98 protein-coding genes and 1 other RNA gene (1 of these 99 only partly in view) are annotated in these 115,343 nt (G+C 51.0%); 8 read left to right on the plus strand and 91 right to left on the minus strand.

Features of this window, described 5'->3' with window-relative positions:
• Positions 1-662: 662 nt before the first annotated feature.
• From AC3WT9_RS14295 to AC3WT9_RS14485, 39 genes are all read right to left on the minus strand, one after another.
• Positions 663-1,148 (minus strand): DivIVA domain-containing protein, encoded by a 486-nt coding sequence (locus AC3WT9_RS14295; protein ID WP_038595344.1) that lies wholly within the window; start codon positions 1,146-1,148, stop codon positions 663-665.
• 274 nt (positions 1,149-1,422) lie between these two features.
• Positions 1,423-2,205: a YlmH family RNA-binding protein gene (locus AC3WT9_RS14300; protein ID WP_341095416.1), complete on the minus strand. Its 783-nt coding sequence runs from the start codon at positions 2,203-2,205 to the stop codon at positions 1,423-1,425.
• 4 nt (positions 2,206-2,209) lie between these two features.
• Positions 2,210-2,479, minus strand: a complete 270-nt coding sequence (locus AC3WT9_RS14305; RefSeq protein WP_341095418.1) for a YggT family protein — start codon at positions 2,477-2,479, stop codon at positions 2,210-2,212.
• 7 nt (positions 2,480-2,486) lie between these two features.
• Entirely contained in the window at positions 2,487-2,930 is a 444-nt protein-coding gene (locus AC3WT9_RS14310; RefSeq protein WP_341095420.1) for a cell division protein SepF, read from the minus strand.
• Positions 2,930-3,622, minus strand: coding sequence for a YggS family pyridoxal phosphate-dependent enzyme (locus AC3WT9_RS14315; protein WP_341097756.1), 693 nt, complete (start codon positions 3,620-3,622; stop codon positions 2,930-2,932). The genes AC3WT9_RS14310 and AC3WT9_RS14315 overlap by 1 nt, the downstream gene beginning before the upstream one ends.
• Before the next feature lie 9 nt (positions 3,623-3,631).
• Entirely contained in the window at positions 3,632-4,489 is an 858-nt protein-coding gene (pgeF, locus tag AC3WT9_RS14320; RefSeq protein WP_341379518.1) for a peptidoglycan editing factor PgeF, read from the minus strand.
• A 129-nt stretch (positions 4,490-4,618) separates the two neighbouring features.
• Entirely contained in the window at positions 4,619-4,930 is a 312-nt protein-coding gene (locus AC3WT9_RS14325) for a YlmC/YmxH family sporulation protein (RefSeq protein WP_038600462.1), read from the minus strand.
• Between the two features lie 194 nt (positions 4,931-5,124).
• Complete coding sequence (gene sigG, locus AC3WT9_RS14330; RefSeq protein ID WP_038595349.1) at positions 5,125-5,907, minus strand: RNA polymerase sporulation sigma factor SigG; 783 nt, start codon at positions 5,905-5,907, stop codon at positions 5,125-5,127.
• A 78-nt stretch (positions 5,908-5,985) separates the two neighbouring features.
• A complete protein-coding gene (gene sigE / locus AC3WT9_RS14335) occupies positions 5,986-6,705 on the minus strand; it encodes an RNA polymerase sporulation sigma factor SigE (RefSeq protein WP_038595351.1) in 720 nt (239 codons plus the stop codon).
• Positions 6,706-6,830: 125 nt separating this feature from the next.
• Positions 6,831-7,778, minus strand: a complete 948-nt coding sequence (spoIIGA, locus tag AC3WT9_RS14340; RefSeq protein WP_341379519.1) for a sigma-E processing peptidase SpoIIGA — start codon at positions 7,776-7,778, stop codon at positions 6,831-6,833.
• 251 nt (positions 7,779-8,029) lie between these two features.
• On the minus strand, positions 8,030-9,052 hold the full coding sequence (locus AC3WT9_RS14345) for an Rpn family recombination-promoting nuclease/putative transposase (protein WP_341379520.1): 1,023 nt from the start codon (positions 9,050-9,052) through the stop codon (positions 8,030-8,032).
• Between the two features lie 122 nt (positions 9,053-9,174).
• Entirely contained in the window at positions 9,175-10,287 is a 1,113-nt protein-coding gene (ftsZ, locus tag AC3WT9_RS14350; protein WP_341095427.1) for a cell division protein FtsZ, read from the minus strand.
• A gap of 61 nt (positions 10,288-10,348) precedes the next feature.
• Positions 10,349-11,611, minus strand: coding sequence for a cell division protein FtsA (gene ftsA, locus AC3WT9_RS14355; protein ID WP_341095429.1), 1,263 nt, complete (start codon positions 11,609-11,611; stop codon positions 10,349-10,351).
• A complete protein-coding gene (locus AC3WT9_RS14360; protein WP_341095430.1) occupies positions 11,598-11,867 on the minus strand; it encodes a hypothetical protein in 270 nt (89 codons plus the stop codon). The genes ftsA and AC3WT9_RS14360 overlap by 14 nt, the downstream gene beginning before the upstream one ends.
• A gap of 89 nt (positions 11,868-11,956) precedes the next feature.
• On the minus strand, positions 11,957-12,718 hold the full coding sequence (locus tag AC3WT9_RS14365; RefSeq protein WP_341095431.1) for a cell division protein FtsQ/DivIB: 762 nt from the start codon (positions 12,716-12,718) through the stop codon (positions 11,957-11,959).
• Positions 12,719-12,782: 64 nt separating this feature from the next.
• Positions 12,783-14,066, minus strand: a complete 1,284-nt coding sequence (gene murA, locus AC3WT9_RS14370) for a UDP-N-acetylglucosamine 1-carboxyvinyltransferase (RefSeq protein ID WP_341095433.1) — start codon at positions 14,064-14,066, stop codon at positions 12,783-12,785.
• A gap of 358 nt (positions 14,067-14,424) precedes the next feature.
• Positions 14,425-15,540 carry an undecaprenyldiphospho-muramoylpentapeptide beta-N-acetylglucosaminyltransferase gene (murG, locus tag AC3WT9_RS14375; protein ID WP_341379522.1) on the minus strand — a complete coding sequence of 372 codons (1,116 nt, stop codon included), beginning with the start codon at positions 15,538-15,540 and terminating at the stop codon, positions 14,425-14,427.
• A gap of 5 nt (positions 15,541-15,545) precedes the next feature.
• Complete coding sequence (gene spoVE, locus AC3WT9_RS14380; RefSeq protein WP_038595363.1) at positions 15,546-16,643, minus strand: stage V sporulation protein E; 1,098 nt, start codon at positions 16,641-16,643, stop codon at positions 15,546-15,548.
• A gap of 49 nt (positions 16,644-16,692) precedes the next feature.
• Positions 16,693-18,114: a UDP-N-acetylmuramoyl-L-alanine--D-glutamate ligase gene (murD, locus tag AC3WT9_RS14385; protein WP_341095439.1), complete on the minus strand. Its 1,422-nt coding sequence runs from the start codon at positions 18,112-18,114 to the stop codon at positions 16,693-16,695.
• 3 nt (positions 18,115-18,117) lie between these two features.
• Entirely contained in the window at positions 18,118-19,083 is a 966-nt protein-coding gene (gene mraY, locus AC3WT9_RS14390) for a phospho-N-acetylmuramoyl-pentapeptide-transferase (protein ID WP_038595366.1), read from the minus strand.
• A gap of 21 nt (positions 19,084-19,104) precedes the next feature.
• Complete coding sequence (locus AC3WT9_RS14395; protein ID WP_341379523.1) at positions 19,105-20,511, minus strand: UDP-N-acetylmuramoyl-tripeptide--D-alanyl-D-alanine ligase; 1,407 nt, start codon at positions 20,509-20,511, stop codon at positions 19,105-19,107.
• Positions 20,508-21,995 carry a UDP-N-acetylmuramoyl-L-alanyl-D-glutamate--2,6-diaminopimelate ligase gene (locus AC3WT9_RS14400; RefSeq protein WP_038595369.1) on the minus strand — a complete coding sequence of 496 codons (1,488 nt, stop codon included), beginning with the start codon at positions 21,993-21,995 and terminating at the stop codon, positions 20,508-20,510. Before AC3WT9_RS14400 ends, AC3WT9_RS14395 begins: the two co-directional genes overlap by 4 nt.
• Before the next feature lie 28 nt (positions 21,996-22,023).
• The gene (locus tag AC3WT9_RS14405) at positions 22,024-23,952 is read right to left on the minus strand and encodes a stage V sporulation protein D (RefSeq protein ID WP_341095446.1); all 1,929 of its coding nucleotides are present in this window, start codon (positions 23,950-23,952) and stop codon (positions 22,024-22,026) included.
• Between the two features lie 176 nt (positions 23,953-24,128).
• Positions 24,129-26,354: a penicillin-binding transpeptidase domain-containing protein gene (locus tag AC3WT9_RS14410; protein ID WP_341095449.1), complete on the minus strand. Its 2,226-nt coding sequence runs from the start codon at positions 26,352-26,354 to the stop codon at positions 24,129-24,131.
• A gap of 43 nt (positions 26,355-26,397) precedes the next feature.
• Positions 26,398-26,793 carry a hypothetical protein gene (locus AC3WT9_RS14415; RefSeq protein ID WP_341095451.1) on the minus strand — a complete coding sequence of 132 codons (396 nt, stop codon included), beginning with the start codon at positions 26,791-26,793 and terminating at the stop codon, positions 26,398-26,400.
• A 24-nt stretch (positions 26,794-26,817) separates the two neighbouring features.
• The gene (gene rsmH, locus AC3WT9_RS14420) at positions 26,818-27,771 is read right to left on the minus strand and encodes a 16S rRNA (cytosine(1402)-N(4))-methyltransferase RsmH (RefSeq protein WP_341379524.1); all 954 of its coding nucleotides are present in this window, start codon (positions 27,769-27,771) and stop codon (positions 26,818-26,820) included.
• A gap of 43 nt (positions 27,772-27,814) precedes the next feature.
• A complete protein-coding gene (gene mraZ, locus AC3WT9_RS14425) occupies positions 27,815-28,252 on the minus strand; it encodes a division/cell wall cluster transcriptional repressor MraZ (RefSeq protein ID WP_038595376.1) in 438 nt (145 codons plus the stop codon).
• Positions 28,253-28,489: 237 nt separating this feature from the next.
• Positions 28,490-29,761, minus strand: a complete 1,272-nt coding sequence (locus AC3WT9_RS14430) for an adenosylhomocysteinase (RefSeq protein ID WP_076109040.1) — start codon at positions 29,759-29,761, stop codon at positions 28,490-28,492.
• 88 nt (positions 29,762-29,849) lie between these two features.
• Positions 29,850-31,481 carry a bacillithiol biosynthesis cysteine-adding enzyme BshC gene (gene bshC, locus AC3WT9_RS14435; RefSeq protein WP_341379525.1) on the minus strand — a complete coding sequence of 544 codons (1,632 nt, stop codon included), beginning with the start codon at positions 31,479-31,481 and terminating at the stop codon, positions 29,850-29,852.
• Positions 31,482-32,052: 571 nt separating this feature from the next.
• Positions 32,053-33,696, minus strand: coding sequence for an ABC transporter transmembrane domain-containing protein (locus AC3WT9_RS14440; protein ID WP_492407686.1), 1,644 nt, complete (start codon positions 33,694-33,696; stop codon positions 32,053-32,055).
• 300 nt (positions 33,697-33,996) lie between these two features.
• A complete protein-coding gene (locus AC3WT9_RS14445) occupies positions 33,997-35,325 on the minus strand; it encodes a radical SAM/SPASM domain-containing protein (protein ID WP_341379527.1) in 1,329 nt (442 codons plus the stop codon).
• Between the two features lie 184 nt (positions 35,326-35,509).
• Positions 35,510-36,430 carry an ABC transporter ATP-binding protein gene (locus tag AC3WT9_RS14450; protein ID WP_341095463.1) on the minus strand — a complete coding sequence of 307 codons (921 nt, stop codon included), beginning with the start codon at positions 36,428-36,430 and terminating at the stop codon, positions 35,510-35,512.
• Positions 36,427-37,422, minus strand: a complete 996-nt coding sequence (locus tag AC3WT9_RS14455; protein ID WP_341095465.1) for an ABC transporter ATP-binding protein — start codon at positions 37,420-37,422, stop codon at positions 36,427-36,429. The genes AC3WT9_RS14450 and AC3WT9_RS14455 overlap by 4 nt, the downstream gene beginning before the upstream one ends.
• 13 nt (positions 37,423-37,435) lie before the next feature.
• Entirely contained in the window at positions 37,436-38,383 is a 948-nt protein-coding gene (locus tag AC3WT9_RS14460) for an ABC transporter permease (protein WP_341095467.1), read from the minus strand.
• 2 nt (positions 38,384-38,385) lie between these two features.
• On the minus strand, positions 38,386-39,318 hold the full coding sequence (locus AC3WT9_RS14465; protein ID WP_341097757.1) for an ABC transporter permease: 933 nt from the start codon (positions 39,316-39,318) through the stop codon (positions 38,386-38,388).
• Positions 39,319-39,534: 216 nt separating this feature from the next.
• Positions 39,535-41,256 (minus strand): peptide ABC transporter substrate-binding protein, encoded by a 1,722-nt coding sequence (locus tag AC3WT9_RS14470; RefSeq protein ID WP_341095468.1) that lies wholly within the window; start codon positions 41,254-41,256, stop codon positions 39,535-39,537.
• 150 nt (positions 41,257-41,406) lie between these two features.
• On the minus strand, positions 41,407-41,793 hold the full coding sequence (locus AC3WT9_RS14475; RefSeq protein ID WP_341095469.1) for a DUF3397 domain-containing protein: 387 nt from the start codon (positions 41,791-41,793) through the stop codon (positions 41,407-41,409).
• 6 nt (positions 41,794-41,799) lie between these two features.
• The gene (locus AC3WT9_RS14480) at positions 41,800-42,759 is read right to left on the minus strand and encodes a ketopantoate reductase family protein (RefSeq protein ID WP_341379529.1); all 960 of its coding nucleotides are present in this window, start codon (positions 42,757-42,759) and stop codon (positions 41,800-41,802) included.
• A 129-nt stretch (positions 42,760-42,888) separates the two neighbouring features.
• Complete coding sequence (locus AC3WT9_RS14485) at positions 42,889-43,539, minus strand: RsfA family transcriptional regulator (protein WP_341379530.1); 651 nt, start codon at positions 43,537-43,539, stop codon at positions 42,889-42,891.
• Between the two features lie 346 nt (positions 43,540-43,885).
• Between AC3WT9_RS14485 and AC3WT9_RS14490 the strand changes: the two genes are divergently transcribed.
• Complete coding sequence (locus AC3WT9_RS14490; RefSeq protein ID WP_038595390.1) at positions 43,886-44,122, plus strand: DUF2626 domain-containing protein; 237 nt, start codon at positions 43,886-43,888, stop codon at positions 44,120-44,122.
• Between the two features lie 169 nt (positions 44,123-44,291).
• Complete coding sequence (locus tag AC3WT9_RS14495) at positions 44,292-45,425, plus strand: coiled-coil domain-containing protein (RefSeq protein WP_341379531.1); 1,134 nt, start codon at positions 44,292-44,294, stop codon at positions 45,423-45,425.
• On the opposite strand, the gene AC3WT9_RS14500 is transcribed toward AC3WT9_RS14495, so the two are convergent.
• Positions 45,417-46,649, minus strand: a complete 1,233-nt coding sequence (locus AC3WT9_RS14500) for a sugar ABC transporter substrate-binding protein (RefSeq protein WP_341095479.1) — start codon at positions 46,647-46,649, stop codon at positions 45,417-45,419. The two genes, AC3WT9_RS14495 and AC3WT9_RS14500, sit on opposite strands and share 9 nt — an antisense overlap.
• Positions 46,650-47,316: 667 nt before the next feature.
• Positions 47,317-48,648: a PhoH family protein gene (locus AC3WT9_RS14505; protein ID WP_076109033.1), complete on the minus strand. Its 1,332-nt coding sequence runs from the start codon at positions 48,646-48,648 to the stop codon at positions 47,317-47,319.
• 105 nt (positions 48,649-48,753) lie between these two features.
• On the opposite strand from AC3WT9_RS14505, the gene AC3WT9_RS14510 reads away from it, so the two are divergent.
• Positions 48,754-49,323 (plus strand): YhcN/YlaJ family sporulation lipoprotein, encoded by a 570-nt coding sequence (locus AC3WT9_RS14510; protein ID WP_341095482.1) that lies wholly within the window; start codon positions 48,754-48,756, stop codon positions 49,321-49,323.
• A gap of 36 nt (positions 49,324-49,359) precedes the next feature.
• Here the strand turns inward: AC3WT9_RS14510 and AC3WT9_RS14515 are convergent, their stop codons facing one another.
• From AC3WT9_RS14515 to AC3WT9_RS14540, 6 genes are all read right to left on the minus strand, one after another.
• On the minus strand, positions 49,360-49,815 hold the full coding sequence (locus tag AC3WT9_RS14515; protein WP_038595395.1) for a PNPOx family protein: 456 nt from the start codon (positions 49,813-49,815) through the stop codon (positions 49,360-49,362).
• Between the two features lie 98 nt (positions 49,816-49,913).
• The gene (locus AC3WT9_RS14520) at positions 49,914-51,005 is read right to left on the minus strand and encodes an LCP family protein (protein ID WP_492407687.1); all 1,092 of its coding nucleotides are present in this window, start codon (positions 51,003-51,005) and stop codon (positions 49,914-49,916) included.
• A gap of 83 nt (positions 51,006-51,088) precedes the next feature.
• Positions 51,089-51,382 (minus strand): YlaH-like family protein, encoded by a 294-nt coding sequence (locus AC3WT9_RS14525; protein ID WP_341379535.1) that lies wholly within the window; start codon positions 51,380-51,382, stop codon positions 51,089-51,091.
• A 248-nt stretch (positions 51,383-51,630) separates the two neighbouring features.
• The gene (typA, locus tag AC3WT9_RS14530) at positions 51,631-53,475 is read right to left on the minus strand and encodes a translational GTPase TypA (RefSeq protein ID WP_038595399.1); all 1,845 of its coding nucleotides are present in this window, start codon (positions 53,473-53,475) and stop codon (positions 51,631-51,633) included.
• Positions 53,476-53,726: 251 nt separating this feature from the next.
• Entirely contained in the window at positions 53,727-54,239 is a 513-nt protein-coding gene (locus tag AC3WT9_RS14535) for a hypothetical protein (protein ID WP_341095488.1), read from the minus strand.
• 313 nt (positions 54,240-54,552) lie between these two features.
• Positions 54,553-55,212 (minus strand): TerC family protein, encoded by a 660-nt coding sequence (locus AC3WT9_RS14540; RefSeq protein ID WP_341095490.1) that lies wholly within the window; start codon positions 55,210-55,212, stop codon positions 54,553-54,555.
• Between the two features lie 169 nt (positions 55,213-55,381).
• Here AC3WT9_RS14540 and AC3WT9_RS14545 point away from each other — a divergent pair, with 169 nt between their 5' ends.
• The gene (locus tag AC3WT9_RS14545) at positions 55,382-56,077 is read left to right on the plus strand and encodes a TerC family protein (protein WP_341095492.1); all 696 of its coding nucleotides are present in this window, start codon (positions 55,382-55,384) and stop codon (positions 56,075-56,077) included.
• 69 nt (positions 56,078-56,146) lie between these two features.
• Here the strand turns inward: AC3WT9_RS14545 and thiI are convergent, their stop codons facing one another.
• The 6 genes from thiI to AC3WT9_RS14575 all read right to left on the minus strand — a co-directional run bounded on the left by thiI (position 56,147) and on the right by AC3WT9_RS14575 (position 61,057).
• Positions 56,147-57,433: a tRNA uracil 4-sulfurtransferase ThiI gene (thiI, locus tag AC3WT9_RS14550; protein ID WP_341379536.1), complete on the minus strand. Its 1,287-nt coding sequence runs from the start codon at positions 57,431-57,433 to the stop codon at positions 56,147-56,149.
• Between the two features lie 3 nt (positions 57,434-57,436).
• Complete coding sequence (locus tag AC3WT9_RS14555; RefSeq protein ID WP_341095495.1) at positions 57,437-58,588, minus strand: cysteine desulfurase family protein; 1,152 nt, start codon at positions 58,586-58,588, stop codon at positions 57,437-57,439.
• Between the two features lie 126 nt (positions 58,589-58,714).
• Positions 58,715-59,425, minus strand: a complete 711-nt coding sequence (locus AC3WT9_RS14560; protein ID WP_341095497.1) for a lytic transglycosylase domain-containing protein — start codon at positions 59,423-59,425, stop codon at positions 58,715-58,717.
• 201 nt (positions 59,426-59,626) lie between these two features.
• Complete coding sequence (locus AC3WT9_RS14565) at positions 59,627-60,028, minus strand: hypothetical protein (protein WP_341095499.1); 402 nt, start codon at positions 60,026-60,028, stop codon at positions 59,627-59,629.
• 11 nt (positions 60,029-60,039) lie between these two features.
• Positions 60,040-60,261, minus strand: coding sequence for a DUF1540 domain-containing protein (locus AC3WT9_RS14570; RefSeq protein ID WP_341095501.1), 222 nt, complete (start codon positions 60,259-60,261; stop codon positions 60,040-60,042).
• Positions 60,262-60,559: 298 nt separating this feature from the next.
• Positions 60,560-61,057 carry a YpuI family protein gene (locus tag AC3WT9_RS14575; protein ID WP_038595408.1) on the minus strand — a complete coding sequence of 166 codons (498 nt, stop codon included), beginning with the start codon at positions 61,055-61,057 and terminating at the stop codon, positions 60,560-60,562.
• Between the two features lie 224 nt (positions 61,058-61,281).
• On the opposite strand from AC3WT9_RS14575, the gene AC3WT9_RS14580 reads away from it, so the two are divergent.
• A complete protein-coding gene (locus AC3WT9_RS14580) occupies positions 61,282-63,171 on the plus strand; it encodes a S8 family peptidase (RefSeq protein WP_341095504.1) in 1,890 nt (629 codons plus the stop codon).
• Here the strand turns inward: AC3WT9_RS14580 and pdxR are convergent.
• Positions 63,168-64,607 carry a MocR-like pyridoxine biosynthesis transcription factor PdxR gene (gene pdxR / locus AC3WT9_RS14585; protein ID WP_341095505.1) on the minus strand — a complete coding sequence of 480 codons (1,440 nt, stop codon included), beginning with the start codon at positions 64,605-64,607 and terminating at the stop codon, positions 63,168-63,170. The two genes, AC3WT9_RS14580 and pdxR, sit on opposite strands and share 4 nt — an antisense overlap.
• Before the next feature lie 95 nt (positions 64,608-64,702).
• Between pdxR and AC3WT9_RS14590 the strand changes: the two genes are divergently transcribed.
• Positions 64,703-65,935: an aminotransferase-like domain-containing protein gene (locus AC3WT9_RS14590; protein ID WP_341095506.1), complete on the plus strand. Its 1,233-nt coding sequence runs from the start codon at positions 64,703-64,705 to the stop codon at positions 65,933-65,935.
• 506 nt (positions 65,936-66,441) lie between these two features.
• On the opposite strand, the gene rnpB is transcribed toward AC3WT9_RS14590, so the two are convergent.
• The 19 genes from rnpB to yqfC all read right to left on the minus strand — a co-directional run bounded on the left by rnpB (position 66,442) and on the right by yqfC (position 85,763).
• Positions 66,442-66,856, minus strand: an RNA gene (gene rnpB / locus AC3WT9_RS14595) — RNase P RNA component class A.
• A gap of 62 nt (positions 66,857-66,918) precedes the next feature.
• Complete coding sequence (locus tag AC3WT9_RS14600; protein WP_341095509.1) at positions 66,919-68,034, minus strand: Nif3-like dinuclear metal center hexameric protein; 1,116 nt, start codon at positions 68,032-68,034, stop codon at positions 66,919-66,921.
• Complete coding sequence (locus AC3WT9_RS14605) at positions 68,010-68,789, minus strand: tRNA (adenine(22)-N(1))-methyltransferase (protein ID WP_492407689.1); 780 nt, start codon at positions 68,787-68,789, stop codon at positions 68,010-68,012. The genes AC3WT9_RS14600 and AC3WT9_RS14605 overlap by 25 nt, the downstream gene beginning before the upstream one ends.
• Positions 68,786-69,289 (minus strand): hypothetical protein, encoded by a 504-nt coding sequence (locus tag AC3WT9_RS14610; RefSeq protein WP_341095512.1) that lies wholly within the window; start codon positions 69,287-69,289, stop codon positions 68,786-68,788. The genes AC3WT9_RS14605 and AC3WT9_RS14610 overlap by 4 nt, the downstream gene beginning before the upstream one ends.
• A 416-nt stretch (positions 69,290-69,705) precedes the next feature.
• Complete coding sequence (gene rpoD, locus AC3WT9_RS14615; RefSeq protein ID WP_038595416.1) at positions 69,706-70,839, minus strand: RNA polymerase sigma factor RpoD; 1,134 nt, start codon at positions 70,837-70,839, stop codon at positions 69,706-69,708.
• A gap of 40 nt (positions 70,840-70,879) precedes the next feature.
• Positions 70,880-72,700, minus strand: a complete 1,821-nt coding sequence (gene dnaG / locus AC3WT9_RS14620; RefSeq protein ID WP_038600472.1) for a DNA primase — start codon at positions 72,698-72,700, stop codon at positions 70,880-70,882.
• A gap of 39 nt (positions 72,701-72,739) precedes the next feature.
• Positions 72,740-73,213 (minus strand): YaiI/YqxD family protein, encoded by a 474-nt coding sequence (locus tag AC3WT9_RS14625; RefSeq protein WP_341095517.1) that lies wholly within the window; start codon positions 73,211-73,213, stop codon positions 72,740-72,742.
• A gap of 179 nt (positions 73,214-73,392) precedes the next feature.
• Positions 73,393-75,474: a glycine--tRNA ligase subunit beta gene (gene glyS, locus AC3WT9_RS14630; RefSeq protein ID WP_492407690.1), complete on the minus strand. Its 2,082-nt coding sequence runs from the start codon at positions 75,472-75,474 to the stop codon at positions 73,393-73,395.
• Positions 75,467-76,354 (minus strand): glycine--tRNA ligase subunit alpha, encoded by an 888-nt coding sequence (gene glyQ / locus AC3WT9_RS14635; RefSeq protein WP_341095521.1) that lies wholly within the window; start codon positions 76,352-76,354, stop codon positions 75,467-75,469. Before glyQ ends, glyS begins: the two co-directional genes overlap by 8 nt.
• Positions 76,355-76,823: 469 nt before the next feature.
• Complete coding sequence (gene recO, locus AC3WT9_RS14640) at positions 76,824-77,579, minus strand: DNA repair protein RecO (protein ID WP_341095523.1); 756 nt, start codon at positions 77,577-77,579, stop codon at positions 76,824-76,826.
• A gap of 36 nt (positions 77,580-77,615) precedes the next feature.
• Positions 77,616-77,759: a YqzL family protein gene (locus tag AC3WT9_RS14645; protein WP_341095525.1), complete on the minus strand. Its 144-nt coding sequence runs from the start codon at positions 77,757-77,759 to the stop codon at positions 77,616-77,618.
• A gap of 107 nt (positions 77,760-77,866) precedes the next feature.
• Entirely contained in the window at positions 77,867-78,697 is an 831-nt protein-coding gene (gene era / locus AC3WT9_RS14650; protein ID WP_341097758.1) for a GTPase Era, read from the minus strand.
• A gap of 775 nt (positions 78,698-79,472) precedes the next feature.
• The gene (locus AC3WT9_RS14655; RefSeq protein WP_341095527.1) at positions 79,473-79,892 is read right to left on the minus strand and encodes a cytidine deaminase; all 420 of its coding nucleotides are present in this window, start codon (positions 79,890-79,892) and stop codon (positions 79,473-79,475) included.
• A 250-nt stretch (positions 79,893-80,142) separates the two neighbouring features.
• Positions 80,143-80,538, minus strand: a complete 396-nt coding sequence (locus tag AC3WT9_RS14660; RefSeq protein ID WP_038595423.1) for a diacylglycerol kinase family protein — start codon at positions 80,536-80,538, stop codon at positions 80,143-80,145.
• On the minus strand, positions 80,538-81,035 hold the full coding sequence (gene ybeY, locus AC3WT9_RS14665; RefSeq protein ID WP_492407692.1) for an rRNA maturation RNase YbeY: 498 nt from the start codon (positions 81,033-81,035) through the stop codon (positions 80,538-80,540). Before ybeY ends, AC3WT9_RS14660 begins: the two co-directional genes overlap by 1 nt.
• Positions 81,032-83,287 carry an HD family phosphohydrolase gene (locus tag AC3WT9_RS14670; protein ID WP_341095531.1) on the minus strand — a complete coding sequence of 752 codons (2,256 nt, stop codon included), beginning with the start codon at positions 83,285-83,287 and terminating at the stop codon, positions 81,032-81,034. Before AC3WT9_RS14670 ends, ybeY begins: the two co-directional genes overlap by 4 nt.
• 17 nt (positions 83,288-83,304) lie before the next feature.
• Complete coding sequence (locus AC3WT9_RS14675; protein WP_341095534.1) at positions 83,305-84,276, minus strand: PhoH family protein; 972 nt, start codon at positions 84,274-84,276, stop codon at positions 83,305-83,307.
• Positions 84,277-84,282: 6 nt separating this feature from the next.
• Positions 84,283-85,473 (minus strand): sporulation protein YqfD, encoded by a 1,191-nt coding sequence (gene yqfD, locus AC3WT9_RS14680; protein WP_341095536.1) that lies wholly within the window; start codon positions 85,471-85,473, stop codon positions 84,283-84,285.
• Entirely contained in the window at positions 85,470-85,763 is a 294-nt protein-coding gene (yqfC, locus tag AC3WT9_RS14685) for a sporulation protein YqfC (protein WP_038595431.1), read from the minus strand. Before yqfC ends, yqfD begins: the two co-directional genes overlap by 4 nt.
• A 214-nt stretch (positions 85,764-85,977) precedes the next feature.
• Between yqfC and AC3WT9_RS14690 the strand changes: the two genes are divergently transcribed.
• Positions 85,978-86,370 (plus strand): hypothetical protein, encoded by a 393-nt coding sequence (locus tag AC3WT9_RS14690; RefSeq protein ID WP_341095537.1) that lies wholly within the window; start codon positions 85,978-85,980, stop codon positions 86,368-86,370.
• Positions 86,371-86,476: 106 nt separating this feature from the next.
• On the opposite strand, the gene AC3WT9_RS14695 is transcribed toward AC3WT9_RS14690, so the two are convergent.
• The 11 genes from AC3WT9_RS14695 to AC3WT9_RS14745 form a co-directional block, all read right to left on the minus strand.
• A complete protein-coding gene (locus AC3WT9_RS14695) occupies positions 86,477-87,085 on the minus strand; it encodes a YqfB family membrane protein (RefSeq protein ID WP_342480498.1) in 609 nt (202 codons plus the stop codon).
• 16 nt (positions 87,086-87,101) lie between these two features.
• Complete coding sequence (floA, locus tag AC3WT9_RS14700; protein WP_038595434.1) at positions 87,102-88,103, minus strand: flotillin-like protein FloA; 1,002 nt, start codon at positions 88,101-88,103, stop codon at positions 87,102-87,104.
• Between the two features lie 61 nt (positions 88,104-88,164).
• Positions 88,165-89,496, minus strand: coding sequence for an NfeD family protein (locus AC3WT9_RS14705; protein ID WP_341097759.1), 1,332 nt, complete (start codon positions 89,494-89,496; stop codon positions 88,165-88,167).
• A gap of 278 nt (positions 89,497-89,774) precedes the next feature.
• Complete coding sequence (locus tag AC3WT9_RS14710) at positions 89,775-90,218, minus strand: GatB/YqeY domain-containing protein (RefSeq protein ID WP_036683862.1); 444 nt, start codon at positions 90,216-90,218, stop codon at positions 89,775-89,777.
• 15 nt (positions 90,219-90,233) lie between these two features.
• On the minus strand, positions 90,234-90,407 hold the full coding sequence (gene rpsU / locus AC3WT9_RS14715) for a 30S ribosomal protein S21 (RefSeq protein ID WP_005547957.1): 174 nt from the start codon (positions 90,405-90,407) through the stop codon (positions 90,234-90,236).
• Between the two features lie 138 nt (positions 90,408-90,545).
• On the minus strand, positions 90,546-90,905 hold the full coding sequence (locus AC3WT9_RS14720; RefSeq protein WP_038595438.1) for a histidine triad nucleotide-binding protein: 360 nt from the start codon (positions 90,903-90,905) through the stop codon (positions 90,546-90,548).
• An 817-nt stretch (positions 90,906-91,722) separates the two neighbouring features.
• On the minus strand, positions 91,723-95,151 hold the full coding sequence (locus AC3WT9_RS14725; protein ID WP_492407693.1) for an AAA family ATPase: 3,429 nt from the start codon (positions 95,149-95,151) through the stop codon (positions 91,723-91,725).
• Positions 95,152-96,333 carry an exonuclease SbcCD subunit D gene (locus tag AC3WT9_RS14730; protein WP_341095544.1) on the minus strand — a complete coding sequence of 394 codons (1,182 nt, stop codon included), beginning with the start codon at positions 96,331-96,333 and terminating at the stop codon, positions 95,152-95,154.
• A gap of 111 nt (positions 96,334-96,444) precedes the next feature.
• A complete protein-coding gene (locus tag AC3WT9_RS14735) occupies positions 96,445-100,632 on the minus strand; it encodes a UvrD-helicase domain-containing protein (RefSeq protein ID WP_342480500.1) in 4,188 nt (1,395 codons plus the stop codon).
• Positions 100,629-104,150 (minus strand): helicase-exonuclease AddAB subunit AddB, encoded by a 3,522-nt coding sequence (addB, locus tag AC3WT9_RS14740; RefSeq protein ID WP_341095548.1) that lies wholly within the window; start codon positions 104,148-104,150, stop codon positions 100,629-100,631. The genes AC3WT9_RS14735 and addB overlap by 4 nt, the downstream gene beginning before the upstream one ends.
• Before the next feature lie 395 nt (positions 104,151-104,545).
• Positions 104,546-105,946, minus strand: coding sequence for a class I SAM-dependent rRNA methyltransferase (locus AC3WT9_RS14745; RefSeq protein WP_341095553.1), 1,401 nt, complete (start codon positions 105,944-105,946; stop codon positions 104,546-104,548).
• 98 nt (positions 105,947-106,044) lie between these two features.
• Between AC3WT9_RS14745 and AC3WT9_RS14750 the strand changes: the two genes are divergently transcribed.
• Positions 106,045-107,034 (plus strand): Na/Pi cotransporter family protein, encoded by a 990-nt coding sequence (locus tag AC3WT9_RS14750; protein ID WP_341097760.1) that lies wholly within the window; start codon positions 106,045-106,047, stop codon positions 107,032-107,034.
• Between the two features lie 181 nt (positions 107,035-107,215).
• Here AC3WT9_RS14750 and AC3WT9_RS14755 read toward each other — a convergent pair whose 3' ends face one another.
• From AC3WT9_RS14755 to AC3WT9_RS14785, 7 genes are all read right to left on the minus strand, one after another.
• Entirely contained in the window at positions 107,216-109,453 is a 2,238-nt protein-coding gene (locus AC3WT9_RS14755; protein ID WP_492407694.1) for an Ig-like domain-containing protein, read from the minus strand.
• A 234-nt stretch (positions 109,454-109,687) separates the two neighbouring features.
• Positions 109,688-111,040: a tRNA (N(6)-L-threonylcarbamoyladenosine(37)-C(2))-methylthiotransferase MtaB gene (gene mtaB / locus AC3WT9_RS14760; protein ID WP_492407695.1), complete on the minus strand. Its 1,353-nt coding sequence runs from the start codon at positions 111,038-111,040 to the stop codon at positions 109,688-109,690.
• Between the two features lie 3 nt (positions 111,041-111,043).
• Complete coding sequence (locus tag AC3WT9_RS14765; RefSeq protein WP_341097761.1) at positions 111,044-111,808, minus strand: RsmE family RNA methyltransferase; 765 nt, start codon at positions 111,806-111,808, stop codon at positions 111,044-111,046.
• 153 nt (positions 111,809-111,961) lie between these two features.
• Positions 111,962-112,645, minus strand: a complete 684-nt coding sequence (locus AC3WT9_RS14770; protein ID WP_341095556.1) for a site-2 protease family protein — start codon at positions 112,643-112,645, stop codon at positions 111,962-111,964.
• A 2-nt stretch (positions 112,646-112,647) separates the two neighbouring features.
• Positions 112,648-113,706: a 50S ribosomal protein L11 methyltransferase gene (prmA, locus tag AC3WT9_RS14775; RefSeq protein ID WP_341095558.1), complete on the minus strand. Its 1,059-nt coding sequence runs from the start codon at positions 113,704-113,706 to the stop codon at positions 112,648-112,650.
• Between the two features lie 146 nt (positions 113,707-113,852).
• A complete protein-coding gene (locus tag AC3WT9_RS14780; protein WP_341379549.1) occupies positions 113,853-114,431 on the minus strand; it encodes a DNA-3-methyladenine glycosylase I in 579 nt (192 codons plus the stop codon).
• Positions 114,432-114,543: 112 nt separating this feature from the next.
• On the minus strand, positions 114,544-115,343 hold the 3' portion of the coding sequence (locus AC3WT9_RS14785; RefSeq protein WP_341095561.1) for a DUF4179 domain-containing protein. The gene runs 859 nt beyond the window's last position; only the last 800 of its 1,659 coding nucleotides appear in the window; the start codon falls outside the window, past its right edge — the gene reads right to left on this strand; it ends in the stop codon at positions 114,544-114,546.

The raw sequence follows: 115,343 nt of genomic DNA on the forward strand, positions 1-115,343 counted from the left end.
CGCAAATGTCTTTGCTCTTGCTCTTGCCCTTGCTCTTGCTCTTGAGCAGGAAAGGCCCCACAGGCGTACCCGCCAGGGGAGCCTAAGAAGGGCCGCTCCCCCGTCGAACAAATCCCTACCCGTCCGCGGACGCCACTCTCTGCACAATGCCCTTGTTGCGGGTGTCCAGAGGGCGGCCAGCCCTTGGGGTCCCCCTTGGAAAGGGGGATTTAGGGGGATCGCACCCCGCAACAACAAAAACGAGCGCCATCCCACCCCCAAAGGGGCGAGACGACGCTCGCGATACCACCCTAATTCTGCGCTTCACGCACATCCTCAGGGGGAGTGTATTCAGCACAATCTCAGTTCCGCGCAGAAAATCTAAACGCGCGGGTCCGGGATAACGTCCGGCAGACGGCTCAACTTACGCACGAATTAACGCTTCAGCTCAGCTTCTAGGGGAAGATCTTCCGGCAAGGTGTGAACAATCGGCTCGCAGCAAACACCGACTCTCTGGAGAACGTAACCTTATCGTACTTGTCCCGTCATCGAATGATTATGGTACAGATATGTTTTAGTTATAGACGTTTCAAGACAAAATGTCAATATTCATAGCCGCGGTATAACAGTGGCCGGAAACAAGAGATATTCATCTCACAAGATATGCTCAGCCTTTCAGAAGGTTAAAGCACGTTCTCGCTGACCTCGCGGCTCTCCAGGGCGTTCCAATCATCCTGGGACAGCAGTTCAAGCTGTGCTTCGACGAGAGTCCGGAAACGGGTGCGGTAGATGGAGGCTTGCTTACGCAATTCTTCCGTCTCAATCGCTACTTTCCGGGATTTGGATAACGCTTCGTTGATAATCCGGTCAGCGTTCTTTTCCGCTTCCTTGATAATCAGCTGTGACTCCTTTTTGGAGTTGTTCTTGACATCATCTGCCGCCTCCTGCGCGACGATGATTGTCTTGGACAAGCTTTCTTCAATATTCACAAAATGATCAAGGCGCTCTTGAATAGACAATAGCTGATTGTGCAGCTCCTTGTTCTCACGAATGACACTTTCGTAATCCTTGATTACCTGATCCAGAAATTCGTTGACCTCGTCTTCATCATAACCGCGGATTCTCCGGGAGAATTCCTTGTTATGTATATCGAGCGGCGTTAATGGCATGCTGTGCACCTCCTAGAAATTTCGGACCTCTTATGCCCATAAAACATAATTTGTCCCGGCAGACAAAGAAGAAAGACTGTACTTTAAGAAGAAACGAACATGCCTGCCTGGATAAAGCGGCAAGTGTTTCTGCAAGAAAAATAAGGCTGGTTATCATTCCGAATGCCGTTTAAGGATCCGCCTCTTCTACAAGTATCGGCGCCCAGCTTTCAAAATGTTTGCTTCCCTAGAGATAATGAATTTCGACAAGCAAATCCGGATTCCTGCAAACGATTCAGACAAATTTGCCAACCTGAACCCGGTAACGGCCTTTTTTCGTCAAACTTCCGATCTCCAGAACCTTAAACCGGCCAAAACCTTGAATGGAGACCATATCGCCGTCTTTAAGTCCACAGGAGGGGTCTTCCTCTACCTTCCAGTTCACCCGGACCCTTCCTGCTTTGATCGGGGCAAGTATCTTGCTCCGGCTGAGCCGGGTCACATCCGCAGCGATCCCATCAAGCCGCAAGGAAGCCACGGTCAACTCCATCATCTCAAGTTTAACCTCACTGCTCCGCAAGCCGGACAAAGGCAGAATCTCTGTGCTGACATTAATCCGGTGCACTCCTGTTAAATTCACGTCCAGGAAATTAGCGATATCCGCTGCCACTACAACATGACAGCCATCCTCGAGCACATGTATATCGCCGATTTTGCCTCTTTTGATGCCCAGCCCAAGAATTGAACCCATATAGTCGCCATGCTCCAATGCTAAAAACTTCTGTTCCCCGGAGGTGATGGCAAGCACCTTGAGTTCCATATCTTCTTCTGAAAGGTCACGGTAATCGGGTGCCACTATTGCCCGCTTCCGCTCAGCATTTTCTGAGCCGCCCTCCCATCTTACAGCAACATCGGGATGACGGTTCACAAGACTCTGCAGAATATAGCCCTGACGGGGATCGAGAAACTCAGTCAGCTTGAGCTCATGATACTCTCCTGCATGAGTGACCCATTCCCAGGCCTTGTCCACAAATTGCCGTTCGTCAGGGTGAAAATGACCATAAATTTCATTCTTCATGTCATTAACGGAGCAGCAGGCCCACAATGGAGTGCAGACCGCCTTGAGCAAATTGAAGCACGATCAGCGCGATGATCGGGGAAATATCTATCGTTCCGAACAGTGGCGGAATAATCCGGCGGAATGGACTCAGATAAGGCTCCACGAGCTTGCCGAGCAGCTCTCCGATGAAATTGTCACGGACATTGGGAAGCCAGGACATGAGGATATAGAAAAAAATCATGTAGTAGTAGATCTTGAAAAGCAAGTTAATAATTAAATCGATTTGGGACAAAGCCCGTTCACCTCATTCTGTTGTAGTCTTGATCGTCACCCAGAATTTCCGATATGGAACCTTGAATTTCGACCGTATCCGGTGTGCACATAAATATATTGCCCCCAATTTTGGAGATTCCTCCACCCAGGGCATAAACAGTTCCGCTGAGAAAATCAATAATCCGCATCGCCTGGTCATTACGCACGCGCTGCAAATTAATTACGACCGTGCGGTGCGAACGGAGATGGTCGGCAATTTCCTGAGCCTCGTCATAAGAACGGGGCTCATAAAGCACTACCTTCACATTTTTTTGCGAATGGATACTGACGACGTTGGCCCGCTGGTTTTTGCGGTTTTCTACAGGGGCAGGCTCGTATTCATCCTCTTCACGGGAAATCTGCTCCCGCTCCACAATTTCCTCTTCCTCCTGCAAGCCCAAAAAGCTCATAAACCGGTTCATCACGCCCATCAAGCTCCCTCCTCATGACCTACTAATACCGTTCCCAGGCGCACCCAGGTGGCTCCTTCCTGTATCGCCACTTCAAAATCATTCGACATTCCCATCGACAGCTCTTGTATAGGCTCAGGTGTCAAAGCTAGCAGATTGAGCGCATCGCGCAGTTCGCGGAGTCCGCGAAAGACCGGGCGGGTAAGCTCGGGATCCCCTTCATAAGGCGCCATCGTCATAAGGCCGATTACTTTCACATTATGCAGAGGAGCGATTTCACGCAAAAATTCAGGCACCGCTTCAGCAGATAAACCAAATTTCGTATCTTCTCCCGAGATATTCACCTGAAGGAAGACGTTTACGTCTATACCGGCGGCTTCAGCCTTCTTGTGCAATTCCTGTGCCAGCGATAACCGGTCCAAAGAGTGTATATATTGAAATTTGCCGATAACGTCCTTTACCTTATTGGTCTGCAAATGACCGATGAAATGCCATGTGCCTTTGTTGCCCAGGGCGTTCCATTTATGTTCGGCGTTCTGCCAGCGGCTTTCGGCAATGTCCTCAAGACCCGCTTCCAGTACAGCGGATACCGTTTCCAGCGATACATATTTCGTCACTGCGATAACCTTGACGTCACTTGCATCCCTGCCGCTTGCCGCGCAAGCCCGTTCTACACGTTCCTTGACCTCGGCTATTCTTTCTTGCAGTGTCAAACCCAACTTTCAGCTCTCCTTTATTCCGATCCAGCTCGTCATTCTTCCTGTAACCCCGTTTTCCTTACGGTATGAGAAGAAGAGATCACTGTTACAGCTTGTACACCAAGTTGTACATTCGATATGAGTCGGCAATATTCCTGCTTTAATCATAATGCGTCGATTCATTTCTTTCAAGTTCAGCATGCTTTTGCTGTCATCTGCATCCGACCTCCTGTATAAGACCGGAGCGTTCTCAGCCAAATTCAGTGTGCTAAGTTCATCCTCCAACCGGTGGACATGATTCATTACATAATCATCGACCTCATAACAGCATTCACCGATAGAAGGTCCAATGGCTGTCAGGATCTCCTTTGGACGGCTGCCGTAGACCTCACCCATTGTTCTGACCATAGCCCCGGCAATTTCTGCTACAGTCCCTTTCCAGCCGGCATGCGCAAGACCGGCCACCTGCCGCAAAGGATCATAGAAATATAGCGGCACACAGTCCGCATAAAAGGAAGTCAGCAGCACCCCCGGCACATTGGTCAGCAGCCCATCAGTGGACTGAAAGGCGCTTGCTCTGTCCAGATTGCCGTATCCTTGGTTTTCTTTGGTAACAACCGCAATATTTTTCCCATGAGTTTGTTCCCCGCATGTCCATGAATCCAGTGTAAAACCGAGACTCTCGGCGAGCATCCTCCGGTTGCTGATCACATCTTCCACGTCATCGCCTACATGAAGAGCACAGTTGAAGCTTTCATACGGTGCCTTGCCCGCACCACCTTGTCTTCCTGTGAATCCGGCAGTAATTTGGGGATGTGCTGAACACCACCGCTCCAGATGAAGCTGCACAGGCGTTCTGTCGATTTGTACGAACGGTTCCATCTTCTCACCTCCGCCTAAGTGTACCACAAGACCTCCCACAAAGTGATGTTTAGACTTCGGAGCCCGGTTATGGGCACCATTTCTTACATAAGCTCTATACCCGTTTCCGTCAAAAAAAGACGCACCCGGTTAATATGTGCGCCTTTCACTGCGGTCCCCCCGTTCCAAATACATCGTTTCCCGCTCTTCCTGACCTTGGGGCATTCTGGACTCCTCTATCTTTACGAGCACAACATCAGCACCAATCTTAACGATATTCCTCCAGGGAATGATCAAATCAGCGCCACCTCCAAAGAGCCCCATAAACCGTGTATACCCGGGCACAATGATTGCATCAATAACTCCGCGGCGCAGATCGAGCTCCAGATCACTGATTTGCCCGAGCCGCTTGCCGTCGACAATGTTAATGACATCCTTGGTCTGAAAATCAGAGATTTTCATTTTTTTGCCTGTGCCTATTGAATCCTCGTTCACCTCACCACCCCTGTACTTTCAGACATATAGTCCAATATATGTTGTTCGGGCTTGGCAACATGCAATGCAATATATATTTTCCAATATAGTTCTACATACAAAGGGGTATCCATAAGGGTTTATAGCCCCTTGGATACCCCTGCTTCATCTATCGCTGTTACTCAGGTCTTCACATGCTTTTGCATTTGCTGGATGGCCGATTTCTCAAGTCTGGAAACCTGGGCTTGAGAGATCCCAATCTCATCGGCGACCTCCATCTGGGTCTTGCCCTCGAAGAAACGCATGGACAGTATCCGCTTCTCGCGTTGTCCCAGTTTGCGCATCGCTTCCCGCAATGCAATTTCCTCAATCCAAGAGACATCTTTATTCTTATCGTCACTAATCTGGTCCATCACATAAATCGGGTCCCCGCCGTCATGGTAGATTGGCTCAAACAAGGAGACCGGGTCTTGGATGGCGTCTAAAGCAAAAACCACATCTTCTTTCGGAACTCCCAACGCCTCGGAAATTTCAAAAATCGTCGGCTCCCGGGAATTCTGGTTCGTCAGACTGTCACGCACCTGCAGGGCCTTGTATGCAATATCCCTGAGCGAACGTGATACCCGAATCGGGTTATTATCGCGTAGATACCTGCGGATTTCACCGATAATCATCGGCACTGCATAGGTGGAGAACTTCACATTTTGCGATAAATCAAAATTATCGATGGCTTTCATCAACCCGATGCAGCCTACCTGGAACAGATCGTCAACGAACTCTCCCCGATTATTGAACCTTTGAATAACACTAAGAACAAGTCTAAGGTTACCATTTACCAATTTCTCTCTGGCGGATCGCTCGCCCTGCTGCTGCAGCGAAGTGAACAGCTCCCGCATTTCCACGTTTGTTAGAACGGGCAGCTTGCTGGTGTCCACACCGCAAATCTCGACTTTATTTCGGGTCATGATGATTTACCTCCCAAGGAGAAACATTACTGTACATTATCTCCCCGGTCCGGCATTTTATTCCTTGCTGATTTATGCTTACACCATCTTGTTAAACTCCTTGCGCAGCCGCTTGATAATTCTTTTTTCCAGACGCGAAATATAGGATTGGGAAATACCCAGCAGATCGGCCACATCCTTTTGCGTTTTTTCTTCTCCCCCGCGCAGTCCAAATCTTAGCTCCATAATCAGGCGCTCCCGCTCACTCAGCTTTTCCAGTGCCTTCTGCAGCAGCTTTCGGTCCACTTGCTCTTCGATGTTACGGTAAATGGTGTCGTTCTCGGTGCCAAGCACATCGGAGAGAAGCAGCTCGTTGCCGTCCCAGTCAATATTTAGCGGTTCATCAAAGGACACCTCACTCCGTGTCTTGCTGTTGCGCCGCAAATACATCAGTATCTCATTTTCGATGCAGCGTGAGGCATAGGTAGCCAGCTTGATTTTTTTCTCCGGATCAAACGTATTGACTGCCTTGATTAGTCCAATGGCCCCGATAGAAACAAGATCTTCAATGTTAATGCCGGTGTTCTCAAATTTCCGGGCAATGTACACAACGAGCCGCAGGTTGCGCTCAATCAGCATAGCCCGGACGGCCGCATCGCCGCTGGACAGCCGCTGCAGCAAATACTCCTCCTCTTCCCTCGTCAAGGGAGGAGGCAACGCCTCGCTTCCACCGATATAATAAATTTCCTGGCTTTTCAGCCCCAGCAGAAACAGCATGCGGTAATATTGCAGTTGCAGCGCTAACTTCCATTTGACCATTCTTGTTCCTCCTCCAAGAAGTACACAGTAACCCTGTGATATTTCTTATCCCATCCATTTCCCTGCTGCCCTGCCCAATCCCTTTGTCCGATATTAGGATTGAAATGCAAATGCTTCTGCGGTTATCAGCATGGCAGCGCCGCGTCAGCAGCCTGTTCTCTTTGGGCGAGGTCAGGGTGTATGACCGCCCGGTACGCGCCGTCTCCCGACAGTGTCCCGCCATCCAGCCCGATGAGCACCCTTTTGCTGTAAAAGGTCTCCTCACCCAGCTGTATCTTCACAAGATCCGGCTTCAGCGCAAGCATAAAGGATGAACCACGGTTGATGCCCCTATAAGGGACAAGCCGCATCCTATCCTGCCAGGCAAAAGACTGCCCGTCCGTTTCCAGCAGAAGGGTGTCTGCGCTCGTCTGTGTCAGCCTCCCTTTCCATGAAGCAGGCAGATGGTTTTCCCAGAGCGACGCCTCCATCACCATTACCGGAATCCGCGTCAACGGATCACTGAGCCGGTTCCCTGTATCCAGCAGCCCTGGACAGACCACAGTTACACCGTCAATTTCCACTGTTACCTCACCAATATACGATTCGAGCTGCTCCCTGCGGACCCGTGAAGAATGGAAGAGCTTAAAGAGGAGCAGTACCAGCGGTAAGACCGCAAGCACAAACCAGAAACCGATCTTCATCCGGTATGCTTGGCCTCCTGAAGAGGTAAACAGAATACCGTTCCAGATGTCGCCTGAGCTCTGCAACAAATAGTGAATACCTACAATGCCGCCGGCTGCTGCAAAATTAATAATATAAAAGGCCCCCAACACGCGGAGGTAGCTTTGCAGACTCCTGAATCCAAAGGCAATCCACAGCATGACTACCGACAATCCGAATTTAATGAGGAAGGTATAGAGAAAAGACAGCTCCGGTACGAACATCATCACTACATAAAGCGCGCCAACCAGCGCGGAAAGCGCCAGTCTCCACCAGGAGACCTTAAGTTTAACCAGCCAGCCTGTCAGCCATAGAAGAATGCCATCGATCAGCAGATTGGCAGCGAAAATCAAGTCAATATAAACTACCAATGCATTCACCTGCCTAAGGGCTGCTCTCTATCCTCAAGGCCAGGGATCAGGCTCTCTTTTTGGACGATAAGATTAGTATAGGAACTCTCGCATTCAAAGTCTGTCTAAACTTGGGGGGCGTTCTTAAGGTTTTTTTGTCGAGTTATAGCGTGACAGAGTTAACTTGAGGGGTTGGAGCGGCTCGAGGCTTATCATTACAGCATAAAAAAGCCAGCCTCTAAATCTAAAGGCTGACTTCAAAATCCCTATTCTTAAATTCGCTTCATAGACTCTAATTCTTCATCTGTAAGACCCGTTGCCGTTCGGATCGCATGATAGTCCAGTCCCATCGCAAGCAGATTTCTGGCCACTTCCAATCTTGCTTCTAATTTCCCCTCTAATTTCCCCTCTAATTTCCCTTCCAGCTTGCCTTCTAGCTTGCCTTCTAGCTTACCTTCCAGCTTACCTTCTAGCTTGCCTTCCAGCTTGCCTTCCAATCTCCCCGCCAGCTTGCCTTCCGCCTTACCTTCCTCTATACCCGCAGCTCTTCCTACCGCTCTTCCCTCAGCCAATCCTTTGGCAAAGCCCTCTGTAAGCGCCCCGTCTCTTTGCGAAGCCTCATCCAGCAAAAACTTCTGGCGGGCTTCATACTTCATGCGGGCCTCCTCATCCTGGCTCAGGAATTGCAGCGTATCCATTGCCTTTTTCAAGACAGGCTCATTCATGCTAAGCACCTCCCAATTCGAATCGTCTATTCCTTTCAGAAACAGCAGCCAATTGACCAAACCGCCTTCACCGGGAACAGGCGTATGCTCCAGCTTCGGCAGCTCCAAGAAATGAATTTCAATATCGTCTGCGAGCGGAGTTCCATTCCTATCTTCCCGCAGATGAAACACACTATGAGTATGCTCATTGGGCAAAACTTTATAATTTAATATATTGATGGTCACACATTTTTTGAGATCTTTATATTTACCTGTCTCCTGCAGCTGCCCCGAATATCGTTTGCTCCAGTAATAGAGCGTGCGTTTCTCAATATCATATTTATTAAACAGCTGCATTTCAATATTAATCAACTTGCCTTCCTCGGTCTTGGCCCATATGTCGAATATCGATTGCTTATCCAGCAGATCATCCTTATCCGTGTATGGATTCAGCAGCACCACTTCATTCAGCGGAGGTTCCCCCGCATCCGAAAAAATACCGTTAAGAAAAGCCAACAGCACATCCTTATTGCCCTCGCTTGCAAAAATACGTTTAAATACAAAATCAACCCGGGGATCAAGCAGTTTCATTGTATCCTCTCCCGTTACTAGTATTATAACAGCCGGTAAACCAAAAAGCACCGTATCCGCCCATAGCTGATCGCTAGGGAGATACGGTGCTTCCGTAAATCTATTTACACTATATTATTTTATTAGTCATTATTGCCGCGCGTACGGTTGCGCAGGAATGTTGGAATGTCCAGCTGGTCTGAGGCCGTCTGATTGCCAAACGGACGCAGATTGGCATTCTTATCAGGCGCAGCAGGTTCGCTGCTCGCCGATGGACGGCGGGCCGGAGCAATAGGTGAAGGTTTGTGTTCAAAGCCGGTAGCGATTACCGTAACTTTGATTTCATCCTTCATGCTTTCCTCAATGATGGCACCAAAGATCATATTCACTTCAGGATCCGAAGCAGAGGTAACGATCTCGGCTGCTTCATTCACCTCATACAGGGAAAGGTTGGAACCCCCTGTAATGTTCATGATCACGCCGCGAGCACCTTCAATGGAGGTCTCCAGGAGCGGACTCATGATCGCTTTGCGGGCCGCCTCCGAAGCACGGTTCTCGCCAGTGGCGATACCGATACCCATAAGCGCTGAACCGCGCTCCGTCATAATTGTCTTCACATCGGCAAAGTCAAGGTTGATCAGGCCGGGAACCTGAATAAGGTCGGAGATCCCTTGCACCGCCTGGCGGAGTACATTATCCGCTTCACGGAATGCCTCCAGCATTGGGGTTTTCTTATCCACAATTTCCAGCAGTCGGTCATTGGGAATCACGATCAGTGTATCGACCTTTTCCTTGAGCGCCTCGATGCCAAGCTCTGCCTGAGTTGCACGTTTTCTGCCTTCAAAAGTAAACGGACGGGTCACGACGCCAACCGTCAATGCTCCGCACTCTCTGGCAATCTCAGCAATCACAGGCGCTGCGCCTGTACCGGTGCCGCCCCCCATACCAGCGGTAACAAATACCATGTCCGCGCCTTTAAGAGTATTTGAAATCAGATCACGGGACTCCTCGGCCGCTTTCTTGCCCACCTCAGGATTGGCACCCGCGCCAAGTCCCCGGGTCAGCTTGTCCCCAATTTGCAGTTTATGCTCCGATTTGGCCATATGCAGCGCTTGGGCATCTGTATTAACTGTGATGAATTCCACACCCTGAACGCCATTTTCAATCATCCGGTTGACAGCATTGCTACCGCCGCCGCCCACGCCGATGACCTTTATTTGCGCCAAGCTCTCCATTTCAAAATCAAATTCCAACATATTGTTCCATCTCCCCCTCAATGTGCTTGGATGGCCAGTCCAAGTATATCTGGACTTACACTTATATGAACTCGCTGAACATATTCTTTAGACGTTCCACCAAACCCGGCTTCGATACAGCTTCCTGATTTGGAGCTGCATTCTGCTTGTTCCGGTTGACCGTCTTTTTATTCCCGCTGCTGCTGTTTCCGCGTCCGCGGAATCTGCGGACAACGTTATGCAGGATGCCTACTCCTCCGGTAAATCCGGGATCGCGGACTCCGATATAATCCGGCACCGCAACGCGCACAGAGGCTGATAGTTCAGTCTGGGCTGCTTTTAATACCCCCGGCATAGATACAGTACCACCCGTTAGTATATAACCTCCGGGAAGCTCATTGTAACCAAGCCGCTTCACTTCCTGACGAATCAGATGGAAGATTTCCTGCACTCTCGGTTCAATGATCGCCGCAAGATCTTCCTGATTAAATTCTTTTTCCACATTGCTGCCGATCCGGAGCACCTTGAACACTACGTCAGAAGCGGCGTCGTCAATCCAGGCGCAGCCATACTTCAGCTTCACCTTCTCCGCCTGATCAGTAAGTGTACGGAGACCGTATGCGATATCATTGGTTACAAATTCTCCGCCGATCGGGATCGTGGAGGTGGCACAAAGGGAACCTTCTTCATATACGGCTATCGTCGTTGAGCCCGCACCGATGTCAACCAGCACGGAGCCCATTGATTTCTCATCTTTGGAAAGCGCCAATCCGCCGGCTCCAAGAGACATCAGTACAAGATCTTTGACTTTAAGTCCTGATTTCTCTACGCAGCGAAGCAGATTATGTATTGGCGTTTTGGCCCCGGTAATAATCGTCGCTTCCACTTCCAGACGAACTCCGATCATCCCGCGGGGATCCTGGATTCCTTCAAGGCCATCGACGATATATTGCTTGGCGACAACATCAATTACCTCGCGTTCAGGAGGCAGTGCAATAACTTCTGCTGCCTTGATTACACGATCGATATCATCTTCGCCGATTTCACGATCCTCATTCTGAACGGCCACGACACCATGACTGGATTGAAGCCCGATATGATTGCCGGAAATGCCGACATAGACCTCGGATATTTGTATACCGACCATTTGCTCCGCATGATCTACAGCACTCTTGATCGATTGCACAGTCTGGTCGATATCTACAATCGCACCTTTTCGTATTCCTTCCGAATCAGCAGATCCAACGCCAATAATATTAAAGGTTCCATTAGTAACTTCCCCAATAATTGCCCGAACTTTGGATGTACCGATGTCCAAACTAACAATGATGTCATTGTTGCTCAAGCCCTATGGCACCTCCTGTTATTATCAAAATGAAATGTAAAGCTGATTTAGTTTTTGGTTTCCATTGAAGAAAAACTTCTCTGTACATATTCAACATCTCTAATCCTTTCCCTCTTTTTTCTACAAATTTTTTGAGTGGGATAATATGACAAGCATCTCGCATGAAGACAGCAGCTGCTAGAAACCTGAAAACAGGCATTTTATTACATGAAATATAAGTGTAATAAAGAAATGTCATCCATATTTGATACTTCATTTCAAAAAATCCGAAGAAAAAAGAGGGACGTTGCCTATTGCCCGTAAAACCGATTGTAGCATTTTTTTCTTACTATTAGTAGGGCCTATTTACTCTTGCGTGTCCTCTTTCACATTCTCCTCTTTTACAGGTGCAAAAGGAACATAGGAATCCGCTTCAAGCATCTTGATCAGTCCGGGCTCCTCTGTCTCTATCACTTGATTTAAATACTCTACTTTATCCTTAAGCAAAGAAATTGCCGTAATGACTTCAAAATGCGAACGGGTATACAGCTTGATGCGGTCTGGAAAGGATAATGTTGGTGATGGCACAATCTCAGAAATGTCACTGGTCAGTTCATTCGGAATACTGGCGAGAGCCTGGCACAATTTGGCTTTATGGGGATCATCTTCCCCCCAGCTTGTCAAGATCGGCTTCTCCACCGCAATGCCCGTTTCATTCACGGAAACAGCAGCGCCGCTGGATAGAATAGCCTCCAGTATGCCATCTTGATCCAATTCATAGGCCACTGCAGGGTACTCCTTAATACTGATGGTGACTAGTCCGGGAAATTTTTTTTCCACACTGGCCTCCTGAACCGTCTTGAGCTCCTTAAGGCGATCAGCCACTGCATCATTAGAGACGGCAAAATACTGTCCTCCGAGGGCAAGTCCGCTTTTCTCAAGCAGCACCTCACGGGTGGAATATTTGTTTCCCTGAAATTGGATCTCTGTAATCCGGCTCATTGACGAGCGGAAGAAAATCACGGCCAACAGCGCAATAAACAGCAGCAGCAGAATGAAAGTAATCTTTCGGCTCATTTTTTTGGTAGGCTTGTCCTCTTTAAGAAGAGGTAAACGGGTTTTTGGCATCTCATATCTCCGTAATAAGGCCCTGTCTCCTTCCCACGCATGAAGCTGAAGGAGACAGGGAGCTTTAATTGGCCAAATCAAACGGACCCGGCACAGGTACTTTGCGGCTGATGCGTGCACCCAGCTTCTGAAAGAGCTGCTCAATGCCGTCATATCCGCGGTCAATATGATGCGCCTGCTCAACAACCGTGGTTCCATGAGCGGCGAGTCCGGCAATCACCAGGGCAGCTCCCGCCCGCAGGTCGGTTGCTTCCACCGTTGCTCCATACAGTCTCTGCACCCCGCGGATAAACGCACGGTTCAGATCAATGGAAATATCGGCGCCCATCCTGGCCATCTCCTCCACATGCTTGAAGCGTCCCTCGAATACCGTCTCTTTGATGACGCTGAATCCGTCGGCCAGCGACAGCAGCACCATTACCTGAGATTGGAGATCTGTGGGAAAGGAAGGGTAGGGAGAAGTAACGATTCGTTCCACCGCACGGGGGCGTCCCATGCAACTGATATTAATTATATCATTGCATACGGTGATTTGAACACCAGCCCTCCTAAGCACATGGATCAGGGAGGTTAGATGCCCGGCATTGGTATGGGTCAATGTAACGTTGCCCCGCGTGGCGGCAGCGGCAATCATGACCGTTCCGGCGACAATCCTGTCGGGAATAACCTCGTACGTACAGGGATATAGCTTCTTTACACCTTGAATCGTAATGGTATCGGTACCGGCACCTATAATCTGGGCACCCATCTGATTCAGGAAATTCTGCAGATCCTGAATCTCCGGCTCTCTGGCCGCACCCGATATCGTTGTCGTTCCTACTGCCATGGAAGCAGCCATCATAATGTTCTCCGTGGCTCCGACACTAGGATAATCAAGATGTATATCGCTTCCCTTAAGTCTTGCGGCCCGGCAGGAAATCCGTCCATTACTCTCTTCAATTTCCGCCCCCAGCTGCTTCAGTCCCTGCAGATGAAGATCAATCTTGCGCTCCCCGATCGCACAGCCTCCCGGCTGATAAATCGTCACCTCTCCAAATCTGGATAATAACGGTCCCATCAGAAAAATAGACGATCTCATCTGCCGCATTAAATCCTCAGGAACATGGGAAGTGCCCAGCATTGACGTGTCAATGGTCACCGTCTCGTCTTCATGCACGCCCCTGCAGCCCAGCCGTTCCAAAATATTCAGCATTGTTTCGATGTCCAGCAGCTTCGGCACATTATGCAGTGAGTGAACTCCTTCGGCCAGCAGGCTTGCCGCCAGGATCGGCAGCGCCGCATTTTTTGCTCCATGGATACGTATGGTGCCTGACAGGGGGTTTCCACCCTCAATCACCAATTTGTCCAATGTATCACCTCCGAGATTACCGCTCACCCACCACAAGCACTTCCCGTACAAGGAGCAATGAAATGTGCGGGATGGCCCTCCCGCTTTGTCATCTCATAAACCGGAAGTGCCCTGGGTGATTGTCACGATTATAGGATTATCCTATGTTCATAACCCCGGGTGTGTGACAGTGGAGGATAACAAGAAGAGTAACGCACTAAGGACTGGTCCGGCACGGAGAATTGCTTGCTGTTCACCAAGAAACTCACAACCTCTTAACTAGAGAAAAAGTGCGCATTTCCCGGCCTAATTGACTGTTCATGTAAGCGGGAAACAACATCGACTTCAGTTATACATCACCCAATAGCCTGCAGAAGACCTAGGCTTTACGGTTGGCCACGAGCCTGCGCAGCTCAGCCACGACCAGCGAGGCGGAATCTCTTTTGCCGAGACGTCTTGAGGCTTCCGACATGCTTCTCTGCACATCTTCTGCGCCAATAATATTCTGTACAGCCGCCAGCAGGGTCTGGCCGTTCAGATCCTTCTCCAGCAGTACAACCGCCGCGCCTTCACGTTCCAATTGTCTAGCATTTGCTTCCTGATGATTATTCGTCACGTTGGGTGACGGGATAAGGACGGAGGGAATACCCAGTGCCGTAATTTCTGCAAGAAAAGATGCGCCTGCCCGGTTCACAATCAGAGAAAGACAAGCCAGAACCTCGGGCATATTGTGAATATAGGGAAGGATATGCAGCCAGCTTGGCTCGCTTCCCAGCTTTTGACGCAGGGCTTTCCGGGTTTCTTCGAAATAGGACTCGCCGGTAACATACACATAATGAACACCATTACCCTTACCCACATAAGGGGCCATCTCAATCATCGCCTGATTGATGGCCTTAGCCCCCCCGCTGCCTCCGACAACCAGCACCACTGTGCTGCCTTCAGGAATGCCCAGTGATGCGAACCCTCTCTGAGCGCTGGCAGTCGTTACGGTAGTTGCCCGGGGATTGCCTGTATAAATGACGTTTTTGCCTCCCGGAAAAGCCGATTCAGTCCCTTCAAAGCTTACGGCAACTGTGTCAGCATACCGGCTAAGGAAGCGGTTCGTAAGCCCGGGAATGGCATTCTGCTCATGAATCAAGGTCGGAATTCCAAGACGGGAGGCCGCATAAACGACCGGGCCGCAGACATAGCCCCCAGTACCGATCACGACATCCGGTTTAAATTCCCTGAGCATTTCTTTGGAGGCTTTAACCCCCTTGAGGAAACGCATGACTGTCTTTACATTGTCCATGGAAAGCTTCCGGCGGAAGCCCGTAATATCAATCGCCTTGAATGGAATTTTCTCCTGGGGAACGATTTTGCTCTCCAGACCACGCTTGCCGCCGATATACAAAAAGGCAGAGCCCTTGTCTTCCTCTTCCAGCTGTCTGGCGACGGCGACGGCGGGATAAATATGTCCCCCCGTACCCCCGCCACTTAATACGATACGCATGTCTCTCACCTCGCATAACGGGATAAATTCAGTAAAATACCGAGTGCTGTAAGCATCAGGGTCAGCGACGAGCCTCCATAGCTGATCAGCGGGAGCGTAATGCCCGTTACCGGCATCATGCCGATGACAACACCGATGTTGATGATGACCTGGACAGCCACCATACAGACGATGCCTACGGCCAGATAACTGCCGAAACGGTCAGGCAGGCTCATCGCCACCTTCATCCCGCGCCAGATCAGAATCAGAAACAGCAGCAATACCGCCAGCCCCCCGATAAATCCGAGCTCTTCGGCCAATATAGAAAAAATAAAATCAGTCTGCGGCTCCGGCACGTAACTGTACTTTTGCCGGCTCATGCCCAGTCCAAGACCGCCAAGGCCGCCTGGTCCAATCGCATACAGTGACTGGATAATCTGGTAACCGGCGCCGAGCGGATCCGACCAGGGATCCAGGAATGCTGTAATGCGCTGCAAGCGGTATGGTGCGGCAGCAACCAATCCGGCGAACCCGGCGATGCCGGCCACTCCGAGTGACAGCAGATGCTTCATCCGGGCTCCTGCTGTGAACACCATCATCAGAGCCGCACCGAACATTACTGTACCAGTGCCCAGATCCGGCTGCAGCATAATCAGCCCAAAGGCAGAACCAATCAATGCCAGGGGAGGAAGCAGCCCGCGAGTGAAGACGGAGATATCATAATCATCCTGTCCCAGCCATTTTGCCAGAAAAAGAATCATCCCCATCTTCATAAACTCGGAGGGTTGAATTCCGAAGGAGCTGATGCCCAGCCAGCTCCGCGCACCGCCGCGCACAACCCCGATTCCGGGAATGAGCACCATCACCAGCAGAACGAAGCAGATGATCAGAGCAGGCTTCGCAAATTTTTTGAGCACCAGATAGTCCGTGTTGGCAGTAACAAACATTGCCCCGAGACCCAGTCCGGCAAACAGCAGCTGCCTTTTAACAAAATAAAACGAATCGCCATAATTGCGGAAGCCCAAAACGGACCCGGCGCTGTACACCATCACCATGCCGATTGCCAGTAGAGCCAGAATCGGAATCAGCAGCCAGATATCGGGCGCATGACGGGATTTCTTCATCAGGAGCACACCTCTTGCATCCGTAGTAGGGGCTTATCCACCCCCCTACTTAAAGGTTATGCACCGCCTCTTTAAAAATACGCCCGCGCTCCTCATAGGAAGTAAACATATCCCAACTTGCACAGGCAGGAGACAGGAGAACAACATCTCCTTCTTCCGCAAGAGCGGAAGCCTCCCGGACAGCCTGCTGCAGCACGGCGGCGGCGCTCTCCCCATTATCGACGGAGATGATGTGCTTTACTCCTGCCATTTGCGCCACACTGGCCAGCTTGTCCTTTGTTTGCCCCAGGACCACCAGCCCCTTCACATTGCCGCTGAGGACAGGCAGAAGCTCCATATAATCGGACCCGCGGTCGAGTCCCCCGGCGATCAATACAATCGGCTCGCGGAACGAAGCCAATGCCATGGAGGTGGCTTTGGAGTTTGTTGCTTTGGAATTGTTGTAGTAAGCGGCGCCAGCCTTATCCGCCACATATTCCAGACGGTGCTCCACCCCGCGGAAAGAAGCCAGCACAGCCCCAAGATCCTCCGGAGCTGCTCCGGCAGCGATGGCGATTCCGCAGGCAGCCAAGGCATTCTCAACATTGAACCGCCCCGGCAGGCCAATGGAATCCACCGTGGCAATCTCCGTCTCGCTCTCCGAATAATCACGATAAATGATTACCCGATTGTGGTCATCTTCGGTATCCGGCACAAAAGAGGGACGGACAAAGATGCCCTGAACCAGCTCCTCCGTCATGGAGAAGGGCAATATGCTGCCTTTGATGTAAGGAACCAGGCCCCGGCAAACCGGATCATCCCAGTTCAGCACAGCCGTGTCAGAAGGCTCCTGGTTAGCAAACAGCTTCGCTTTGGATGCCACATAATCGTCCATATCGCCATGATAATCCAGATGGGTTTCGGCTACGTTCAGCAGAGCACCCACCTTGGGACGGAAGGTCTCCGTCCCTTTAAGCTGGAAGCTGCTTAGTTCGACAACCATCCAGTTGTCCTCATCCGCCTCCAGAGCGGCCTGAGAGAGCGGCGTACCGATGTTGCCGGCAACAATCGGCTTCATCCCTGCGGCCTCCAGCATGCGGCCTACCCAGGTCGTAGTCGTTGTCTTGCCGTTGGAGCCGGTAATACCAATCATGGGGGCGGCACAGAGCCGGTAAGCCACCTCCACCTCGGTCACAACCTCGATGCCTAGCTGCAGCGCCTGCTGCACTGGAGGAACAGTGTAGGGAATGCCCGGATTTTTGACCACCAGGCTGACACCTGAATGAATCAGTCCTTCCGGATGCCCGCCGCATATAACAGAAATTCCCAAAGATTCCAGTTCGGAAGCTTCGGGACTTTGATCTCTTTCCTTTTTATCGTTGACCGTAACTACCGCACCGCGCTCATGCAGCACTTTGGCCACCTGGACGCCGCTTTTAGCCAGCCCCAGGACGACCACCTCTTCCCCACGGTACATATCCGGATGTTTCATTGTTTACAACCCCTTGCTGATATATAGTCCTACTGCCGCCAGCACAAGGCTAACCGCCCAGAAGGAGACAACAACCCGCCATTCCGACCAGCCGCCGAGCTCAAAGTGATGATGGATCGGGCTCATTCTGAAAATGCGCTTGCCGCGCGTTTTAAAGGAGGCTACCTGCAAAATAACAGACAACATCTCAACCACAAAAACTCCGCCAATCACAACAAACAGCAGCTCGGTTTTGGTCACAATCGCAATAGCCCCGATCGCACCGCCAATTCCGAAGGAACCGAAGTCTCCCATAAATACTTTTGCCGGATGGGCGTTAAATACCAGAAAACCTAACACCGCCCCGATCATCGCTGCTGCGCAGACACCGGCAGCAATCGAGGTAGCCTGCATGGCCACTACGGCAAAGGCGGCAAGCGCAATCGCGCTGACACCCGACAGCAAGCCGTCTACTCCGTCAGTAAAGTTTACTGCATTCGTGACCGCCATCATCATGAGGATAATAAATGGATAGTAGAACCATGCGCCCCAATCGAAGCTGATGGAGGTTCCCGGTATGCTGATGCCTGTATTATGGCCGGCGTTAATCAGCAGAACGCATAACACTACCCCGATCAGCAGTTGACCTGCCAGCTTTTGGCGGGCTGTAAGTCCCAGCGAACGCTTGAAAGCAATTTTAATATAATCATCAAGGAAACCAATCAGCCCGTAGCCGAGCGTTGCTACCAAAAGGACATAAAAGTCCGAATTCACCACGGAAAATTTCAGAAAAGATAAAGTGAAGGCCACCATAATTATGATGCCGCCCATGGTAGGCGTTCCAGCCTTTTTCAAATGAGTTTGCGGTCCGTCATCACGAACCTGCTGTCCGAATTTCATCCGTCTCAGCAGCGGAATGATCAGCGGAGCGGCAATGACCGCAAGGATAAAGGACACAGCAATCGTCAGCAGCAGCAGTTGATAATCCATGGGTACACCCCCTCCAATATGTTAAGTTTGCTCAAAATGTTTGTTTAGGCTGTGCAGTACTTCTTCCAAGCGCATCCCTCTGGAAGCCTTGAACAGCACAACATCGTCGGGACTGCATTTCCCGATCAAGACTGAAGTCAGCTCCGCTTTGTCCGTAAAAGAAAAAACGCGTTCTGCTCCGAATTTGTCCCTTGCCGTCTCAGCAATGTGGGCGGAGAGGGGTCCATAGGCAAAGACCAGATCTGTTTCCTCAGGATCGAGATAAGTCCCGATCTCCTGGTGGAACGGCACTTCATCCGGCCCAAGTTCCAGCATGTCCCCCAGCACGGCGATTCGGCTGCCAGTGCATTTCATAGACTGCAGCACATCAATCGCTGCTTTCATCGAGGTAGGACTAGCGTTATAAGCATCATTCAGCAAGGTGAGTCCCGAAGAGGTCAGCATCACTTCAATCCGCATGCCGGTTAGCTTAAGCCTCTTCAGCCCATCCTCTATGTGGTCATCAGTTACGCCGAAATGACGTGCAACCGCAAGCGCGGCCAATGCGTTGACTACGTTATGCCTGCCCGGCAGCGGGAGCGTATAGGCGCGCTCCTTATGGAGGTAACTTGTAAAGGTCATACCTCCGCTATGCGTCATCATCCCGGTCGGATAATCATCGTTATCCGTAGAGATGCCGAAACGCAAGGTATGCATTCCCTCCGGCGCATGGAAGGAGGCTTCAGCCATAACCTCAGCTAGCAGCGGCTCATCCCCGTTATAGATCAGCAGACCTCCCGGCTTCAGCCCTTCGGCAATCTCCAGCTTGGCCCGGGCAATCTCCTTACGGGAGCCGAGCTGCAGCAAATGGGATTCACCTACATTCGTGATGACGGCCACATCAGGCGCAGCAAGCGAAGCGAGCAGGGCGATTTCACCCCTTGAGCTCATCCCCATCTCCAACACAGCGATCTCCACATCCTCGCGCATAGAAAGGACCGTAAGCGGCAGTCCGATATGGTTATTGAAATTGCCTTGAGTTTTATGGACCTTAAATTGTCCTTCAAGCAAGGCTGTAATCATATCCTTGGTAGTCGTTTTGCCGTTGCTGCCTGTAACCGCAACAACCTGCGGAGCAATTTCGCTCAAATAAGCAGCAGCCAGCTTCTGCAGTGCAGACAGCGTGTCTTCTACCAGAATAACCCCGCCGCCTTCAGGCGCAGTCCCCTTATCCTTCTGCCATAGCGTTGCGGCCGCTCCCGCAGCCAAAGCTGCAGCACCATAATGATGTCCGTCAAAGTTGTCTCCGGCAAGCGGAACGAACAGACAGTCAGATGTAATTTTGCGGGAATCGGTAACCACTCCGGCAATCTTTACATTCATATCTTCAGCGGAAAACACTTTTCCCCCGCACATGTCAGCGATATTTCGCAGCGTACTTGTAATCAATAGCTTCGGCCCCTTATCACTTCTTTGGCGACAATGCGGTCATCGAAATCATGAACCACTCCGCCGATCAACTGGTAGGTCTCATGACCTTTCCCCGCAATCAATACTACATCGCCGGGGCTTGCCATTTCAATAGCTTTTCTGATCGCTTCCCGCCGGTCGGGAACCATTTCATAACGTTCCTGTGCTACCCCATCCTCTTTCAGTCCTGCTTCAATATCCCGCAGGATCAGCAGCGGATCTTCGGTCCGGGGGTTGTCGGAGGTCACAAATACACTGTCGCTGTATTTGGCTGCGATCTTCCCCATCAACGGCCGTTTGGTGGTATCTCTGTCGCCGCCGCAGCCAAAGACGGTAAGCACTTTGCCGGTGGCGAATTCGCTGACTGCCTTCAACACATTTTCAAGGCCATCCGGTGTATGGGCATAGTCAACGATAACCGCAAAGTCCTGCCCCTCATCCACCGATTCCACCCGTCCATCCACACCTGGCACAGACTCTAAGCTGGCTTTGATCTCTTGAAGCGGCACATCTTCGAGAAGTGCAGCAGTGATAGCAGCAAGTGCATTATATACGTTAAACTTGCCGACCATGCGCAGAGAAATGTCTGCCTCTCCCTTAAACGTATCCACATGGAAAAATGTTCCTTTGGATGTGATTGAAATTTGTGAGGCCCGGACATTTGCCTTGCTGTCAATGCCGTATGTAATCACTTCCGCTGCTGTCTGGGCAGAAAAATAGGCGCTCGCCTCATCGTCCGCGTTAAGTACGGCATATTTGCGCTCTTCTTTCCAGGGAGAAATAGCGTTGCCGAGACGGGAGAAGAACAGGCCTTTAACGGCGCGATACTCTTCCATTGTATGATGATAATCGAGATGATCCTGGGTTAAATTCGTAAATATCGCCGTACGGTAATCCGTCCCCTTCACGCGTCCTTGCTGCAGCGCATGGGAGGAGACCTCCATTACGCAGCAATGTACACCTTTAAGCACCATATCTTGAAGCGTACGCTGCAGTTCAAGCGACTCCTGCGTGGTGCCTGACATCGGATAACTTTGTCCGTCGTATCGCATTTGAATGGTTCCGATCAGTCCCGTTTTTACACCATGGTCCTGCATGATCCGTTCAATCAGATAAGTGGTGGTAGTTTTACCGTTGGTGCCAGTGATCCCTATCATTCTCATGCGGCTGCTAGGAGATCCGAAGAAGACATTTGCCAGCACGGACATAGCAAACCTGCTGTCGTCCACTACGAGCTGGGGCAGATCAATATCCAGCCTCCGCTCGCAGACGATGGCAGCGGCTCCACTCGCGGCAGCCTGGGGGGCAAATTTATGCCCATCCACAGTATGTCCCGGCAAACAAATAAATAAATCACCCGGTTTCACCTGGCGGGAATCCGTCTGAAGATCGGAAATCTCTGTTTCACCATCGCCGTATAGGCGCGAAGCTGCAAGACAAGAAGATAATTCATTAATGTTCATAGCAATCCCTCACTCTGCTTTGTCGTTCTTATGATTCACCTGAAGACCCCATATAAATCCTGATCGTCGAGCCTTGTTCGACTCTAGCTCCCGCTTTGGGGGCCTGATTGACTACGGTATTGCCTGAGCCTGAACGCACGAGCGTAAAATTCATGTTGAGATCTTCATAAATATCCTGAACTGTGGCGCCTGTCAGATCGGGAACCGTCACAATCGGAGTCTCCCCGTACTTATAGGTTTTGGGAAGCTGGTCTTTACGCTCCGGCACCTTCAAATAACGCAGGGAATCCTCAAGAATGTTCTGTACGATCGGAGCCGCTACCACGCCCCCAAACTGTATGCCCTGTGGATTATCCACCGCAGTGTACACAACAATCTGCGGGTCATCCGCAGGCGCAAAGCCTACAAAAGATACGATATGCTCCGTAGGAGAATATCGGCCATTGATTACTTTCTGTGCCGTCCCTGTCTTGCCCCCCACACGGTAGCCGTCAATAAATGCCGGCCGTCCGGTGCCTTTGGCAACTACGCTCTCAAGGGCAGCCCGCACCTTCTTCGAGGTTTCCTCTGAAATAACCTGCCGCACTTCTTGCGGCTTCACTTCTGATACCGTCTCACCGGTATCCGGATTAATCCATGCCTTGGCAACATGAGGCGTGTACAGCTTACCGCCGTTTATTGCCGCAGACACTGCCGCAATCTGCTGAATCGGTGTAACCGATACCCCCTGGCCAAAAGCTGTTGTAGCGAGTTCCACCGGCCCCACCTGCGAAGGCTTGAACAGGATGCCGCTTGCCTCCCCGTTCAAATCGATCCCCGTCTTCGTGCCAAAGCCGAAATCACGGATATATTTGAACAAGGTATCTTTGCCAAGACGCTGGCCCATCACGACAAAACCCGGATTGCAGGAATTCTCCACCACTTCGAGAAAGGTTTGGCTGCCATGGCCGCCTTTTTTCCAGCAGCGCAGCTTCGCCCCCCCGACCTCAATAAAACCGGGGTCAAAAAAATGCTCATGCTGCAAATCCACCTTACCCTCCTGCAGTGCCGCAGCCAGGGTAATAATCTTGAAAGTCGATCCTGGTTCATACGTCATCCATATCGGCAGATTACGGTTATAAACTGCCGCATCGTATTCCTTGTAAGCGCCAGGCTCATAACCCGGCCGGCTCGCCATTGCCAGAATCTCGCCATTTTTCGGATTCATGGCAATAGCCCAGCTGCCCTGAGCCTGATATTTCACCATTGCCTGATCCAGCTCACGCTCCATAATGGACTGGATCTGCTTATCAATGGTCAACTGCAGACTCAGTCCCTCCTGGGGTTCGAAATACTTCTCAGAGGAGCCAGGCATTAACCGGCCGCCTGCATCAGACAAATAAGATATTTTCCCGTCAATTCCCCGCAGCAGTTTATCGTAAATATTCTCAACGCCGGTGATGCCCTGATTATCAATTCCCGTGAACCCAAGAATATGGGCCGCCAAATCCCCGTAAGGATAATAACGTTTGTTGTCCTCAGCGACAACGATGCCCGGCAGCTGCAAATCACGGATGCTTGCGGCAAGCTCCATCGTAATTTTGCGGCCGCCGGGCTGTAACTTCACCGAAGACTTCCCTTTAGACAGCAGCGTCACTAGCTTCACCTCAGTCATGCCGAGTAGTGGAGCCAGCTGTTGTGCTGTTCCTTGCTTATCCTTCACCTGCACAGGAACCGCATAAATCGTAGGCGAGCTAACATTATAGGCCAGTGACGTCCCTTCACGGTCCAATATTTCACCGCGTTTTGCAGTAAAAGGTATGTCACGGCGCAGCAAATTTTCCGCCTTGGCGCTGAGTTCTTCGCCTTTGGACAACTGCACATAGGCAAGACGCACGGCCAGAGAGCCGAATAATACGGCCAATCCCAGCAGCGTCCACAGCATTCTCTGCCGAGTTACGACTTTCGAAACCTTCATTCCGTTCTCCCCGCTTTCGCTCGTATAGACATGATCTCTTATCTCATGACTATTCGGGACAAACAGGGCTTAGAACAGCCTGTACGATTGCCGCTCGTAAGCTAATCGGGCTAACACGGTTTTACCGCTGCCGGAACGGCTTTGGTTCACTTCTTTAAATAACCTGAGATCCCCGGCTACTCTTCCGCTGCATCCTCCGCCGGCTCCGTAACCGGAATATCCTCACCGTATTCATTGATCGGATTGAGCTTCAGAGTAACCAGCGGCTTGCCATTTTTGATGCCTTCCGTTTGCCCGGAGACATACCCTTCGCCATCCACTGCAATGCCGATCTTCAGAAGATTAAGAATTTCCAGTGCATCCCGCAGGGATTGCCCGCGCAAATCCGGAATGGTCTGTTTGTCACCCTGCTGAGTTAACAGGTAAATGCGCTGTCCTGTTGCAAGCACAGTTCCTTTCTCTGGGTACTGGCTGACCACAGTAGCTCCTTGACCGACCGCTTCAAAATCATATCCCCCATTGATAAGCAGCTCTCTGGCTGCCTTCACGGTTTTGCCCGTCAGATCAGGTGCCTTGCGCTGTACAGAGGCTTGCGCCTTGACCGTTTTCTTGCTGCTGCTTGTATCGCTCGTGTCACCCATTTTGGGCACGCCCATATAGGGCAGAGCCTGGGATACAATCTCCTGGAACACCGGGCCCGCCGCGATACCGCCGCCGGCAGCGTCGGCAGGCTCGTCAATAATGACATAGACCGCGATCTTCGGATCATTGACCGGTGCGTATCCTAGAAAGGAAGAGCGCACCTTGTCCCGGTCATAACCACCTTTGCCGTCAGGCTTGATCGCCGTTCCGGTCTTGCCCGCCACACGATAGCCCTCAATGTAGGCGTGTCTCCCGGTCCCATGCTGCAAATCCGCAACAACCTGCTCCAGATAGCTTCCGGTCTCGCGTGCGCTTTCCTTCGAGATAACCTGACGCACAACCTCAGGCTGAGTGACTGTTGTCTTCCCGGTATTCGGATCGGTAATTTCCTTGACGACATGAGGTACCATCAGCTTGCCGCCGTTCGCAATCGCTGCCACCGCCGTAAGCTGTTGGATCGGAGTAACGAGCAATTTCCCGTGACCGTAAGAAAGTGTAGCATTTTCCGACACATTGTTCGGGTCGGGGTTAACGAGCCCGATGATTTCTCCCGGAAGGTCGATGCCTGTTTTATCTTTGAAACCAAAATCAGTGATATATTGCAGCAGCCTTTCCTTCCCAAGCTTTTCATAGCCTAGCTTGACAAACGCTACGTTGCTGGAACGTTTAACCCCTTCAAGGTAAGTGATTTCACCCCATCCTACTCTGTTGATATCAGGTATAGGCTTGCGCAAACCCTTGAGTTTGATTTGGCCGGACATAAAATAGGCATCCGGATCAAAGAGGTTTTCCTCCACCGCACCGGCCAGCGTTACAATCTTGAACGTCGACCCCGGCTCAAATCTCGACATGATGGCGTGGTTATAGAAGTCCCCCGGTTTCGTTTCCGAATTCCAGAATTCATTGGGATTGAAGGTAGGCAAATTGGCCATGCCCAGAATCTCCATCGTGTTCGGGTCGGCGGCAATCACACTTATGGATTTTGGTTTATACAGCTCATAAGCTTTTTTCATCGCTTCTTCGATGTAATACTGAATTGTGCTGTCGATGGTCAGCTTGAAATCACTGCCGTTCACGACAGGCTGAAAAGTATCCTGTGAGTCAGGCAGCTTGAATCCTTTGCCGTCACTCTGGTAATAGAGCTTGCCGTCGACGCCTTTAAGCTGCTTATCGAAATATTTCTCCAGACCCGCTATAGCAATGCCGTCTCTGTCGGTATAACCCAAAATATGCGCGGCAAGTGTTTTCTTGGGATAATAACGTCTCTGCTCCCTGACCGTGCCGACGCCGGTTTCGAGAATATCATGCTCCTTGCGGAGCTTTTTGATAAAAGCGTCCACCTTGTCCTTCATTTCCTGATCGATTTTCCAGCCTTCGGTGCGGACCTCGCGATTCTTGAGAAAATTGCCTTTATCATCCTTGGCCTCAACCAGTATCTTCAACTGATCCACCGGCTTGTTCAACAGGTCATGCAGACCCTGAATCACTTCTTCCCCGATCTTCAGCTCAGCAATGACCGCAGGGTCCACCACAACGGTATACGCCGGGACATCACTAGCCAGAACAATGCCATTGCGGTCTTCGATCGTTCCCCGCACCGCTTTAATTTCCGAAGTATGAGCCCACTGCTTGGCCGCCTTTTCCTGCCAGGACTCGCTTTGCAGAACCTGTATCCAGAAGACCCGGGCGACTAAAACAAGAAAAAAGAGGGTAATACACCCTCCTATAAACAGCGTGCGAAGTTTTATTCTTTTTACCATAAGGAAACCTCACAAACTCTATTATTGCGACTTCTGCCAATCGCTATTGGTTATCTCCGTCAGTTGAAGTACTACCCACCGGCACATAAATAGTGGTATCCTCAGGCGGCTGCACGTATCCCAGCTTTTTTGCCTTCTCGATTACCAGCTGCTCTAAATTCTGCTTCTCCATCTGATATGTGGCAATCTGCTTTTTGTTGTTTGCAATTTCGCTGTCCAGCTTCTGAGCCTGCAAGTTCAAATCATAAATGTGGACGTAACGCCAAATCAGGGCGACAGCCACCAGCACGAATGCTCCCAGTGTCAGCATATACATCAGCTTCTCCTGCAGTGGAATCACCATCCGCCTAGTGACAACTTTTGTCTTCTCGCGGTAAAGCGGGTTTACCTCTTCTTTTCTCTTGGGCTTGACTGCTAAATTGCCGCGGGTATAGGCCATCTCTGACTCTCCTTTATCGTCTTTTTACAATTTCTCTGCAATACGCAGTTTCGCTGAACGGGCGCGCGGGTTAAGCTCCAGCTCTTCCCCGGAAGGAACGAGCGGCTTGCGGTTAATTAACTTGAGAGTACCTTCAGCACCGCATACGCAAAAAGGAAAGTCAGGCGGGCAAGTGCATCTGCTTAAATAGCTGCTGAAGATTTGCTTGCAGATCCGGTCCTCCAGAGAATGGAAGGTAATTACAGATACCCTTCCTCCGGGTGCCAGGCAGCGTACCGCGCCATGAAGTCCTTCCTCAAAAGCGCCAAGCTCGTCGTTCACGGCGATTCTCAGACCCTGAAAACTGCGTTTGGCGGGATGTCCACCCGTCCTGCGCGCAGCTGCAGGGATGCCTTCCTTAATCAGCTCAGCCAATTCGCCTGTACTTTCTACCGGCCGTTCCTCTCTTCGCTCCACAATTTTGCGGGCGATCCGCCGCGAGAACTTCTCTTCTCCGTATTGGAAAAGCACGCGAGCGATTTCCTGTTCGGTCCATGTATTGACGATTTCGGCTGCTGTCAGCTCTGCGGACTGGTCCATCCGCATATCAAGCGGAGCATCGTGATTATAGCTGAACCCCCGTTCCCCTTCATCGAACTGGGGTGAGGATACGCCAAGATCAAACAGGATTCCGTCGACCTGGGGAACGCCATCTTTTTGCGGCACAAAAGGAAGCTCCTTCAGCACCTGCTCAAGATCGCGAAAGTTGGTCTTAACCAGAACAACCTTCTCCCCGTATTCAGCCATCTTCTCCCTCGCATTGTTCAAAGCCCACTCATCCTGATCCAGACAGATCAGCCGGCCTTCGCCGCTAAGCTTGGATGCGATAAGAGAACTGTGTCCGGCTCCTCCGAGCGTACAGTCAACGTAAATCCCATCCTTCTTGATGTGCAGCCCTTCTGTCGCTTCTTCCTTAAGCACCGTGATGTGGTGAAACAAGCTGCATCCCTCCAGGGCAGTATTCGAATTGTGTTTGTGTATGTTATAGATCAAAATTGAAATCCACCAATTTTTCGGCAATCTCGTTGAACGATTCCTCTGACTGTTCGAAGTACTGCTCCCATAGCTCCTTGTTCCAGATCTCCACCCGGTTCGAAACGCCCAGAATAACACAGTCCTTGTCCAGCTTGGCATATTGCCGCAGGTTCCCCGGCAGATTCACCCTGCCTTGCTTGTCCCATACACATTCTGTCGCTCCTGAGAAAAAAAAGCGGCTGAAGGCACGGGCATCCGATTTCATCAGTGAAAGGCTTTTGAGCTTTTGCTCCATGATTCCCCATTCTTCCATGGGATAAACAAACAGGCAGGAGTCGAGGCCGCGGGTCGCTACGAAAGAGGTTCCGAGCAATTCACGGAACTTGGCCGGAATAATGATGCGGCCCTTGTCGTCAATGCTATGCTGGAATTCCCCCATAAACATAGTTTTACCCACCCCTTGCTACCGATTCCCCACTTTACCCCACTTTACACCACCTAAGCATAATAGATTCGCCATTAAAAATCAAAAACCTTTTTCCGCAGCAAGGTAATTTTTTCTTGTTTGTCAAGTCATCCCCTCCACAGGCACCTGACTCTATGCATTCACCCATCCGGATCAAAAAAAGAAGCCCGCACCATATACATGGCAACGGGCCTATCGATAAGGATAAAATACCGCTTAGTCGTTCAAATTCCAGCTGTCCAGATATTCCACCTGCGCTGGAGTCAGGCTGTCGATAGCAATTCCCAGACTTTCGAGCTTGTAGCGTGCCACCTGCTCATCCAGATCATAAGGAACATTCTCCACTTTGACACCGATGCTCTTGTAATTGTCATTCACATATTTAAGCGACAACGCCTGCAAAGCGAAAGTCGTATCCATTATTTCCGCCGGATGCCCATCGGCCGCCCCCAGATTGACCAGCCGGCCTTCAGCCAGCAGATAGAGCTTGCGTCCGTCCTTCAACTGGTATTCCTCGATATTTTTACGCACGGTACGCTGGGATACCGATCGTTCCGCAAGTTCCGGTTTATTCACTTCCACATCAAAATGTCCGGCATTGCACATAATTGCGCCGTCCTTCATAACATCATAATGCTCGCCGCGGATGACATACCGGTTGCCGGTAACCGTAACGAAGAAATCACCGCGTTTGGCCGCTTCCAGCATCGGCATCACATGGAATCCGTCCATATGCGCCTCCACTGCCTTGATTGCATCCACTTCAGTGACGATTACGTTAGCGCCCAAGCCTTTAGCCCTCATGGCTACCCCTTTGCCGCACCAGCCGTAACCAACTACAACCACGGTTTTGCCTGCTACAATCAGGTTGGTTGTACGGACGATCCCGTCCCATGCCGACTGGCCCGTACCATAACGGTTATCAAACAAATATTTGCAATACGCATCATTAACGGCAACCATCGGGAACTTCAGGATGCCCTGCTTCTGCAGTGCCTTCAACCGAATGATCCCTGTAGTGGTTTCCTCAGCACCGCCGCGGATATTCTCCATCAGGTCGGGACGTTCCGAATGCAGCAGGGTCGCAAAATCTCCTCCGTCATCGATGATCAGATCCGGCTTACTCTCCAAAGCCTTGATATTCAGTGCCTTAAACTCCTCCGGTGAGGGATTATATTTGGCGAACACTGTAATGCCGTCTTCGACAAGCGCCGCGCAGACATCGTCCTGGGTCGACAGCGGATTTGATCCGGTTATTGTAACTTCAGCACCGCCCGCCTTGACTACCTTCGCAAGATAAGCCGTCTTTGCTTCCAGATGCAGCGTAATCGACACCTTCAGCCCTTTGAAAGGCTGCTCAGCTTCGAACTGCTCGCGGATGCGGTTCAGCACCGGCATATGCTGGCGGACCCAGTCGATTTTGAGATGCCCTTCATGCGCGAGCGACATGTCCGCGACAATACTATTTTCTTTCGACATTGAACTCATTTATGAAACCTCCTAAAAGTATTGTGAACATAGACTTTCTTGAACTAGCTTCGAACAAAACTTGCTTCGTAAGCTTACTTTTCTTTTCCTACATATAAATAATACGGTGCGTTCCGCTGAAGTCGGCGGGTATGGTCATCAGTTCATCCAGCCAAGCCGGGCCGTAGCGGTTCAAGTAATACATCATATTGTATACTCTTTCCTGCGGCTTTCCCAGCGGCATGAGTGACAGCTCAATCCGTTCCCATTGGCGGAGCGCAGCTTCATTTTGTTTCTCCATGGCATCCTGGGCTTTCCCCTGTAAAAATGCAATCTGATCCAGGATCTTCTCTTTATTGTTATTGCCTAATTTAAGCAGACCGGCCTGAATCGTTCCGAGCTGTTCGATCAGCGGCTCATACATGACGGAGAAGGCTTCCTTCGTTTCCTCGAACCGGCGGCCAAGCTCCAGTTCATCCTGGGCAGTGATCCATTCTTTCCGTTTCTGCTCAAGCCCTTGTCTTACATCCGCGAAGGAGAGGCTGTATTTATTCATATGCTTGTGCAGTGTTCCTTCTATGACTGTAAAAGACATGCGCGGAAGGATCAGCGGCATCTGCCCGCTGACAACTTCGAAGGCATTGCGTGGAATGGCCCAATAGGCCAGTTCCCCTTGTCCCAGTACTGTGGCCAGAACCGGCAGGACATAATCCTGCATAAGCGGGCGTGTCAGCACATTGTTACTGAAGCGTTCAGGATGGTCTTCAAGCACTGCCAGCAATTCCTCCGGTGAGAAGGAGACGACACCCTTGCGGTCAGTATATCGCCCATCCGCCTTATGCAGCAGCAGCCGCGCACCTTCATGTATATAGAAAAGATTCGCATTCCCGGAGGTCACATCTGCCTGCAGCTCATAACCTCCTTCAACTATACGCATCGCCGATTGTTTGTAGGCTGCTTCCAGCTCATCATTGCGTTCAATCAGTTTGGCAAAAAACGGTTTCTCCAGCCTGCGCAGTTGCGGATCGGCAGAATCCAGCAGAATCAGGCCGAATTTGCCGAATAGCGAACCGATCAGCTTAGCAAAAGCATCGCTCATGCTGCCCGCCATTCGTGAAGATTCACGGATAAACTCCATGATTTGCGGTTTGAATTCACTTTCTTGAAGGAGGCCATCCAGTTCGGCAATGACCTGCTCCCATCCCGATTCTTCCACCTTAATATCACTGACAGAAGAACGGGGGCCTTCAGCTTTGTCCAGCTTGATTCTGGTGATCTCCCCGGTACGGTTTAAGACAAATGTATGATTAACCTCATCCCAGTCATGATCTTCACCGGCAATCCAAAAGAGCGGCACAACCGGCCGTCCTAGCTGGACTGCAGCTTCTTTTGCCGCCTGAATGGTGGTGAGTGCCTTATATACGACAAACAGCGGACCTGTAAACAGGCCGCTTTGCTGCCCCCCGGTCACCACCAGCGTCCCTGGCTGCTCCAGCAGCGCCAGCGAAGCCTGCACAGCTTCGTGTGGATTGTGCACGGCATTGTAACTACGCAGACAAGCCGCAACATCGGCGCGATCGGCGCGGGCTTGCTCGCTGCCATCCAGCCACTCCGCCCGCCGGCGTCTACCCTCTTCATCGCGGAAATCGCCGCCGTACAGATTGCTTACCTGTTCATAACGTTCTATATAGTCGCGTGCGAGCGCAGATCCGCCCGGGATCGGTTCCGGTATTACGTTCATAGCTGTGGCCTCCTCTTCTCCTGTTGCTTCATATATGTAGAAATTGATACGGATAATACTATCTGATTGTATCCAAAGTGAAGGGCGGCGTCAAAAAGAAATGAAAAAACTAGACCTGGCCGAATATCTCAGCTGGTCTAGCTTTACAGATTGACTATCCTTATATTTTTTTATAGTGATTGTAACTGCTGCCTTTACCAATGCATTTTGACACATGGCATTTCCCGCGGTGATAACAATTACAGGAAAACACGGCATGGGACCGGGAATCCATCGTTAATGAAGTTACCATAAATTCCATTTTTTTCTCCTACTTCTCGTTTTACCAGTTTACATCCATGCCAAACAACCGGGTTTATACCCGATGCAGCTGTCTCCTTTGGATACACATACACTAAATGAACATCTACCACCTTGGTAACAATCACAGGAAGATAATTTCGGACAACTCGAGCCAAGCACTGAATAAGATGGTTCTACTAAAAAGGTCATGTGTGAATCCTCCTATAAATAAATATTTATTTATATAAAGTCCGTATCCGGTTGACGGTATTGAATACGGGCTTATATATTAAGGCGAAGCCAGGTATACTTGAGGCTTCTTCTGGTTATGTTCAGTATCCAGATTGATAATCTCATCGCATATATCCATTACATTGCTGTCATGCGTAACAATAATGATTATGGCCTCATTCTTTAGCCGAACAAGAGTTTCAAGCAGACAAACGGTTGATTCCTTATCCAGCATGGATGTGGGCTCGTCCAAGATGAGTAGCTGCGGTTTTTTTAACAAGGTTCGTATTATAGATGACTTTTGGGCTTCCCCGCCAGACAGTAGCATTTCCCCCTGTGACTGCGTTTCGGTCATTTTTCCTTCCAGCTTAAAGCTCTGGATGAACAGATCCAGCTCGGAGTCCCGTAGGGATGTTAAACCATATGTAAGATTTTCTTTGAAGTTATTGCTGACGATATAGGGGTTTTGTTCGACAATGCCAATCAACTCTCCCCTTAATTTGTACATATCCAGTTCTCTGATATTAGTATCATTAAAAAAAATATTTCCGCCGTACATCTGATACAAACCGGTGATTACATTGACAAAGCTGGATTTTCCCCTTCCGTTATATCCGGTTACGGCATAAATATTTCCTTTGGTAAAAACATAGTCATACCCGTCCAGAATATGGACATTATTCAGTTCAAATGAGACTTGCTTCAATATCACTTTATCAATGGTAGATAGCACAGCTTCGTTGTTCATTTCAGGAGCCACGGATAAGTGCTCCTCCAATCTGTCCATGGAGGCTTTTATAGTCTGATACTTGCTGAAATTATCTATAAAATATCTGGAAGAGCTTACTGCGGAACCAACATAGGAGGTAACAATAACTATCTCTCCGATGGTCATTTTCCCTTGAACAACAGAGACGGCGCCAATATACAAAACAGCAATATTGAACAATTGCATAACAAGCCCGTTGGCCGAGGAGGCTAAGTTCAATATTCTCGAATTATGGATTAATCCTTTCATGAAGCTCGCCGAATGACTCAGCAGTTCTTGTTTCAGTGACTTGAACCAGTTCTGCTGTTTGATTAACTGTATATTGCTTAACTGCCGGTTCATCTGGGAGAAAAGCTGTGACTGCTCATTTTTCATGAGATAAGCACTCTGGTAAATAGGCTTCTTGAACATAAAATAAACAACCGCATAAACAGGTACAGCCAATAAGAACAATACACCAATCAATATATTGATTTTGAACATTAAAACAACCGTTGATATTAAAATCAAAAGACTGACAAAGCCCTGGATCAGAAAGTCCAGGAAGAAATCTGTCACCACATGACTGTCATTGTTCACTTGTTGGGTTACAAAGACTGGATTGATTTTGTTGGAGTATTCCAAAGGTGTCTTCTGAATATGCTCAATTACTTCAAAGTTGACCTTCAGCGCTACCCTTGAGCCAGCAACGCTATTAAGCAGGCTTAAGAAAAAGGAAAGAACAAGCCCTCCCGCATTCACAATTAACAAATAAAATAATACCGTATATAGTCGGTGTTCGGCGCCTCGGGTCAACTCATCAAAGTATTCTCCATTAAGATTGGGAAGAAGCAAATTAAAGATGACCGATGAAAACAAAGACATGATAAAGAGAGGCGCCAGGCTCTTGTAGTTGCGGGTAAACACGTGTCTCGTTAATTGTTTTATTTTCATATTCGCCCCAACCTGCATTGCCGCCCGGATAAGGTAATGCTTTATCCGGACGGACAACCGTTAGTAAATGTTGATGACTACATCCAAGCAATACAGCCTGGCTTGTGCGCAATACAGGAGCTGCCCTTGTCTACACATACATGAAAATTGCAGTCTCCGCCCTGGTAACAATTACAGTGCTGCAAGTTGGGACAGTTGGCGGCACTTCCAGAATACATAGGTTGAACAAGAAATTCCATGATATAACCTCCAATAAAGTTAATTTATATGATGCTCATCCAATAAGATGAACCCACATACCTAGACTTCAACCTTTTCTTTGGCTTCCTTTTGATACTCGATTACGTATTTGGCGTAATTTTTAATCTTCCTCTCCAGATTGTATTTAATGGCTGCACAATAATCCCCCGCGTTATTCAGCCGTTCATAGGGACACCCCCCCATACACAGAGGCAAATATTTGCAATTGGCGCACTCTTCATTTTGCTGCGGCTCATACAGCATGTACTGAAGCTTCAAGCCAATGTTTCCTTCAAAACTGTAATCTACCAAATTCCCAAAACTTTTCGACATATCACCAACCTCAGTCCAACAGTTGTAGAGATAGCCCTCAGGATCGATCACATAAGAATTTGCACTGTCAGCTCCGCAGTAAGGACCGGTAGGCGCAGGATATTGATAAAGATTGCTTCCGATCCCCATAAGATGAGCCTTTTTGTCGAAGTTGTCAGATATCTCTGTAAATGCGGAGGTAGCCATACATACATTGGTGTTATAACATTCATTCTCGTTCTTCACCTGGGCAAGATAGACTCCGACTTTCGAACCCAACCCTCTTGCAACAATCAAATCCAGCAGAGAGTCCATATCATCCTTGTTGCTGTCATCCGTATTGATTCTTAATGTAATAGGCAGAATTTCGCTGGCTTTCTCTACATTATTTAAGATTCGGTCAAAAGTGGGCTGTCCTCCAACCAGAGGCCGTCGCACATCATGAATAGGCTTCGGCCCATCAATGGTCACTTGGGCAAACGTGACTTTTAGGCTTGCCAGCTCAGCTGCGATATCTGGTGTTAAGTTATAGCCGTTGGTTATAATGCTCGCGCTATATTCTATTTTGTTACTCTCGCAAATATCTATAAACTTATTGGAAAGATCCCTAATTACAGTCATATCCAGCAGGGGCTCTCCGCCGTACCAGCAGATACTAAGGAATTTAATCGTTCCCGCCTGTTCCTCTACAATGCTTACTATTCTGTCTTTAACCTCATCGCCCATTTTCTTATTACTCCGAATATCTTTCTCGAAACAATAAACGCAACCCAAATTACAATTAAGTGTTGTGGCAATAGTCAGGTCAAGGGTATCCGTCTTGTATCTGTTCCGCAGCAGATGATGCGTGATAATATCATGCTCATTAATATCATTCTCCAGAATAAAGCCGCCAATTTTCAGTTTTTTGAGAAAGTCTTCGTCTAGACCAGCAATTACCGAGTTTTTTTCAAACTCCAGATATTCCTTATAATTTTTGGGTTCCAGCAAGGCTAGTGATGCTGTTCTTGAATTATAGGCTAATACTTGATTACTTTCTGGAAAATCAATAAAAAAGTTATAATTTGAAGATTTCATATAAACCTCCTATAAAAATACTTTTATATAAATATATATAGCATCTTTAGAGTGGGTGAAAGTATGACAAATGTTATAATAAGTAAATGTTTTCTATATTATTCCTTTTAAAAAAAGAAGATACATTAGAGACCACAATGGCTCTAATGTATCTTCTTTTTGAACGTATTTCAACTGCATTCAGTTATACATATTGCTTGGTAACCCAATGTCCCTTGGAAACTTCAATCAATTCAAAGTCGCTGTCATTGCTCTTCTCGTTAGCCGAGTAAATCGGGCTGCCAAGCTCATCATGCAGATGAATACGCTTCTTGTTGGCTTCAATTTCCGGATCGGGAACTGGAATCGCCGACAGCAGCGATTTCGTATACGGGTGAAGCGGGTTCGCATAAAGCTCTTCACTTTCTGCAAGCTCAACCATTTTACCCAGGTACATTACTGCCACTCGGTCACTGATGTGCTTAACCATGGACAAATCATGCGCGATAAAGAGATAAGTAAGTCCAAGACGGTCCTGCAGTTCTTTGAGCAGGTTGACAACCTGCGCCTGAATGGACACGTCAAGTGCGGAAATCGGCTCATCGCAGACGATGAACTTAGGGTTTACCGCAAGCGAGCGGGCAATCCCGATACGCTGGCGTTGGCCGCCGGAGAATTCATGCGGATAGCGGGTAGCATGGTCATGGTTAAGTCCAACCATATCCAGCAGTTCTTCAATCCGTTTCTTGCGTTCTGCACGGCTTCCGGCCATCCCATGGATGTCCAGTGCTTCCCCGATAATATCGGACACCGTTAGACGCGGGTTAAGTGAAGCATACGGATCCTGAAAAATCATCTGCATGTCACGGCGCAGCGCCTTCATTTTGCCCGCGGATAATTTATAGATATCAGTGCCATTGTACTTTACGCTTCCTGCAGTCGGTTCATACAAACGAAGAACCGTACGGCCGGCAGTAGTCTTTCCGCATCCGGATTCCCCAACCATACCCAGGGTTTCACCTTCGCGGATCGAGAAATTAATATTATCAACAGCCTTAAGAACTTTACCTTTGCCTACATTAAAATATTTCTTAAGACCTTCAACTTCAATCAGGTTCTTACTCAAACGAACTGCACCTCCTTGGCCATCGAATGCAGATTCCAGCAACGCGCCATATGCGTTTCGCTGAACTCTGTTGCACCGGGATCGATTTGTTCGCAGACATGCATTGCTTCACTGCAACGCGCTGTGAACGGACAGCCGATCGGCGGCTTAATCAGATCCGGGGGAGTCCCGATGATCGGAATCAAAGGCTCACCCTTCTTTTGGTCCAGACGCGGCATCGACCGCAGCAACCCCCTGGTATACGGATGCTGCGGATTCTTAAAGATTTCCCATCTGGTACCTGTTTCCACCACTTCACCAGCATACATAACGATGACCCGGTCACACATGCCGGCAACTACGCCGAGATCATGAGTGATCAGGATGATGGAGGTCCCCAGCTTTTGCTGCATCTCTTTCATAACATCCATGATTTGCGCTTGAATGGTAACGTCAAGCGCCGTTGTCGGCTCATCTGCAATCAGCAGAGCCGGGCGGCAGGCCAGTGCAATGGCAATCATTACACGTTGGCGCATCCCGCCGGAGAATTCGTGGGGATATTGGTTAAAGCGAGCCTCCGCATTTTTGATGCCAACTAATTTCAGCATCTCAATACCATGCTTTTTCGCTTCGGCCGCTGACATATTCTGATGTTTGATCAAAACTTCGGTTATCTGTTTGCCCACTTTGATAGTTGGGTTTAAAGAAGTCATCGGGTCTTGAAATATCATGCCAATATCTTTGCCGCGAATACTTTCCATTTGTTTCATGCTTTTGTTCAGCAGATTCTGTCCTTGAAAAATAATCTCGCCCTGTTTCACTTTGGAGGGCGGTGTAGGGATGAGCCGCATAATCGACTGCGCCGTAACGCTCTTACCACTGCCGGATTCACCGACAATGGCTACCGTTTCACCTATGCCTACTTCAAAATTCATACCGCGGACAGCCTGTACTTCTCCGCCTTTTACAAAAAAGGAAACATGCAGATCTTTGACTTGCAGAATGGGTTCCATCAATGTTCACCTCCTATTTCTTCAGCTTAGGATCCAGTGCATCACGGAGTCCATCACCAAAAATATTAAAGGACAGCATGGTCAAGCTGATAACAAGCGCAGGGAAGATCATCCGCCAAGGATAGTACATCCAGCCTGTAAGGGAGTCATTGATCATGGAACCAAGTGAAGCTACCGGTGCCTGTACGCCAAGTCCGAGGAAGCTGAGGAACGCTTCGGAGAAGATTGCGCTTGGTACGGACAACGTTACGGTAACAATAATAGGTCCCATTGCATTTGGAAGCAAATGCTTGAACAGCAGCCGTTTCCAGTCAGCACCCATAGAGCGTGAGGCCAAGATGAATTCACGGTTTTTGAGCTGCATAATTTCGCCGCGTACAATCCAGGACATATTGATCCAGCCCGTAATGGTCAAGGCAAGTATAATCGTCCACAGACTCGGTTCAAATACTACAAGCAGCATAATTACTACGAGCAGATAAGGAATCGAATATAAAATTTCGGAAAACTTGTTCATTACTGTATCGATGCGTCCACCGAAGAATCCCATGACCCCACCGTAAATAACACCAAAGATTAAGTCGATCATCGCAGCGGCAAGGCCGACAATCAGCGAGATCCGGGCACCCATCCAGGTGCGGACAAATACATCGCGTCCAAAATCATCCGTTCCAAACAAGTGATCCAAGGATGGTTTCTTGTTCGTACTCATCAAATCATTCGAATCATAAGTATAAGGAACCAAATGCGGAGCAACGATGGCCATAATGACAATCAAGATCATAATAACCAGCGCAACCATAGCTAATTTGTTCTGGCGCAGACGCTGCCATGCATCCTGCCAAGCGGAAAGGCTTTCGCGCTGAATCACTTCCGCTTCCTTCTCATCAATGCCGATTTTACGGAAATCTTCGGGCTTCAGGTCCACATGTGGAGCAACAGTATTATTATTTGCAGCCAACGTTAATCCTCCTTTCCTCCAGCAAGTTTTATACGTGGGTCAACAGCAACATAAGCGACATCCGTAAGGAAACGTGCGACCATCAAGATTACACCATAGAATATGGTGATACCCATAATAATCGGATAGTCACGTGTATTAATCGCTTGAACGAACTGTTTACCGATACCGCCGATACCGAAGATTTGTTCAATGACAACAGAACCGGTAATAATGTTCGCGGTCATCGGTCCCACATAAGTAATTACCGGCATAATACCGTTGCGCAACACGTGGCGGGATAAAATCGACATCCAGTTGAGGCCCTTCGCCTTTGCTGTCTTGATGTAATCGGCATGAAGCACTTCAAGCATGCTGGAACGTGTAAGACGTGCAATGACTGCAATCGGCGACGCCGTCAGTGCCATAACCGGGAGGAAATAATTCATCGGTCCTTTAAAGCCCATGACAGGGAAAATTTTCCAATGATAAGCCAGCAAATATTGCAGCAATGAAGCCACAACAAAGCTAGGTACCGCAATACCGAGAACAGCCAATATCATTGCGACATTATCGATCAATTTCCGGTGATGCAGAGCCGCAAGCATCCCTAGCCCTACACCTATGATAATCGCTACAATAATAGCCACAACCCCAAGCTTCAGCGATGAAGAGAAGGTTTGTGAAATAATATCTGTTACTTCCTGGTTAAGCATTTTCATTGAAATGCCCAGGTCACCTCTAATAATATTCTTCAAATAAATAACGTACTGCTCAAAGACGGGCTTGTCCAAATTATACTGCGCGTATAGACGCTGCAAAATTTGTTCAGGAATTTTCTTTTCTGCTGTGAATGGATCTCCGGGAATCGCCTTCATTAAGAAAAAGGTCGCAGATATCAAGACAAACAGAGAAATAATCATGTGGAGAAATCTGTTGAAAATATAACGAACCATGCCCGCCATCACCTCCTTCGACAATATTTTTACTTACCTATTCTAAGGAAAAAATACTCATTTGTCCATTTAATCAAATTGTTATTTTTTCCAAATAATCTCATTTACTATCCCATACAAAAAAAAGGGATATATATGGAGTTCCACATATATATCCCGAAGTAATATAAAAACCTTCAGATATTATATTACTGTATTTTGTTGCTAGCTTCTCTCTTAGTGTTCGAGCAAGTAAGCGCGGGTCAGGTCGATTGCACCGCTGAAGTCCAGAGTTACACCTTTAAGGTACTCTTTAGTCAACGAGTTATTTGTGTAGTAATAGATCGGAATCAGAAGCATATCATCCATAAGTAATTTTTCTGCAGCAGCAAACTTCTCTTGACGAAGGGCATTGTCTGAAGATTTTTTAGCTTCGTCGATCAGTTTGTCATACGCTGGGTTGGAATAACCAGCATCATTGTTACCGCCGCCAGTTACCCACATATCAAGGTATGTCATTGGATCATTGTAATCCGCGGACCAAGCAGCGCGTGTTACTTGATAGTTCAGGTTCTGTTTATCTTTGAGAAAGACACCCCACTCTTTGTTTTCCAGTTTAACTTCAACGCCGAGGCTCTTTTTCCACATATCCGCAATAGCTACAGCGATTTTCTGGTGGCCTTCACTTGTATTGTAGGAAAGAGTGAAGCTCAGTTTATCCAAGCCTTCTTCTTTCAGACCTTCGGCAAGCAATTTTTTAGCGCCTTCTACATCTTCACTGAAGTATTGGGAATCAGCTACTTGATCACGGTATGCTTTCTCATTGCTTTGGATGCCCGGAGGAACAAAACCAAATGCTGGCAGTTGTCCGCCCAAAGTGATATTATCGATGATTGGCTGACGTTGGATAGCCATAGCCAAGGCTTTACGGATTTTAGCATTTGTAAAAGGTTTTTCAGTTACATTGAACTGGTAGTAGTAAACGCTGGAAATACCTTTTCTTGCAAATTCTTTAGGGAATTCTTTCTCAACGATTGGCAGCTGCTCGGTTGGAATTTCTCCAATCGGACCGCCTGCACGGTCAAGTTCGCCGTTTTTGTAACTCAAGAGTTCAGTTGCACCACTGTTTACAACGGAGAAATTGATGCCTGCTGCTTTAATTTGATCTGCAGCATAGTACGATGGGTTCTTAACTACGGCCAGAGATTGGCCAGTCGTCCACTCCGACAAAGTGAAAGGTCCGTTAGTGATTTGGGTTTCAACCTTAGTTGCCCATTTTGGATCATTTGCAACGGAACTATGCACTGGGTAGTACGTATAGAAAGACAACAGACCCAAGAAATACGGTGTAGGGTTGGCCAGTGTCACTTCAAGTGTTTTATCGTCAACTACTTTAACGCCAACTTGGCTGAAGTCAGTGATTTTGCCTTCATTGAAATCTTTAGCACCTTTGATGTAGTACAGTTGGTAAGCGTAAGGAGCCACTTGTTCTGCATTCGGATCAAGGACACGCTTCCAAGCAAAGGCGAAGTCTTTAGCTGTTACAGGGTCGCCGTTGCTCCATTTTGCATCACGAAGTTTGAACGTATACACCAGGCCGTCAGGGGAGATTTCCCAGGACTCAGCAATACCTTCTTCAGCTTGCCCAGTCTCTGCATTTTGACGAGTAAGTCCTTCATACAGCAATTTCAGGATAGCATTGGATGTGCTGTCTTGAGCTTGTTGCGGGTCAAATGTAGGAGGCTCGGAGCTCAGGTTGATCTTAAGCGTCTGGTCAGCAGCTAACTTCTCATCGCCAGTTGCGTTTCCTGTATTCTTGTTACCTGCATTGTCAGCCGGCGCATTGGTCGGGCTGGCATTTTTGCCATTGTTAGCATTGTTTCCGCCGCAGCCAGCAAGCACTGTGCCGATGACTAAAACTAATGCAATCATGAGCAATAGACTTTTACTCTTCTTCATCTAGCAGTTCCCCCTAAATAGAATGTGGTATATGGTTTATGATTATACAACCAGTGGTCAAAAAAATCTAGAGCAATATTTTCTGAAAACCGATTTTTTTTTAAACTTAAAAGATTTGTGACATTGACGCTTCACCGAAGCAGTGGAACATTACATCGCTTGTGATATGTATCGAATGAGGCCTACGACCAAAAACAGAATGTAACTAACGGTCATAAAAAAGAAAGAAAGCCGCCATACTGCCCGAAGTAACCGTTTTCCATCCACTTTTCCTTTTAAGCGATTTTGAGCCCCTCCAATCAATCCGGTGGATATTAATACAATAAGTAGTATAAGATAGAAGCCCCAACCCGAATCAAAGATGATATTAAACAAGGCCGATACGGAAAGAAATAAAAATAATGTAGTCACGTCCATTGCCAGCAAAAAAGTGCTTTTCTTTTCTTTTTTGAGGCCTATTCCCGCAAAATAGACGATTAAAAAAGGAACAATCGGAATAACGCTTATAGTAATGAACGAATTCCGCAGAAATTCCAAACAGCCTCACCTCTCCCTCACAAGCATGCCTTCTACCATCCGGCAAATCCAGCGGTGTTGTGGAGCATCGATGCCACTCCGCTCCGCCATATCCACAATGCTCCCATTAATCCAGCGTATTTCCGTTGCTCTTGAGGACAACACATCGGCAAGCATTGATGAAATATTGCCGGCTGTTGCCCGGCAAACCTCCATGATGCCTTCCCAGGCGTTACTTTCAAGAGCAATACCGCAGGCTTCATATACGGCAATCGCTTCCTCATACAGTTCCTTCATCAAATGTATGCGCTGCTCGGAAGCGAGCAATTCACCGTTCGGTACGCGCCAGATCGCTGTAAGGGGATTGATCACAGCATTGATTAAAAGCTTCCGGTAAATCATGGTATCCACTTCTTTCGACATAGAGGCGGAGAATCCTGCTGCTGTGAGCGTTTCAATGAAACTAATTAGCGCGGATGGACCATGAGTAGTATTGCTGCCGCCAACCTTCCCTATACATATTTCTCCTCTCCCTGCATGAATAACCTCCGTTAATGTTTTTCTTTTGGCTGCCTCAGTGGTTACCGCTGCCCAAACTGCTGCTTGTGGCAGCAACTCCTGCAGCAGCTCCAAATGGCCGTAGCCATTCTGAAAACACACCGCTTGAATCTTGCTATGCTTTAGTGGAAGCAATATCTGCGGGAATTCATTGTGGAGTGCATTCTGCTTGACCATAATTGCCATGAACTCCCCCGGATCACGCAGATAAACTTCGGCAAAGGTGTTCACAGCTGCTGACCTAAATTTGTCGGGCGGAAGGAAAACCGGGGGTTGGCCATCCTCATAGCTTATTGTAATACCGTTCTCCTCCAGCGCCCTGCCCTGTTCTTCACTTCGGCACCAGATTCTGACCTCGGCTCCGGCGCCGATAAGTTTTCCTGCCAGCAGCAAACCAAGTGATCCCGCGCCAATAATATCAATTTTCACGCCTTGCCTCCGCACCCTTCCAATAATTTCCCTCATTATATCCGCAGGCTTCCGCAAATGCAAAAACAAAAAACCGCAAACACTGTGCCCGAAGGCAGCTCTGTTTGCGGGTCATACTGTTGCATAACTTTATTCCATACGTTCGAGATTGCCGTTGGCATCCATTTTGAACCGCGTCTTCATTTCCTCTTCCTCTTCGTTAAGGAAAGCAAGTCTGCGGGCACGGTCCATAATCTGAATCAGTGCCTTGTAATCATCGTTTACCACGCGGTAATCACTTTGGGCGAGGTTAACTTCCTTCGATAACCGCTCATTTTCCACCCTGAGCTCGGATAATTCATCTTCCTTCTCCCGCAGATCTCTTTCCAGCATCTTCAGCTGGCGTCCCGCCTCGTGAAAGGTTCCTTTCCACTGTCTGAGGAAACGGATAACCGCATCAATGGATAACGAATTTTCGTTCAAACCTTCGCTTCGTCCATATTCTTCTTCAATGTCGCCGAGAATCAGTCCTGCTACCTGTGCTCCCCTGTTCATCGGCTGTTTTTTCAAATAACTCCGCTTCTGGCGTTGACCTTTGGCGATGCCAATTGCATCCTCATAGCTTTTGCGGACACAACTGTTCCAGCGAAATCCGCATGCCGCCGAGGTCCTTCCGATTTTTTCTCCCACCTCTTCAAAAGCAGCGAGTTGCGTACTGCCTTCCCGGATATGACGCAGCGTTATTTCTGCCAAAACCAAATCATCTTCAGCACTCCAAGCATCTTGTCTAACGGCTGTCATAAAGCCTAACCCTCCTAACAACATCATGAAATAACCATCTTCATAACCGGCAGCTCCGCCGGGTAGTGAATAGGATAAAAGCTGCTTACTCCATTTCTATGCCTCTGATAGAGTTCATAGAATCTATTTGATACTAAATTGTATTTCCATTTTGCTTAAACATCATACGCACATTGCTATAATTTCTAATTTTTCTTACTAAACACATATGTCAATGTCAAAAATCATATTAATTTAAAAAACAAAGGTTTTTTTCAATGAATTCGTTTACAGTCTTTTGTCCAGGAGGTATAATCAATCCAAAGAAGTCATATTCGGGGACCATTCTAAGAAGGGGGACACTCTCTTGGACCGCATGTTTCGCGTATTGGGGTTTTTCACGCTCGTAATCGGGCTGATGGCTTTTGCCGGGGATTTAACCGAGATGGCCTTACTTTTCTTCTTACAAACCGCCTTTTTTGTAATACTTGGCTATCTGAAGTTTACAGAAAAGACCTACATCATGTTGTTCTGGGGATATATGATTGTTACATTTACCGGCTTCAGCTACTGGACCATCTTTCAGATGGGGTTGCCGCTATAATGGCTATTGGCCAATCAAACGGAAGTCATTCCTTAGAAATAAGGACGGCTTCCTTTTTTGTTTGTCTTTTTTTGTAGGCCGGGAGGCGGAAAACAGGGTATGATATTTTAGCAGGACAAAACATATTAATAGTACATACCTATTCTATTTTGCCAAAGGTGGTGGTGTAGTGCTTTCCCGCAATATTTTAAGCCGAAGGTTCGCCTTCCTGCTCATTCTGCTTCTCTGCACGATGCTGCCGCTGACCTCTGCGGCCTCGCTTTCCATGGGCTCTAGTGCTGCCGCCGTCTCTTCTCCTCCTGATTTTCCCGATAACGAAGAGACCCGCAGGCTGCTGGAGCAGACGTTGTCCTCTGCTGAAATCGAACGTGAGATCCTTAGAGTTACCGCGGAGCAAAAGGTTCTCGAGAAGAAGGTTTCACTCCTCAGCAAACAAGCAGCAGAAAAAGAAGCAGCTATCGCAGATCAACAAGAACGTGCCGGGGCTGTCATTCGCTCTTATTATATGGGGGATAGAGATAGTCTGCTGGCTGCTCTGCTCTCCGCTAAAAGTATCAGCCGGATGCTTGCCCTGTACGATTATTACGAGATTATTATTGGGCAGGACCGCGACATCCTGAATCATTATGAAGAGCAATACAAAGATATGAAATCCACGATAACGGCTTCGCTGCGCAGCAGCAAGGAGCTTGAGGAGCTTAAAACGGCTCTTACCGAACAAAAAACGCGGGTGGCCGCGTTAAATGAGGAGATTGAAGGAGGAATCAGCGCCAGCAGCGATCCGGAGAGCATGAGCGCGCTGCTGAACGAATTTACGAGGTATTGGGAGAACATTGGTATTCATGAAGTGAAAACCTATTTTAAGGCTTTGTCATCGGCAATGAATCATCTGCCGCAATTTGTCCAGAGCAAAAGCGGGATGCTGACCCGCAAAGGAATGACCTACACCCTTGCGCTGAAGGAAGAGGATCTTAATACCTTTCTGATTTCACAAAATGAGCTATTTAAGGATTTCGCTTTTCATTTCAACAAGGGTCAGGTGACTGCTTCGGGAACCAGCGGCGGCTTGAAGCTTACCCTGACCGGTCATTACACGATTGAAAACGAACCTGTTAACGGGCTAATGTTCCATGTCGACAATGTAGTATTTAACGGCCTGGAGCTGCCTGATTCCACCCGCCAGTCACTGGAGGAAGAATTCGATCTAGGGTTTTATCCCGAGAAAATCGTCTCACTTCTGCATGCGACCGAAGTAGAAAGCAAAGAAGGCGTGCTTTATGTAAAGCTCTCCATCTCATTTTGAGGTTGCTGCCAGTGCTTCCCGGTATCCTGCGGCATCCAGCTTGCCGGTAAGGAGCATTGCCACCGCCGTGGAGAGCTCACTCCAGCCGCCAACCGGTCTTTCCTCAGTGATGGCTTCGTCTGTCAGCAGCACCCGGGAGTCAAAAGGAAGCCTGGCCATCTCCGGAAGTCCCGAACGGTAAAGCTCTTCCAGCGCAGGCAGACGCCCCGTGTTCTCCAGCCATTCCAGCTGCGCGGAGCTGGAGGTAATATAGGCGAGCCATTTCACCGCCGCCTCCGGGTTGCTCGACTCTGCGGGAAGAGCGAAGAAACGGCTGAACATTGCCTCATAGCCTTTACTGCTCCCGCCAGGCAGTGGCACTTCCACAGCCAGCGATGAATTCCCGTGCTTCTGGAATTCAGAGAGCGGAAGTGCAGCTACGGCGACCTTTCCCTCCTGGAGCATATTCCAGAGCTCTTTATTGTACCGGCTGGTCAGATATAAGGAGCTGCGGGCGTTCTGGGTCCACTCCAGCATTGCCGTATTCTCTGAAGTCAGGCTGGCCCCCATACTTTCCAGTACCGCAGAGTAACCATAGGGATTGCGGGTATCCATAGCCAGGATATATTGTTCCTGATCCTGTTCTTCTCTGAAATGCTTCAGCAGCCCGCTCCACTGCTCCAGATTTTTCGGCGCTTCCGAAAGGCCCAATTCGGCGAGGCGCGCCGGAGAATACACCAGTACGTAAGGATCAATATCGAGCGGAACTCCCCAGTCATATCCATTCCACTGCATCTGCGGAATGAGCAGGGTCAGCGGGGCGCTGCCGGGAACGCTCTGGTAGACATCCACCGGTAGCAAATACCCCCGGGTGGCCAGATCGGATATATTGCGGCCATCGGTCATCACAATATCCGGACTGTCTCCTGTAGTCAGGTCCTGCTTCAGAGCTTCAGCCGATTCCTCGCTGTCCACATTGCTCAGCACAACTTCAATCCCGCTCGATAACGTATAGTTTCTGCTGATCCGTTCCAGCTCACGCAGCTCTTCGCTGCTCAGCGAAACACGAATCTGCAGGCTTTGCACATTTCCAGTCTCTCCCGAATCCGGGCGCTCTGATTGATCGAGCGGCAACTTCTGCGGACGGGTGCGTTCGCTGGTGTCCAGCTCCATGCTGGGTGACAAGCTTGTCAGCGCAAGCAGCAGTATTGCAAACAGCAGCCAATAGTTTTTGCGTCTCAGCATTTCTTTTTCCCCTCCGGCCTAAACACTTGTCCCCCTATTTTACCAGATGATTCTTTGATTGTCTGTGTTAGCTGAAAACGTTCTCTTTCTATTATATAGGTGTAACGGCGGAGGCCTCGAGACATTTGCGATATAATGTTACATTACAAGAAAGATCTGGACTTCCGATCGCTGTTATCCTCAGATTTCCTGATTCTATATAAGTTGAACTTTAAATTTACCGATCCGGCATAGAACGCAACTGCGGTGAATGTTTGGACTTTCGGCCGCTGTTGTCTACAGATTTCTTGATTTAACCCGCTATTTGCGGTTGAAATCCGTAGACAAAGGCGGTCGCTATCGCTCCTACAGTTCCAAAATTCCCCTCCGCTGCTTTTGCCTCTAGGTAGTTCTTTTGTTCAACTTATATAGTTCCGCCTGCAGCGGAAGAAATTCGAGGATAAAGGCGAACGCTAGCGCTTCTCCAGTTCCAAACTTTCTCTCCATTCCATTATCGCGTATAAGCTCTGAAACCTCCGCCGTTCAGGGGGCCGGCAGGCAAAAAGCCGGGAGACATTGATCTCCCGGCTTTACGGCGTTGCTTATCATGATTTGGCTGCGCGGTGCTGGGTATGTTTCGCAGCCTTTTATTGTGTCATTACAGCAGCCGGCTGACAAATGCTGCCGATTACAGTAAATCGGCGGCCAGCTGGGCCAGGCGGGAACGCTCGCCTTTTTCCAGTGTGATATGACCGCTAATCCCTTCTTGCTTAAACTTCTCGACAATATAGCTGAGACCGTTGCTCGCTGCATCGAGATAAGGATGGTCGATCTGCTCCGGGTCGCCCATAAGAATAACCTTGCTGCCTTCCCCGGCTCTGGAGACGATGGTCTTCACCTCGTGGCGGGAAAGGTTCTGAGCTTCATCAATAATGATGAACTGTGAAGGAATAGAACGTCCGCGGATGTAGGTTAGTGCCTCCACCTGGATGCTGCCGAGGCCCATGAGTATTTTATCAATATCCCCGGACTTCTTCGTATCAAACAGAAATTCCAAATTATCATAAATCGGCTGCATCCACGGACGCAGCTTCTCATCCTTCTCCCCGGGCAAATATCCGATATCTTTACCCATCGGCACAACCGGCCGGGCGATGAGCAGCTTCTTGTAGCGGTGTTCATCCTCCACCTTGAACAATCCGGCAGCAAGCGCCAGCAGCGTTTTGCCTGTTCCTGCCTTGCCGGTAATAGTTACCAGCGGGATGTCATCGTTCAACAGCAGCTCCAGCGCCATCCGCTGCTGGGCATTGCGGGCACTGATACCCCACACCGCATCATTGCCCAGATAAAGCGGTTCAAGGCGTGTGGCGTCGCTGTTTACTTTGAGCAGAGCAGATTTGCCGCTGCCGATCTCATCCTTCAGAATTACAAATTCATGCGGGTAGAGCGCATAGGACAGGGGCAGTTGTTTGACGGACAGGAAACGGTGGCTGTAATATTCATCAATCAGCGAAGGATGGACCATCAATGACTGGTAGCCGGTATACAGCTCGTTCAGATCACCTGTACGGTCAGATAAATAATCCTCCGGTGTAATGCCAAGCACATCCGCTTTGATGCGGACAAGTACATCTTTACTTACGAGTACCACAGGACGTGGTTCAGCTTTCTCGTTCTCCTCATGAAGATAATTGAGCGCTACAGCCAATATCCGGTTGTCGTTGGATACCTCACCGAACATTTCCTGTACCTTTACGAAGCTGCGGTGGTTAAGCTCCACCTTCAGCATGCCTCCATGTTCCAGAACTACACCGCTATGCAGGTGGCCCAGTTCCCGGAGTCCGTCTAACAATCGTGACACAGTGCGGGCGTTGCGGCCGATTTCATCGGCATTACGCTTCTTGGAGTCGATCTCTTCCAGAACCACGGCCGGAATGACTACTTCATGCTCCTTGAAAGCAAAGATCGAATTGGGGTCGTGCAAAAGCACGTTGGTGTCTAGTACAAATATCTTTTTCATGCTATCCCCTCCACAGCGCCTGGTTTGATTGATCATACATAACTCTTTTCAGCAAGGGCAAGATAAAGTAAAGAACTGATTTCTGACTGAAAGGAGTAAGCACATATGAGAAAATCAATGTGTCTGTTGCTGGTACTGCTGCTGCTGACAAGCTGCGGTATCGCTAATAAAGAGACATCACCCTCTCCTCAGGATAAACAATCGGCCAAGGCTTTAAGCAGCCAGGGAAACCGCGAGGTGCGTTCATTATCTAATGATGGTAATATGGCCCCTTACGCTGAAGCCGGACAAACTTCTGACGGCAAGGGGGAAAGCGATGTTGCACTCAAGGATCATTTTGAACAGCTGGCCCAAAGAGTTCCAGGCGTCAACGGTGCCCACTGTGTCGTAATGAATAATGTCGCCGTGGTTGGTATTGATGTTGACGGGAAGCTGGAACGTTCGCGTGTCGGAAGCATCAAATATTCGGTGGCTGAAGCCATCCGTAAAGATCCGCGGGGCGTCAAGGCCTTCGTCACTGCCGATATGGATATCTCCAACAGACTGAACGAAATGGGCCGCCATATCTCTAAGGGAAATCCGGTGTCCGGCTTCGCTGCAGAAATGGCGGATATCATCGGCCGCATCATACCGCAGCTGCCAGAGGATACCAAGCCGAAAGGCAACAATCAATAAACTGATTCTTTGGACAAAAAAAGCCTAGTGAGATCCTCACTGGGCTTTTTGCATGGCGGCAAATACTTGGCCGTCCAGCTTCTCAGCCGCACGCGCATCGTATACCTTAGCATATTTTGGAGCGGACTCCAGCTGCGCGCCATAGAACAGCGCGTTGCGAACCGCTTCAATTTCAACATCAAAACAGCACATCTTGAAGGGAACATCCGGCAGCGGATCCTGCCTCACAACAGCACGCCCATTAATGGCATGAACGGTGCCCTCGCCAAAAACTGTTACGGTTACCATTGGATTCACCTTCATGTTGTTCACAAGTCTGGAGCGGTGGTCTACCGCCAGACGCACGATAGAAGGGCTCACTGCATAAATCCAGGAAATCGCCGTAGACGTAGGGCCTCCGGATTCCGCATCAACAGTGTTAAGTAGGACAAACGTTTCCGACTGCAGCATCGATAGCAAGGTTTCATTGAGCTGAGCAACGGCTTCGGACATAAGTACAGGCCCCCTATGCGGCAAATGTGCGTTCACTTTATTATATTATAGCACACGCCCAAACTTGCATTCAATTTAGAGTTGCTTCCAGACCTTCGTTAAGGAGCAGTAGACTCTGAGGCAGCAGAGGAAACCCCGGCAATCCGGTCCTGAAGGCTCTTCTTTGCCGCTTCAAGCTCTTTATCGTTAATATATACATACGGGCTGCGCCAGGTTCCGGTCACCGGCACAAATTCAATATTCTCTTTAGATATTTTCCAATAGGTAGAAATCATGCTTTTGATCTGTGCGTTCTCAATGTCACTATGCATATTGTCGCCCACAGCGTCAAAAACCTTGCCTATTTTGAGCACTCCTCCAATGGACTGCATTTGTCCAACCAGTCCGTTCAATACCTCGTTCTGGCGTTTATTGCGGTCAAAGTCATCGGAAGCCTGGGTCCTTGGACTACAGTTGGACTTGCGGTAACGCACATAATCGAGCGCCTCATCCCCATCCAGCTTGGCCGGGCCTTTCTTCAGATTAATATCTGTTCCGTCCACACTGTCCGTATAGCACATGTCGGCACTGATGTTGACATCCACTCCGTCAAACTCGTCCACAATATCACGGAAGCCTTGAAAATCGAGTACGGTGACATACTCGACATCGATGTCCAGATATTTGCCCATCATCGTCTTCATCTCATCCTCAGCTAGAATGCCTGAGGTTTTCTCCTTGCTCTTGAAGCGGGGGTAAAACGCATTGATCTTGGTCTTCTTATAACCGCTTAGCTCGACGTAAGTATCCCGCGGAAGCGAGACAACCGTCGCCGAATGCGTCTTAGGATTCAGTGCAGCAACCATAATAACATCCGTGAGATTAGACGGATGCTTCGGGCGGTTGTCGGTTCCCAGCAACAGCATAGTCAGCGGCTTAGACGAAGCAAGCTGGCTGTCCTGAACGGGCTGGTCCACTCCAAATCCTCCCTGCTCGAACTTATAGTACAGAAACCCTACGTAGCCCAGCACTCCCAGAATCGCAACTAAAAGGATAATTAATAGCATTTTTCCCAAACGGGCTGCAAATCCCCGTTTCTTCACTTTTTTCTTGCCCTGCTTCCCAGGAGCAGCCTTAACCTGCTGCCCTCTGCCCGTTTGTTGGGGTCCAGCGGGTCTTCTTGGAGGTAAATTTCCCTTGCTTGTACTCATAATAGAATAAGGTCCTTTTCATTTCGCATAGATTAGGTTGATTTATACTTACTATAGACGATTTCAAACGATAAAAGTTGCGTTTATTGTCTTTTGGCTGCTGCAGCCTTGCGCTTCTGCCGGGCCTCTACAAAATAACGGACCCGCACGAGCAGCATAAGTCCTACAGCCACCAGCAGGCACTGAATGATAGGCAACTTGTCGTGCTGAAAAATCAGCAGCATGCCTGAACCAAGTGCCATCATCAGATAGAGCACGATTTCTTTGCCGATGGGGAGCTTCTGATTCACGCGGAATACACGGTTATACACATAAGTCAGCAATATAAAAATGACAATATAGGCCACAATAGGATGCTCCGCAAACCAGCTCTGCACAGCCCACCACTCCTCCCAAGGTATGTATCGCTTACATTATATCATCCCCGGGAGCTTTAATCCGCAAATAATCCCTGCAATTTAAAAGATCGCCTCACAAGTGGAAATGGCTTCACCGTCCTCAAAAGGACGGTACCCGTTTCAGCGAGAAATAGAAAGATAATTTATAGCGTGAAGCATATAAATTTTTATATTTAAACAAATACAAGCCGCCGGATTCAACATCCGGCGGCTTGTTCTATATCAGCTTAGGCCTGGCTGGCTTGTGCTGACTTACGCTGCTTTTCTACACGTTCACGCTCGCCCTTGTTCAGGATCTTCTTACGAAGACGAACGGATTTCGGGGTGATTTCACAATATTCGTCATCGTTCAGATACTCAAGCGCACCTTCCAGAGAGAACATCCGTGGGGTCTTCATTTTTACCGTTTCATCCTTTGTAGCGGAACGCACGTTTGTCAGTGCTTTTTCCTTACAGATGTTAACGATAATATCGTTATCACGGGTATGCTCACCGACGATCATACCTTCGTAGATTTCTGTTCCTGGCTCAAGGAATAGAATACCGCGGTCTTCTACGCCCATCATACCGTAGAACGTTGTACTTCCGGTCTCACTGGACACCAGCACGCCCTGATGACGTCCGCCAACCTGGCCGCCGATCAGAGGAGCATAGCTGTCAAAGGCATGGTTCATTACACCATAGCCGCGTGTCAGCGTCAGGAAGTGTGTATTGTAGCCAATCAGGCCGCGTGCAGGAATCAGGAATTCCAGACGAACTTGACCAGTACCGTGGTTAATCATGTTGACCATTTCAGCTTTGCGGCTGCCCAGGCTCTCCATTACGGCGCCCATGCTTTCTTCAGGAACGTCAATCATCAGACGTTCAAGCGGCTCCATCTTGGCTCCGTCGATTTCTTTGACGATAACCTCAGGCTTGGAAACCTGCATTTCATAACCTTCCCGGCGCATATTCTCGATCAGGATACCGAGGTGAAGCTCACCGCGTCCGGATACGATAAAGGCGTCAGGAGAATCTGTTTCATCCACACGCAAGCTGACATCTGTTTCGAGCTCTTTGAACAGACGCTCGCGCAGCTTACGGGAAGTTACCCATTTGCCTTCTTTACCGGCAAACGGACTGTTGTTCACGAGGAACGTCATTTGCATCGTAGGCTCATCGATCTTCAGGACCGGAAGGGCTTCAGGATGCTGCGGATCAGCAATCGTCTCACCGATGTTGATATCCTTAATGCCGGCGATAGCAACGATATCGCCTGCGCCCGCTTCTTCAGTTTCTACGCGTTTGAGGCCCTGGAAGCCGAACAGCTTCTCGATCCGTGCCGTCTTGCTTTTACCGTCACGCATAATAACAGTTACGGATTGGCCTTGCTTGATAACACCGCGGTTTACACGTCCGATGGCAATACGGCCAAGGTATTCATTGTAATCCATCAGCGTAACAAGGAACTGCAGAGGTTCTTCAACCTTTTCGGTCGGAGCCGGGATATGCTCAACAATCGTTTCATACAAAGCAAGCATGTTGTCATCCTGTTTCTCAGTATCCATGCTCGATGTGCCGTTTAGTGCGGATGCATAAACTACCGGGAATTCCAGCTGATCGTCACTGGCTTCAAGCTCAATGAACAGATCCAGCACTTCATCAATAACTTCCTTCGGACGTGCAGCCGGACGGTCAATCTTGTTCACTACAACGATTGGTGTCAGGTGCTGTTCCAGCGCTTTGCGCAGAACGAATTTCGTTTGCGGCATGCAGCCTTCATAGGCGTCAACAACAAGCAGTACACCATCAACCATCTTCATGATCCGTTCAACTTCGCCGCCGAAGTCAGCATGGCCCGGGGTATCTACAATGTTGATCAAGAACTCTTTATAGGTAATTGCTGTATTTTTGGCTAGGATAGTGATTCCGCGTTCCCGCTCCAGGTCGTTCGAGTCCATGGCACGTTCTTGCAGGTGCTCATGCGCGCTAAAAATTCCTGATTGCTGCAAAAGCTGATCGACAAGTGTTGTTTTACCATGGTCAACGTGGGCAATGATCGCAATGTTGCGAATATCTTTTCTTGAATGCATGATTTGTATCCAAATCCTCTCATTTATCAAATTAAAAATGTTTAAATTTATAGCATGTCACGGCAGTCTCACAAAAGAAGCGCCTGGCAGAAAGCCGACGCTCCAACATTCCTTAATATTATAGTGAAAGCACTATGAAAAGCAAGTCTTTTTCTGAAAAAACGATTTCCAACTTCGTTTAATTTTTCTAATTTCGAGTCAGATCCTTTTTTCCTTGAGAAGATCCACAAATTTCACAGCTGCCGGTTCACTCACCAGCCCCCGTTCCACTTCTTGCGGCTTCGCGGTTTTCCGCGCCCGGCCATCAGCCAAATCCCTGCAGCAATCAGTACCGCACCTAATAAATACAACGCTCCTGTGCCCAGCAGACTGAAGATAAACAGTACCAGGCTCAGTGCTCCCAGTATGACAGACGTAGTCATCAGACCGCCGGTCCGCGCAGAAGAATACAGCGAATATTCATACAGCCCGACAGCGATGCCTAACAGCAGCAGCGGCCACAGATGAGTCATAAGCCCCCAGCCCCAGGTATTGCATAACCCGAGCAGCAAGCCATATACAGTCAATATTCCGGCCGGAATCAACACGGCTGCCGAAGCGCGGCGGCTGAAGAAGAGCACATGCAGGAACAGGCCTGGAACCAGTATCACGAGTGGCCATAAGGCCCGCCCGAGAAACCCGAACACCCCCAGCTTTCCGAATAGAATCACAATGCCGGCGGCGGCAATAAAAATACCCAGTTTCATGTCGTTTTTGGAAGACATCAATCACCCATCCCTTCAAATTCACGGTCTATTCCTTGCCTCGTCACTTCGAAAGTTCATTCCTGCGACAGGATTCCCTTTATATTTTATCTGAAAAATAAATAAAACACCATCATTCATCATATTTTAGGAGATGACAAGTGGAAACGGCTTCACGGTCCTCAAAAGGACGTTATCCGTTTCAGCGAGAAATAGAAGGATAATTTATAGCGTGAAGCATATAAATCCTTATATTTTGAAAAAGCTGCTCAGTCTAAAGAGGCTGCGCCCCAGCTTATCCAGCTTTTGGCACAGCCTCTAGTATTGCCGCTTCTTAACCTGCGGATACGGTCCTCCGCTTAATCATGCCGGACAGGACAACGATAACACCAAGTGCAAGCGGTAAAATGGAGTGTAAAGACGGCAGCATAAAGGAAAGCACCGCACCAAACTTGGCATCCTGCAGCAGCATTTCTCCAGCAGTATGGGCGAGTATGTAGGCGCCGATGAAGACAAGCACAGGAAACCGGTGCAGCCAGCCGACGATAATACCGCTTCCCCAGACGACGATCGGAATGCTTAACGCGATCCCGATAACGATTATGGCCAAATCACCTTTGGCTACTCCCGCAATCGCCAGCACATTGTCGAGACTCATGATAAAGTCCGCCAACAGAATGGTGCGGATGGACCTCCACACGGTAGAGCTTTCCTCCACCCTAACCTCCTCTTCTTCCTCCAGCAGCAGCTTGAAGGCAATCCATAGCAGCAGAATGCCTCCGCCCGCTTCAATATAGGGGATTTTCAGCAGCAGCACTGCCGCAAACGTCAGCACACACCGAAGAATGACAGCGCCCGCAGCCCCCCACCAGACAGCAGTTTTGCGGTTCTTCTCCGGGAGATTTTTGCTGGCCATCGCTATGACCATCGCGTTATCTCCGCTCAGCACAAGATTGATCATCAATATTTCCCCAAGCAGCAACAAGGAATCCATTAGCTTTTACCTCCCCGGACTACATGTAATTACATGTATGTGGAATGGCGACAAGCTATGCTTCCTGTCCAACTTTTTTCCCGGCTGATGCATGTCCGGCCCTTTTTTAGCGTATACAAAACTATACCTATCTAATGCTCTGACCAACAAACTATGGGAGTGACCCGGCTTGAATACAACTGTTACCGATTTTATATTGCCCTTGCTGAATATCGTCTTTCTTGATTTGATTCTGGCGGGGGACAACGCTATTGTCATCGGGCTTGCTGCACGAAATTTACCGGCAGGCACCCAGAAAAAGGCTATTCTGCTTGGAACGGGCGGAGCCGTTGTGCTGCGGATCATCGCTACCATACTGGTTGTCTGGCTGCTGAAAGTCCCTTGGCTGCTGCTGTTCGGTGGGCTGCTGCTGATCCTGATTGCTTACAAGCTGCTCAGCGGGGAAAATAACGATGCGGATATCAAGGCCGGAGGCACACTGTGGGCGGCTGTGCGGACAATTATTGTTGCCGACGCGGCCATGGGTCTGGACAATGTCATCGCCATTGCCGGAGCAGCCAATCACAATATCACGCTGGTTGTGGTAGGACTGCTTATCAGTGTTCCCATTGTGGTCTGGGGCAGTACGCTTTTTATTAAGCTGATTAACCGGTATCCCTGGATTATTTACATCGGTTCCGCAGTGCTGGGGTACACCGCCTCCACCATGATTACCGGTGAACAGAAGCTCCAGCCTTTTTTTGAGCAGCACCCGCTGCTGCATGTTCTCTTCATCATCCTTGTGATTGCAGGCATACTGGCTGCAGGGCACTGGAAACGGCGGCTGGAGCATAAAAAGATCCCGCATAGCGGGACCTCGGGGTAAGATATACCGTTTCATCAACAAAAAAAGGGGGCCGAAATCTGTCAACGGTTTCGGCCCCCTGTTATTGTGTTAGAACCACTCTTCCTGCAGCCCGGCTTGCGCCGGAACTACATCGCTTGGTTTCTCATCCCCGTAAGGCGTAATGGAAATCGTCTCTGTCCCCGCGACAGCAGCATCCAGCCGTTCGGCATATCCGGGCAACGTCGCTTCAATCTTGTCCACAATCCGCAGATTCGGGTTAGTCGTAGGTGATTTAGGCACAAATAACGTGCAGCAATCCTCGTAAGGCAGGATAGATAAATCATACGTGCCGATCATTTGCGAAAGCTCCACAATCTCGCTTTTGTCCATCATGACCAGCGGCCGCAGCAGCGGCAGTGTTGTAGCGCGGCCGATGACATTCATGCTGGACAACGTCTGGCTGGCCACCTGCCCCAGACTCTCCCCGGTAACAAGTGCAAGTGCCCCTTCCCGTTCAGCCAGCCGGGTGGTAATCTTCAGCATCGCCCGCCTCATCAGCGTAATGATCAGGTTATCCTGGCCAATCCCCGTAAAAGCGGTCTGCACCTCCGTAAACGGAATGAGATGCAGCTTAATCACCCCGGCATAACGAGACAGTACCCGCGCAAGATCCACGACCTTCTGGCGGGCAAGCTCGCTTGTATAAGGATAACTGTAGAAGTGGACACACTCCACTTCCAAACCGCGGCGCATCGAAGACCAGCCTGCCACAGGACTATCAATACCGCCGGACAGGAGGAGCATAGCCTTTCCGTTGGTTCCCAGCGGAAACCCTCCGACCCCGGGGATATTCTCACAGAAAATATAAGTATACCCCTCGCGAATTTCGATCTTGAGCTCCATCTGCGGTGATTTCACATCCACGATCAGGCCGGGGTAGCCTTGCAGCAGCGGAGTTGAGATCAGCTTATTCATCTCGATGGAGCCATGCGGGAACTCCTTCCATACCCGGCGCGCGTTGACCTTAAAGGTAGTACCCGGGGCTGGAGCGATAATCTTCAGGAATGTCCGGCTGGCGGACAGGATATCGTCAAACTCCGATAAAGAGACCTTGACCGGACTAATAGAGGCGATGCCGAATACATTCTTCAGCGACGCCGCCAATTCGCCGGCCGGCTCACCGTTCAACTGCACATAAATCCGTCCGAATTCCTTGCTCAGCACCACTTTGGGATACGGCTTGACCATCTCCCTCACATGGCTCAGCACCGTCTTCTCGAACCGGGCCCGGTTCTTGCCCTTCAGTGTAAATTCCCCGAACCTCAGTATAAGCATATCTGCATATTCAATACTGCTTCCGCCGCCTATGGCAGTTCCAGTTTCCTGCTCTTTCATCGGTTATCTCATGCCTCCTTCAACAATCTTCAAAGACTGTACAGCCTTAAGCAGCGCCTGCTCCAGCAGGGCAATATCAGCTTCCGTATGGCTGTCGCCAAGGCTAATGCGGATTCCGCCAAGTGCCGTAGAAACATCCCTGCCCATGGACAGCAGAATCCGGCTCGGCTCGGCCAGCCGCGAGGAGCAGGCCGAACGGGTGGATACGACCATCCCCAGTTCCTCCAGCTTGCGGGCCAGCACTTCCCCCTTCATACCGGGATAAGAGAAATGGACAATATGCGGAGCTCCGTCCTCCCTGCTGTTGACCTTCAGTTCCGGGATGCCGGCCACAAACTTCAACAGCCGGTTGCGCAGCGGAATCATCACGTTGTTAACCTGTTCCCTCCGCTCGCCGCTCATGCGGATGGCTTTGGCGGAAGCCACAACCGCCGGCACATTTTCTGTGCCGGCGCGGAGTCCGTTTTCCTGGGAGCCGCCAGTCAGCAACGGGAATAGCGTAACCCCTTCTCTTACAAACAGCAGCCCTACCCCGCGCGGGCCGCGGATTTTGTGGGGGGATAAGCTGTACAGGTCAGCCTGCCATTCACCAAGTCTTGGCTCAAACCCGCTGTAGCCCTGCACTCCGTCCACATGAAACAGCGTCCGGTGGTTGGCAGCCTTCACCAGCCGCCCGATCTCCAGCAGCGGCTGCACTGTTCCAACCTCATTATTGACATGCATCACGCTGACAAGTACAGTATCCCGGCGCACCGCAGCGGCAATACGGGAGGGCTCAACTATTCCTGAGCTGTCTGGTGCTACAAAGGTGATCTCCCAGCCCATGTTTTGCAGCTGCAGGCAGCTCTCATAGACCGAAGGATGCTCTATTTCCGTAGTCACGATATGGCGTCCCCTGCTCTGATACTGAAGAGCAGCACCTTTAACCGCGAGGTTGTTGCTTTCGGTAGCGCCGGAGGTGAACAGAATCTCCTGCGGCTTCACTCCGAGCGCGGCTGCGCAGACTTCCCTTGAACGTTTGATAAGCCGGTCCGCTTCCGTACCTGCACGGTGCAGCGACGAGGGATTCGCATAATGCTGCTTCATAATCTGCTCCATCGTCTGCACTACTTCTTCATAAGGGGGTGCGGCAGCGGCATAATCCCAGTACAGCATATATCGGGTCTCTCCTTTGCTTCTGTGCTGATCATGCGCGAGAATATAGAATAACTGATCCGGAAAAAAGGATCAAACGGGTCCCGCCACCAGAGTGGTCCAGACGACACCATTTGATCCTTTTTATTATACTGCGTATTCAGCGCGGGCGCGTTCTATTTTGAGAATATAGTCCTGGGTTTCTTTCGGAAGCTGGGAAAGCTTCTCCATCAGCTCCTGGTCACTGTTGACTCCGAGCTTGTTTACCCGTCCGGGCCCGGCATTATAAGCGGCAAGCGCCATCTTCTCCTGCCCGTCAAAACGCTTCAGCTGATACGATAAATAACGTACCCCGCCGTCAATGCTCTGAGCCGGATCGAAGGGGTCGGAAACGCCGAGGCCATTCGCCGTGCCATCCATCAGCTGCATCAATCCCTTCGCTCCCGCCGAAGAAACGACATTCGGGTTGAACGAGGATTCCGTATCGATTACTGCCTTGATCAAATCTACCGGCACACCATACTTCGTACTGGCCGTCTGAATCAGCTCTTCATAATCGGTGGGCCTGGTTTCCGTTATTTCCCCAGAAATTGCGTCATATGAATCGCTTGTCCCTCCAAGCTGCTGCCACAGCAGACCGCTTAAGGAGGAGTTGTCGCCAAGGGAATTCAGTGCAGTGGCGCTGTCCCTATCCCCCGGCTGCAACGTCCGCTCCTGCAGCAAAGCGGAAAACTCCGCTGACGTTGAACCCGATACTTCACTGGGATTTTTCCCTGTTTCACTTTTGAGGCTCGAACTTCTTAAGTTCACCCATCTTAGTTGCCCAACTCCGCTCCCTGAAGCCGGATTGATCGCCATATTGCACTGTCCTTTCCTTCTGCTGATCCTCTATATAAAATTCCTTACCTTAAGAAACTCAATTTAAATTTAAAATACGACTTTATTTTACAGTCGATTTATAATAATTGCTATATGCTGACATGAAAAAACAGACTTCAGACCCTTATAGTTAGGTCTAAAAGCCTGTTTTGATTTCATTGCTTCCGGTTTCTTCTTAGGTTAGCGGGCAAATGGTATCATGACAAAATAGCTGAGCGTAGATACAATCCCCAGTCCCATTGCCCATGCGCCTGTAGTTTTTTGCCCTTTGGCGTAAGCATAGTACCCAAGTATGGCAGCTACGGGACCCAGAATAACCGACCAGATGAACAAGGAGGCAATCCCGAAGCCCAGCCCGACCCTCCCCAGCCCCTTGCTGCCGGTCTCTGTCTCACTGCGCTCCTTGGATTCGGCTGTTTTGCCGCCTGTGCTGTGAATATGTGCCGGAAGCGGGCTTATCTCCGCGGCATACTCTTCATTGTGGGCCCGGTCCCGCCGGGGATAATCCACTCTCCGCGGGCGCAGGATGATTTTTTTCCTTTCGGACGGGTCAAGTTTGGATTTATCACTGTGTTTGTCCATTTTCAGGCCTCCTAGTTGTTAGGCTTGAAGGTCAGACAGCAGGTCGCGGACGAAGTTGCGGCATGATCATGATGATTGTTAGCTATCATCTCTTCGGCATATTCTTCCTTGAACCGGCTGCCTACATGCTTGTCAATTTCAATAACGATCTCCTCGGCCCGGCATAAGTTCTGTTCACCCCAATAATGACAGTTGCTCACACTACATCTTACAAGCGGTTTTGTGGTTGTCATGTGATCACCTCAGGAATCATTATGTCCGTGGAATTTCATCTCTATGCGGTAGATGAGGTGCCAGTCCCCACCACAATACCCACAAAAACACTCTGTCCCCACGCTTTGCAGAAAGCTTAATCAATCAAGTGGAAACGGCTTCGCCGTCCTTTTTAAGGACGGTACCGTTTCAGCGAGAAATAGAAGGATAATTTATCGTGTGAAACATATAAATGCTTATATTTACAAAAAAGACCGTTCCGCCATGTGTTCATGACAGAAACGATCCTTTGAATTTCGCGAAATATGACATAAGATGTTAAACCTGGTTTTGCATACGCTTTTCAGTTAAATAATCATTCTCATAATAATTGAGGTCATCGCGCAGCTCTTCATAGACTTTGGTAATCTCCATAATAATATCACGGGCCGGGCGAACAGGCTTTTTGCGGAAACGGATGGCATCCTGGCCTGTGTAGGCGTAACGGCCGTCCTCGGAGTAACTTTCATTCTTTGGATAAAAGAAATTGTTGACTCCATAATGATATACATTATATAGCGCTTTTTGCGCGAATGCTTCGTCAAATGTGGCGCGGCGCAGGGCAACTCCCAGCTTCTCATAAGACATTTCCGAGAATACCAGCAGGTGGCGGAGATCGGACAGGAAACCTTGATAAAAAGCTACCGTTTCTTCATCTTCTTCGGTTACTAGCTGAGGCAGGGCATGGTTGTTGAGGAATAATTCCATTTTACCGATCACGGATTTAAGTTTTTCTCTCGTCGTTTCACACAATTTCTGCACATTGGCTGCTGACATGGCGAGTGCTCCCCCTTATTAGTCCTTGCTTCTTGTAGTCATTTTCAACTTCTGGTAGTCATTCTCAATAGGTATTGCTTATTTCCCTGTAACTTAATTATTCCTATTACTCTTTTTGATATTAACATAAAACCTTGGGACGCGGTATCCTTTTCTGTGATGCATAAAAGGGGCACTCTCTTCTAAACCTATAGCTATTACGATGCCATGAAGGAGCGGAAAATATGTCCCGTAAAAATTTAAGCGTCGCCGGTTTAGTCACCGCTGCGTTCACGGTAGTTCTACTGACGTTTGCGTTGCGGCATGAAGGAGACGGGAAGCTGAAACAAGCAGCCGTACCTAATCCCTCCCAGGAAAAAACAGTCAAGAAAACTTCCCTGGTTCAGGATGTTAAAGCTACAGACCGGCTAAACCGAACTGACGTGGGCAAGCACCTAAGAACAATGCTTGCTGATACGCATGGTGCAGCGCCCCGAGATATTTCAGCATATGCCAAACGTCTGCAGCAAGGACACGGACATATCACCATGCTTATCTGGATCGATTTCGTTACCCAGCAAACACACACCTTCAAATCCTCCCTGCCGGAGGGCAGCGGTCAGGAGAATAAACAGCTGCTAAAGTACCTGAACACGGCAAAATCAGCGATCAGAGGCCATCAATCCTATGAATCCCCCTCCTTCATCATCGGTCAGAAAAAATATTATTTCATGGCTCAGCGTGATCAGGATGGAAAAATTGGCGTCATTGCCCTGATTAATCAGAAGATCCTCGACCGTGTCGCCGATCATCAGCTCAAAAATCTGCGGCTGATTCCTTATCCGAAGGAAGGGAAGTACCGGGTGGAATCGATTCATGCTGATACGCTGAAGGATATCACCGTCAAGACCGGCCATGATAACGAGAACGCCAGCCATTTCTACGAGAATGAAATCGTCGTACGCTTTAAGAACGGCTATCTCACTGCTGGACAGATCCAGACTATAACTGCGGACATCCGCTGCAAGGAGCCGCGCAAATTGGGATATGCCTATATTTTCCGTTCGGATAAAATGAACTATGCCGAGCTTAAATCCTACTTCACCTCTAAATGGCAGCCTGAATATACGGAACCTCACTATATGTATTTAACCAATGAGACCGCAGTCGAAAATACAGGGGCCAGTGTAATTACACCCAATGATCTGCTGTTCTCTACCTACCAATGGAATTTGCCGGCTATTGAAACAGAGCAAGGCTGGAATTTGTCCAAGGGCAGCAAGGAAGTGGTTGTGGCTGTGGTCGATACCGGCGTACAGGCAAGTCATCCGGATCTGCAGGGCCAGCTCCTGGCCGGATATAACGCGATCGCAAAAGGTTCGACACCGAATGATGATGTGGGGCATGGAACTCATGTAGCCGGCATTATCGGCGCGGTGATCAACAACGAGGAGGGAGTGGCCGGCATCAGCTGGTACAATAAAATCCTTCCAGTCAAAGCGCTGGACAACTCCGGCGCAGGCACCACGTATTCCGTCGCTGAGGGTATTATTTGGGCAGCCGACAAAGGAGCCAAGGTGATCAATCTCAGCCTCGGCAACTATGCCGATTCGCAGTTTCTGCATGATGCGATTAAGTATGCCTATGACCGCGATGTCGTTATCGTTTCCGCAGCGGGCAACGATAACACTGAACGTCCGGGATTTCCTGCTGCTTATGAGGAGGTTCTGGCGGTTGCCGCGACTAACGCTAATGGAGAAAAAGCCTCTTTCTCCAATTACGGGGATTACATCGATGTCACCGCACCCGGGGAAAGCATCGCCAGCACCTACCCCGACAACCAATATGCAGCATTGTCCGGCACCTCCATGGCCAGCCCCCATGTAGCTGCACTCGCGGGACTTGTACGTTCGCTCAACCCGGCGCTGACCAATAAGGAGGTCATGGAGCTGATGATTTCGAACGCCGTCGACCTCGGCGATACCGGCCATGATAAGTATTATGGCTGGGGTCAGGTCGATATCTATAGGACACTCCGGGCAGCCGGGGGAAGTGTAGTTCCGCTGCAGCTATTCCCGCAGCATGTCGATCGTCAATTGAAATCCATGCAGCACAATCTGGAGAACAGCAATTAACGGACAGAGCTGAGATGCTTGTCCAAGAGCCTCAGGAACAGCCGCAGCCCGCGTTCCATATCCGCTTCCTTCATCTGCGAATAACATAGCCGGATATGGCGGGAAGGGACCTCTCCGGAGTAGCAGACATCGCCCGGAAGGAAAGAGATGCCCTCCTGCTCTGCCAGCTCATGCAGCCTGCCGATGCCGCTGGGCGTGGGCAGCTGCAGCCACAAATTCAGCCCGCCCTCAGGCAGATTCCAGGACACTCCCTGAGGGGCATGCTGTTTCAGCAGCTTTGCCGCCTTCTCCATACGTCCCCGCAGCGCGGTCCGCAGTTGCTCTGCGTAAGTCTCATATTTGCGCGCAATGAACGGAAGCACCGCCTTCTGGGTCAGCAGCGGGCTCCCGAGGTCACTCGCCGATTTGGCGGCAATCAGCCGGGAGAGAATGTTGCCTCCGGCGGCAACGCAGGCAATTCTGCAGCCCGGGGCAATGACTTTGCTGAAGCTTTTCATGTACACAACATGCCCTTCTGCATCCATCGATTTGATCGAAGGCGGAGGCGGCTTGCGGAAATACAGATCACTGAACGGATCATCCTCCACAATGAGACAGCGGTAGCTTCTAGCTAGTTCCAGCAGCCGCTGTCTTCTTGTGATACTCATCGTGACGCCGCTCGGATTCTGGAACGTAGGATTGGTATAGATTAGCTTCGGCGGTCTCCGGTCGCATAGTTTAGTGAGCACATCCACCTTCATTCCTTCGTTGTCCATGGGCACAAAGATCATCTCCGCACCACGTCCGGCAAAAACATCTATAGCCCCCGTATAGCTGGGCGCTTCCAGATACACGGTATCCCCGGGGCCGACAAACGTCCGGGCCACCAGATCAATACCCTGCTGGGTTCCGCTCGTGATCATTAAATCAGATGAGCGCAGATGGATTCCATGACCTTGCAGATGTCTGCACATCACTTCCCGCAGCTCTAGATCCCCCTGAAAATTGCCGTACGAAGCCATTAGCTCCGGCTGTTCGGTCACAAGAGTTGACATAGTCGCGCCGATAGAATCCAGCGGAAGCAGATCGCCATGAATCGCCGCCATATGAAAAGGATATTCCACCTTGGAGTAATCAAAATTCAGCCATAGCTGAGCCCGCGGCAAAAAGTCGTCATACCCGTCCTGCCACCCCGTCCCAGCATCCAGGGACATCCGCGCTCTCTCGGCCACAAAACAGCCCTTTCCCTGGCTGCAGGTGATATGCCCGTGACTTTCCAGTTCAGCATAAGCTTTGCTTACCGTGACCTGGCTTACCTTCAGGGAAGATGCCAGGTTTCTCACGGAAGGCAGGCGGGCTCCCGGCTGCAGCAATCCCGAAGTGATCCGCTGGGCCATCGTTTCGCTGATTTGCTGCGGCAAAGATTTACTGCCGCTGCGGAGTAAATCAATATGCATCTGCACTTCCCCCCCCACTGTTATATTCAACGCTTTACTGTTATACCGCTATGCCGTTATGATACAACAAAATTGTAAAGCGGGGAGCATTTTTTATGAAGATCAAATACTCTACGATGACGGAACATCTGGGATCCTCGGCAGTTCGCGAAATTCTGAAGATTACCCAAGGCAAAGACATCATTTCACTGGCAGGCGGACTGCCCGCCGAAGACTTCTTCCCGGTAGAAGCTGTTCGTGAGGCTTACAGCCGGGCTCTTGCCGGCGAGACATCGGCACTGCAATACGGTCTCACCGAAGGCTATATTCCGCTGCGTGAGCAGGTTGCGGCCAGGCTGACCCATCAGGGTATCCAGACGGATATCTCGGAAATGCTCCTTACCACAGGCTCCCAGCAAGCCATAGATCTGCTGTGCAAAATACTGCTTGATCCCGGAGATGCTGTCCTCGTGGAAGCTCCAACTTACATGGCAGCTTTGCAGGTGTTGAACTCCTACCGGGCGGACATTCACATTGTTCAGAGCGATGAATCCGGCATGCTGCCTGACCATCTGGAGGAGCAGCTTCGCACACACCGCCCCAAGCTGCTCTATGCCGTCCCTACCTTCAACAACCCCTCCGGGGCAACCTGGAGCAAGGAACGCCGCGAACAAGTTGTCTCCCTGTGCCGACGATACGGCGTGCTGATTCTTGAAGACAACCCTTACGGTGAAATTAAGTTCGACGATTCCGCTGATGCCTATCCTCCATCACTGGCAGCGATCGACAGAAGCTACGGCGGGGAATCCTGTGTCGTCTACACGGGAACATTCTCCAAGATAGTCGCGCCTGCCCTGCGTACCGGCTGGATTATCGGTCCGGCTGAGCTGATCCGGATAGTTGCCAAAGCCAAGCAGGCAGCCGACCTGCATTCCAGCACCATAGACCAGCGTGCCCTCTATGAACTGCTTCGGGTCTTTGACCTTGAGGGACATATCCGTCTTATCTCCCGCGAATACCACTCACGGATGAAGCAGCTCTCAGCCGAACTGGCGTCGCGCGGCTGGGAAGACGCAAAGTTCGAAGAACCCCGGGGCGGGATGTTCCTGTGGCTGAAGCTATCCACCGCTATTAACACTGCCGGGCTGCTTCCATTCGCTGTGGAGCAAGGTGTAGCCTTTGTGCCCGGTGAAGTGTTCTATTCCGCCAAGCCTGTGAAAAATGCAATGCGGCTGAACTTCACCCATACTCCGCCGGAGCTGGTTCCGCTTGCTGTAGGGCGGCTGGAAAAGGCCCTCATCAAGTACTCCCAGAGCCTGGAGACAACGCTTATGCCGGCGCTGGAATAACAGAGCCCCCGCTGCGTTGCCTGCCAGATATTGTTGCTTCTGCTAGAACAGCCAACCAGGAATACTCCGGCACGTTCGTGCTTAGTCTGAAGGTGGAATTCCGGAAAAACGCTGCTCCTTGCCTTGAAGACTCTATATGAGCTGCTTTTGGCACGGACTCGAGGGACCTAATTTGTCAAAAATCAGCTCAATAATGCCTGGTGCGGACTCCAGTGCAGTTATTTAACAATAGAACAGCTATTAACCTCACTATTTTAGTAAATAACGCAGCCTGAGTCCGCTTCTACGACAAAAACAGTATTGTCGCATAAATAACGTCACTGAGGTCCGCCAGAGTGATCATCTAAAACAACAAAAAAGATCGTACCGTCCTCATAACAGGGAGCGATGCGGTCTTTTTAATTTTATCTTTAAACTAAGGCGCACAAAAAAGCGACCTTCCAAAGGAAGGCCGCTGTCTGTCGTATATAAGCTTCACAGAATAATAGTTCATAAGAGTTGTCAGTTAGGAAAGTTTGCCGTAAGCCGGGTTCTGTGCTCGTCGTGGTTCAAACGGGAACTACCCTCCCACCATAAGCGACAATCATCTATCTAGGCCATACATTACTGCACAGCTCCAGCGACCAACCTAGACACGCCTCAGGCGAAGGCTGCTCTTCCGGTTAAGGAAGCGCTGCGTCTCATTAGGTCTTGCTCCAGATGGGGTTTACCAGGAACGAAGTCACCAGCGTTCCTCGGGGTCTCTTACACCTCGGTTCCATCCTTGCCTGTGCCGCCCGAAAGCGGCCATCGGCGGTCCATTTCTGTGGCACTATCCTTCGGCTCGCGCCGACTGGATGTTATCCAGCACCCTGCCTTGTGGAGCCCGGACTTTCCTCCCGCGGCGTCTTCACGCACACCGGCGATTGTCTGTCAAACTTCCCGATCAACATTGTATATTATACAGATTTGCCGCAACCTGCACAAGTGTAAATAAAGGGAATCTACAGGAATTTGAAAGGCTCTGTATCAATCTGCGAAGCATATACCGCTGTACCGTACTTATGCTCAGCCAGCTTGCCCTGAATCCAACCGGCCACTTTCTCCTTCATAATCTTCTCCGCATTATGTCCCGGATCAATTAATGAGATGCCAGCCAAGTAAGCATCTTGAGCCGTATGATAATCGACATCGCCAGTCACCAGCACATCGGCTCCTTTGAAGATGGCGCTGTTATAATACTTCGCCCCCGAGCCGCCCATAACAGCCGCTTTGCGGATGGGCCGGTTCAAATCGCCCACAACACGAACGTGATCAACCTTCAGGCCGGTTTTGACCGTCCCGATAAATTCGCCAAGCGTTGTTGGCTCCTTAAGCTTGCCTACTCGCCCGAGTCCGAGGCTGCGGCCTTTAAGGTCCATGGAATAAAGATCATACGCCACCTCTTCGTAAGGATGCGCTTTAAGCATCGCCTGAACTACTTTATTGCGGATAGACAGCGGCACGATCGTCTCAATGCGGACTTCCTCAGCGCGTTCCATTTTACCCGCTTCTCCAATATAAGGTTCCGAGCCTTCACGCGGAATAAAGGTGCCGTAGCCTTCGATGTTGAAGCTGCAATGGCTGTAGTTGCCGATCCAGCCTGCACCGGCATTCAGTATGGCATCCAGCACCTTCTGGTGATGATTCTTCGGCACGAATACAACCAGCTTAGACAACTGCTCGGTATGAATGTCCTTAATCGGCACACCGTTCTCGATGCCAAGCGCTTCCGCCATCCAGTCGTTCATCCCTCCTTCAGCGACATCCAGGTTGGTATGGCTGATGTATACGGCAATATCATTTTTGATCAGCTTCTCATAGAGCTTGCCCATCGGTGTTTCGGTCTGTATCCCCTTAAGCGGACGAAAGATAATCGCGTGATGGGCGATGATCAGGTTGCAGCCCTGAGCAATCGCTTCGTCCACAATGTCGTCGTTGACGTCCAGTGCAACCAGCACGCCGGTAATTTCTTTCTGCAGGCTGCCCAGCTGAAGGCCGATGTTGTCCCATTCCTCAGCCAGATGTTTTGGGGCAAGCTGCTCCATATACCCGATTACAGTTTGTCCTTTGGCGTACATTTCAGCACCTCCGAGATTGTTGTGATCTGTGCCGTGATCCTGCTGCGCTTTTCTTCCGCCGATTCAAGCTCCGAGCGGGACAGAGAAGCCAGAATCCCTTCCAATTTTGCAATCTCACTCTGCCATTTGGCAGTAAATACAGCGTTTGGCGCTTGCAGCAGCCAAGGCCCCATTTGCAGAAGCAGCTCCTTGCTGCATACCATATTGCCGCCAGCAAGCTGCCGTTCACGATAAAGCTGTTCATTTGTGATCCCTGCAGCTTCACCGTCAGGGACCGCCGTCAGTATTTCATATATTTTCCCGTCTTCTTCCAGGATATGCTCTGCCGTAAGCACCCAGTGGTTGTTTAGCAGCCAGCGGCGCAGAATATCCTCGCCCACATTTGGCTGCAGCGCAAGCAGCTTCACACCTGCAAGCTTGCCGAGGCTTTTGCCGCGGTCCAGAATAGCGGCTATCAATGCGCCGCCCATTCCGGCGATGGAGATGCTGTCAGCTTCACCCGGCTCCAGCACTTCGAGGCCGTCTCCGCGCCGCACCTCAATCTGTTTGCCCAGGCCCGCCTCCGCCACACCTCTACGTGCTGCTTCATAAGGTCCTGGATTGACTTCACCTGCTATTGCAGAGACCGCTTTCCCGCTTCTCAAGGCTGCTACCGGAAGCAGCGCATGATCCGAGCCGATATCGGCAAGTTTGCTGCCTGTTGGAATCTGCTCCAGCACAAGCTGGAGCCGGTTTGATAATTTTACGTTGTTCATGAGGCCACCCACGTTATCCATTTTTTTCGGAAAATAAACAGCAGCGCAAGGCCAACTGCAATCTTAAATATTAACACCAGCGACACCCATTCCGGATAATCCGGTCTGAGCCACAACGCATCAATCTCCGGCATCAGCCACAGCGACACTCCGACGCCCAGATATACCCCTGAAACCCCTTTGATCCTGTGGTACAACAACCAGCTCAGCCAGACCATCAGTATACAGAGCGGCAGCCAGAGCAGCTCAAGCTCCAGGACTGAAGCATCAGGGCGCATTTGGCCGGAGAACCCGGCATAGAGCAGGGCCCAGAAGGCAAACCCGCAATAGTGCAGCAAGCCTATACGCAATGTGAATCCGAGTATCACCCACAATAGGCCGCATCCTGCGATCAGCAGCGGCCGCCACAAGTCCGCGTTCAGATCATGCAGAGCAATGAGCCAGAGGCCAAATCCTATCGTCAGTACACTTCCAACTCCTGCCAAAACAAGACTGATCATGTGGTTTCGGTCCCGGTAAATAGCCGAGTAACCGTAACAAACAATTAGTACACATAGAGCTGTGGCAAGTTGCAAAGGCCAAGGAAAAACGCTAAAATAAAGACTAATCAAGAAAATCAAGGAAATAATTCCAAAACCAAACAACCATATTTTGATGCTGCCCTGCTGAAGATTTTTCAGCGAGATCGGATTGCTGTCTTTGATCTCCTTTTCATCATCGTAAAGGTTGGTCAAGAAGTCGCAATACTGCTCAGGTAGCAGCTTGCTCCTTCTCCAGTAATGAATTTCTCTTAATATAATTTCTCGTTTTTCCAAATTCAACGGCTAATCCCTCTCTTTTCACACCTTTACTTAGGTGTATCTCAAGATAAAAGGACCTCCTGCCACCGTGCAGCAGAAGGTCCGGTTTATGAAACCTATTCGAGGAAATCTTTAAGCCGTTTGCTGCGGCTTGGGTGGCGCAGCTTACGCAGCGCTTTTGCTTCAATCTGGCGGATCCGCTCACGGGTTACGCCGAATACTTTACCCACTTCCTCAAGCGTTCTCGTCCGTCCGTCATCCAGACCGAAACGAAGACGAAGCACATTCTCTTCACGCTCGGTGAGCGTGTCCAGCACATCCTCCAGCTGTTCCTTCAGCAGTTCATAGGCTGCTGCATCCGCAGGAGCAAGCGCCTCCTGATCCTCAATGAAATCGCCCAGATGCGAATCATCCTCTTCACCGATTGGTGTTTCCAGGGAAACCGGCTCTTGGGCAATCTTCATGATTTCTCTGACTTTCTCAACCGTCAATTCCATTTCAGCCGCAATTTCTTCCGGCGAAGGCTCGCGCCCAAGCTCTTGCAGCAGCTGACGGGAGACACGAATCAGCTTGTTGATGGTCTCCACCATATGCACTGGAATACGAATTGTCCGCGCCTGGTCAGCGATCGCCCGCGTAATGGCCTGACGAATCCACCAAGTAGCATAGGTACTGAATTTGAACCCTTTGTTGTGGTCAAATTTCTCAACCGCTTTGATCAGACCCATATTGCCCTCCTGGATCAAATCCAGGAACAACATGCCGCGTCCAACATAACGCTTGGCGATACTGACAACGAGCCGCAGATTGGCTTCAGCCAGCCGGCGTTTCGCTTCCTCATCACCATTTTTGATTCTCATGGCCAGTTCGACTTCATCGTCAGCCGAGAGCAACGGCACACGTCCGATTTCCTTCAGATACATCCGGACGGGGTCGTTAATTTTGATTCCCGGCGGCAGCGACAAATCGTCGTCAAAGCTGAAGTCGTCAGAGTCGCTATTCTCGTTGTCCTCACTCTGGCGGAGCGGCGAACCTTCTTCGTCATTCTCATTTACAACCTCGATACCGAGGTCGCTGAGCTGCTCGTAGAATTCCTCCATCTGCTCGGGGTCTTGATCAAACGGCGACAATTTCTCCATAATATCTTTGTAGTTCAATGATGATCTTTTCTTGCCGTGCTCAATAAGCTGGTCCTTAACCTGATCCAGAGTAAATTCTGCTTCCAGTTCAGTGTGCTGATCGTTCGCCATAATTCGACTCCCTCCTCCCTAGGTACATCCTGTCAATTTCTTATTGTCTCTCTAGGGTTATAATCTCACTTGCAATTTGTGCCGCACGCAAAAAGTCACCGGATTTCTCCGCTTGAATCATTTCTTCCCGTTTTTGCTCCATCCTGCGCTGCAGGGGGTACTTCCTTACTTCACGGATACAATCGTCCAAAACCTGCGTATTCCAATCCGGCGGTGTGTCCATCATGGATATCGCTGTTGCAGTCTTTTCCAGACGATCATCCTGTAGTGATGATAAAAAACGGCTGATGCCGGGTGGTTTGCCTTGCGCATAATAGGCATATAGATAAGCGGCGATTGCCGCATGATCATCGATGTTGAACTCTTCTCCGAGGCGTTCGCCTACATAAGTAGCAGCTTCCGGGTCCTGAATCATAAAGGATAGCAGGCGCCGTTCCGCAACATGATAAGCGGGCAGTAAAGTAGGTGTCTGCACCTGCCCTTTTTTATGCCTACCATTATTCCACCTTTTATCGTTATTATCCCCTTCGGGGATGTTTTTTTGCATCGACGCCCGCAGTAAGTTGCAATCCTGCTTTAAGCTATCATATGACAGCTCCAGCTCTGAGGATATTTCCCGCAGATAAACTTCACGCTCGGTCGAAGATTGCAGTGATGCAATAATCTCCAATGCCTCCTTGACATAGGCGATTTTGCCGTCTTCCTCTAGGAGTATATGGTTTTTTTTCAGATATATAAGCTTAAATTTTATGGATGAAACCACCGAATCCATCACCTGTTCTTTGAATCTGTCCCCGCCGTGACGGGAGATAAATTCATCCGGATCCAGACCGCTCGGCAGCACGGCAACCTTCACCCGCAGATCATTGCTTTCCAGCATCGGGATCGCCTTCATCGCTGCAGCTTGTCCAGCCCGGTCACCATCGTAGGCAAGAACAATCTCGTCAGCCAGACTTTTCATCAGGGCTACATGTCCCTCAGTCAGCGAGGTTCCCATGGTAGCCACGCCGTTATGCACACCTGCTTCCCAGGCCGAAATGACATCGCCGTATCCTTCGAAGAGGACGATTTGCCGCGTTTTGCGGATGGATGCTTTGGACTGGTGCAAATTGTACAGAATCCGGCTTTTGTTAAATAGTCTGCTCTCCGGGGAATTCAAATATTTCGGCTGACCTTCCCCAAGAATTCTTCCAGCAAAAGCGATGGTCTTGCCTGTGCGGTTCGCAATCGGAAAAATAACGCGCCCGCGAAAGCGGTCGAGATACCCTTTGCCCTCGCCCCTGGCAGATAACAGCCCGCCCTTTTCCATTTCAGCAAGATCAAAATTCCGTTTCTCCAGAAACTGCAGCAGGGTGTCCCAACGGTCTGGAGCATAGCCGATTTGAAACTGGTCGATCATTTTATCACTGAAGTTCCGGGATCTTAAATAATTCATTGCGGCAGTGCCGTATTCCGTGTTCTTCAGCAAAAAATGATAAAATTTGGCCGATAACTCATAAGCCTGTATCAGCCGGTCCCGCTCAGGATCGGGAGGAGATAATGTGCCTCCTTTGCCTTCGGGAATAGCAATATCGCTTTCTTCCGCCATTATTCTGACTGCTTCGGGGAAGGATAACCCTTCGATTTCCATCCTGAATTTGATGGCATTTCCGCCCATACCACAGCCAAAGCAATGAAAAACTCCCCGGTCCGGGGTTACGGTGAAGGAAGGGGATTTCTCCGAATGGAACGGGCAGAGGCCCCATAAATATTTCCCCTGCTTGGACAAATGGACAACCTTACCGACGGTATCGACAATGTCATGCCGCGCCAGCACGCTCTCGATAACTTCTTCTGGAATATTACCGTGTCCGCTAGCCACTTCAACCACCTTCATCTCTTAACAAATAAATATAATTCGCTATAGCTCCACATTCTCCTGCAAAATTGTTAAAAGTTTTGTCAGTTTATGTTGAAAATTCATTTTTTCCTCTGCGGTGATCGCTTTTGGACCCTTGGAATAGTGCCCCCGCCTGCGTTCCACTGCACTGGCATGCCTGCTCTCCAGCATAAAATCCATGTTGGAATTGTCATATTCCTGTCCCCGGTTAGAGAGTACCTTGCAACGTTTGCCGAGCGCAAGTGCCGCCAGGCCGTAGTCCTGGGTAATGACTACATCTCCAGCAGAAACATGATTGGCAATATAGAGGTCTGCACTGTCAGCACCGCGGTCCACCTGCACCACAGTAACACCTTCTTCAGCCTGCAGCACATGGTCAAAAGAAGAAACCATCAATACCGGAATGCCGAAAGAACGGGCTACAGCAACGATTTCCTTCTTGACCGGGCATGCGTCCCCGTCGACTACAATTGTTCTTGCTTGGGATCTCAACATGACATCACCAAATTCCCGTGTAATATATATACGCTTTGCCAAACGAAAATCCTTCTTTGATAAAGCATAAATACGGAACGAATGTCAACTTACGCATTGGCACCGTTCCGTATATTTATACCCTAAACCATCGATCTATACCATGAAATTCACAAACATTACTTGGATACTGCCGGGTTTTACCAAACCAGCTTACCGAAATCAGCAAAAGATTTGGAGTCGGCATCAATGCCTGCCAGCAGCGCAAGACGGTTGGCACGTATTCCCTCGTCTTCAGCCATGACCATTACGGAATCAAAGAATCCGGTAACGGCATCCTTCAGGCCGGAAAGAATCCGCAGCGCCTCAGCAGCATTTCGGGCAGTGAGCGCTTCATGATACGGCGTGTGAATACCCTGCCATGTTTCGTACAGCTTAAGCTCGGCCTCTTCTTTCAGCAATGAAGGCACAACCACAATACCTTCCTGCGCCTTCGCTGCCAGATTGCTGATACGAGTCAGCGAATCCACAGTGATCTTGAAATCAGCGACGGCATTCACAGCATCGGTAAGCGCACGGCTTCTGCCTACAACAGCGACAATATCATCAAAACCAGCGGCAGTGACTGCATCCACCACATCGTATCGGATATTGTCGTCGGACAAGAGTCGTTTTACGCGCAGACCGAAGAACTCGTAAAGGTTTATACGCAGCTCAGGGGTAAAATGTTTCTCTGTGCGCAAATTTTCATGAATTTCCAAAGCCGCAGCGAAAATTTCCTGCAAAGAGATCGGCAATTGATGCTCCAGCACCATCTGCACGATGCCTGCCGCCTGGCGGCGCAGCGCATAAGGGTCCTGTGAACCGGTCGGAATAATGCCGATGGAGAAGCAGCCCACGATCGTATCGATTTTATCGGCCAGACTGACTACAAGACCAGCTTGTGTAGAAGGAACTGCATCTCCGGCAAAACGCGGCTGGTAATGTTCAAAAATACCTTTTGCCACATTTTCCGCTTCTCCCGCTTTGCGGGCATAATCTTCACCCATTGTGCCCTGAAGCTCAGGGAACTCATAGACCATCTGCGTCACCAGATCGAATTTGCAAATATCAGCCGTACGGCTGACTTCAGCCGCGGTATCTGCGGACAGCCCCAGCTTCGCAGCGAGCTTGTCAGAAATGGCACGGATGCGGCGAACCTTATCGCCAACGCTGCCCAGCTCTTCGTGATACACGATGGATTCCAGCTTAGCCAGCGCATCGCTGATCTGCAGTTTCTGATCCTCTCCATAAAAGAACTTCGCATCCGATAGTCGGGCACGCAGCACCTTTTCGTTCCCCTTGGCAATGACGTCCAGCGATTCTGCATTTCCGTTACGAACGGTAACGAAGAACGGCAGGAGCGTGCCTGCGCTATCTAAGACCGGGAAGTAACGCTGATGCTCCCGCATCGAGGTGATCAGCACCTCCTGCGGGATATTGAGGAACGAAGGATCGAAGGTGCCGAACAGTACCGTCGGTGTCTCTACCAGGAACAGCACTTCCTCCAGCAGATCTTCTTTGATGGCAATTGTCCAGCTTTTCTCCTCAGCCAGCTTATTAATCTGGTTCAGGATCAACTCTTCACGTTCCTTCACATCTACCAGCATATGCTGCGCACGCATAGCTTCCACATAATCCGCAGGTTCAGCAATAACAGCATTCGTTCCAAGGAAACGGTGCCCGCGGCTGGTATTGCCTGCTTTGACCCCTGTAATTTCCAGATCAATGATCTCTTGCCCGAACAAGGCAACCAGCCAGCGGATCGGACGGACAAATTTAAAATCATACGCTCCCCAGCGCATATTTTTCGGAAAGGTCATCGAGCCGACAATGCCGCTGAGTCCTTCGGACAATAGCGAGGAAGTATTTACACCTTCACTGTTTTTGGTGGCGTAGATATACTCCACTCCGGCCAATTCTTTAAAGGTAAACTGCTCCGTCGACACCCCTTGGCTGCGGGCAAAGCCGAGTGCGGCCTTGCTCCACTCGCCGCTCGCGTCCAACGCGATTTTGCGGGAAGGGCCCTTCACCTCTTCGCTGATATCCTCTTGCCTTTCGGCGGCATCCTTCACCAGAACCGCAAGGCGGCGCGGTGTTGCATATGCGTTGACTCCGCCATGGGAAATACGCGAAGCTTCCAGCCATTTAGTTGTTCTGTCTTTCAACTGCTCCATCGCAGCGCGGATGAAGCGTGCAGGCACCTCTTCCAAACCGATCTCGAACAATATATCTTTAGACAAGGTCAGCACCTTCTTTCTTCAGCAGCGGGAAGCCAAGCTTCTCGCGTTCCTCAAGATATGTCGCCGCAACGGTACGGGCCAAATTCCGCACCCGCGTAATAAAGCCCGTGCGTTCGGTAACGCTGATCGCTCCGCGTGCATCCAGAAGATTGAAGGTATGCGAGCATTTCAGCACATAATCGTAAGCCGGAAACACCAGATGGTGCTCCATGGCTCTGCGTGCTTCCTCTTCGTAGGTATTAAAGAGTGTGAACAGCATTTTGACATCGGAGACTTCAAATGTATAGGTCGAGTGCTCAACCTCCGGCTGATGAAATACATCACCATAGGTCATGCCGTCCACCCATTCCAGATCAAACACATTTTCTTTCTTCATGATGTTGGTAGCCAGACGTTCCAATCCGTATGTGATCTCAACAGCAACCGGTTTGGTCTCAATTCCTCCGACTTGCTGGAAGTAAGTAAACTGAGTAACCTCTTCGCCGTTCAACCATACTTCCCAGCCAAGGCCTGCACAGCCCAGCGACGGATTCTCCCAGTTATCTTCGACAAACCGGATATCATTCTGCAGCGGGTCTACGCCAAGCGCCTTCAGGCTTTCCAGATAAAGCTCCTGGATATTGTCCGGGGAAGGCTTGATAATCACCTGGAACTGGTGATGCTGGTACAGGCGGTTCGGGTTCTCGCCATAACGTCCATCCGATGGACGGCGGGAAGGCTCAACATAAGCTACTTTCCAAGGCTCCGGTCCAAGCGAACGCAAAAACGTCATGGGGTTCATCGTTCCCGCCCCCTTTTCCGTATCATACGGCTGGACGAGAATACAATTCTCTGCTGCCCAGAACTGCTGCAGTGTCAAAATCATCTGCTGAAAATTCATACTACCGACTCCTTCGCTTACAAGTTTTTGGCACACTGTGCCTTGAGGCATCTTGCTCCTGCGCGATGGAGGCGGTCCTCTTTTATACTTGCGGCGGTACAGGATTCTTGGTTAAGATCCTCGCCACAAGGCAAAAAAGCTCCCGCCCCCATGCCTGATATACAGACATAGGGACGAGAGCTTAACTTATTCTCCCGCGGTTCCACCCTACTTGATTACGCATCCGGTATCCGGCCAATAAAGCAGGCCACATCCGATGAGCGCAATCCACTTTTCATTCTGCCGTTACCGTACTCCCGGGTGCCCTGTTCATGAACCTTGTCCCGCCAGGCTTCCACTATCCCCGGCTCGCTTAAGCGACAAATTTGCCCACTACTTTCCCGATCACTGTACGTCTCCAAATGTCAGAGCAACAACGGCTGTATACAAGAAGAAACTGTCACCATAGTAACGGAAAATTTGGATTTCGTCAAATATCGTATTTGTCGAGCTGATCAAGAAATCCTTGCGACTTCAGCTTCAGCCCGAGCTGCATGTCCATAAAGGCACGCATAATCTTTTTAAGTTCTGCGCGGGTGCCTTCCTTCACGTCGACATTTCCAAGCCGGTTTAAATCAAGTGCAGCGAATAGACGCAGCAGCTTCAGCGCCCGCGGAGAAATCTCCATGGCTGGAGGATCATTATGCCTGCAGCTGCGGCAGAGCACCCCGCCGAGACGGGGACTTATTCTGAGTTCTTCATCAGGTTTGTCCAACCCGCATACGACACAGGCATCCAGTTCCGGACCATATCCGGCCGCCTGCAGTATTTTCATCTCAAAAACATTTATAATGACGCCGGGTTCCTTGCCGTCCTCAAGTGCATTCAAGCAGGCGGAAAGCTGGCGGAACCAAAAGCTTCCCGTCTCCTCATCATGCAGCACACGGTCAAGCAGCTCGCAGGCATATGAAGCATATGCCGCTTTGAACAAATCCCCGCGCAGCGGATGGTGAGACTGTGTAATTTCCCCGGCATTTAATGTACCCAGTCCCCCGTTGTTGCGGAAAAACACAAATTCCCCTACAGTGAACAGCTGGATCAGGGCAGCATGGCGGCTTTTGACCTTCTTGGCGCCGCGCACCAGAACGCCTACTTTGCCGGCGTTCTCGGTGCAAAGCGTAATAATCGCGTTCCCCTCGCCGTAGTCCATGCTGCGGATGACGATCCCTTCCACCCTGTGTAGCATGCCTCTTCCCCCAACCATTCGGCAAGCAACCAGTCCTTATTGCGCTTCTTCATCAAGGGCCTTCTCTTCCTCTGCAAGCAGCAGTCCGCCTTCATCCAGCGGATCTCCGGCTTCCCTGTACAGCAGATAAGCATCGACATCTCCAGTCATTGCAAAATACTTCCACGAAAAGTCTCGCATTCGTATTCATCCTTTCTTCGGAAACACGATGTCTCTTCAGAAATAGGATGTGCGATGTACCAGGTTCTATCCTTGCAATTCCTGCCAAGAAGCTGCGGAGCCCAAGATTAAAGGTCTTTATGGAAGCCCAAATCCCGCAGTACGCGGTCCTGATTGCGCCAGTCTTTTTTCACTTTTACCCATAGCTCCAGAAAAATCTTCGATCCCAGCAGGTTCTCGATATCCGTACGGGCGCGCCGGCCCACTTCTTTCAGCAGCGCACCCTGCTTGCCGATAATGATCCCCTTCTGGGAATCGCGCTCCACAAAAATAACGGCGGAAATATGCACAACTCCATTGGGTTCTACACTCATATCCTCGATGGCCACCGCGATGGAATGCGGTACCTCTTCGCGGGTCATATGGAGAATCTTCTCACGGATCAGCTCCGCGCAGACGAACTGCTCCGGATGATCGGTAATCTGATCGTCGGGATAATACTGCGGACCTTCCGGCAAATATTTCGCCACCTGATCCAGCAGGGTATTCACATTGTTACCCAGCTTGGCGGAGATCGGCACGATTTCGGCAAACTCATGCAGCTTGTTGTACTGTGTAATCAGCGGCAGCAGCACTTCCGGCTCAATCTTGTCAATTTTGTTCATCACCAGAATAACCGGTGTCTTGATACTGTGTAATTGCTCGGCGATAAAGCGGTCGCCGCCGCCGAGTCCTTCGGATGCGTCCACCAGAAACAGCACGGCCTCCACTTCATGCAGCGTGCTCATCGCCGTCTGGTTCATGTAGTCACCCAGCTTAGATTGTCTTTTATGGATACCCGGTGTGTCCAGAAATACGATCTGCGAGTTGTTGGCAGTGTAAACCCCGTGGATTTTGTTTCTGGTTGTCTGCGGCTTGTCCGACATGATGGCAATTTTTTGGCCAATCACCTGGTTCATGAGTGTCGATTTGCCTACGTTCGGTCTGCCGATAATGGCGACAAACCCTGATTTGAATTTCAATATAATCTTCCTTCCTTGACATAACTTCAAATTCATAAAGTTTCTTGTTAAAACCTTTTCGATCCCGGTAAATCCCCCTTAGCCAAGAGGGACCCCAAGGGCCCCTGCCCTCTGGACACCCGGAATGGGATGGCACAGTTAGGTTCGACGCTTGGGTGAGACGGATGGTGCTTAGAGCGCTTTCGTTCCCTGCGGGAACACACTTGGCTGGCTGAACGGGAAACTTGGCCGGCTGAGCGGGAAAGCTAGTCAACTGTTTGTACCACGCGGAGCGGATAAATTAGTTAGCTGCATATGCGGCAGTGCAGCGGTAAAGCTGCTTGTCGGCGATGGAACAGATAACTCTTACTTCTAGGTCTTTTTGGACAATCCTTCGGTTTATGCAGTTTAATTGTATTTTGTACAGTTAAATACCTTTGAATCGTTACCTCTATGATTTTAGCTGCATTATGTACAATTAAATTTGGCAAAAACCGCTGCTTGGAGCCATTATGCTGATTTTAGTTGCAGGTTATACAACTAAACACATATCTTGCAAAAAACAGGTTAGTTTAGCTGTACAAAATACAACTAAACTAGGCAAGCGTAACGGGAAAGGCAAAATGACCTTCCGCCACACATTTGTTCTGCAATAGCCGGAAACGTCAACCCTCCCGCTCTGCCATCTTCCCAAGTTAATAACGCTGTAAACAGGGTTACACCTATCAAATATCTACTCAGGAGCTTGCCCCTGCTCCAAATCATCCGGTCCGAAAGCACCCGGGAGCAGCTCACGCACGGTAGTCTCCACGATGTCGCCTTTCATGTTCCCGAGGATGACCTTCATGTCGGGACCGCATAGCTCCACCATCACCTGCCGGCAGACACCGCAGGGCGATACGGGGCCATCGGTATCGGCAACAACCGCGATAGCCTGAAAGCTGCGGGCTTTATGGCCGTCCGCGATGGCGCGGAACATTGCAGTCCGCTCCGCACAGTTGGTCGGACCGTAAGCAGCATTTTCAATATTGCAGCCATGATGGACATGACCGTCCTGATCCAGCAGCGCAGCACCGACGCCAAAGCGGGAATAAGGTATATAAGCACTCATTCGTGCCTTTATCGCTTCTTGAAGAAGTAGCGCAGAATCCATAGTGATCCTCCTAAAAGTTTTGTAAGCATAGACTTCATCGAGTTACTTCGGAAAAAACTTACTTCGAAAGCTAACCCTAAGTTTTGTAAGCATAGACTACATTAAGTTGATTTGGGCAAACCGTTTCCCCTACACACCATTAAAATTGTTCAACATACAGGATTCTTACTGCGAGAAGTATGAATCTAACCAAAGATGGCGGAGCGCAAAACGCCGATCCGCCTCTCCCCGAGCTCAAGTTGTAAACTGATTATGACATAAGTCCAGTGATCCAGTCCATTACCGGGTGATAAAAAACATAGATTCCCGTAATCACAGCAAACACCGCCGTAAGCAGCACAGCACCTGCGGCGGTATCTTTGGCAGTCTTGGCCAGGGGATGAATCTCCGGTGAGACCAGATCAACCGTCGCTTCAATAGCCGTATTCAGCAGCTCAGCGGTCAAAACGAGCGTAATTGCCAGCAGCAACAACATCCAGCTTGCTGCAGGAAGTCTGAATACGGCGGCAGCGGCAAGCACAAGAACAGCCAAGCCGCTATGTACCTTCATATTCAGTTCGGATTTGAACGCTCCCGCAATGCCCTGAGCTGCAAATCGAAACGAATGCCAGAACTTTTTGTGGCCTACCGCCGTATTTTTGACCATTAGCGTGTTAACCCGACCTGAGCCAGCACATGCTCCTGCTTGGACATCATTTCGGCCTCAGAAGCAGCATCCTGATGATCGTAGCCCAGCAGATGCAAAAATCCGTGCACAAACAGGAAACCCAGCTCACGCTCCAGGGAATGGCCATATTCCAAAGCCTGCTCCTGCGCCCGGGTGACAGAGATAATGATATCCCCCAGCACATTCGGCACATCTTCTAGCTCTTCATTCTCATCTTGTCCGTATATAATTTCCAGCTCATCTTCGCTGGTTTCGTTCATGGCAAAGGAAAGCACGTCCGTCGGACGGTCAATTCCCCGGTATTCCAGATTGAGCTCATGAATCCGTTCATTGTTGACGAAGGTAAGGTCCACCTCGCCGCCCTCAATGCCTTCGGCTTCACCCGCTTTTTGCAGAATGCGCTCCAGCAGAGATATTAGCTCGTCATTAATCTCGTGTTCTTCCTGTTCATTGTTCCAAACGATTGCAAGACTCATGTATTTACGGCTCCTTCCTCTTTTTTAGGTTTCTTCACTTCCTCCGGATATTCGATCCGGGAATGAAAAATCCCCATAACCGTTTCTTTCAATGTCCGCGCGATAATATCCAATTCCTTTATCGTAAGATCACATTCATCGAATTGATGGTCATCCAGCCGGCTTTTGATAATCTTCTCGATCATCGTCTCCACCTGCACAACCGTCGGCTTGCGAAGTGAACGGACAGCAGCCTCCACACTGTCGGCGATTCCGACAACTGCAGATTCCTTCGACTGCGCCTTCGGCCCAGGGTAACGGAAATCCTCTTCCGTGAAATCAGGCTCCACACCCTTCTCTTCGGCCAGCTTCAATGCTTTATGATAAAAATAGTGCAGAAATGTCGTGCCGTGATGCTGTTCAGCAATGTCACGGATCGGTTTGGGCAGCTTGTACTCCTTCTGCATTTCCACCCCGTCGCGGGCGTGGGCCACGATGATTGATTTGCTCAGCTTCGGTTCAATCGAATCATGCGGATTCTCCATGTTGTTCTGGTTCTCGATAAAATAAAACGGCCGCTTCGTCTTGCCGATATCATGATAATAAGAGCCTACGCGGCAGAGCAGCCCGTCCGCCCCGATCGCCTCCGCCGCAGCTTCTGACAGATTGCCGACCATTACACTGTGATGATAGGTTCCGGGCGTTTCTGTAAGCAGCTTGCGCAGCAAAGGATGATTCGGATTCGACAGCTCTACCAGCTTGAGTGCCGATAGAATGCCAAAGGTAGCCTCAAAGAAAGGCATCAGGCCGATTACCAGCACTGCGGTCAGCAGACCGCTGGCAAAGGCAAAGCCGATAGCATACAGTGTCTGCGTCTGATTCCAGTCTCCGCCGCTCAGGAGCGTCAGCATAAACACAGCCACACAACCGAACAGAGACACCATGATTCCGCCTTTCAGCAGCGTTGACCGCTGCCCGGCGCGGTGGGTGGCGAAAATTGCCACATAGCAAACGATAAGCGCAAAGAATCCGAAGTTGAAATCGAACACCGTATTCTGCTGCACATTCAATATAATACTGGAAAGAATACTGAACAGGATGGAACAGAAATAAGCCAGCGTCATATCCAGCAGCATTGCGATCAGCATAGCGCCAATGGCTACCGGAGCCAGGAACCCGACATAAGACCGGACATCCGTCTGTAAAAACGCGGCAAGCCGCATCGAGATGATCGTAATAATAAACACAAGCACCAGCATAAGCAGCTGGGAATTATTGTACTTGAAGCCGGAGGTCCCCCCGGTATAACGGATGAACATCAGCAGACCGGCGGAGAGCATAGCTGACAGCAGGAACAGGCCCAACTGCGGCCAATAATTGACCTCATTGCTCAGCAGGCCGCTCTCATCCAGCAGTGCGTACAGCTCGGGTGTAATATACTCCCCTTTAGCAACAAGCACATCCCCCTGCTCAATGAACACATCCGGCGTGTTCTCGCGGGCCTGCACCTTAGCTTCCTTGGTAGCTTCCTCATCGTAGAACTTATTGCTCGTGATCACCAGCCGTACCAGCTCCTGCACCACCTCACGGGCTGTGCGCTGGCTTAGCGAGCTGACGCTGACCTGCTCCGCTACCTTCGCGCGCGCAGTCTGGGCATCCACAATCTGGTCGTTCATCAGCTTGGTGACAATATCCCGGGCAACCGGCTTCATCTCGATGATGTCCTGAGAGGTCAGCCGCGGAATTTTGATGTAAGTCTCCTCCGGGATGACATAGGTCTGTTCTTTGATGACGGACTGCATCTCATCGAGCAGTGTGGTGGAATACGTGCCGGAGTTACGGCTCGAATTCACAAAGTTCACGATAAAATCATTGGCCCGCTGCGGGATTACATCCTTGTAAATGCCGGCCTTCTCACTTTGTGAAATCAGATCATCCTGATTGAGCCGGTCAATCCGGTCTATCAGCAAGGTTACCAGATTATCGAGCCTCATCGGAATAATCTCATACCTGTTCTGCACGGTCTCAGCGGCGGCTTCCTGAGCCTTCAGCGTAGCCTTGCTGTCGAGTATTTGCTTCGGCGCAGTAATTTCCTTGGCACTTTTGGTGTTCTCTTTAATGTCATAGCGTTTAGGCAGCAAATCAGGTGAGAGACTGAAGTAGAAAACAATCCCCAATAACAGGAAAAGAGCATAGCGCGTCGCCGCGCTATACTTCCAGCCGTTGTTGCTATATACAAATCCGCTTAATTTCGATGGTTGCTTTGAGGCCATGGAGACAGTCCCCTTTGTTAGTCCTGGTTTTCGGCAGAGCGGTCATAGGCGACGATAATTTTTTGCACCAGGGAATGCCGTACGACATCCTGTTCCGCAAAATAAACAAACCCAAGCTCCTCGATGCCTGACAGAATCGCCTTCGCTTCGATCAACCCGGATTTTTTGCCGCGCGGCAGGTCAATCTGGGTAACGTCACCCGTAATAACCATCTTGGAGCCAAAGCCAAGCCGGGTAAGGAACATTTTCATCTGTTCAGGAGTCGTATTCTGGGCTTCATCCAGAATGATAAAAGAATCATCCAGCGTGCGTCCGCGCATATACGCGAGCGGTGCAATTTCGATCAATCCCCGTTCCAGTGCCTTGGCAACCTGATCGGGGCCCATAACGTCGTATAAGGCGTCGTAGAGCGGACGGAGATATGGGTCAACCTTTTCCTGCAAATCGCCGGGAAGGAAGCCCAGGCTTTCTCCTGCTTCAACTGCAGGACGTGTAAGGACGATGCGCTTCACGGAACCTTCCTTCAGCGCGGTGACGGCAAGCACAACGGCGAGATAGGTTTTTCCTGTTCCCGCAGGTCCGATGCCAAAGACGACATCGCGTTTCTTGATCGAAGTCACATAGTGCTTCTGGCCAATCGTTTTGACACGGATCGGCTTGCCGCGGAAGGTTGTCGTAATTTCACCTTTGAACAAATCAAGCAGTTGGTCGGCGCGGAAATCCTTTGCCAGCTCCACCGCATACTGCACATCACGTTCACTAAGTATGTAACCGCTGCGGATCAGAGACAGCAGCACATTGAACAGCTGTCCCAGCATGTCCACTTCCCGCTCGGCCCCGCGTATTGTAACCTCAGCTTCACGCGAGTCGATAACCGCCGGTATTTCACTCTCGATAATTTTCAGAAAACCATCCTGCGGGCCGAACAGGGATTGCGCTTCTCCCGCATTTTGCAAAGATATACGAATGCTTGCAGTCTGTTCTGACAAGTAGCCTCATTCTCCTCGGTTGTTTACTATCGGAAGTTCTTCCGTGATTCTCTCTTCCACTTCAAACATCACTTTCATATAAACTTTACCATTCTCTTTCTTCTCATGCAAAATTTTTTGACTTTTAATAACGCTGTCAGTGCCGTAACGGGCCAAAATATCATTAGTTGCCCGAGTAATCCCTTCCTGCCGGGCAGCCTCCGGAGTTTTGGTGCCGGAAGTATACTTGACCTCCATTTCCTTCTCAGTCATCAGTCCAAGCGGCACCTGCAAAGAACGCCAGGACAGCAGATCATGCTCTGTAAGCGTCCGTGATTTCTCAAATCCGGATTTCCCGTAGCCCCAAAGTTGAACCGCCCAATTGCCGATCACCAGATATGTGCGGTCTTTCCGGTCCCCTGTATATGAACTGCCGGTTGTTTTGAGCGGCACCTCAATGTTGTATTCATGCCATACTAGACCCTTTACCTCGCCTTTGGCAACCACCGTCTGCATATTGTTTTCATCACCCAGGGTGCCGGAGATCAGAATATCCCCTTTCTTGACCCGCGAATTGCGCGCTACAACCGGTCTGCCCTGCTCGGCGTAGATCTCGGTAACCACCGCATCGGTTCTGCTGATCAGATGGCGCTGGCTGAGCAGCGGCTTGTTCTCAGGCTTGTCAGCCTCGACAACCTGGATAGTAATGCTCGTCCCCGTCCGCTGCACCCCTACCCAGGAAAGTCCCGGCATCCTCGAGGTCATCTCCCTGGAGAGCTTGTCCGGCTCCTCCATACGCCAAATCCACTGGAATGGATAGATGCCTTCTTGACGCGCAGCGTCCAGAATATCTTCGGAGGCAATGAATTGATTCCCTTCGACTTTGATGCTCCACACCATTGAAGAAAGCAGCAGAAGGCCAATGCCAAACAGCAATAAACCGGCAGCAAAAAACTTCCGTTTCCACAGCCGCGCGAGCCGGAAGGGCAAGCCATTCCTGCCTGTCACATGCATGCGGCAGCCTGTCTTTTTTAACAGCGGCCGAAGGATAAAAAAGTCATTCAGCAGCAGGTTCAGGGAAGCGCCATCCCCCGCAGGCCTCACATCCCATATGAGGATGCCTTGTTCGTTCACTGCATTGATAAACCTTTCCACCTGCGGTCCCGTCACATGCAGTGTAACGAACCCCCGCAGGGATGCCAGAGGCGGTTCTTTCATGGTTTCTCCTCGCTTCCCTTATATCTGATCTCCCCGATTAAACCCTCTACAGCCAGTTCCTGGCCCAGAATATTCCGGATCACTAATCCCTCGCCGGAAATCTCCAGATATCCATTGACTAACGCAAGCTTAAGCTGCCCGGAGGAAAAATGCAGCACGCCGCGATGGTTCTCAATATACAGCTCCTTATTGCCGATCAGGGTGATTCGGGGCATCTCCTGCAGCACATCCTGCGGAAGATCCAATACCCCGTTTGTCCATCCCCGCAGCCTGCGGCCGATACGGGTCATATGTAGACTTCTCCCCCTTCCTGCCTTCTGTACACCTTATGCGGCAATGCTGATTTTTATGAGAAGAACTCACCCTGCCTACTGTAATTTCAATTTCAGCATAGAATTTGGCTTACCCGCTCCAGTCCGTATTTTTGAAATTGGTTGAAAATACAATCCAAAATGAAAATCTCAAAATATAATAATCTATCTAACAGGAAAGGAGGAATTTACTATGGCAGTCTTCACCAGCACAACGGGTCCGATTCTGAACGGCTCGGAGACAGGAGTCCGGGCTCAATTTGTCCGGCTGCTTATCAGCAATGACGCAGTTACCGATTTCGCATCGATCGAAATAAGTGTGTTTGCAATTGATGATAACTCTGTCAATACACCCAAAGTACCGCTCGCCCGTCAAGCATTTTCGCTGAATCCAAGCTCGGTAACGAATAGGACAATCCCGGTCAGCGGATTTCCGGTTTACGAAGTACAGCTCTCGGTAACTACGCCTAACCCTGATATTGAAGTAGTCGTTACCACCGTAGGCGTGGACGCAGGCGGCAAAATTGTGGACAACCAGCAGTATCTCTACACTCAACTGACCACAATTCCCGCTCTGACTCCGTAATAGCATATCTTCCCCGCAACACCAAGAAGGACTTCATAAAAAAAGCGGCAATCAGCACCGGTGGAATACCGGCGGCTGATTGCCGCTTAATACTTCATAGCTATACTCAACGCCGCGAAGAATGCGGTTTGCGTGAACGGGGAGGAGCAAGGATTTCAGCCCATACCAGACCGTTCCGCAGCGATTCACGATTATCTGCCAAACCATGACGGGCAGCAGATCGCGCGGAGACAGTACCGCTCTTACCAGTAGTCCCTGCGTCCCATGCCTCTGAAGCGTCTGCCACGCCGTCAAACGACGCCTGCAGGCGTTCCAGCTCCCGCTGCATCCGTTCTGTACGCGCCTGTACGCTGTCTTCTCCCGATTGCTCAAGAGACATTCCTTCACCTGTATCATAGTCAGGAGAAGGCCGCTCAGGAGACTCCTTCCAGACAGGAGAAGAATCATACTCACGCTCTTCATAGGACACGGAAGGCTGGCCCGGATAGGAAGACTCGCCTGGAACAGGAAACCCGCTGCCCTGACGGGCCGGGCTTTCATCCTCAGGGTTCCGTTCCTGCTGCCGGGCACGGCGGAGAGGACTAGCGTCCCCCCCGCCGCCAAAAGTCGGCATACCTCCGCGCGGAGCATTTTTCTGTTTATTCTTCCCCGCTTTGTTCATGTTGGAAAAGATCGCAATCACAATGACTACGGCGATATAAATCAAACTGCTCATGGGATCTCACATCCCCTTATTTATTGGTCGGACGGCTTGAATCATCGCCATCATTTAATTTGCCGAGCGAGCCGCGCATTTGCGTATCGGCTTCAATGTTTTTGAGGTTCATGTAATCCATGACCCCGAGTTGACCGGCACGCAGCGCTTCAGCCATAGCCAGCGGCACCTGGGATTCAGCTTCGACGACCAGCGCCTTCATCTCAACGACGCGGGCTTTCATTTCCTGCTCATGGGCAACAGCCATCGCTCTGCGTTCCTCCGCCTTGGCCTGTGCAATTCTTTTATCAGCTTCAGCCTGCTCAGTTTGCAAATAGGCTCCGATATTCTTGCCAACGTCGATATCTGCAATATCAATGGACAAAATTTCAAAGGCCGTACCTGAATCCAAACCCTTGGACAAAACTGTACGCGAGATTGAATCCGGATTCTCCAGCACATCCTTATGGGAGTCACTTGAACCTACTGTTGTTACAATCCCCTCGCCAACACGGGCGATAATCGTTTCTTCGCCGGCACCGCCGACGAGACGGTCGATATTCGCCCGTACGGTCACTCTCGCCTTAACCTTAACCTCGATACCGTTCTTGGCGACAGCAGCGACAATCGGCGTCTCAATGACACGCGGATTAACACTCATCTGTACGGCCAGCAGTACGTCGCGGCCGGCAAGATCAATGGCTGCGGCGCGTGTGAATTCAAGCGGAATATCCGCCCGCTGGGCGGCGATCAAGGCATTGACAACCCGGTCGACGTTACCGCCGGCCAAGTAATGGCTTTCCAGTTGATTGATATTCAGGCCAAGCCCTGCTTTGGTGGCCTTAATGAGCGGATTAACGATCCGGCTCGGAGTAACCCGGCGGAGTCTCATGGCCACCAGGGTAATAATGCTGATTCTTACGCCGGATGCCCATGCGGAAACCCACAGCATCACCGGGAAGAAACTGAAGAACACGCTCAGTACGATGATCACAACAACTGCGATCAGCAAAATTGGAATTAAAGACGCTTCGCCCATACTTTTTGTCAACCTCCGTTACATTTTTAAAATTCATAAACATACTGGCTGCAGGCTCCGCTTATTTCTCGGATTCCTTCACAACCACACGGCCTCCCTCGACCTTCACCACGGAAACTGGAACCCCCGAACTGATGAAGCTCCCTTCGGTTACCACATCCACACGTTCATTGCCGACCAAGGCCGTTCCGGCCGGACGAAGCGGTGTAATGCTGACGCCCGAGGCACCAATCAGACTCAATTTCTCCAGCACCGGAACAAATCCCTGCTCTTTGGTTAGACTGTCGCGCAGAATAAACCGGTTCCAGATGCCCCGTTCCTTGAAGACCACAGCTACGATGGCGATAACTACTGTGGCTGCCGCAAAGGCTATTCCCAGATTAAAAAATGCATGCTCTAAGCTGAAAGCAGCCCGAACGACGCCTGCCACAAGGCTTACAGAGCCCAGCAAACCCAGAATCCCGAAGCTTGGGACAAACAGCTCCAGCACAAGCATGACAAGTCCCAGAATGAACAACAGCCAGGTCTCCGCTCCAGCGAAGCCCGCCACATAGTTGCCAAAGAAATAAAGGGCAAATGCGAGCGTCCCGATAATTCCCGGAGCGCCAAAGCCCGGCACCAGCAGCTCAATGACAATTCCGGCGATGCCGATGAAGAGTAGTATCGTCATAATAATCGGATTTGTCAGAAAATGCGACATTTTTTCTGCTCCGGTATGTTCCACGCGAAAAATGTCGTCTGTGGAATAACCTAACAAAGTGATGGCCTCTTCCGGCGTATCGGCAAGATAATCGGCATATCCGGCTTTCACCGCTTCATTGCTGGTCAAGGCAATTATTTGGCCTTGCGCTTTGTTCACCCCGAGTTCAGGCTTGTTCACGACAAGGTTCACATCCATCATTCCTGCAGCAATCTCCGGATCACGCCCGTTCAGTGAAGCGGCGCCAACCATCTTGGATTTCCAGTAGGATACCATCTTTGCGTCGTCCACGCTTTTTCCGTTCATATCCACCAGCGATGCAGCTCCGATCATACTTCCGGGCTTCATAATAATTGAGTTGGCGTTTAGGGCAATATAACTGCCGGCAGATGCAGCATCTCCTTTAATATAAGCAGCTGTAGGAATTTCACTGTCCCTGACCATCTGCCCGATTTGTTCCGCAGAGTCGACAAGTCCCCCTGGTGTATCAATCTCCAATACAATCAGAACCGCCCCGTATTTTGCCGCCTCCTCAAATCCCCGCTCCAAAAAGCTTTGCAGTCCGCGTTCAATCTCCTGGTCAACCGGAATAATGAACACCGGCCCGCCCTTCGGCTTTTCCGCAGCCGTTCCTCCTGCAGCCGAAGAGGTCCCCTCTGCTTGCGTGTAAGCTGCAAACGGCGTCAAGAGCATCAGCAGCAGGACGGTGACTATGCCCGAAAAGGCAATTTTACGGATTTTTTTCACTTGTAAACCTCCTTTCTCTAAAAATAACTTCAGCACATAATCCTTAGTACGCCATTCCCTGAAATATGTTTCAAACAATCGTCGGGTCGGATCAGGAACACATTACCGAAAACAGGGCGGAGCAACAAAAAAAGGGAGGAAGTAAGCTGCGCTTTACTTTCTCCCTTCATTTTATCCACCGACAATGAAAAACACCCCTTTATTCAAGGGGTGCTAGCGTTATATTATTGCAGAAATTGCAGAACCGCCTGGTTCACGAGTTTACCATCGGCGCGACCTTTGACCTTAGGCATCAGTGCGCTCATGACCTTACCCATTTCACTTTTCGAAGAAGCACCGGTTTCCTGGATGGTCTGCTGTACAATCACTTTAATTTCTTCTTCGGAAAGCTGCTCGGGAAGATACTTAATGATAATCTCGATTTCTGCCTTCGTACTCGCGGCAAGCTCGTCGCGACCCGCTGATTCAAATTCTTGGAGGGCATCTTTGCGCTGTTTGATTTCACGACTAAGGATATCAAGCACTTCGTTGTCGTCTAATGTTCTCTTCAAATCTATTTCAAGATACTTTATTGTAGAACGAACCATTCGAATGGTGGAGAGTGTGAACTTGTCCTTACTCTTCATCGCTTGCTTCATATCTTCGTTTAATCGTTCGCTAAGATTCATGCGTGGGTAATCCTCCTAAAACTTTCTCTTACGAGCAGCCTCAGACTTCTTCTTGCGCTTTACGCTTGGCTTCTCATAATGCTTACGTTTCTTCACCTCAGCCAAGACACCATCTTTAGCGATGGAACGTTTAAAGCGACGAAGTGCAGCATCAATTGTCTCGTTTTTACGAACTTTCGTTTCAGACACCAGTTTTCCCTCCCTCCGACCAGACCGTCCAAGAGCATAACACGGTTCATCATATTTCATTATAGGTCAAACCGAAATAAGGTGTCAACCTTCGTGTTATTCTTTTTTTAGGCAGGTTATCAGAATTTGAAATATCTGCTAAGCATGTGATGCGGAATTGCCGACAAGTGCGCCCAGTTTGGCACCGCCAAGCAAATGATAATGAAGATGAGGCACGGCTTGTCCGCTGTCCGGACCGCAATTGTTGATCAGACGGTAGCCTGTCTCCGCAATTCCGAGCTGAATAGCAATTTGCTGCGCTACAGCGTGAATCTCACCGATCAGAGGCAGATCTTCAGCCGTAACATCATTCATCGACGCGATGAACTTCTTAGGGATAATCAGCACATGCACCGGTGCGGCAGGCTCAATATCGTAGAATGCCAGTATCCGCTCGTTCTCGAACACTTTTTTGGAAGGGATTGAGCCTTCAATAATCTTGCTAAAGACAGTTTCCATACAACGCTTCCTCCTAAAAGTTTGTGGAGCGATACTTCCGTAGTAATTCTCAGACCGGCCTTCTTCGCCACAATTTGTTTTTATGTTCTCTAATCATACAGGATAATCATGGATTACGAAAGCGGCACAACAATAATACAACGCGGGGAAGCCGGAAAAAGATCATATCATCAGTTAAATGAAATGAATACACACGCAAGCAAGAGGATAGCTCGAACAAGGATTGGGACATTGCTTAGTGGAAATGTGCTAGGGATAATACAGAACTCTGCTTATCGCCATGGCTGTATTATAGACAGTGTTAGCTGCTGGCAAACAGGGAGGCATTGTTTTATTTATTTCGCTTGTGGCCAACCCCGGAGGTATCTATCTGCCCAGTCATATATATTTATGTGGAGCTTTATATCCCGCTTATCTGTATCAGATACAGGAAAAGTGTATTCTGTTTGTCCAAATCTTCCGCATCCAACATTCAGGGTGATCATCATACAAAGTAATCGTTGTCAAAAAGGCACTGCTGAGGTGCTGCTCTATGTGTAGTTGCGGGTTCGGTACAGGGGAACAAGGTAATGATAGCTTAATCTAATCGCATATCTGACAGGGATCTCGAACTTCGGGAGCCATCAGACTCCTAAAAAAAGCAAAAAAAAAGAAACACCCTACCAGCTTAAAAAGCTGATTCGGCGGCGGGCGTATGAAAAGGAGGATTTCCCGGTCATACGTCCGCCGAGGTGTTTCAAAATGATGTCGGCTTAGCTGTATTATAACAGGGGGTTGAAAGTGTATCTGTGACTGTCATCACACCTTCAACCCGCTTTCACATTTTCTCCAAAAGAATACGCGAACCGCCCCCGCCCTGCTCTGCAGGCACTACTATCAGCTTGCGCGGCAGTCGCGCCCGGAGCTCAGGAACGTGGCTGATGATCCCGACGGACAGCTGGTCATTATGCAATCTTTCGAGTGAGGTAATGACGGTATCCAGCAAATCCGGATCAAGAGTACCAAAGCCCTCATCAAGGAAAAAGAATTGCAGCGGATACTGACCCCGCAGCTGAATCTGTGCCGATAAGGCCAACGCCAGTGAGAGGGAGGTCAGGAAGGTTTCTCCGCCAGATAGCGTCGAGACCGGACGTCTGACTCCTCCATTGCCATCATCGCGGATAACAAAGCCGCCTCCAGAGTCAACCTCCAGTGCGTAACGCTGCTTGCTCAGGAACCGCAGCCGCTGTGAAGCAGCCTGGCACACCTGCATCAGCTGTTCTTCGGCGATATATTCCACAAAGGCATTGCCGCGCAGCACAGCCTGCAGCTTGGACAGCCGGTCCTGCTGCGCCGCATGCTCCTTACGCTGACCTTCGAGCTCCATCCAGCGGATATGGCGATGTTGCAGATCCTCAAGATCACGGTCTGCGCGCGCACGGCTCTGCAGCGAGCGTTCATCGTCTTCCTTGCATGTCTGCAGGGCAGACTGGCTCTCCTGCCATTCCTCAGTGCTTAAGGAGGCTCCGGACAGCTTCTCTTCGATGCTCCGCAGTTGCAGCGTCACTTCCGCTTCTTCCTCCCGGTGAGCCCGAATACGGGCAGCGGCTCCGCTGCGTTCTTCCGGCATGAGCGCCGCCCCTTCAACCTCAGAGGCGGAAGCAAACGGAGAAGAGTTCAGGCTCTCCTCCCAGTGGGCCGCGGCCGCAGCGCTATGCTCACACGCTGATTCCGCCGCCTGGCGGGCAATGGCCGCCTCCTTCACCTCGTGCTGCGCCTTGTCCGCTGCCTGCCGGTGCCTTTGTTTATTATTGTCCAGTGCCGCCTGCAGCTCCTGAAGACGCCGCTCGCATTCCTCCAGCAAGGCGGCGGCGGAACGGCCCCCTGTCCACTGGAGCAAACGCTGCTCCTTCTCGCGCTCGAGTGCTTCTTTGCCTTCCAGTTGGGCATTCCATTGAGCAAGCTCTTTATCCAGCCCGGCAATCTCTTCCTGCAGAACTTGTACAGCATTGCCCTTCTCCTCAAGAAACTTCACGCTGATGTCGAGCCGGCCTCTGATTTCCTCGGCCTGTTCGTCCTTTGCCAGCATCCCGCGATAGGCATTCTCAGCCTCATCCGCAGCCAGTTCAGGGAACAGCCGCGCCCATTCCTGGCGCAAGGTGCTCAACCGGGCGGCAAGCTCGCCAGCCTTGGCGGCAAGCCCTTCCACCCAGGCCGTCTCGGCAGTGGCCGCAGCCGCTTCCTGGTGGCACAGCTGCTGCTGTTCCTGCATCCCCCGCTGCCATTCCGCTGCTCCCCGGCGCAGCTCGCCGGAGCGTGCTTTCAGGGCTACATGCTGCGCCTCCAGCCCGGATAAGGACATTTCATCCGGAATGATCCCGGCGGAAGCTGAATGCATAGAGGCATCCGTGCCGTCCTGCTCCAGTCCTGCAGCCGCAGGTGTTTTCAGAGCGTCGCCTATAACTCCTTCACCATAAATCTGTTCCAGCCATGCACCATCCTGCTCCAGCAGGCTGCGGAACAGATGGCGGGCTTCCAGCGCGCGCCGTTCAAGCGCACGGATATGCTGGAGCTGGGTTTCCAGCCCTTCCCGCCCGCCGTTGTCCTGGGACAACGCAGGCAAGGGATGATGCTCGCTGCCGCAGACCGGGCAAGGCTGCCCGTCCTGCAGCTCACGGGCTAGGGTAAGCGAGAGCCTGTGCAGCTCCTGCTCCTTCAACGCCGACTCCAGCGTGCCGCCGTGCAGCTCCAGGCGCTCGGCAGCATTTCTTGCCGCGGCTTCCGCAGCCCGCAGCTCCTCCTGGTGCAGCGCAGCCGCAGCAATGTGCTCCCCGCGGGCTGCGGCCAGCGACTGCCGCCGGGCTTCGGCTGCGGCCAGCCGCGCCTCTGCCGCCGCGAGCACCGCCGCGCGCTCGCGGCGCTCCCGCTCCGCCGTCTCCCACTGGGACTCGGCGGAGCGCAGTTCCTGCAGTCTCTGCATCGCTTCCTGCAGAGACTGCCGCTCCTGGGAGCGGACCGCAAGCGGCTGCAGGCTTTGCTGCAGCTCCTGCTGGCGCTTTTGGCCCTTGGCCAAAAGCTCACGCTCCCGGGCCATGCTCTCCCGCCGGGCAGCCAGCCCGCGGGAGGCCTCGCCTTGGCGCGCCTGCACCGCAGCGCGCTCGCGCCGCAGTTCGCTGAGCTCGGCTTCGAGCTCCAGCGCGCGGCGGTAGGTATCGGCCCCCTGCCGGAGGGCCGGCTCCTCCGCGGCCAGCGCAGCCTGCGCCGCAGCCTCGGCCGCAGCAAGCCCCGCCGCCTCATGCTCGGCGGCGGTTGCCAAGGTCTCCCGGCTCTCGGCAACAGCGAGCCGGCTCCGCCAGGCGTCCTCGGCGCTTCGCCACGCCTTCAGCACAGGCAGCCGCTTCTCGGCTTCGTCAGCCTTGACAAGCTTTTGCTCCAGCAGGAGGACGTTCTCCTCCTGCAACAGCAATTCCTGCCGCCGCCGCTCACGGCGGATACGGTCCTCCTGCAGCTCGCGGATCTTCGCGAAGCGCTCGGCAAGCTGCATAGCCGCCTCCAGCTTCTTGCGGCATTCCTCCGCATGGCGGACCGCTTCCTGCAGCCGCTCCGCTGCGGCCTCTACATCCGCCTTCCCTGCACTGCCAAGGCCCTGCTGCTCCGCTTCAAGCGCCCGCAGCGCCGCCTCGTTCTCCTTGACCCGGCGGCTGAGCTTGAGGGCCAACTGGTCGCCGTACTGCTCCAGGTGAAAGAGCCGTTGAAGCATTTGCCTGCGGTCCACACCCCGCAGCGACAGGAACTCGGCAAATTTGCCTTGCGGCAGAACCACCGCACGGGTGAAATCATCCATTTTCAGCCCGATATGCTCTTCTACACAGCGGGTAACATCCGCCAGCTTGTCAGCCATAACCTGGTCTCCGTCTTCCGTGACCTCGATGAACCGGCTGATTGTATTGCTGATGGACTGCTCCCCGGTCCGTTTGAATTTCCGCTCCACCCGGTAACGCCGGACACCGGCGGAGGAAGTGAGCTCGAAGGTGAAAGCTACACTGAGCTGATCCTCGGAATGGTTCATAATTCCCTGCGTTCCGTTCACTGCCCGTTCCACCTTGCCGTACATCGCTAATGTAATAGCGTCCAGCAGACTGGATTTCCCGCTGCCGGTCGGTCCGAAGATCCCGAACAGCCCGGTTTCTGTCAGACTCGCAAAATCAATCTCCTGCTGCTCCCGATAGCTTTGCAGCCCGGATACTTTTAATAGAATCGGCTTCACCTAGTTCTCCTCCCCTTCCTCCGGCTGGCGCCGTTCTTCTTCCGTCAGTTCAAGGAACAGCTCAATCAGGCTGTCCTCCGGCTCCGCACCGCCGGTCTGCCGCTGGTAGAACTTGCGGAACAGCTCCTGGACCGGCATCCGTGAACGGGAGGTTTCCTCCAGCTCATGCTCCATCTGCGGATAAATCGGGCGGATATGTATAATCCCTTCCCGTGATTTGCGGAGCCGCTGAATATCATTCATCGACATCGCTTCGCTAAGGCGTAGCTCCAGATCGATAAAGGCGGAGGCATCCCTGCCTTCATCAAGCCAGCCATACACCTCCTGCAGTCCGCCGGAAGATTTCCAGTTCACCAGCGGACGGCCGCAGCGGAGATAGATTTCCTCAAAGGAAGGCTCCCCGCCCGGTGCCACATCAATCATCGTCACCGATTTGGCCTGGCCCGCTTCGGAGAAGCTGTAGGCCAGCGGTGAGCCGCTGTAGCGGATCATGCCCTCGCCTTTGACCCGCTGGGCGCGGTGCAGATGTCCGAGCGCCGTATACTGCGCACCGCAGGACAAAGCCGAAGGATCTACCGTATACGCTCCTCCTACCTGAATGGGGCGCTCCGAATCGCTTTCCACCCCTCCGAGCACATAGATATGGCTCATGGCCAGATTCACCGTCTGCGGTGTAAACTCCCGGCCGAGCAGCTTCATCAGCTTGCCTACCCGCGCACTGTAGGCCAGCCGGAGTTCATCCTCACCGCTGTCCCCGGCGAGCAGCTCCCCGAGGCGGGCTTCGGAGGGATAGGGAAGTGCAGCGATTTTGGCAACTTCACCGGTCCGGACGGCATGTACCGTCACCGGCTCCGAGGTAGGCAGTCCCACCAGGGTGATGCCCTGTCTGCGCACAAGCGGAGACACGGAAGCTACCCGCTCCGGCTGGTCATGATTGCCGGAGATGACAACAAGCGGCCTGCCGTTCGCCGTCAGTCTGGCTGCAGCATCATAGAACAGCTGCTCCGCCGCAGCCGGAGGGTTGACTGAATCATAAACATCCCCCGCCATTAGAATAAGATCGGCCTTGGAGTCATCGGCAATCTCCACCAGCTCATCCATGAACTGCTCCTGCTCCTTCTGCCGGCTCCGTCCTTCCAGCGTACGGCCCAGATGCCAGTCGCCCGTATGCAATATGCGCATTTTCGCCCTCTTTTCCCCGCCCTCACGCGGCTATCATATAGGTGATATAAGATCAACTTCCGTCAATCTCACCTTTTGGGTTAGTTTTTCAGTTTATCTTCTATAGTAGATTTATAGTTTCAGAGCATGTCCGCCGTCAAAAAAGTACAGCCAAATCTCGCTGACCGGTTCGCCTAAAATATCATTCAGCGCCTTGCTGTACAGCTCCAGCTGAAACCGGTACTTTTCCTTCAGCCCGTCCAGTCCGCCTTCATGCTCCAGCACGGCATCACTTTTATAATCCAGCAGAATCAGCCGTCCCTCCTCGCGGAACAGACAGTCAACCACCCCTTGAATCAGCACTGCTTCGTCAAGCGTCCGGCGGCCGTTGTCCATTGAAAGGTTAGAAAGTTCTCTGTCAAAATAATCAAGTCCCCGGTAGGCTTCGCCTGCCGGAACCATGTAACTGAACGGCTGCTCTCTGCGCTTCCATGATGCTCCCAGCAGTCTTTGCCCAAGCTCACCGGCGTAAAAGGCCTCCACTTCGGCAAGGTCAACCGCCTCCGCCTGCTCCGTGTTCAGAATGGCGACCCGGGTCAGCTGCGCAATCACAGTTTCCAGAACAGCACGGTCCACAGGCCCGTCCAGCGGGACATGCTGCATCACCGTATGGTACGCCGTTCCACGCTCTGCCTTTGACAAGCCCCGCTTCTCCATAAACTTTGGACGCCGCAAATGGAGACTCTCCGCCAGTGCAGTACTGCGGCCAGACCCGTTACCCCGGCTTGCAGAATACCCTTCTTCGAGCAGGTCATAGGAAGGCTGTTCCTCCATAGACAACATGGCCTTCAGCTCCGTCACCGATGTTTTGGCCGGAATGCCGGATGCTGCCGCGAATGGATACTCCCATTTCAGTCTTCCGGAGATTTCTGTTTCATCCGGTGTTCCTAGTGAACGCAGTGCACTGCCCGTGCGAAGCGCATCCTGGACAAGCCGCCGTTCTTCACCTTTTGCAGCATCATCCGCCGTGCCGGCAAAAGAACCTGACCCAAGTCCGGAAGCAGCCTGTACAGAGATGCTCCAATTGGAAGCATCGCCATGCAGCACCGTTGAGACAATGCCTTCCGCTCCCGCCAGCTTGCGCAGAATAGCTGCGCCGGGGTGACGGATCAAAGCGGGACCTACCCAATCCAGATAACTGCGGCCCCGGGCCAGCAGATGATCAGCCAGCAGCAGTTCCTCGCGGCCCTGCATACCCGTCCAGCCTGAAACGGCACGCGGTAAATCCCTTACTGTGCCGACGAGGATCATTTTGTCTCTTGGGCGGGTCAACCCGACGTAGAGCACACGCATTTCCTCCGCCAGCAGTTCCAGCCGCGAGCGGCGGTTAATAGCCAGATAGGGGAGAGTCGGATAGCTGACACGCGTCTCCCGCTCTACAAACCGCGGGCCGAAGCCCAGCTCCTTGTGCATCAGGAACGGGGAATACAGATCCTGCCGGTTGAAGGGCTTAGCCATCCCGGCCAGAAAGACAACCGGAAACTCCAGGCCCTTGGATTTATGAATCGTCATGATTCTGACGCCACCGGCTTCCTCACCGCTTCCCCCGGCAACACCCAGATCGCCGCCGTTCTCCCGCAGCCGGGAGATAAACACCAGGAAGCGGAACAATCCGCGCGCGGAGGTATCCTTCTCGAACTGCACCGCCCGGTCGTACAGTGCTTTAAGATTGTTCTGGCGTTGAAATCCGCCGGGTAGGCCGCCCACCCATTCCAGATAGCCGCTCTCGCCGTAGATGCGCCAGATCAACGCACTGAGACTGCCCTGACGGGCTGCATTTCTCCAACCCTCTAATAATACTGTGAAAGCTTGCAGCTTCTTCCGCAGTGCAGGCGGAATCTGTGATACCGCTGCTTCATCGGCTCCCCATCCGGCGCCGCCTAATTGCAGTGCACCGGTTAAACCACCGGATTCAAATTCTTCTGCGGAAGCTGCAGGAACGTTATTATGGGGGAATACAGCCGCAGCAACCTCAGCCGCAGCAGTAAGCTCCTGTTCAGCCATAATGACTTCACCGGTACTGCCCGCAGGCGAGTCACCTGCAGCCGCCATCAGGGCATCATAGAAAGAACCCGGGCTGCATAGACGAACCATCGCCAGCTCTTCCTCACTTAAATTGACTACAGGTGAGCGCAGCACCCCCGCCAGCGGAATATCCTGACGGGGATTATCCACTACTTGCAGCAGCGACAGGGCAATTTCCACTTCCGTTGCCTGGAAATACCCCTTGTTCTGATCGCCGTAGGCCGGAATGCCTTCCAGGCGGAGCTCCTCGATCATCAGCGGTGTCCATATCCGCGCAGAACGCAGCAAAATAACGATGTCGCCGTACACTACAGGACGCATGATACGCAAGGACTTGTCATAGATAAGCAGCGGCGCACCGCCAGTCATCCCGGTCATCTGCGAGATACGCCGGGCGATGGCCCGCGCTTCCAGCTGCGCCGTCTCGCTCTCGATGGCTTCGCTCTCCTGGGGAGGAAGCTCCCCGTCTTCAGCGGCTTCCTCCATGCGGCCCGCCGGTGCAGTCCCCCGGTCAATCAGCAGCAGCTCCGGCGCAAAATAAGTATCCGGACGGTTCTCCTCCGCTCCCGGGAAATTCGCCCCGTAGACCAGCTCGGCACGTTCATCGTAGCTGATCTCTGCAACGGTCCTGTTCATGATCTGGCGGAAAATCATATTGACGGCATTCACAACTTCCATCCGGCTGCGGAAATTACGCGCCAGATCGATCACCGAGCCCCGGGCAGCAGCTTCTCCGCCCTGCTCTTCCTCATCTCCGGGAATCCCCTCTCGGGCAGCTCCGTTATTTGACGCACCAAAGCTGAGATACTTGTCCAGAAACAGCCCCGGCTCCGCCAGGCGGAAGCGGTAAATACTCTGCTTCATGTCGCCGACCATAAACCGGTTGCCCGGCGATTCGCGGGAGATAAGCCGTACGATCTCTTCCTGTACGCTGTTCGTATCCTGGTATTCATCCAGCAGTACCTCGTCGAACTGCTCGCGATATTCCATTGCCGCATCCGATGGCAGCGAATGGCCCGGCACAGAATCAGGATGGCGCAGAATCTGCAGGCAGTAATGCTCCAGATCGCTGAAATCGACCAGACCGCGGCCTGCTTTCTCAATCCGGTAACGTTCACCGAACTCGATGACCGTCTCAGCGAGCTCCTGCATCAGCGGAGCCGCCTCATGCAGCTCCGCCAGAAAAACCTCGGCTGGCCGCCCAAACAGCGATTTTTGCAGCTCCAGCAGGCTCTTCTTCACATTGTCCCGCAGCTCCTTGACCGTCTCCTGCAGTCCGGGGTCGGTTGCATCCTTCTTGCAAGCCTTAAGCTTTCCAAAGGATATCTCTATGAAAATATTATAGAGCTCTGCCCAGGATTTATTTAGCAGATCATCCTGCAGCGCCCGGACCATTTCCAGATCCGCAGTCAGACTCTCCGCATAGGGAGCCGGTCCGCCGGGCTGCAAGGCGATTTCATGCCCCTGAATAAGCTGGCTGGCCGCTCCGTCCAGCGTAAGCTTCGCCTCGGCAAGAATACTCTGCACCCAAGCCGTGCGGCTCAGAGCTTCCGTGTCCGGCAGCGAGAAATCAGCCGCAGTATCCCTCAGCCACTGTGCCGGCCAGGGATGGCTGCGGGCAAAATCATGCAGCCGCTGGACCAGCGCATGCACCGCATCATCGGTACGCTCGCCGCTGAACCAGTCTGCAAGCTTTACAAAAATGCCATCTTCTCCGTCTTCGGAGACCTCACCGTATTTCTCTTCCAGCAGCTCCTCCAGCAGCTCTTGACGCATCATCTCTGCCTCATGCTCATTCAGAATCCGAAATCCGGGGTCAATGGGGATCTGCTGATAATAACGCCGGATAACTTCCAGGCAAAAGGAGTGCAGGGTCGTGATCGACGCTCTCCCCAACAAAGCAAGCTGGCGGCGCAAGTAGTCATGGCCCGCTGCTCCGCCCTCTTCCGCACCCTCTTGCTCCTCCAGCTTCCGCTCCAGTGCCTCGCGGATCCGCTGCCGCATCTCGGAGGCTGCCGCCTTCGTGAAGGTGGCCACCAGCAGACGGTCCACGCTGAAGCCGTTCTCCTCGTTGCTGATTTTGCGGATGATCCGCTCGACCAGTACGGCTGTTTTGCCGGAGCCTGCCGCTGCCGCAACCAGAATATCATCGCCGCTCTCGGCAATAGCGCGCCATTGATCATCGCTCCACAGGCTGCCTTCCGGCTTGGCCTCTATTTCAGCTCTAATGCTCATGGCTTCTCTCCTCCTTTATGGGACAGCAGATCCCAAATCACGTCTTTGCCCGGCTTGGCAAGATTGTTATAGCCATTGCCCTCCACAGCCTCATCAAACTGGCATACCGGCCGGAAGGAACAGAACGTGCAGGCTGTTTCCTGCTGAATCCGGTAGGGCTGAATCGCCACATCGCCTTCAGTAATCCGCGTCCCGATATCGGAAATATTGCTCCGCACCGAGGACAGCAAATGCCCCCACTGCTCAGGCGTGGCTACAGAGGCGCTGCTGTAAAAGCTGCCGTCGCTCTTCAGCGCTACCGGCACAATTGAGGAATGCCCTTTATCGAGCGTAGTATCCATTAGTGAAACGACCTCACGGTCCGCAGTCAGCAGACCCTTCATTTTGAACCGTTTCAGAAGCTCCTGCTCCGCCTGCTCACGGTTCAACCCGTTTGGCGACGAAAGCAGCGGATCATGCACATGGAAATAAAGGGTTCCTGCCGGAAGCGCAGCCTTGCCCAGCCACTGCTCGGAATAGGTGAGCAGCACATCGAGATAAGTCAGCATCTGCAGCGACAGCCCATAGTACACCTCATGCAGCTTAAGATCCTTCTGGCTTGATTTATAGTCAATAACCCGCAACAGAACTCCATGCTCTCCTTCGGCCATATCAACACGGTCAATCCGGCCCACCACCTCCATTACACAGCCGTTAGGCAATGTAATTCTCAGCGGCGGGAGATCTTTACCCGGGCCAAAATCCAGCTCCAGCCCCACCGGCTCGAAGCTGCCCCGGCGGGCATGCTCGCCGAGGATCACGGAAGCGCGGCCGACAATATTCTTCAGTTTGCGGGAAATGTAGCCGTAGCGTTTGCTGCTCATCAGAATTTCGCCCTGCAGAAGCGGTGACAGCTTGTCTACTGTCTCTCCGGCTTCCCGGCGGCACTCCTCAGCCGTCAAGCTCCCCCAGCCGCGGCCCTGCTCCTGCAGCCGCTTGGCCATATCGCTGAGCGCGGCATGGAAGAGCTGTCCAATGTCCGGCGCCTGCAGCTTATAGAGCTGGCGTTCTTTCAGCCTTAAGCCGTATGAAGCAAAATGGGAGAAGGAGCAGGCAACGAACTTCTCCATACGCGACACGCTGCCGCGCAGTGTTCTGCCTCCGTATAGACGGAGGCTGGTCTCCCGCTTGAGCGGAATGCCGTCATTGCGGTAGAACAGCGAACCCAGCAGCTGCTGCAGCTTCGGACTCCAATGCTCATCCTCCGCGAACCAGTTATAGACATCCCACCACAGTCCGGGGATTTCCACTCCCTGCCGCCACTGGCGCAGCTGCATAATCAGCATGCGCAGACTTTGTCCGGGATGCCCCACAAAGCCCAGATGCAAAGCTTCACCTGCATCGGTTTCGTCAGGAGATACTGCTGCGGGGAACCCGGAAAGGGACCGTTCTTGCAAAGCATCCGGGAACATGCCATGCAGCTGGCGGATGATTTCCGAAGGCAGTAGCGCTTTGCCCTCTTCATCGGCTGTGGCATAGCTGATCCACAGTCTAGTGCTGGCCGTTGTCAGCGCGCCATAGATCAGGAAGCGCTCATCGAGCAGCTTGCGTGAGGATCCCGGAGCCAGCTCCATTCCGCTGTTCTCCAGCAGCAGCCGTTCTCCCTCGGACAGGATGCCATCCTCTTTGAACTGTGCAGGGACAACCCCTTCGTTGAATCCCAGCAGGAAAGCATATTTCACACCTGAAACCCTCGTCCGGTCCATGCTTCCGACCAGCACCTGATCCAGAGCAGGCGGAACCAAACCCATCTTAAGCTCGCTGAGTCCGGTCTCCAGCACCCCGGCAAACAGCTCAAATTCCATTCTCTCTGATCCCATCATTTCCGCGATCTGATCCAGTAAATCGAGCACTGCATCCCATAACTGGCTATGTTCCCGCGCACGTTCCGGCTGTCCCAGTTCAAGCGCCTCTCTGCTCAGCTTCTCCAGCTTCCGGGCGGTATCTGACTCCCGGAGCAGCAGGTACACCGCTGTACATAGCTCCAGCCCGCTGCGGCTTTTCTTGACTCTTTTCTCAAAAGCATACAGCGGACCAGTAATGCACTCCCGGCACCGCTCCATTTTCAGAAGCAGCTCCTCATCCACAATCCGGCTGCCTTCCAGCGAAAGACTGGGGATTCCTTTCCAGGAACGTCCATCGGTCCAGCGGTATCCATGGATGCCGCAGGCCAGCACATAATTCTCCAGCCCGTCCATATCCTCGCGGGTAATACTGCCGTCAAGCGGAAGCAGAAGCTCGGTCTTCACACAGCGGAACACATCCTCATACCGCCAGCGGCGGCGCACCACATCAAGTGCGGACCGTATAAATTCCACCAGCGGATGATGCAGCTCATTCACCTTCTGGTCCAGGAAGAACGGGACGCCATAGTCTTGAAACAACGGAGTAATCAGCTGCTCATAATCTGAAATGTTGCGCATGAATACAGCCATCTCGCCGTACTCCGCCCCTTCATCCCGGGCCAGCCTGATCATTTCACGCAGCGCGCCCTCGACCTCTGTTCTACGGGAGACTGCAGCGCTGATCGTGATGGCTTCCGCAGCCTGCCCGATATCGCCGCTCCAGCGGCTGCGGCGGTGAAATCCGCGCTCCAGGTGAGCTAAGGCCGGACTACCGGCGAATCGCGGAAGCACAGGCGGCGCCAGCAGCTCGTCCCAGACCGCAAGGCCCAGCTCTTCAGCCATCCCGCGCAGCTTGATATACGTAACTGCGGAGGGATGAAACAGCTCCAGTTCATGCGGCTGCAGCCCCGTTGGATAAATCCGGTCAAGCGTAAGGGCCACTGTCACCCCTGATGCATGCTGCATCAGTTCGCGCAGCACCATAAATTCCTGCGGGGTAAAACCATGGAACCCGTCTACCCAGATCTCGGCTTCTCTTATGTAAGAGGAATCCGCAATATGCTCCGCCAGTTCAGCCAGCCGGTCTTCCTGATCTATATACAGCTGTGACATTTCCTGCTCCAACTCGCTGAATACGATATGCAGATCATCCAGCTTGCCGGCCAGAATCGGACTGCTTCCTATGGCCTCACGCATTCTTGCCAGCTGTTCTTCCAGATCGGAAGCGCCCAGGCAGCAGCGTTTCAGCTCAGTATGCAGTGCGCTGAGCCGTTCCACAAAGCCCGGTCTGTCGCTTGAAGCGCCGAACAGCTTCAGCTCTTCCTTGCGCCGGTTGATGATCTTGTATATCAGCATTTTTTTGCCTTCTTCGCTGATGGGCAGACTGGCGCTGCCCCCGGTCTCCTGCTTCACCCGGAATGCAAGCCGCGAGAAGCTCAAGGTCTGGGCCCGGATGCTGCCCTTCACGCTGCCTGCTGCCAGCAGGCCTCTCTCCGCCCCGAACGAGCCCTGCTCCGGAACAAGTACAATGATCGGTGCGCCCAGCGGTTCAGACTCCAGCTTTGAGGATACCGTTTCCCATATTCTTGTTGTCTTGCCGCTGCCCGAGCGGCCTATCAAAAAGTTTACCGTCATTGCAGTAGACTCCTTCCGTGGCCAAATCTATGAATACAACCGGTATCAAATTTCTCAACCCAGTTGATGAATCCGTCCCAACATTATAGCATATCTCTTCCAAACGGAACATACGTTTGCCATTGTTTTCAAGTTTCAGCGGATGGATATCCGCATGTACAGCACAAAGAGACTGCCGCGTTTTTAAGCTGCTTCAGTCTCTTGATCATTCACGGTAATATTCACAACTAAGCATGGTCCAGCTTCGCTTCCCTCCCCTTTCTTCATCTGCAGCGGTTCCAGCCACCGGGCCGCCTCTTCCTCAGAAGAGAACGCCAGAATGATTATCAATGAAAAATGAAAAAAAGAGCCTCTTTACAGAGACTCCCCCAGAGCTGGCCTATGGGCCGGGTTCGTTATTTCTTGCTGCGCACTTCGAAAATGGCAAATTTCAGATAATGACCTTCGTCGACACCGAGAATTTGCGGATGGTCTTTCCCCGCGGCCCGCCATTCAATCAGTCTCAGGACCTTACCGGCATCCTTCGCCGCTTCGGCAATAGTATCCAGGAACAGTTGCGGCTGCATGTGGTAAGAGCAGCTTGCCGTCACCAAATAACCGCCCTCATTGACCAGCTTCATGCCGTGCAGGTTAATATCCTTGTAACCACGGCAGGCACCGGCAACAGCACTTTTGGTTTTGGCAAACGCCGGCGGATCCAGAATGACGACATCCCATGTGCGTCCGCCGCCAGCGGTCATCGGCTTCGCCGTATCGGCCTTGGCCGCCGGCTTGGCTCCCGTCTTAGCCTCCACTGCACCGGTTGCCCGCTCCGTCCGCTCTTCCAGCCCTTTAACCTGATTGCGCAGAAAAGCAAAAGCATCATCCACCACAAATTCCACACGGTCTGTGAATCCGTTCAGTTCCACATTGGCCTTGGCGCTTTCGATCGCGTGGGCGGATACGTCGAGGCAGGTAACCTTTTTGGCTCCGTATTTGCAGGCATGCAGTGTGAAGCTGCCCGTATGCGCGAAGCATTCCAGCACTGTCGCACCGTCCCAATACGGGAAGGTGACCGGCTTGCCGCTTTTGTTCACCGGCAGGGTCTGAACGAGACCTTCATCCGTCTCGAGCTCCTGCAGCGTAATTCCGCTGCGGCCGCCCCAGCCTTTGATCAGCGGAGCGATGGAGGCTCTATTCTCGCGCTGGTCGAAAAAGTAGCCTGTCTTCTGGCCTTCCTCGATATCCACGATTACCTTCAGACCGTTCTCGCTTACAGTAATGTGGCGCGGACATTCCCCGTAGAGCACTCCGGTTCTTTGCTCCAAACCCTCCAGCTCCCGGACAGTAACATCACTGCGCTCATAAATCCCGCGTGGATTCATCACTTGAACCAGTGCCTCGACAATCTCTGCGCGGCGCAGATCCATGCCCAGCGTCAAGAGCTGAACGACAAGAATCTCGCCGAAACGGTCAATAATCAGGCCGGGCAGAAAATCAGCTTCGCCGTACACAAACCGGTACGCGTCTGCTCCCGGCAGAAAACGTTCCCGATGCTGCAGGCAGCTTGAGAACCGCTCCGCGAAAAAGGCCGTATCCATGATGGCCAGCGGACTCTGAGAGAGAATTCTCACCCGGATTTGCGAAGCCGGATTATAATAACCTGCACCCAAAAAACGCCCCTGGTGATTAAGCACATCCACCAATCCGCCTGCCTGCGGTTCTCCGTCCACCGAGGCCACCTCGCTGGCGTAGACCCACGGATGACCCTGCTCCAGTCTTTTCTTGCGGTTTCGTTCCAGAATAACCGATGCCAATGACTTCAACTCCCTGTTCTAGTTAATGATTTCATACATGTCCACTGCAATGCTTTCATATATTGGTGTACAACCCCCGTTCAAAGGAGCCTATCCTTATGATCCGCGACCTGCTGTTCCCTATTATATATGGTCTAGTTATCTTTCTTGCCGGCATGAAGGTTATGGAAGCCGCGCTGTCGCGGCTTGCTGGACCCCTGCTATCCCGAGGCCTGCATAAGGCCACATCTACGCCAGTAAAAGGCCTCATAGCCAGCAGTCTGCTGTCGGCACTGCTGCAGAGCAGTACTGCCGTCACGGTACTGACCATCGGCATGGTCAATGCCGGCCTGCTTACCTATGCCCGGACCCTGGGCATCATTCTCGGCAGCAACATCGGCACCTGCTTAACCACCGAGCTGATTGGACTGCAGATCAGCACGATGGCCACGCCGCTGCTGGCTGCCTCGCTCTGCGTCTGGGCCGCGGCAGTCATGATCGGCGAGCTGCCGCCCTACTCCTGGCAGGCGGCAGAAGCCTGCCGTAAAATCTCCGGGCCGCTTCAGTTCATCAGCCTGGCGGTGGCCGGCTTCGCGCTTGTCCTATGGGGCATCGCCGTCATGCAGTCGATCAGCCCCGCGCTGCAAGCCAGCGGACTGTTCCGCTGGTTCCTTGGCCATGCTGCCACAAGCGCTCTCTGGGGGCTTGCCGCCGGAGCCTGTCTGACCGCAATGCTGCACAGCAGCGCGGCGGTGATCGGGATGGCGATGGGCTTGGCTTCCACCGGCGTGATGCCGCCGGAGCTGGGCATCGCCATCGTGCTTGGCGCAAATGTCGGAACCTGTGTCACCGCCGTAATTGCCGCAATCGGCGGCTCGCCTTCCGGGGTGTTCGTCGCCTGGTCGCATGTGGCGCTTAACGTCGGCGGCGCACTGCTGTTCCTGCCCTTTATAGGGCCGCTGCAGAGCCTCGCCGCCTGGATCGGCGGCGGTCCCGCCGCACAGCTCGCCCATGCCCAGACAATCTTCAATGTGGTCTGCTCGCTTGGGGCATTGCCGTTATGCTACCTGCCGCTATGGTCCAGGCTTGAGCAGCGGCTCCAATCATAAAGCACCTCATGGGATTAGCTTCAGCTATGGCTTCAGGACGTATTCAATCGCTGTATTATTATACTTCAATCAGCCCTGCAGTACTAATGCAATCTCCATTCAGCCTATACAAAAAGATCTGCAGGACCGCCATAACAGCGGTTCTGCAGATCTTGTTCATTTCATCTGGGTTGCAGGCAAACTATTTCACCTTAACGGATACCGTTATGGTTTTATTGTTCAGCTTGCCCTTAATTGATGCTGTTCCTTTGCTTAATGCTGTAATGACGCCGTTAGCATTCACTTTCGCCACGGCTGGCTTGGAGCTTGTCCATACCACGTTTCCAGTAACATTTGCCGTTTTGCCGGTATCGTACTGTGCCGTCACCACTACGCTCTGAGTTGCTCCTGCAGCCAGAGCAAGTCTGTTCTCACTTACAGACAACTTCGTAAGTTTGGGAATAACGGTGATTTTGACAGTGGCGGCAATTCCTTGATAGGAGCCTGTCAGCGTTGTTGATCCTTCAGTAACAGCCTTGACGGATGCCCCTTTCACTGTAGCTACCGCCGGATTGGAGGACTCCCAATCCATTCCGCTGGAGAAATTCGCCGTTTTCCCGTTGGAGTAATATCCGGTTACTTTAATTGTTTTGGAGCCTTTGATGTTCATATCAAGTGTGCTTGGCTCCACAACCAGCTTCACAACCTTTTGCTCAATCGTTACCGGAATGCTGATACTCTTGTTGGCATAAGTTCCTTTGAGAGTGGCATTGCCCTTGGCCAATCCTTTAGCAGTCTTGCCGTTTGCCGTCTGCTTAATGATGGCGTTGGTTCCGCTAACTTCCCATTCAATCGTCTTGGATACATCGAGCTCGTCGCCATTTTCCAGCACGGCCTGAATCTCAGGCAACGGCTTCTCTTCGCCGATGACAAGACCCAATGCACCTTCAGGTCCGATTAGAACAAGCACTTTATTCTGAACTATTACTTTTTGTACAACAGTTTTGCCCCGCACAGCAGCAGATGAAGTTATGTTACCTTCTTTGATCTTACCAGTGATGGTTACAGTGCCCGCCTTGCCGGCTACAAGCTTGCCATCCTTAATTAAGGCGATCTCTTCATCGGCCGAGGTCCACTCGATCTCATCACTGAAATCCATCTTTGTGCCGTCAAGCTTCGTTCCGTTTACCTTTGGCAGGCTTACGGAATCCGCTGTGTAGATCTCCTGCTCGGCCTTATCAATGCTGAGTTCGGTGAGTGTCGGATATACAGTCAGTTTAAACGATTTGCTGACTCCTAGGTTTTCCGCTTTAACGACCGTACTTCCAACCGCTTTGGCCGAAACGATCGCAGCCGCATTCTCCGTGGTCGATGTGTCTTTAGTTACCGTTGCGGTCAGCTGATTGTCAGAGGTCCATACTGCGTTTGCAGATTCATTCCTAGTCGAATTCACAGCATTTCTCATTTCAGCTTTAACCTTCAAGCTCTCTCCCATGAACAGGGACTGATCACCTGAGGGGTCCAGCAGCAGCGCCTCGTAAGGTGAGCGTACATACACATCTAACGATTTGGAAACACCGAGGTAACTTGCTGTAATAACAGCCTTACCAGTGGCCAGCACTGTGATTTCCCCGGCTTTTACCGTTGCAACACTCTCATTGGAGCTTGTCCATGTTGCCAGATCGGCAACATTTTTTTCGGGGCTGGTTTCAGTCGCCTTAGTTGCCGCTGTTAATTTTACCGCAGCGTCTCCGACCAGCATTTCAAGTTCCTGGACAGCTACGTCCTTCTCTTTCAGCACAATTGCCGAATATGGCAGCTGTACTACTGCCTTGAAGGTGGCGGTCAATCCTTTATATTTAGCTGTAATTGTTGCCTTTCCTTCGCCAACCAGCGTGATCTTTCCGCCAGTAATAGTGATTACACTTGTATTCGAACTGCTCCATTCGGCATCAGTTGTCACATCTTTAACAGATGTTGCCGACTCTCCGCCAACGGCTTTTGCTTTAACGAGCAGCGTTTCCTCGCTGTCGCCCAATTTATAGTTTCCATCAGAGCTGCGCTCCAATGTTAATTCCTTAAAGGGATGGGTAACAGATACCTCAAGGGTAGCTATCGCATTATTATATGTAGCCGTGATCATTGCCGAACCGGTGTTGACCGGCGTCAACAGACCGTTGATTACTTTAACTACATCGGTCTTGGAGGAGCTCCATACGGTTGCACCGGTAACATCCCTCTTGGATGAAGAACCTTCTACGCTTGCATATACTTTGAGCTGCTTGGGCGTCTGCCCGACGGTCAGTTCCACTTTTGCCGAACTTTCGAAATCAATCGAATTGATATCGCCTGTAGCTGCAAAGACGTTTACCGGAAAAGCCACGGCAGCGAGCAATATCATAACTAGTAGCATCTTTGTCATTTTCCTGTACACAGTCATCTGTTCTCTCCTTAGGCATTAAGTTTATATTTCCACACTCTTCCACTATATCGACAATTACACCCTCACTGTTTACCCTATTTCCTATTTATTTTCAGTTTCCGCTGAATTCAGGACTTTTCGACTATAGAATCTCAAGGGCCGGGCTGATATAAAAGACCATGCATAAAACAAGAAGAAACGGCAAGCTTCCTTTAAATAAAGGCAGCCACCGTTTCTTCTCTGTTCCCTTAACTATTCAACTACAAGAACGGACTCACGACGTTCACTTTGGCTTACTCGGACCAGTTCACCTCTGCACTCGTTGACACCAGCTTCCGTAATCTTCACCTCGCACAGCTGACCCTGCAGCGAATCATCGCCGCTGAAGAAAACCTGCAGGTAATTGTCGCTGAAGCCGTGCTGTGTGCTGCGGCCCGGCGCCCCTTTGGCCGACCGTTCAGGAATAACAGACAATGTCTTGCCGACGAACCTGCGCGCATAGGCAAGCTGCATCTCCTCGGATAGGTCGATCAGTTCCTGTACGCGGACGTTCTTAATTTCCTCGTCAACCTGGTTGAGCATTCGTGCCGCCGGGGTGCCTGTGCGCTTCGAATACGGGAAGACATGCATCTCGGAGTAATTCACGGCCTTCATAAAATCATAGCCGGCGCGGAACATCTCCTCGGTCTCGCCGGGGAATCCGACAATAACGTCGGTGGTGATTCCGACATCCGGCATCGCCTGGCGGATCAGCTCCATCTTGGCATAATACTCTTCGGTGGTATATTTGCGGCGCATCGCTTTGAGCACCTCGTTATGTCCCGCCTGCAGCGGAATATGCAGATGACGGCACATCTTGGAGCTGCGGTTCAGCACCTCAAGCAATTTATCGTCAATCTGGCTGGCTTCAATCGAACTGATGCGTACCCGCTCCAGCCCGTCCACCTTATCCAGATCCCACAGCAAATCGGCGAGACGGTAATTCTCCAGATCGTCGCCATAACCTCCGGTATGAATTCCGGTCAGAACAAACTCCTTGTAACCGGCCTCCACCAGCTGATGTGCCTGGGCGACAATCGATTTTGGATCACGGCTGCGCGACAGTCCGCGCGACCACGGAATGATACAGAAGGTACAGAAGTTGTTGCAGCCATCCTGGATTTTCATAAACGCCCGCGTCCGGTCAGCAAAACCCGGCACATCCAGCTCTTCGAATTCACGCGTCTTCATAATGTTGCGGACGGCATTCACCGGCTGGCGGGACCCCTGGATATTTTTGACGTGAGTCATAATCTGTTCACGGTCCTGGTTCCCGATCACGAGATCGACCCCGGGAATATCAAGGATCTCGCCGGGTGAGGTCTGCGCATAGCAGCCCGTTACGGCGACGATAGCCTCCGGGTTGCGGCGCACGGCGCGGCGGATCATTTGGCGGCTTTTCTTGTCGCCGGTATTGGTTACCGTACAGGTGTTGATTAGATATACGTCGGCGGGCCCTTCGAAATCAACCTGCTCGTAACCTTCATTTTTGAATAGCTGCCAGATGGCTTCAGTGTCATAGAAATTCACTTTACAACCTAAAGTATAAAATGCTACGGATGGCATTGTTCAAGCTCCCCCCATTTCTCCGGATTCATACAGGATGCAGGCTGCAGCGACCATGCCGGCCGTCTCGCAGCGCAGAATACGCCGCCCCAGGCCTACCGGTACCGCTCCCGCCTCTTCGGCCGCGAGGCATTCCTCCGGGCTGAATCCGCCTTCAGGACCGACAACGACCATCACCCGGCCCGGAGATTCCGGCGCCAGCGCAGACAACCAAGGTGCGGCGGCACTCCGCAGCTGCATCCCTTCTTCCTTCTCATAACAAAAGTAAACGGCATCATAGTCGCGGAAGCTTTGCAGCAGCAGCTTCCAGCTCAAAGGCGCATGAACGGCCGGCACTATATTACGGTGTGCCTGCTCCGCTGCCTCCTTGCAAATCTTGCGCCAGCGTTCCAGCCTCTTATTCTCCTTGCGCTCGTCATACTGCACTATCGTGCGCTCTGAGAGGAACGGGGCAAAGGCCACCGCACCGATTTCAGTGCACTTCTGAATGACGGTTTCCAGCTTGTCTCCCTTCGGCAGACTCTGGGCCACCGTAATCTTGATCCGCGGCTCATGCGTCATCTCCAGAGATTCCAGTATGTCCACTGTAATCTGGCCGATCTCGATTGAAGAGATCTCCGCCAGCGCCTCGCGGGAAACGCCGTCGCTGACAATTAGCTTGTCTCCGGCTTTGCCGCGCATCACTTTAGCAATATGGCGGGCATCCTCGCCGTCAATGGTAACCTGTTCCGGGCCGAACTGCTCCGGTGCTACGAAATAACGCTGCATCTTCATCCTCATCCTGTCCATTATTCAGCGTAAAAGCAGCGGTGATCCTGCTGTTCAGGTCTCCATCCGCTGCTCTACGCACTTGTAAACCGTCTAAAAATTCACATTACATCATACAACGTTTGCCTGCCTGTGAACAGCCCCTGTTCAGCTTTACCCTCCAAACAGATTGAAGAACAACCGGAAAAAGTCGTTCCCGATTTGCAGTGCCCAGCTGTTCAGCGGTTCGATCGTATAGGCACGCAGGCCGGGGATAAAGATGATAAGCAAAAAGATAAAGACCGTCCACTGCTCATACTGCTGTAATTTTGCACGAACCGGACGCGGTGCCACATCCTCTACGATCCGGTAGCCGTCCAGCGGAGGCAGCGGAATTAAGTTAAACAGGAATAGGAAGAAATTAAATTGTATGAACATGCCAAAGAACCAGTACACTGCCCGCAGCAGCTGTTCATTCGTAATGGACTCAATGGCGCCGCTGGCATGCAGGGCAGCATATACTAGAGTACCGAGAATACCGAGCAGCAGGTTGCTGATCGGACCGGCCGCAGACACGATAACCCCCATCAGCCGGGGGCGTCTGAAGTTGTCGCGGTTCACCGGAACCGGACGTGCCCAGCCGAAGCCGGCAATGAGCAGCAGGATTATACCGAATAAATCGAAATGCACTGCGGGATTCAGCGTCATGCGACCCAGCAGCCTTGCAGTTGGGTCACCAAATTTATTGGCAAAATAGGCATGGGCGAATTCATGTACAGTAAATGCGATCACCAGTGTAATCAGGAAAAACGGAAGCTGCTGCAGGGGTACTACTAAAATTCTATCCAAAAAATCCATTTCTACCTCTTTCCGGCTGTAAAGGCCACCCAATCTTCTTCACGGGATACTTCCTTAATCTCAAACCCGGATGACTCCAGCGCCTGCGCCACGAGCCCTTCCTTATCTTTATAAATGCCGGAGGTGATATAGACGCCCCCCGGCTGCAGGGCACGGTAGACATCATCGGTGAACAACACGATGATCTCTGCCAAAATATTGGCGACCACAACCTTCACCGGCAATGTGACACCAAGACTGTCTTCAGCTTTTGGCTTCGCTGGAACAGCCTGCTGCGCGTCTGAATGGCCGGATCTTGCCGATGGCCACATCTCTCCCGCCGCCGTATCTGCTGCACCTTCACCGCCGAGCAGTGACAGCAGGTCGCTTTCTTTTACCGTAATGGAATCCTGCAGCCGGTTCAGCGCCACATTCTCACGGGCACTTTCTACAGCCACCGGATCCAGATCCAGCGCCAGCACAGACTTGGCACCCAGCAGCACCGCGCCTACAGCAAGAATGCCGGAGCCCGTTCCAACGTCAATCACTTCCTCATCGCCGCTGATATGTTTCTCCAGTGCCCGCAGGCACAGTGCTGTCGTCGGATGCGTTCCGGTTCCAAATGCCATGCCGGGATCAAGCTCAATAATTTTTTCTTCCGGGCCGGCAGGGGTATATTCCTCCCAGGTGGGCTTAATCGTCAGCCGGTCTGATACGCGAAGCGGCTTGAAATACTGCTTCCAGGCATGCGCCCAATCATTTTCATCCACAGTTTTCCACGAAATCAGTGCTTTACCGGGATCGATCCCGAACTCTCTCAGCTCTTCGATCCGTGGAGCCAGCTCTTCGATAATGGCATCCATCGGGACGGTTTCGGCATAATATCCTTTAATCACCGCTTCCCCTTCAGGGATATCATTCAGCGGCTCGTCGTATAATTCACCATAACGTGTATCCCGTACCTTATTCAGGGTTCCGGATTCCTCGATAGAAACACCGCCTGCCCCGGCCTCATACAGCAGATTGGAAATCATCTCCTGCGCCTCTTCTGTTGTATGTACTGTCAGTTCATGCCATAACATCTTTGTGGATCCTCCTAAAAGTTTTGTGAGCGCAGCTTACGTGGTTATTCTTCGAGCAAAACCGGCTTCGGAAGCATACACTATTAGTTTTGTGAGTGCTGCTTAACAGTATACCATTTCTTCCCCGGGTAGCGCCAAACTGCGGATCAGCCTCCGGAAAGCCGACTATTGCTGCAGCAAAAGCATTCCTGTGTATGGTCGTCCACCATTCCTGAAGCTTGCATAAACGCGTAGCAAATGGTTGAGCCGACAAACTTCATCCCTTTTTTACGCAGCGCTTTGCTCATTTGGTCTGACTGGGAGGTTGTAATCGGTACTTCCGCTCTGCTCTTCCAGTTATTGATCACCGGCACACCCCCGGTAAAGCTCCAGAGATAGTCTGCAAAGCCGCCCTCCTCCTGGACGATCTGCAAATACACGGCCGCATTCCGGATGATCGCGTTAACCTTGAGGCGGTTGCGGATAATGCCCGGATCGCCCAGCAGTGCAGTTATTTTGGCTTCATCATATTCCGCGATTTTCACCGGATCAAATCCGTCGAATACTTTGCGGAAATGCTCCCGCTTCTTCAAGACGGTGTACCAGCTTAGCCCGGCCTGCATCCCCTCCAGCATCAACAGCTCGAACAGCTGCCGGTCATCATACAGCGGCTTGCCCCATTCTTCATCATGATAAGCAATATATAGTGGATCTTCATTCACCCAGTCACAGCGGGTTATCTCCAAGCTTCATCCTCTCCTTTGACAAGCATCTTATAGAATATAATATCTTATTTTTATTGTATCAGCACAAAAAGCCCCCCGCCGTTAGGCCGGGGAGCCTTTCGTGACCGGAGGATTAAGGCCGCAGCAGTACCCGCGTCTCCTTATCCGGTTCATCAGTCATGTAATAGAACGTATAAATAGAAGCTTCTGTTCCTTTGTAATCCTTATATATATCAATAGCTTTATTATTTCCGTCTCCCGCAAAATTGATAGTTTCCGGTTTGCCCAGAATACGCTCGTTACCCAAGCCGATATGAGTCTGGTTGACTCCGCCGAAATGTGGGTCATCACTTTCCGTCTCCACATAAAGGTCATTTCCCTGCATATAGTAGGTCCACTTCACCTCGTAACCACCAGTGTCCCGAATCACTGTTTGTTTTTCTGCAGAAATATTTTTCAGAAGCAGCGGGGTCTTATCATCCTCATGAGTGGTAACTTTATATTTCCCCACAAAGGTAATATCAGTTTGCTCGTCTATAACAAGACCGGATGGGCGCTCAAATCTAAGTGTGGTCAGGAAAGGATCATCATTCGGAGACCGGAACAGGTTCCCCTCTAATGTAGTGCCGCCTACTTCAAGATTATATTTATAATAAGGCAGCTGCTCATACTTCTCCTTCGCCCTTAGAGTTACACGAATCTGCGTAGGTGTAACAACCATCTGTTCAAAGGTGTGCATGGTATCTCCCGCTTCCAGCGGTGCATTCAGCGCCGTCTTGATCGTCCCGCTCTCCATCAGCTTTTTGCTTAGCTTCAGATCAAAGGACCACGGTCCGGCGATAGTTTGTTCCACCTTAGTATATTGAAGTTTAAAGATAGTGTCTCCGCCGGAAATTTCGGAAGGCTTAAAATACTGTTTCATCGTATATTCTC

The sequence above is a fragment of the Paenibacillus sp. EB106-06-01-XG199 genome (assembly GCF_058791575.1).

What these genes read in the sequence shown, in the direction of transcription:
- AC3WT9_RS14645 (WP_341095525.1), bottom strand. Translation starts at nt 77,759, where the DNA reads ATGCGAGACTTTTCGTGGAAGTATTTTGCAATGACTGGAGATGTCGAT.
- AC3WT9_RS14455 (WP_341095465.1), bottom strand. Translation starts at nt 37,422, where the DNA reads ATGGAACCCATTCTGCAAGTCAAAGATCTGCATGTTTCCTTTTTTGTA.
- AC3WT9_RS14500 (WP_341095479.1), bottom strand. Translation starts at nt 46,649, where the DNA reads ATGCTGAGACGCAAAAACTATTGGCTGCTGTTTGCAATACTGCTGCTT.
- AC3WT9_RS14295 (WP_038595344.1), bottom strand. Translation starts at nt 1,148, where the DNA reads ATGCCATTAACGCCGCTCGATATACATAACAAGGAATTCTCCCGGAGA.
- AC3WT9_RS14720 (WP_038595438.1), bottom strand. Translation starts at nt 90,905, where the DNA reads ATGGAAACTGTCTTTAGCAAGATTATTGAAGGCTCAATCCCTTCCAAA.
- murG (WP_341379522.1), bottom strand. Translation starts at nt 15,540, where the DNA reads ATGCGTATCGTATTAAGTGGCGGGGGTACGGGGGGACATATTTATCCC.
- sigE (WP_038595351.1), bottom strand. Translation starts at nt 6,705, where the DNA reads ATGGTCAAATGGAAGTTAGCGCTGCAACTGCAATATTACCGCATGCTG.
- AC3WT9_RS14465 (WP_341097757.1), bottom strand. Translation starts at nt 39,318, where the DNA reads ATGGTTCGTTATATTTTCAACAGATTTCTCCACATGATTATTTCTCTG.
- AC3WT9_RS14610 (WP_341095512.1), bottom strand. Translation starts at nt 69,289, where the DNA reads ATGATCAGTCTTGTTTTGGCAGGAGTTGGAAGTGTACTGACGATAGGA.
- AC3WT9_RS14560 (WP_341095497.1), bottom strand. Translation starts at nt 59,425, where the DNA reads ATGGCGATCAATCCGGCTTCAGGGAGCGGAGTTGGGCAACTAAGATGG.
- AC3WT9_RS14750 (WP_341097760.1), top strand. Translation starts at nt 106,045, where the DNA reads ATGATCCGCGACCTGCTGTTCCCTATTATATATGGTCTAGTTATCTTT.
- AC3WT9_RS14520 (WP_492407687.1), bottom strand. Translation starts at nt 51,005, where the DNA reads ATGAGTACAAGCAAGGGAAATTTACCTCCAAGAAGACCCGCTGGACCC.
- AC3WT9_RS14670 (WP_341095531.1), bottom strand. Translation starts at nt 83,287, where the DNA reads ATGGCCTCAAAGCAACCATCGAAATTAAGCGGATTTGTATATAGCAAC.
- AC3WT9_RS14600 (WP_341095509.1), bottom strand. Translation starts at nt 68,034, where the DNA reads ATGTACGCCAAAGGACAAACTGTAATCGGGTATATGGAGCAGCTTGCC.
- mtaB (WP_492407695.1), bottom strand. Translation starts at nt 111,040, where the DNA reads ATGCCATCCGTAGCATTTTATACTTTAGGTTGTAAAGTGAATTTCTAT.
- mraY (WP_038595366.1), bottom strand. Translation starts at nt 19,083, where the DNA reads ATGGATTATCAACTGCTGCTGCTGACGATTGCTGTGTCCTTTATCCTT.
- AC3WT9_RS14345 (WP_341379520.1), bottom strand. Translation starts at nt 9,052, where the DNA reads ATGAAACTGCTTGATCCCCGGGTTGATTTTGTATTTAAACGTATTTTT.
- AC3WT9_RS14770 (WP_341095556.1), bottom strand. Translation starts at nt 112,645, where the DNA reads ATGGATTTTTTGGATAGAATTTTAGTAGTACCCCTGCAGCAGCTTCCG.
- AC3WT9_RS14575 (WP_038595408.1), bottom strand. Translation starts at nt 61,057, where the DNA reads ATGTCAGCAGCCAATGTGCAGAAATTGTGTGAAACGACGAGAGAAAAA.
- AC3WT9_RS14735 (WP_342480500.1), bottom strand. Translation starts at nt 100,632, where the DNA reads ATGAGCATTAGAGCTGAAATAGAGGCCAAGCCGGAAGGCAGCCTGTGG.
- AC3WT9_RS14515 (WP_038595395.1), bottom strand. Translation starts at nt 49,815, where the DNA reads ATGTCCGAAGCCGTTGCTCAGCTCAATGAAACCTTGCTATCGATGCTG.
- recO (WP_341095523.1), bottom strand. Translation starts at nt 77,579, where the DNA reads ATGCTACACAGGGTGGAAGGGATCGTCATCCGCAGCATGGACTACGGC.
- AC3WT9_RS14535 (WP_341095488.1), bottom strand. Translation starts at nt 54,239, where the DNA reads ATGTCTTCCAAAAACGACATGAAACTGGGTATTTTTATTGCCGCCGCC.
- era (WP_341097758.1), bottom strand. Translation starts at nt 78,697, where the DNA reads ATGAACCAGGTGATTGGCCAAAAAATTGCCATCATGTCGGACAAGCCG.
- ybeY (WP_492407692.1), bottom strand. Translation starts at nt 81,035, where the DNA reads ATGAGTCTTGCAATCGTTTGGAACAATGAACAGGAAGAACACGAGATT.
- AC3WT9_RS14755 (WP_492407694.1), bottom strand. Translation starts at nt 109,453, where the DNA reads ATGACTGTGTACAGGAAAATGACAAAGATGCTACTAGTTATGATATTG.
- thiI (WP_341379536.1), bottom strand. Translation starts at nt 57,433, where the DNA reads ATGAAAGAGCAGGAAACTGGAACTGCCATAGGCGGCGGAAGCAGTATT.
- typA (WP_038595399.1), bottom strand. Translation starts at nt 53,475, where the DNA reads ATGCATTCAAGAAAAGATATTCGCAACATTGCGATCATTGCCCACGTT.
- AC3WT9_RS14485 (WP_341379530.1), bottom strand. Translation starts at nt 43,539, where the DNA reads ATGACAGCCGTTAGACAAGATGCTTGGAGTGCTGAAGATGATTTGGTT.
- sigG (WP_038595349.1), bottom strand. Translation starts at nt 5,907, where the DNA reads ATGACCCGAAATAAAGTCGAGATTTGCGGTGTGGACACCAGCAAGCTG.
- AC3WT9_RS14300 (WP_341095416.1), bottom strand. Translation starts at nt 2,205, where the DNA reads ATGAAGAATGAAATTTATGGTCATTTTCACCCTGACGAACGGCAATTT.
- AC3WT9_RS14440 (WP_492407686.1), bottom strand. Translation starts at nt 33,696, where the DNA reads ATGAAAATAAAACAATTAACGAGACACGTGTTTACCCGCAACTACAAG.
- AC3WT9_RS14660 (WP_038595423.1), bottom strand. Translation starts at nt 80,538, where the DNA reads ATGGTCAAAAATACGGCGGTAGGCCACAAAAAGTTCTGGCATTCGTTT.
- mraZ (WP_038595376.1), bottom strand. Translation starts at nt 28,252, where the DNA reads ATGTTTATGGGGGAATTCCAGCATAGCATTGACGACAAGGGCCGCATC.
- AC3WT9_RS14655 (WP_341095527.1), bottom strand. Translation starts at nt 79,892, where the DNA reads ATGGATTCTGCGCTACTTCTTCAAGAAGCGATAAAGGCACGAATGAGT.
- AC3WT9_RS14705 (WP_341097759.1), bottom strand. Translation starts at nt 89,496, where the DNA reads ATGCTCTTGACGCCGTTTGCAGCTTACACGCAAGCAGAGGGGACCTCT.
- AC3WT9_RS14505 (WP_076109033.1), bottom strand. Translation starts at nt 48,648, where the DNA reads ATGAAAAAGATATTTGTACTAGACACCAACGTGCTTTTGCACGACCCC.
- AC3WT9_RS14695 (WP_342480498.1), bottom strand. Translation starts at nt 87,085, where the DNA reads ATGAGCAGTTTGATTTATATCGCCGTAGTCATTGTGATTGCGATCTTT.
- prmA (WP_341095558.1), bottom strand. Translation starts at nt 113,706, where the DNA reads ATGTTATGGCATGAACTGACAGTACATACAACAGAAGAGGCGCAGGAG.
- glyQ (WP_341095521.1), bottom strand. Translation starts at nt 76,354, where the DNA reads ATGAATTTTCAGCAGATGATTTTGACACTGCAGCAGTTCTGGGCAGCA.
- AC3WT9_RS14540 (WP_341095490.1), bottom strand. Translation starts at nt 55,212, where the DNA reads ATGGATTCCTTGTTGCTGCTTGGGGAAATATTGATGATCAATCTTGTG.
- AC3WT9_RS14625 (WP_341095517.1), bottom strand. Translation starts at nt 73,213, where the DNA reads ATGTTGAGATCCCAAGCAAGAACAATTGTAGTCGACGGGGACGCATGC.
- AC3WT9_RS14690 (WP_341095537.1), top strand. Translation starts at nt 85,978, where the DNA reads ATGGCAGTCTTCACCAGCACAACGGGTCCGATTCTGAACGGCTCGGAG.
- bshC (WP_341379525.1), bottom strand. Translation starts at nt 31,481, where the DNA reads ATGAACGTAATACCGGAACCGATCCCGGGCGGATCTGCGCTCGCACGC.
- AC3WT9_RS14400 (WP_038595369.1), bottom strand. Translation starts at nt 21,995, where the DNA reads ATGAACATTAATGAATTATCTTCTTGTCTTGCAGCTTCGCGCCTATAC.
- AC3WT9_RS14310 (WP_341095420.1), bottom strand. Translation starts at nt 2,930, where the DNA reads ATGGGCGTGATGAACCGGTTTATGAGCTTTTTGGGCTTGCAGGAGGAA.
- AC3WT9_RS14405 (WP_341095446.1), bottom strand. Translation starts at nt 23,952, where the DNA reads ATGAAGGTTTCGAAAGTCGTAACTCGGCAGAGAATGCTGTGGACGCTG.
- pdxR (WP_341095505.1), bottom strand. Translation starts at nt 64,607, where the DNA reads ATGCATATTGATTTACTCCGCAGCGGCAGTAAATCTTTGCCGCAGCAA.
- pgeF (WP_341379518.1), bottom strand. Translation starts at nt 4,489, where the DNA reads ATGGAACCGTTCGTACAAATCGACAGAACGCCTGTGCAGCTTCATCTG.
- AC3WT9_RS14765 (WP_341097761.1), bottom strand. Translation starts at nt 111,808, where the DNA reads ATGCAGCGTTATTTCGTAGCACCGGAGCAGTTCGGCCCGGAACAGGTT.
- AC3WT9_RS14565 (WP_341095499.1), bottom strand. Translation starts at nt 60,028, where the DNA reads ATGGACAAACACAGTGATAAATCCAAACTTGACCCGTCCGAAAGGAAA.
- ftsZ (WP_341095427.1), bottom strand. Translation starts at nt 10,287, where the DNA reads ATGTTGGAATTTGATTTTGAAATGGAGAGCTTGGCGCAAATAAAGGTC.
- AC3WT9_RS14470 (WP_341095468.1), bottom strand. Translation starts at nt 41,256, where the DNA reads ATGAAGAAGAGTAAAAGTCTATTGCTCATGATTGCATTAGTTTTAGTC.
- murD (WP_341095439.1), bottom strand. Translation starts at nt 18,114, where the DNA reads ATGAAACATCCGGATATGTACCGTGGGGAAGAGGTGGTCGTCCTGGGG.
- AC3WT9_RS14325 (WP_038600462.1), bottom strand. Translation starts at nt 4,930, where the DNA reads ATGAAAATCTCTGATTTTCAGACCAAGGATGTCATTAACATTGTCGAC.
- rpoD (WP_038595416.1), bottom strand. Translation starts at nt 70,839, where the DNA reads ATGGCGAACGATCAGCACACTGAACTGGAAGCAGAATTTACTCTGGAT.
- AC3WT9_RS14410 (WP_341095449.1), bottom strand. Translation starts at nt 26,354, where the DNA reads ATGGTAAAAAGAATAAAACTTCGCACGCTGTTTATAGGAGGGTGTATT.
- AC3WT9_RS14365 (WP_341095431.1), bottom strand. Translation starts at nt 12,718, where the DNA reads ATGCCAAAAACCCGTTTACCTCTTCTTAAAGAGGACAAGCCTACCAAA.
- AC3WT9_RS14605 (WP_492407689.1), bottom strand. Translation starts at nt 68,789, where the DNA reads ATGAACAACGTAAAATTATCAAACCGGCTCCAGCTTGTGCTGGAGCAG.
- AC3WT9_RS14590 (WP_341095506.1), top strand. Translation starts at nt 64,703, where the DNA reads ATGAAGATCAAATACTCTACGATGACGGAACATCTGGGATCCTCGGCA.
- AC3WT9_RS14510 (WP_341095482.1), top strand. Translation starts at nt 48,754, where the DNA reads ATGAGAAAATCAATGTGTCTGTTGCTGGTACTGCTGCTGCTGACAAGC.
- addB (WP_341095548.1), bottom strand. Translation starts at nt 104,150, where the DNA reads ATGACGGTAAACTTTTTGATAGGCCGCTCGGGCAGCGGCAAGACAACA.
- floA (WP_038595434.1), bottom strand. Translation starts at nt 88,103, where the DNA reads ATGGGCGAAGCGTCTTTAATTCCAATTTTGCTGATCGCAGTTGTTGTG.
- AC3WT9_RS14445 (WP_341379527.1), bottom strand. Translation starts at nt 35,325, where the DNA reads ATGAAATCTTCAAATTATAACTTTTTTATTGATTTTCCAGAAAGTAAT.
- AC3WT9_RS14555 (WP_341095495.1), bottom strand. Translation starts at nt 58,588, where the DNA reads ATGCTGTACTGGGATTATGCCGCTGCCGCACCCCCTTATGAAGAAGTA.
- yqfD (WP_341095536.1), bottom strand. Translation starts at nt 85,473, where the DNA reads ATGAAAGAACCGCCTCTGGCATCCCTGCGGGGGTTCGTTACACTGCAT.
- AC3WT9_RS14710 (WP_036683862.1), bottom strand. Translation starts at nt 90,218, where the DNA reads ATGAATCTTAGCGAACGATTAAACGAAGATATGAAGCAAGCGATGAAG.
- AC3WT9_RS14730 (WP_341095544.1), bottom strand. Translation starts at nt 96,333, where the DNA reads ATGCGCATATTGCATACGGGCGACTGGCATCTGGGCCGTACGCTGGAA.
- AC3WT9_RS14430 (WP_076109040.1), bottom strand. Translation starts at nt 29,761, where the DNA reads ATGAGTTCAATGTCGAAAGAAAATAGTATTGTCGCGGACATGTCGCTC.
- AC3WT9_RS14580 (WP_341095504.1), top strand. Translation starts at nt 61,282, where the DNA reads ATGTCCCGTAAAAATTTAAGCGTCGCCGGTTTAGTCACCGCTGCGTTC.
- AC3WT9_RS14415 (WP_341095451.1), bottom strand. Translation starts at nt 26,793, where the DNA reads ATGGCCTATACCCGCGGCAATTTAGCAGTCAAGCCCAAGAGAAAAGAA.
- spoVE (WP_038595363.1), bottom strand. Translation starts at nt 16,643, where the DNA reads ATGAAGAAATCCCGTCATGCGCCCGATATCTGGCTGCTGATTCCGATT.
- yqfC (WP_038595431.1), bottom strand. Translation starts at nt 85,763, where the DNA reads ATGACCCGTATCGGCCGCAGGCTGCGGGGATGGACAAACGGGGTATTG.
- AC3WT9_RS14570 (WP_341095501.1), bottom strand. Translation starts at nt 60,261, where the DNA reads ATGACAACCACAAAACCGCTTGTAAGATGTAGTGTGAGCAACTGTCAT.
- AC3WT9_RS14360 (WP_341095430.1), bottom strand. Translation starts at nt 11,867, where the DNA reads ATGAAGTATCAAATATGGATGACATTTCTTTATTACACTTATATTTCA.